General features: G+C 60.9%; 83 protein-coding genes and 1 pseudogene. 35 read left to right on the top strand and 49 right to left on the bottom strand.

The window, feature by feature from the left end; genetic code table 11:
- Positions 1–198: 198 nt before the first annotated feature.
- The 5 genes from AC3A5O_RS26640 to AC3A5O_RS26620 form a co-directional block, all read right to left on the bottom strand.
- Positions 199–372 carry a type II toxin-antitoxin system RelE/ParE family toxin gene (locus AC3A5O_RS26640; RefSeq protein ID WP_305491255.1) on the bottom strand — a complete coding sequence of 58 codons (174 nt, stop codon included), beginning with the start codon at positions 370–372 and terminating at the stop codon, positions 199–201.
- Positions 373–651, bottom strand: coding sequence for a ribbon-helix-helix domain-containing protein (locus tag AC3A5O_RS26635; RefSeq protein WP_305491254.1), 279 nt, complete (start codon positions 649–651; stop codon positions 373–375).
- Between the two features lie 749 nt (positions 652–1,400).
- On the bottom strand, positions 1,401–1,685 hold the full coding sequence (locus tag AC3A5O_RS26630; protein ID WP_122566580.1) for a fructose-bisphosphate aldolase: 285 nt from the start codon (positions 1,683–1,685) through the stop codon (positions 1,401–1,403).
- A 459-nt stretch (positions 1,686–2,144) separates the two neighbouring features.
- Positions 2,145–2,813, bottom strand: coding sequence for a polysaccharide lyase family 7 protein (locus AC3A5O_RS26625; RefSeq protein ID WP_122566581.1), 669 nt, complete (start codon positions 2,811–2,813; stop codon positions 2,145–2,147).
- A gap of 306 nt (positions 2,814–3,119) precedes the next feature.
- Positions 3,120–3,788, bottom strand: a complete 669-nt coding sequence (locus AC3A5O_RS26620) for a polysaccharide lyase family 7 protein (RefSeq protein ID WP_122566582.1) — start codon at positions 3,786–3,788, stop codon at positions 3,120–3,122.
- A 321-nt stretch (positions 3,789–4,109) separates the two neighbouring features.
- Here AC3A5O_RS26620 and AC3A5O_RS26615 point away from each other — a divergent pair, with 321 nt between their 5' ends.
- Genes AC3A5O_RS26615 through AC3A5O_RS26605 form a run of 3 tightly spaced genes read left to right on the top strand, consistent with a single transcriptional unit; the run spans position 4,110 to position 7,080 of the window.
- Complete coding sequence (locus tag AC3A5O_RS26615) at positions 4,110–6,233, top strand: putative bifunctional diguanylate cyclase/phosphodiesterase (protein ID WP_487753936.1); 2,124 nt, start codon at positions 4,110–4,112, stop codon at positions 6,231–6,233.
- A 42-nt stretch (positions 6,234–6,275) separates the two neighbouring features.
- Positions 6,276–6,779: a M48 metallopeptidase family protein gene (locus AC3A5O_RS26610; protein WP_122566584.1), complete on the top strand. Its 504-nt coding sequence runs from the start codon at positions 6,276–6,278 to the stop codon at positions 6,777–6,779.
- 4 nt (positions 6,780–6,783) lie between these two features.
- Positions 6,784–7,080 carry a winged helix-turn-helix domain-containing protein gene (locus AC3A5O_RS26605; protein WP_122566585.1) on the top strand — a complete coding sequence of 99 codons (297 nt, stop codon included), beginning with the start codon at positions 6,784–6,786 and terminating at the stop codon, positions 7,078–7,080.
- Positions 7,081–7,185: 105 nt separating this feature from the next.
- Here AC3A5O_RS26605 and AC3A5O_RS26600 read toward each other — a convergent pair whose 3' ends face one another.
- Positions 7,186–7,638: a GNAT family N-acetyltransferase gene (locus AC3A5O_RS26600; protein ID WP_122566586.1), complete on the bottom strand. Its 453-nt coding sequence runs from the start codon at positions 7,636–7,638 to the stop codon at positions 7,186–7,188.
- Between the two features lie 260 nt (positions 7,639–7,898).
- Here AC3A5O_RS26600 and AC3A5O_RS26595 point away from each other — a divergent pair, with 260 nt between their 5' ends.
- Positions 7,899–8,636, top strand: a complete 738-nt coding sequence (locus AC3A5O_RS26595; RefSeq protein WP_122566587.1) for a substrate-binding periplasmic protein — start codon at positions 7,899–7,901, stop codon at positions 8,634–8,636.
- 134 nt (positions 8,637–8,770) lie between these two features.
- Here AC3A5O_RS26595 and yccS read toward each other — a convergent pair whose 3' ends face one another.
- The 9 genes from yccS to betI form a co-directional block, all read right to left on the bottom strand.
- A complete protein-coding gene (gene yccS / locus AC3A5O_RS26590; protein WP_122566588.1) occupies positions 8,771–10,954 on the bottom strand; it encodes a YccS family putative transporter in 2,184 nt (727 codons plus the stop codon).
- A 254-nt stretch (positions 10,955–11,208) separates the two neighbouring features.
- Entirely contained in the window at positions 11,209–12,387 is a 1,179-nt protein-coding gene (locus tag AC3A5O_RS26585; protein ID WP_487753935.1) for a BaiN/RdsA family NAD(P)/FAD-dependent oxidoreductase, read from the bottom strand.
- Positions 12,388–12,537: 150 nt separating this feature from the next.
- A complete protein-coding gene (gene dbpA / locus AC3A5O_RS26580; RefSeq protein WP_232199893.1) occupies positions 12,538–13,875 on the bottom strand; it encodes an ATP-dependent RNA helicase DbpA in 1,338 nt (445 codons plus the stop codon).
- 299 nt (positions 13,876–14,174) lie between these two features.
- On the bottom strand, positions 14,175–15,602 hold the full coding sequence (gene mdtD / locus AC3A5O_RS26575) for a multidrug transporter subunit MdtD (protein WP_122566591.1): 1,428 nt from the start codon (positions 15,600–15,602) through the stop codon (positions 14,175–14,177).
- 201 nt (positions 15,603–15,803) lie between these two features.
- Positions 15,804–17,141: a TldD/PmbA family protein gene (locus AC3A5O_RS26570; protein WP_305468732.1), complete on the bottom strand. Its 1,338-nt coding sequence runs from the start codon at positions 17,139–17,141 to the stop codon at positions 15,804–15,806.
- A complete protein-coding gene (locus tag AC3A5O_RS26565) occupies positions 17,141–18,583 on the bottom strand; it encodes a TldD/PmbA family protein (protein ID WP_122566593.1) in 1,443 nt (480 codons plus the stop codon). The genes AC3A5O_RS26570 and AC3A5O_RS26565 overlap by 1 nt, the downstream gene beginning before the upstream one ends.
- A gap of 367 nt (positions 18,584–18,950) precedes the next feature.
- Entirely contained in the window at positions 18,951–20,654 is a 1,704-nt protein-coding gene (gene betA / locus AC3A5O_RS26560; protein ID WP_305468730.1) for a choline dehydrogenase, read from the bottom strand.
- 201 nt (positions 20,655–20,855) lie between these two features.
- The gene (betB, locus tag AC3A5O_RS26555) at positions 20,856–22,328 is read right to left on the bottom strand and encodes a betaine-aldehyde dehydrogenase (protein ID WP_305468729.1); all 1,473 of its coding nucleotides are present in this window, start codon (positions 22,326–22,328) and stop codon (positions 20,856–20,858) included.
- 79 nt (positions 22,329–22,407) lie between these two features.
- Positions 22,408–23,028 carry a transcriptional regulator BetI gene (gene betI / locus AC3A5O_RS26550; protein ID WP_122566596.1) on the bottom strand — a complete coding sequence of 207 codons (621 nt, stop codon included), beginning with the start codon at positions 23,026–23,028 and terminating at the stop codon, positions 22,408–22,410.
- Positions 23,029–23,393: 365 nt separating this feature from the next.
- On the opposite strand from betI, the gene AC3A5O_RS26545 reads away from it, so the two are divergent.
- Complete coding sequence (locus AC3A5O_RS26545) at positions 23,394–24,929, top strand: BCCT family transporter (RefSeq protein ID WP_305471286.1); 1,536 nt, start codon at positions 23,394–23,396, stop codon at positions 24,927–24,929.
- A gap of 249 nt (positions 24,930–25,178) precedes the next feature.
- Here AC3A5O_RS26545 and choV read toward each other — a convergent pair whose 3' ends face one another.
- The 3 genes from choV to AC3A5O_RS26530 all read right to left on the bottom strand — a co-directional run bounded on the left by choV (position 25,179) and on the right by AC3A5O_RS26530 (position 28,218).
- A complete protein-coding gene (gene choV / locus AC3A5O_RS26540; RefSeq protein WP_122566597.1) occupies positions 25,179–26,357 on the bottom strand; it encodes a choline ABC transporter ATP-binding protein in 1,179 nt (392 codons plus the stop codon).
- On the bottom strand, positions 26,354–27,199 hold the full coding sequence (gene choW, locus AC3A5O_RS26535; RefSeq protein WP_014340605.1) for a choline ABC transporter permease subunit: 846 nt from the start codon (positions 27,197–27,199) through the stop codon (positions 26,354–26,356). The genes choV and choW overlap by 4 nt, the downstream gene beginning before the upstream one ends.
- A 71-nt stretch (positions 27,200–27,270) precedes the next feature.
- The gene (locus AC3A5O_RS26530) at positions 27,271–28,218 is read right to left on the bottom strand and encodes a choline ABC transporter substrate-binding protein (RefSeq protein WP_122566598.1); all 948 of its coding nucleotides are present in this window, start codon (positions 28,216–28,218) and stop codon (positions 27,271–27,273) included.
- Between the two features lie 425 nt (positions 28,219–28,643).
- Here AC3A5O_RS26530 and AC3A5O_RS26525 point away from each other — a divergent pair, with 425 nt between their 5' ends.
- Both AC3A5O_RS26525 and gbdR read left to right on the top strand, forming a co-directional pair.
- A complete protein-coding gene (locus AC3A5O_RS26525; protein ID WP_122566599.1) occupies positions 28,644–30,020 on the top strand; it encodes an L-serine ammonia-lyase in 1,377 nt (458 codons plus the stop codon).
- Between the two features lie 574 nt (positions 30,021–30,594).
- Positions 30,595–31,698 (top strand): choline metabolism transcriptional regulator GbdR, encoded by a 1,104-nt coding sequence (gene gbdR, locus AC3A5O_RS26520; protein ID WP_060740272.1) that lies wholly within the window; start codon positions 30,595–30,597, stop codon positions 31,696–31,698.
- Positions 31,699–31,844: 146 nt separating this feature from the next.
- Here the strand turns inward: gbdR and AC3A5O_RS26515 are convergent, their stop codons facing one another.
- The 7 genes from AC3A5O_RS26515 to AC3A5O_RS26485 form a co-directional block, all read right to left on the bottom strand.
- Complete coding sequence (locus tag AC3A5O_RS26515) at positions 31,845–32,009, bottom strand: hypothetical protein (RefSeq protein ID WP_305483205.1); 165 nt, start codon at positions 32,007–32,009, stop codon at positions 31,845–31,847.
- 215 nt (positions 32,010–32,224) lie between these two features.
- Positions 32,225–32,488, bottom strand: a complete 264-nt coding sequence (locus AC3A5O_RS26510; RefSeq protein WP_122566600.1) for a hypothetical protein — start codon at positions 32,486–32,488, stop codon at positions 32,225–32,227.
- A gap of 383 nt (positions 32,489–32,871) precedes the next feature.
- Positions 32,872–34,035, bottom strand: coding sequence for a gamma-butyrobetaine dioxygenase (locus tag AC3A5O_RS26505; RefSeq protein WP_122566601.1), 1,164 nt, complete (start codon positions 34,033–34,035; stop codon positions 32,872–32,874).
- Positions 34,036–34,054: 19 nt separating this feature from the next.
- Positions 34,055–34,531 (bottom strand): thioesterase family protein, encoded by a 477-nt coding sequence (locus AC3A5O_RS26500; protein WP_122566602.1) that lies wholly within the window; start codon positions 34,529–34,531, stop codon positions 34,055–34,057.
- Positions 34,532–34,698: 167 nt separating this feature from the next.
- On the bottom strand, positions 34,699–35,664 hold the full coding sequence (locus tag AC3A5O_RS26495) for an L-carnitine dehydrogenase (protein WP_305482005.1): 966 nt from the start codon (positions 35,662–35,664) through the stop codon (positions 34,699–34,701).
- A gap of 159 nt (positions 35,665–35,823) precedes the next feature.
- A complete protein-coding gene (cdhC, locus tag AC3A5O_RS26490; protein WP_014340599.1) occupies positions 35,824–36,711 on the bottom strand; it encodes a 3-dehydrocarnitine:acetyl-CoA trimethylamine transferase CdhC in 888 nt (295 codons plus the stop codon).
- Between the two features lie 71 nt (positions 36,712–36,782).
- The gene (locus AC3A5O_RS26485; RefSeq protein ID WP_122566604.1) at positions 36,783–37,727 is read right to left on the bottom strand and encodes a choline ABC transporter substrate-binding protein; all 945 of its coding nucleotides are present in this window, start codon (positions 37,725–37,727) and stop codon (positions 36,783–36,785) included.
- 220 nt (positions 37,728–37,947) lie between these two features.
- Here AC3A5O_RS26485 and AC3A5O_RS26480 point away from each other — a divergent pair, with 220 nt between their 5' ends.
- The 3 genes from AC3A5O_RS26480 (at position 37,948) to AC3A5O_RS26470 (ending at position 41,551) form a co-directional block, all read left to right on the top strand.
- Positions 37,948–38,895: a GlxA family transcriptional regulator gene (locus tag AC3A5O_RS26480; protein WP_305468724.1), complete on the top strand. Its 948-nt coding sequence runs from the start codon at positions 37,948–37,950 to the stop codon at positions 38,893–38,895.
- A gap of 183 nt (positions 38,896–39,078) precedes the next feature.
- Complete coding sequence (locus AC3A5O_RS26475; protein ID WP_487753934.1) at positions 39,079–40,248, top strand: alginate lyase family protein; 1,170 nt, start codon at positions 39,079–39,081, stop codon at positions 40,246–40,248.
- Positions 40,249–40,366: 118 nt separating this feature from the next.
- Complete coding sequence (locus AC3A5O_RS26470; RefSeq protein WP_487753933.1) at positions 40,367–41,551, top strand: ATP-binding protein; 1,185 nt, start codon at positions 40,367–40,369, stop codon at positions 41,549–41,551.
- Between the two features lie 169 nt (positions 41,552–41,720).
- On the opposite strand, the gene AC3A5O_RS26465 is transcribed toward AC3A5O_RS26470, so the two are convergent.
- The 3 genes and pseudogenes from AC3A5O_RS26465 to AC3A5O_RS26455 form a co-directional block, all read right to left on the bottom strand.
- On the bottom strand, positions 41,721–42,137 hold the full coding sequence (locus tag AC3A5O_RS26465; protein ID WP_487753932.1) for a DUF3010 family protein: 417 nt from the start codon (positions 42,135–42,137) through the stop codon (positions 41,721–41,723).
- Between the two features lie 30 nt (positions 42,138–42,167).
- A pseudogene (locus tag AC3A5O_RS26460) lies at positions 42,168–42,395 on the bottom strand (helix-turn-helix domain-containing protein); the annotation flags it as partial.
- 12 nt (positions 42,396–42,407) lie between these two features.
- Entirely contained in the window at positions 42,408–42,809 is a 402-nt protein-coding gene (locus AC3A5O_RS26455) for a lysozyme inhibitor LprI family protein (protein ID WP_305471284.1), read from the bottom strand.
- Positions 42,810–43,044: 235 nt separating this feature from the next.
- Between AC3A5O_RS26455 and AC3A5O_RS26450 the strand changes: the two genes are divergently transcribed.
- The 10 genes from AC3A5O_RS26450 (at position 43,045) to AC3A5O_RS26405 (ending at position 59,579) form a co-directional block, all read left to right on the top strand.
- Entirely contained in the window at positions 43,045–44,022 is a 978-nt protein-coding gene (locus AC3A5O_RS26450) for a dipeptidase (protein WP_030139307.1), read from the top strand.
- Positions 44,023–44,101: 79 nt separating this feature from the next.
- Positions 44,102–44,632: a 4-vinyl reductase gene (locus AC3A5O_RS26445; protein WP_092146299.1), complete on the top strand. Its 531-nt coding sequence runs from the start codon at positions 44,102–44,104 to the stop codon at positions 44,630–44,632.
- A gap of 15 nt (positions 44,633–44,647) precedes the next feature.
- Positions 44,648–46,708 (top strand): dimethylglycine demethylation protein DgcA, encoded by a 2,061-nt coding sequence (dgcA, locus tag AC3A5O_RS26440; RefSeq protein WP_122566611.1) that lies wholly within the window; start codon positions 44,648–44,650, stop codon positions 46,706–46,708.
- Between the two features lie 163 nt (positions 46,709–46,871).
- Entirely contained in the window at positions 46,872–48,821 is a 1,950-nt protein-coding gene (gene dgcB / locus AC3A5O_RS26435; RefSeq protein ID WP_487753931.1) for a dimethylglycine demethylation protein DgcB, read from the top strand.
- Positions 48,821–50,041: an electron transfer flavoprotein subunit alpha gene (etfA, locus tag AC3A5O_RS26430; protein WP_122566613.1), complete on the top strand. Its 1,221-nt coding sequence runs from the start codon at positions 48,821–48,823 to the stop codon at positions 50,039–50,041. The genes dgcB and etfA overlap by 1 nt, the downstream gene beginning before the upstream one ends.
- 13 nt (positions 50,042–50,054) lie before the next feature.
- A complete protein-coding gene (gene etfB / locus AC3A5O_RS26425; protein WP_122566614.1) occupies positions 50,055–50,825 on the top strand; it encodes an electron transfer flavoprotein subunit beta in 771 nt (256 codons plus the stop codon).
- Between the two features lie 273 nt (positions 50,826–51,098).
- Positions 51,099–51,665, top strand: coding sequence for an N-acetyltransferase family protein (locus AC3A5O_RS26420; protein ID WP_487753930.1), 567 nt, complete (start codon positions 51,099–51,101; stop codon positions 51,663–51,665).
- Positions 51,666–52,820: 1,155 nt separating this feature from the next.
- Positions 52,821–56,273, top strand: a complete 3,453-nt coding sequence (locus AC3A5O_RS26415; RefSeq protein ID WP_487753929.1) for a GMC oxidoreductase — start codon at positions 52,821–52,823, stop codon at positions 56,271–56,273.
- A gap of 165 nt (positions 56,274–56,438) precedes the next feature.
- Entirely contained in the window at positions 56,439–58,307 is a 1,869-nt protein-coding gene (locus tag AC3A5O_RS26410) for a c-type cytochrome (protein WP_487753928.1), read from the top strand.
- Positions 58,308–58,334: 27 nt separating this feature from the next.
- The gene (locus tag AC3A5O_RS26405) at positions 58,335–59,579 is read left to right on the top strand and encodes a metallophosphoesterase (protein ID WP_122566618.1); all 1,245 of its coding nucleotides are present in this window, start codon (positions 58,335–58,337) and stop codon (positions 59,577–59,579) included.
- Positions 59,580–59,682: 103 nt separating this feature from the next.
- On the opposite strand, the gene gbcA is transcribed toward AC3A5O_RS26405, so the two are convergent.
- Positions 59,683–60,975, bottom strand: coding sequence for a glycine-betaine demethylase subunit GbcA (gbcA, locus tag AC3A5O_RS26400; RefSeq protein WP_122566619.1), 1,293 nt, complete (start codon positions 60,973–60,975; stop codon positions 59,683–59,685).
- A 284-nt stretch (positions 60,976–61,259) separates the two neighbouring features.
- Here gbcA and gbcB point away from each other — a divergent pair, with 284 nt between their 5' ends.
- Positions 61,260–62,360 carry a glycine-betaine demethylase subunit GbcB gene (gene gbcB, locus AC3A5O_RS26395; protein ID WP_122566620.1) on the top strand — a complete coding sequence of 367 codons (1,101 nt, stop codon included), beginning with the start codon at positions 61,260–61,262 and terminating at the stop codon, positions 62,358–62,360.
- A 222-nt stretch (positions 62,361–62,582) separates the two neighbouring features.
- Here the strand turns inward: gbcB and AC3A5O_RS26390 are convergent, their stop codons facing one another.
- The gene (locus AC3A5O_RS26390) at positions 62,583–63,623 is read right to left on the bottom strand and encodes a threonine aldolase family protein (protein WP_460081367.1); all 1,041 of its coding nucleotides are present in this window, start codon (positions 63,621–63,623) and stop codon (positions 62,583–62,585) included.
- Between the two features lie 315 nt (positions 63,624–63,938).
- Here AC3A5O_RS26390 and AC3A5O_RS26385 point away from each other — a divergent pair, with 315 nt between their 5' ends.
- The 8 genes from AC3A5O_RS26385 to fdhA all read left to right on the top strand — a co-directional run bounded on the left by AC3A5O_RS26385 (position 63,939) and on the right by fdhA (position 74,054).
- Positions 63,939–64,643 (top strand): TraX family protein, encoded by a 705-nt coding sequence (locus AC3A5O_RS26385; RefSeq protein WP_122566623.1) that lies wholly within the window; start codon positions 63,939–63,941, stop codon positions 64,641–64,643.
- Between the two features lie 316 nt (positions 64,644–64,959).
- On the top strand, positions 64,960–66,213 hold the full coding sequence (glyA, locus tag AC3A5O_RS26380; RefSeq protein ID WP_003206308.1) for a serine hydroxymethyltransferase: 1,254 nt from the start codon (positions 64,960–64,962) through the stop codon (positions 66,211–66,213).
- Between the two features lie 21 nt (positions 66,214–66,234).
- Entirely contained in the window at positions 66,235–67,485 is a 1,251-nt protein-coding gene (locus tag AC3A5O_RS26375; RefSeq protein WP_003177603.1) for a sarcosine oxidase subunit beta, read from the top strand.
- A gap of 14 nt (positions 67,486–67,499) precedes the next feature.
- Positions 67,500–67,829 (top strand): sarcosine oxidase subunit delta, encoded by a 330-nt coding sequence (locus tag AC3A5O_RS26370; protein WP_122566624.1) that lies wholly within the window; start codon positions 67,500–67,502, stop codon positions 67,827–67,829.
- Positions 67,826–70,843: a sarcosine oxidase subunit alpha gene (locus AC3A5O_RS26365; protein ID WP_305468716.1), complete on the top strand. Its 3,018-nt coding sequence runs from the start codon at positions 67,826–67,828 to the stop codon at positions 70,841–70,843. The genes AC3A5O_RS26370 and AC3A5O_RS26365 overlap by 4 nt, the downstream gene beginning before the upstream one ends.
- A gap of 160 nt (positions 70,844–71,003) precedes the next feature.
- Entirely contained in the window at positions 71,004–71,636 is a 633-nt protein-coding gene (locus AC3A5O_RS26360; protein WP_487753927.1) for a sarcosine oxidase subunit gamma, read from the top strand.
- A gap of 182 nt (positions 71,637–71,818) precedes the next feature.
- Positions 71,819–72,676, top strand: coding sequence for a formyltetrahydrofolate deformylase (purU, locus tag AC3A5O_RS26355; protein ID WP_060740301.1), 858 nt, complete (start codon positions 71,819–71,821; stop codon positions 72,674–72,676).
- A gap of 178 nt (positions 72,677–72,854) precedes the next feature.
- On the top strand, positions 72,855–74,054 hold the full coding sequence (gene fdhA / locus AC3A5O_RS26350; RefSeq protein WP_122566627.1) for a formaldehyde dehydrogenase, glutathione-independent: 1,200 nt from the start codon (positions 72,855–72,857) through the stop codon (positions 74,052–74,054).
- Between the two features lie 178 nt (positions 74,055–74,232).
- On the opposite strand, the gene AC3A5O_RS26345 is transcribed toward fdhA, so the two are convergent.
- The 6 genes from AC3A5O_RS26345 to AC3A5O_RS26320 all read right to left on the bottom strand — a co-directional run bounded on the left by AC3A5O_RS26345 (position 74,233) and on the right by AC3A5O_RS26320 (position 78,557).
- Positions 74,233–75,312 carry an RHS repeat-associated core domain-containing protein gene (locus AC3A5O_RS26345; RefSeq protein ID WP_487753926.1) on the bottom strand — a complete coding sequence of 360 codons (1,080 nt, stop codon included), beginning with the start codon at positions 75,310–75,312 and terminating at the stop codon, positions 74,233–74,235.
- Between the two features lie 121 nt (positions 75,313–75,433).
- On the bottom strand, positions 75,434–76,444 hold the full coding sequence (locus tag AC3A5O_RS26340; RefSeq protein ID WP_487753925.1) for an RHS repeat-associated core domain-containing protein: 1,011 nt from the start codon (positions 76,442–76,444) through the stop codon (positions 75,434–75,436).
- Between the two features lie 28 nt (positions 76,445–76,472).
- The gene (locus tag AC3A5O_RS26335; protein WP_122566629.1) at positions 76,473–76,685 is read right to left on the bottom strand and encodes a cold-shock protein; all 213 of its coding nucleotides are present in this window, start codon (positions 76,683–76,685) and stop codon (positions 76,473–76,475) included.
- 191 nt (positions 76,686–76,876) lie between these two features.
- Positions 76,877–77,149, bottom strand: coding sequence for a hypothetical protein (locus tag AC3A5O_RS26330; protein WP_053182600.1), 273 nt, complete (start codon positions 77,147–77,149; stop codon positions 76,877–76,879).
- 306 nt (positions 77,150–77,455) lie between these two features.
- Complete coding sequence (locus tag AC3A5O_RS26325; protein WP_305468713.1) at positions 77,456–78,031, bottom strand: hypothetical protein; 576 nt, start codon at positions 78,029–78,031, stop codon at positions 77,456–77,458.
- 106 nt (positions 78,032–78,137) lie between these two features.
- Positions 78,138–78,557, bottom strand: coding sequence for a DUF3757 domain-containing protein (locus AC3A5O_RS26320; protein WP_305468712.1), 420 nt, complete (start codon positions 78,555–78,557; stop codon positions 78,138–78,140).
- A gap of 300 nt (positions 78,558–78,857) precedes the next feature.
- Here AC3A5O_RS26320 and AC3A5O_RS26315 point away from each other — a divergent pair, with 300 nt between their 5' ends.
- Complete coding sequence (locus tag AC3A5O_RS26315) at positions 78,858–79,433, top strand: DUF2780 domain-containing protein (protein WP_305468711.1); 576 nt, start codon at positions 78,858–78,860, stop codon at positions 79,431–79,433.
- Positions 79,434–79,468: 35 nt separating this feature from the next.
- Here AC3A5O_RS26315 and AC3A5O_RS26310 read toward each other — a convergent pair whose 3' ends face one another.
- The 4 genes from AC3A5O_RS26310 to yihG all read right to left on the bottom strand — a co-directional run bounded on the left by AC3A5O_RS26310 (position 79,469) and on the right by yihG (position 83,235).
- Positions 79,469–79,864 (bottom strand): DUF3757 domain-containing protein, encoded by a 396-nt coding sequence (locus tag AC3A5O_RS26310; protein WP_305468710.1) that lies wholly within the window; start codon positions 79,862–79,864, stop codon positions 79,469–79,471.
- Positions 79,865–80,111: 247 nt separating this feature from the next.
- The gene (locus AC3A5O_RS26305) at positions 80,112–81,101 is read right to left on the bottom strand and encodes an RHS repeat-associated core domain-containing protein (RefSeq protein ID WP_305468709.1); all 990 of its coding nucleotides are present in this window, start codon (positions 81,099–81,101) and stop codon (positions 80,112–80,114) included.
- Positions 81,102–81,251: 150 nt separating this feature from the next.
- A complete protein-coding gene (locus AC3A5O_RS26300; RefSeq protein ID WP_305468708.1) occupies positions 81,252–82,262 on the bottom strand; it encodes an RHS repeat-associated core domain-containing protein in 1,011 nt (336 codons plus the stop codon).
- Between the two features lie 79 nt (positions 82,263–82,341).
- A complete protein-coding gene (yihG, locus tag AC3A5O_RS26295; RefSeq protein ID WP_305468707.1) occupies positions 82,342–83,235 on the bottom strand; it encodes a 1-acylglycerol-3-phosphate O-acyltransferase, YihG family in 894 nt (297 codons plus the stop codon).
- Positions 83,236–83,591: 356 nt separating this feature from the next.
- Between yihG and rloA2 the strand changes: the two genes are divergently transcribed.
- Complete coding sequence (gene rloA2, locus AC3A5O_RS26290; protein ID WP_122566636.1) at positions 83,592–84,098, top strand: retropepsin-like aspartic peptidase RloA2; 507 nt, start codon at positions 83,592–83,594, stop codon at positions 84,096–84,098.
- Between the two features lie 129 nt (positions 84,099–84,227).
- Here the strand turns inward: rloA2 and AC3A5O_RS26285 are convergent, their stop codons facing one another.
- Positions 84,228–85,301, bottom strand: coding sequence for an RHS repeat-associated core domain-containing protein (locus AC3A5O_RS26285; RefSeq protein WP_305468706.1), 1,074 nt, complete (start codon positions 85,299–85,301; stop codon positions 84,228–84,230).
- A 179-nt stretch (positions 85,302–85,480) separates the two neighbouring features.
- Here AC3A5O_RS26285 and creB point away from each other — a divergent pair, with 179 nt between their 5' ends.
- The 3 genes from creB to creD all read left to right on the top strand — a co-directional run bounded on the left by creB (position 85,481) and on the right by creD (position 89,179).
- Positions 85,481–86,161: a two-component system response regulator CreB gene (gene creB, locus AC3A5O_RS26280; RefSeq protein ID WP_487753924.1), complete on the top strand. Its 681-nt coding sequence runs from the start codon at positions 85,481–85,483 to the stop codon at positions 86,159–86,161.
- Positions 86,161–87,579, top strand: coding sequence for a two-component system sensor histidine kinase CreC (gene creC, locus AC3A5O_RS26275; RefSeq protein WP_122566639.1), 1,419 nt, complete (start codon positions 86,161–86,163; stop codon positions 87,577–87,579). Before creB ends, creC begins: the two co-directional genes overlap by 1 nt.
- 226 nt (positions 87,580–87,805) lie before the next feature.
- The gene (creD, locus tag AC3A5O_RS26270) at positions 87,806–89,179 is read left to right on the top strand and encodes a cell envelope integrity protein CreD (protein WP_487753923.1); all 1,374 of its coding nucleotides are present in this window, start codon (positions 87,806–87,808) and stop codon (positions 89,177–89,179) included.
- 261 nt (positions 89,180–89,440) lie between these two features.
- Here creD and AC3A5O_RS26265 read toward each other — a convergent pair whose 3' ends face one another.
- The 8 genes from AC3A5O_RS26265 to AC3A5O_RS26230 all read right to left on the bottom strand — a co-directional run bounded on the left by AC3A5O_RS26265 (position 89,441) and on the right by AC3A5O_RS26230 (position 98,855).
- A complete protein-coding gene (locus AC3A5O_RS26265) occupies positions 89,441–90,070 on the bottom strand; it encodes a glutathione S-transferase family protein (protein ID WP_305468704.1) in 630 nt (209 codons plus the stop codon).
- A 196-nt stretch (positions 90,071–90,266) separates the two neighbouring features.
- On the bottom strand, positions 90,267–90,446 hold the full coding sequence (locus tag AC3A5O_RS26260) for a hypothetical protein (RefSeq protein WP_305468703.1): 180 nt from the start codon (positions 90,444–90,446) through the stop codon (positions 90,267–90,269).
- A complete protein-coding gene (locus tag AC3A5O_RS26255) occupies positions 90,443–91,573 on the bottom strand; it encodes a PepSY-associated TM helix domain-containing protein (protein WP_305468702.1) in 1,131 nt (376 codons plus the stop codon). The genes AC3A5O_RS26260 and AC3A5O_RS26255 overlap by 4 nt, the downstream gene beginning before the upstream one ends.
- 217 nt (positions 91,574–91,790) lie before the next feature.
- Entirely contained in the window at positions 91,791–94,229 is a 2,439-nt protein-coding gene (locus AC3A5O_RS26250; protein WP_305491222.1) for a TonB-dependent siderophore receptor, read from the bottom strand.
- A 229-nt stretch (positions 94,230–94,458) separates the two neighbouring features.
- On the bottom strand, positions 94,459–95,433 hold the full coding sequence (locus AC3A5O_RS26245) for a FecR family protein (protein ID WP_487753922.1): 975 nt from the start codon (positions 95,431–95,433) through the stop codon (positions 94,459–94,461).
- Positions 95,430–95,948, bottom strand: coding sequence for an RNA polymerase sigma factor (locus tag AC3A5O_RS26240; protein ID WP_305468699.1), 519 nt, complete (start codon positions 95,946–95,948; stop codon positions 95,430–95,432). The genes AC3A5O_RS26245 and AC3A5O_RS26240 overlap by 4 nt, the downstream gene beginning before the upstream one ends.
- 262 nt (positions 95,949–96,210) lie before the next feature.
- Positions 96,211–96,918, bottom strand: coding sequence for a 3'-5' exonuclease (locus AC3A5O_RS26235; protein WP_122566648.1), 708 nt, complete (start codon positions 96,916–96,918; stop codon positions 96,211–96,213).
- The gene (locus AC3A5O_RS26230) at positions 96,915–98,855 is read right to left on the bottom strand and encodes a putative nucleotidyltransferase substrate binding domain-containing protein (RefSeq protein WP_487753921.1); all 1,941 of its coding nucleotides are present in this window, start codon (positions 98,853–98,855) and stop codon (positions 96,915–96,917) included. The genes AC3A5O_RS26235 and AC3A5O_RS26230 overlap by 4 nt, the downstream gene beginning before the upstream one ends.
- A gap of 251 nt (positions 98,856–99,106) precedes the next feature.
- Between AC3A5O_RS26230 and AC3A5O_RS26225 the strand changes: the two genes are divergently transcribed.
- On the top strand, positions 99,107–99,553 hold the full coding sequence (locus AC3A5O_RS26225) for a response regulator (protein WP_122566650.1): 447 nt from the start codon (positions 99,107–99,109) through the stop codon (positions 99,551–99,553).
- Positions 99,554–99,826 lie beyond the last annotated feature (273 nt).

Raw genomic sequence — 99,826 nt, 5'->3', positions numbered from 1 at the left:
CCAAAGCGCTCCTGCCCCACCACTCGGTGCCTCGCCTAGGCTCGGCATGCCCGAACGAAGGCATTGCTCCGTGGGCCCACTGCGCAATACCTGCGTTCGGCCATCGTGGTTAATGGGGCGCGAAAATCTACGTCCACCGCGAGGCGGCCTTATAGCCGACCTGGCTCTTGGTGGGGGTCTCGCTCCCACATTGGATTTTCAGCAGCCACAAAATGCATATACGCCACAGAACATCTGTAGCTCTTTACAGTAGGTCACGATGGCGTCGGTATACCGATGGGCAATTTCCGGCGAAGCCTCTGTGGCAATGTAACGATAGAGCGCAGCTAACTGCTCAAGGGCTTGCGGTGCAAACTCGACGGTATGGGTCATTTACGATTTTACGGTGGCGTTCTGGTGTTCTGCAGCCAATCGAGAGCGCACCTCATCAACGCTTAGCGTGCGCGAGGGGTCAGCTTTCAAGGCATCGTAAGCTGGGGCTACTTGACCTACGAGCCAGTTTTCCAAAGCACGATCACGAGCCAGCAGCGCCCGAGGGCCATCACGAATGACTTCACTTTCAGTGGCGTACTCGCCAGCAGCCACCTTGGCTTTCACTACGTCAGCCATCTGGTTAGGCAGCGTGATGCTGAACTGTTGAGTGCTACGCATGATGAGCCTCCTGAATAAGATAGGATTTAATCCTGCTCTGCTCAAAAGAATATGCACATGATCTCCTGTCATCCTCGATGACTTTACAGGCGGATTAGGGGTGAGCTTGCTCGCGATGCCGGTGGTTCAGTTGATGAAGATGTTGAATGTATTGGCCTCTTCGCGAGCAAGCCCGCTCCCACATTGGGCCCAGCGGTGTATATGAATTTTGTGGGTGCTGAAGATCCAGTGTGGGAGCTTGCTCGCGAAGGCAGTGTCATAGTCGATGAAGATGTCGAATGTGCTGTCGTCATCGCGAGCAAGCTTTGCTCCCACAGATCTGAAGGGTGTACGACCGGGAGAGTCAGGTCGGCTGTCAGGCCGCCTCGTGGTGGACGTTGATCTCGGGCGCCCCGTTAACCACGATGGCCGAACGCAGGCATTGTGGAGTGGGCATCCCGGCATGGATGCCGGGATAGCCGCGCTGGACCATGGATGGCCCTTCGCGGCGGGCCCACGGAGCAATGCCGGAGTGAGGGCACACCGAGCCTAGGCGAGGTGCAAAGTGGTGGGGCAGGAGCGTTTTGGTTACTTTTGCGCTCTTCAAAAGTGACCCGCCGTAAGGGCGGAACCCTAAGTAGCCGTTACCAAAGAAATGGATATACACACAGATCCTGATAGCGCTGTGTCAGTCGCCATCCATGCTGCTGACCCAGCGCTATCGCGAGCAAGCTCGCTCCCACAGGGGATCATCTCCCGCCGGGAGGGCTTTATTGGTCTTCGAGGCCGCGTTGTTCGATGACGCCGAACACGTCGGTGACATCCTGGACCAGGATCCGAGCAACATTGGTGAGGGTGTTGAAGTCGCTGGCGGCCGAATCGCGCAACGTGGCGCAGGCCATGAGGGTCAGGTAATCGAGGGTAGCGTGCAGGCGTTCGCTGGCGCAGGCATGGAGTTCGGTCAGTGGGGCGGTGCGGTCGATGAACAGGATGGGTTGGGTGGTGGCGATCGGGGTGAGTGGAGTGAAGCGGCTGAGCAATTGTTCGGCTTTCATGACAAACCTCTAACTCAAGAAAAGTATTTGCCACCGTTTGCTGCGAAACAAATTGGGTGGCAGCCATGTGCGGGTTCGCAGACCGAGGAGTTAGAGAAACCCGGCAGACCCGAAGATCTCCCACACACAGCCGCCATAAAAAGCCGAACGTAGGCAGGATTCGCCTATGTCGATTTTTGACGGTCGTGATTCTAACTCACCAGGGCTGCGAAACCCTTGCCCACTGACCAACGCCAGCAGACCCACCGAACTATAAAGGAGATTTTCGAAGCCAAAATCGACCTGTAGGACGCACCGGGCCCTTGTGGCGAGGGAGCTTGCTCCCGCTCGGGGGCGCAGCCGCCGTAAAACCGGGGCATGCGGTGGGTCTGGCGGAAAGGGGGCTGCTTCGCAGCCCAGCGGGGATAAATCCCCTCGCCACAAGAGGGGATTTCCTACGAGATTTTCGGAAGTGAAATTTCAGGTGTTGTGATCGATATCCAGCACACTGAACGTCACTTTTCCGCCCTCGCTGGTATAGCCGGTGTTGTCCTGCACGTAGACCCCGGCCTTGAAGTACAACGGCTTGACCCGCCAAGTAGAGCTGATGGTGGTGTACCAGCTACGACCCGCTGCAGTAATGCCCAGGTCGCCGGTACGATCAAGGTGGAGCCGGTAACTGAAGGCTTGATTAAGTTTTACACCGGTGGCGACGGTGATGACCCGGCCTTCGTCGTCATTGGGGCGCATGCGCACTTTGGCGACGATGTCCCCGGTGCTGGTGGCATCCTTGTATTGGTATTCCAGCTTCACCATGGGTTTGCTGCTGTCCTTGGCATGGATCTGACCAATCACGATCTTGCCACTGCTGGGCACCTGGTTGACGACCAGTTTCGCACGCAATTGGTTGTCGGCATCGGGGTACAGCCAGTTGCGCAGGGTGCCGTCTTTGTAGGTCTCACGCAATTCGCTGCGGGGGTAGATCGCATTTTCAGTCTTGCTGCCGGTAACCGGTGACCAGAAGTACACCGTGCTGCCTTCAGAATTGAAATATTTATCCCTGAACCCATCCACCAGCCGAGGTGTTTCGATGGTCTTCGGCGGGCTGCCCTCGGGAATGCTCAGGTTCCAGGTTGCAAGATCGACCATGTTCGGATCCTTTCTGAGAAGAAGAAATGATTTACGCCACAGCCGGAGGCTCTAAGACGCGGTTTTGCTGAGGCCAGGAGGGGGCGCGGGCGAGCAATTGGCACGGTCGTCCGGCGGAGGGTTGGCGTCAGCAGTCCGTCAGAGTAGGGATTGTCGATTTTGTGCCGCAGATAATTGACCGTTAGTCGGGAGTGTCAAAATTTCTTTGAACGATGGCTTTTTGACGTTGCCCTTCGATGTTGCTCGCAAAGGCGCGAGTCGGCTACGAGCAGGCAGCGATCCATGCTGCTGCGCGAGGGGGAAGGCTTAGAGGTTGTGATCGATGTCCAGCAGGCTGAACGTCACTTTTCCACCTTCGGTGGCGTAGCCGGTATTGTCCTGCACGTAGACTCCGGCCTTGAAATACAGCGGCTTGGTGCTCCAGGTGCTGCTGACGGTGCTGCTCCATTGGTATCCGGCACCGTTGATGGTCAGCAGACCTGCGCGGTTGAGGTGGATCAGGTAAGAAAACGGCTGGTTGAGTTTGATGCCCGTGGCGATGGTGATCACCTGACCCGTTGCGTCGTCGGGGCGCATGCGCACCTTGGCGACGATGTTGCCGGTGGAACTGTAGGTCTTGTACTGGTATTCCAGCTTCACCATGGGGCTGGTGCTGTCCTTGGCGTGGATCTGGCCAATCACCAGCTTGCCGGTGCTGGGCACTTGGCCGACGGTCAAGGTGGCGGCCAGCTTGTTATCCGCCGCGGGGTAAAGCCAATTACGCAACGTACCGTCGCCGTTGGTTTCGCGCAGTTCGCTGCGTGGGTAAATGGCGTTGGCCGTCGTGGCGCCTGTCACGGGAGCCCAGAAAAACACGGTGCCGGTTTCAGAGTTGAAATATTGGTTCTTGAAGCCTTGAACCAATTGTGAGGTTTGAATGGTTGCCGGTGGGGCGCCTTCGGGAATGCTCAAGTTCCAAGTTGCGAGATCGATCATGTCCAAGTCCTGCGTGTCGAGATGTAAAGGTGTACGCCGTAGCGGGAGGCTTTAAACCGCCCTTTTGAAGCGTTTCGGAACGCTGGACTGGGCTTTTTTTGTTGACCGTTCGGCGGATGTTTGACGTCAATTGTTCGTCGATGGTGTCATTGCAGTTTCTGTGCCTGAGCAGGGTGACCGTTAGTCGGCTATTTCGGGCTTTGTCTGGATGATGGCGTGATGACACCTACTGCTTTTCAAAATCCCGGTCTAGAGTGAGGGGACAGTATTTGTCCGCTTTGCTACGTAAAAACGGACGTGGCGCCCGATAAGAGAAGCAGCATGGAATGCGCGCAACCAACGCCCGGCGAAGGCAGCTCTGTCCTTTTGATTGTTGATGATTACCCTGAAAACCTGCTCAGCATGCGGGCCTTGTTGCAGCGCCAGGATTGGCAGGTCATGACGGCGTCCTCGGGGGTCGAGGCGCTTAATCTGCTGCTCGAACACGACATCGACCTGGTTCTGCTGGATGTGCAGATGCCCGACATGGACGGTTTCGAAGTGGCGCGCCTGATGCGCGGCAGCCAGCGCACGCGGCTCACGCCGATCATTTTCCTGACCGCCAACGAGCAATCCCAGGACGCGGTCATCAAGGGCTACGCCAGTGGCGCCGTGGATTACCTGTTCAAGCCCTTCGATCCGCAAATCCTCAAGCCCAAGGTCCAGGCGTTGCTCGAGCACCAGCGCAATCGCCGGGCCTTGCAGCGCCTGAGCCAGGATCTCGAAGCGGCCAGGGCCTTCAATGCCTCGGTGCTGGACAACGCCGCCGAAGGCATCCTGGTGGTGGATGAGAACGGCTGTATCCGCTTCGCCAACCCGTCCACCTGCCGCTTGCTCAATGCCACCGCCGAGCAGTTGCAGGACATGCCATTCCTGGATTTCCTGCAGAAACCGCACATCCCCGAGTGGGTCGATTCCGATATCCACAATGCCTATCGGCGGGGTGAAACCTGGCGATTGCATGACGCGGTGCTGCGCACGGCGCCCGGCCAGCAGGTGTCGGTGGCCTTGTCCTGTGCGCCGCTGCCCTCGGAACAGAAGGCGATGGTGGTGACACTCCAAGACATGTCCGTGGTTCGCCACTTGCACCAGCAGCTCGAATACCAGGCCGTCACGGACCCGCTGACCGGCTTGCTCAACCGCCGGGGCTTCTACCAGACTGCGGAAAACCTGTTGATGCGCAGCGAGCGGCTGGAAAGCAACTGGGTGCTGCTGTACCTGGACCTCGACGGCTTCAAGCGGGTCAATGACTCGCTGGGGCACGACGCCGGGGACCGGGTCTTGCGCTGGGTGTCGGAGCAGTTGAAGGCGTGTCTGCGCCCCTTTGACATCCTGGCGCGACTGGGCGGTGACGAGTTCACGGCTCTACTGGACTTGGAGTTTCCCGAGCAGGCGGCCAAGATCGCGGAGAAACTCATCGAGCGCGTCGCGATCTGCCAGCAGATCGAAGGCATGGACGTGGCGCTTGGCGCCAGCATCGGCATCGCGACGTACCCGGACTGTGGCGCCAACCTCGATGGCTTGCTACGGGCGTCCGATATCGCCATGTACGAAGCCAAGCGTGCCGGTCGCCAGCAATACCGTTTTTACGACCACGAAATGAACGGTCGAGCCCGTTCACGGCTGATGCTGGAAGAGAGCGTGCGCTCGGCCATCGAGAACCGCGATTTCAATATGGTCTACCAGCCCCAGGTAAGCATCGTCGACGGGCGGATCCGCGGGTTCGAGGCGCTGTTGCGCTGGCAGCACCCGAGCGTCGGCGACGTGCCACCGGGCCTGTTCCTGCCGTTGCTGGAAGAGGCGCGATTGATCAGCCGGCTGGGCAGCTGGATTTATCATCGCAGCGCGGCCCAGCGCAAAGTCTGGGAGCGGTTGTTCGCTGACGACCTGGTGTTGGGGGTAAGCCTGAGCAGCACTCAATTCGGCATGCCGAACCTGGTGACCGAGTTGCGCCAGGTCCTGGAGCGCCACGCCTTGAAGCCGCGACAGTTGGAGGTCGAGGTGACCGAGGATGCGCTGATGCGCAATCCCGATGAAACCCAAAAGCAATTGCGCCTGCTGCGCCAGCTCGGGGTGCGCGTGGCATTGGATGACTTCGGTTCGGGGCCTTGTTCGCTGACGCATCTGCGCGATCTTGAACTCGATACCCTCAAGCTCGATCGGCACTTGATCGCCCGCTTGCCGGGGTCGCCCCGAGATGCCGCGTTGGCCGCATCGGTCATCGACCTGTGTACGCAGTTGGGCTTGCGGGTGATCGCCGAAGGGGTGGAAACCCGCGAGCAGTATCAGTGGCTACAGACCCATGGCTGTGAGTTCGTGCAGGGGTTCCTGGTGGCGCGACCGTTGATGGCCGAAGACACCAATGCCTTCGCCAAGCCCTTCGACTGGAGCGCGGTGCTGGCCTGAATTCGCTACACTGGCGGCCTCTTGTGACTGTGCTGCCCTTTGATGACCGCGCTCAAATACCTCCAGGCCTACCCCGCCGCCCTGCAAGCCCAAGTTCAGCAATTGATCGCCCAGGACCGCCTGGGCGATTACCTGCAGCAGCGCTACCCGGGTCGGCATCCGATCCAGAGCGACAAGGCCCTGTACGGTTATGCGCTGGACCTCAAGCAGCAATACCTGCGTAACGCGCCGGCCATCGACAAGGTGTTGTTCGACAGTCGCCTGGACCTGACCCACCGCGCCCTCGGCCTGCACACCGCGGTGTCGCGGGTGCAGGGCGGCAAGCTCAAGGCCAAGAAGGAAATCCGCATCGCGGCGCTGTTCAAGGACGCGGCGCCCGAGTTCCTGAAGATGATCGTGGTGCACGAGTTGGCGCACTTCAAGGAGTCGGACCACAACAAGGCCTTCTACCAGCTCTGCGAACACATGCTGCCGGGCTATCACCAACTGGAATTCGACCTGCGGGTGTACCTGACCTGGCGGGACCTGCAACCTCACAAGGACTGACTGAATGGACGTGAGCAAGACCAAGACCAGTTTCTACCGTCGCCTGTACGTGGCTTACCTGATCGACAGCGGCCTGGCCAGCAACGTCCCTGCGCTCACCGAAGCCACCGGCATGCCCCGGCGCACGGCCCAGGACACCATCGCCGCGCTGGCTGACCTGGATATCACATGTGAGTTCGAGCAAGAGGACGGCGCGCGCAACCATGCCGGGCGCTATCGGATTCGCGATTGGGGGGCGATCGATCGGGGGTGGATCGAGGGGAATTTGCAGCGGATCAAGGCGGTGCTTGAGTATCCCTGACCTGTTGGTGTCTGGGCTGGCCCCATCGCGAGCAAGCTCGCTCCCACAGTCGATCGTTGTTCACCGCAGGCCCCTGTGGGAGCGAGCTTGCTCGCGATGGCGACCTCAGGGCCGATGCATGCCAATGTGCGGAATCCCATCCTCCATGTATTCCACCCCCACCACTTCAAACCCGTACCGCCCGTAGTACCCCTGCAGATGCGCCTGGGCCGACAATGAGATCGACGTGCCAGGCCAATGTTTCTCGGCCTGCTTGAGCGCTTGTTCCATCAGCGTGTGGCCCAACCCCTGGCCGCGTGCCTGAGGGGCGATGACCACGCGCCCGATCACCACGTCACTGTTTTGCGAGTGCGGGTCGAGCAAGCGCAGGTAGGCCACCAGGTGGTTGTCGTGCCAGGCCATCAGGTGACAGGTGTCGCCCTCCAGGTCCAGCCCGTCAACGTCCGGGTAGGCGCAGTTCTGCTCGACGACGAATACCTCTGCGCGCAATTTGAGGATGGCATACAGCTGTTCCTTGCTCAGGTCGCTGTGATGTTTGCAGACCCACTCGATATCCATTTTTTGAATTTCCTGAAGAACCTGATGCCGATAGTAAGCGTGCTTGGCCCGGAAGTCTCTTGCTCTCGCGACCGGAAAATCTGTGACAAAGGCCAAAATGCCATCATTCCTTTGTCGCGGTGCTGTCGTCTTTGTGTAATCTTCGTGACAGCCCTGCGCAGCGGTTCCAATGAGCTAATGTTAGGACCGGGTGTCTGAGGACGCCTGTTGAGTTTCGGCTAAAAACAAACCGGGCTTTGAACCCGTCAAGGACGTTTGGCATGCCGCGATTGCATCGAGCTCTTGCATTGATCGGGTTGCTGTTGCTGAGCTACGAGGCTTGCGCACAGAAGTTGCGCCTGGTCGCCGATGCCTGGCCGCCCTTTACCGATTCCACCTTGATCAATGGCGGCCTGGCGACCGATATCGTCAGCACCGCCCTGGCGCGGGCCGGCTATGCCACGGACTTCGAACAGGTGCCCTGGGCCCGGGCGATGCTGGGTATCGGCGAGGGCCGCTATGACGTGCTGGTCAACGCCTGGTACAGCGAGGAACGGACCCATATAGGCCGGTTCTCGGCCGAATACCTGCTCAACCGCGTGCGTTTCATCAAGCGCAAGGACGAGGCGATCCAATTTGATAGCCTGCAACAGCTGCGTGCTTATCCCATCGCCGTCGTGCGCGGTTATGCCTATGCCAAGGACTTCGATGAAGACCCGAAAATGCAGAAAGTCCCGGTGCATAACTTCGCCATGGCGGTGCGCATGCTGGCTGCCGACCGTGTGAAGCTGACCCTGGAAGACGAGTTCGTCGCTCGCTATTACCTGGCTCGGGAATCGCCCAAGGTGCGCAGCGCCGTGGAGTTCCTGCCCAAGCCCTTGAGTGAAAACAGCCTGCATATCCTGGTCAGCCTGAAGAACCCGGAGCATGAGCAGATTGTGGCCGGGTTTGATCGGGAGATTGCGGCGATGAAGGCGGATGGCAGTTATGCGCGGTTATTGAAGGCGCATGGGATGTAGGGGGCCTGGACTGGCCCTATCGCGAGCAAGCTCGCTCCCACAGGGGCCTGCTGTGACACAAAGTCTGCGTACACCAACAATCCACTGTGGGAGCGAGCTTGCTCGCGATGAGGCCCATCCAAACACCACAGTCCTCAAGCCTCGCTGGTGTCCTTGATCAGATGCGCCGCCAAGGTCCGCAATGGCCCTAGCTGCCGACAGATCAACCCCAGTTGCGTCTGTACCAAACGCTGCCCCTCGTCGATCTCATCCGGCATCTGCTCAAGCTCGCTGGCCAGGGCTTCCTCTTCGTCGCTCTGGATTGCAATCGGTTGTTTGCTCGCCAGGCCCCGGGCGATTTCGTCGATGCTCGCGGCCAGTTTCACCCCGGCACCGTCGATCAATTGTTCGCGTATTTCCGCCGGCAGTTCGGTGCCCCGGTGGGCGCCCAGGCCTGAGAGGTAACTGAGCAAGGTGTGGGACAGCACCAGGAAGCGGAACCCCACATCGGCTTCTTTGCGGAAATGTCCCGGCTCCATCAGCATGTTCGCCAGTGTGGTGGACAGCGCGGCATCGGCGTTGTGGGCGTTGCGTCGGGCCAGGCGGTAGGCCAGGTCGTCGCTTTTACCGGCTGCGTATTGCTGCATGATCTGGCGCAGGTAAATGCTGTTGCAGGTCAGCGTGTTGGCCAGCACTTTGTTCAGTCGCCGACCTTGCCAGTCGGGCAGGAACAGGAAGACCGCCAGCCCGGCGATCAGGCTGCCGAGCAAGGTATCGAACAGCCGCGGCAGCAGCAGCCCATAGCCGTCGCCCACCTGGTTGAAGCAGAACAGCACCATGATGGTGATCGCCGCCGTCGCCAGGGTGTAGCGAGTGGTGCGGTTGGTAAAGAACACTACCCCGGCGGCAATGGCAAAGCACGATTGCACCAGCGGATTGGGGAACAGGTCGAACAGCGCCCAGGCCACTGTCAGGCCAATGGCGGTGCCGATGATCCGCTGGCCGAGCTTGCGCCGGGTGGCACCGTAGTTGGGTTGGCAGACGAACAGCGTGGTGAGGATGATCCAATAGCCCTGGGACGGGTGAATCATGTGCACCACGGCGTAGCCCACGCTCAGGGCCAGGGGCAAGCGCAAGGCATGCCGGAACAGCAGCGAGGTGGGTGTGAGCTGGGTGCGCAAACGCAGCCAGACGTCCTTGAGGTTGCGCGGCGAGCGGTCCAGCAGGCTGCTGTCGGTGGCGTCGGCCAGGGCGTCGGGGTTGCTCGCGTCGCTGAGCAGGCGGTCCATGGTGCCCAGGTTCACCGACAGGGCGCGCAACGAACGCAGCAAGCCGCGCCAGGCGGGGTTGCTCTGGATGCGCAGGTGTTCGAGGGACGCGTGCAGGTCGTCGAGGGCCTCGGCGAAGGTGTGGTCGTAGACGAACGGCTGACGCAGCTGGATCGACTCGGCCAACGCCTGGCAGGCCTTGCCTTGCTGGCGCAACAGGCGCTGGCAGCGGAACAGCACGTCGCTGTGGAAAAATGCCTCGGCCAGGGCGTTGTAGGGGTAGTGAGACGAGCTGGCGCGTTCGTGGATGTCCTGGGCCAGGAAGTACAGCTTCAGGTAGCGGCTGACTTTCGACCCGGGTCGGCCATTGCCGACGCGGTGCAGGATGATTTCCTTCGCGCTGTTGAGCGCGGCGACCACCCGGCCGTTTTGCTGGGCCAGTTCCAGGCGACGGGCTTCGACGTCCAGTTGGCGGATCGGCTCCAGGAGCGACGATTTGAGCTTGAGGTAGCGCCCCAATTCGCGAAACAGCCGCGCCAGGCTTTGTTGCACAGGTTGGTTGGAAAACAATGCTTGCCACACCACCGACAGCAAGCCGTACCACGCGGCACCGGCGACCAGTAGCAGGGGTTCATGCCAGAAGTCGTTGACCGCGCCGCCGCGCTGGTCCACGCCGATCATGGTGTAGACCGAAAGAATCAGCGTGCCCGAGGCGATTGCGCCATAGCGCTCACCCAGGGCGCCAAGCATGGTCAGGCCAAAGGCGGCCAGGGCCAGGGCGATGATAAACAGGACGGGGTAGGGGAACAGCAATTCCACCGACAGCGCCGCGACGGTGAAACACACCAGGGTCACGGCCAGCGCGTTGAGACGGCCTTGCCAACTGTCATCGGTCTCGGCCAGGGCGCTGGCGATGATGCCCAGGAACAAGGGGATCAGCAGTGCCATTTCATCCAGGTACCAGCACAGCCCCATGCTGCCGGTCAGGGCGATGAAGACCCGCACGCTATAACTGAACTTATCCAACGCCCAAAGGCGACGCAAAGACTGGCTAAACGAGTTCGCTGACATGAAGTGCACGGGCCTGACGGGCAATGACGCTAAATTGAGGCAGTAATGACGCTGACGCAATGGCGGCGATCACATCTGACAGCAAAAAGTGTTCCTTCACGTGTGAATGCGATTCAGAAAACACCATAGCCCACTGTGGGAGCGAGCTTGCTCGCGATAGCGGTGCTTCAGTCAACATCAATGTGACAGAACCGCCGCTATCGCGAGCAAGCTCGCTCCCACAGGATTATTGTCCACACTCGAATTGTGTTGGCTCAGACGTATTGCGCCGCTGCATAGCCCGACGCCCAGGCCCATTGGAAGTTGAACCCGCCCAGGTGCCCGGTGACGTCCAGCACTTCGCCGATGAAATACAGGCCAGGGCTTTTCAACGATTCCATGGTCTTGGACGAGACTTCCCGGGTGTCGACGCCACCGAGGGTGACTTCGGCGGTGCGGTAGCCTTCGGTGCCGGCGGGGACGACGTTCCAGCTCGCCAGCTTCTCGGCGATGTCCGCCAGCTCCGCGTGGGTGTACTGCTTCATGGGTTTGGAGACGAACCAGGTGTCGGCCAGCAGGTTGGCCATCTTCTTGGTGAACAACTCGCCCAGCAGAGTCTTGAGTTCGCTGTTGGGGCGTTCGGCCTGTTGCTGCTGCAGCCATTGCGGCACGTCGTGGTCAGGCAACAGGTTGATCTGCACCGTGTCCCCCGATTCCCAGAACGAGGAAATCTGCAGGATCGCCGGACCGCTCAGGCCGCGATGGGTGAACAGGATGTTCTCGCGAAAACTCTGGTCGTTGCAGCTCACCAGGCAATCGACCGAGGTGCCCGACAGCTCGGTGCACAGGGCCTTGAGCTGATCGGTGATGGTGAACGGCACCAGCCCGGCGCGGGTCGGCAGCAGCGCATGGCCAAACTGTTTCGCCACCTGATAACCGAAGCCGGTCGCCCCCAGGGTCGGGATCGACAGCCCGCCGGTGGCGATCACCAGGGACTGGCAGACGGTGGCGCCGAGGGTGGTTTGCAGCAGGTAGCCGCCGTCGGTTTTTTCGATCTGCGTGATCGACGTGTCCAGGTGCAGGCTGACGCCGGCCTGGTCGCATTCATCCAACAGCAGGCCGAGGATGTCGCTGGACTTGTTATCGCAGAACAACTGGCCGAGCTTTTTCTCGTGATAGGGCACGCCGTGCTTGGCCACCAGCGCAATGAAATCCCACTGGGTATAGCGGGCCAGGGCCGATTTGCAGAAGTGCGGGTTCTGCGAGAGGAAATTGCTCGGTTCGGTGTACATGTTGGTGAAATTGCAACGCCCACCGCCGGACATGAGGATTTTCTTGCCGGCCTTGTTGGCGTGGTCCAGCAGCATCACCTGCCGCCCGCGCGCGGCCGCGGTCAGCGCACACATCAACCCTGCGGCGCCAGCGCCAATGATCACGACTTCGGTAGAGCGCAAAACGGTGTCCTCTCAGCTTTCTCACAGACTGAATGTGGGAGCGAGCTTGCTCGCGATGGCGTCAGTTCTGTCACGTCAATGTTGACTGAACCACCGCTATCGCGAGCAAGCTCGCTCCCACAGTTTGATCTTTGTCGGGTGGGTGATCGGTTACAGGATCCGCACCCGCAACGAGCGGCCCTTGATCTTGCCATCGTTCAGGCGTTGCAGGGCCTGTTTGGCGATGCCGCGTTCCACGGCCACGTAGGCCTGGAAATCGAAGATCGCGATCTTGCCGACCTGGGCGCCGGGGATGCCGGCTTCGCCGGTCAGGGCGCCGAGGATGTCGCCGGGGCGCACCTTGTCCTTGCGCCCGGCGCCGATGCACAGGGTGCTCATGGCCGGTAGCAGCGGGCCGCCGCCCTGGGACTTGAGGTTGTCCAGTTGGTCCCAGCTCAGTGGCGACTTCTGCAGTTGCTCGATGGCCTGGGCGCGGTGGGCTTCGGACGGCGCCACCAGGCTGATGGCGATGCCTTTCTCACCAGCGCGACCGGTGCGGCCGACGCGGTGGATGTGGATTTCCGAGTCCCGGGCCAGTTCGACGTTGATCACCATGTCCAGGGCGTCGATGTCCAGGCCACGGGCCGCCACGTCGGTGGCCACCAGCACCGAGGTGCTGCGGTTGGCGAACATCGCCAGTACCTGATCGCGGTCGCGCTGTTCCAGGTCGCCGTGCAGGCCGACGGCCGAGATGCCTTTGGACGTCAGGTGATCGACGGTTTCCTGGACCTGCTGCTTGGTGAAGCAGAACGCCACGCAGGAGGCCGGGCGGAAATGCGCCAGCACCTTGACCACCGCGTCCATGCGCTCCTCGGGGGAGATCTCGTAGAAGCGCTGCTCGATCTGTGCGTCGGAGTGAAACGCCTCGGCTTTCACTTGCTGGGGGTTGCGCATGAACTTGGACGACAGTTGCTTGATCCCCACCGGGTAGGTGGCGGAGAACAGCAGCGTCTGGCGGCGTTCCGGGGTCTGCTGGATGATGTCTTCGATGGCGTCGTAGAAGCCCATGTCGAGCATGCGGTCGGCTTCGTCGAGGATCAGCGTGTTGAGGCCGTCGAGCACCAGCGAACCCTTGCGCAGGTGCTGCTGGATGCGCCCCGGCGTGCCGACGATGATGTGGGCGCCGTGTTCGAGGGAAGCGATCTGCGGGCCGAAGGACACGCCGCCGCACAGGGTCAGGACCTTGATGTTGTCTTCGGCGCGGGCCAGGCGACGGATTTCCTTGGCGACCTGGTCGGCCAGCTCGCGGGTCGGGCACATCACCAGTGCCTGGCAGCCGAAGAAGCGCGGGTTGATCGGGTTCAGCAGACCAATGCCGAAGGCGGCGGTTTTGCCGCTGCCGGTCTTGGCCTGGGCGATCAGGTCCATGCCCTTGAGGATCACCGGCAAGCTTTGCGCCTGGATCGGCGTCATTTGGGCATAACCGAGTGATTCGAGGTTAGCCAGCATGGCGGCGGACAGCGGCAAAGTATTAAAAGCGGTGGCAATGGTGGTCACGGGACTGGCCTGCAAAACAAAATGTCGCGCAGTGTAGCAGCCTCGTGCCACTTTCTTCGAAAGTTCTGGACGAGCTGTGGGGGCAGGGCCTGCCCTGGGGGGGCGGGCAATTCCAGAAACGTTGGGAGCTCTGGAGCTGTGGGAGCAAAGCTTGCTCGCGATGCAGGCGGCGCATTTCCACCAGGAAAACCGAGTCGCCTGTATCGCGGGCAAGCCTTGCTCCCACAAAAATCTCCACACCACGAAGCGACCTAGTGCTCGATATGCTCATCCGGCCGCTTGACCCGCCGCCCATCCTGCTTCGACAACTGGGAAAAAATCGTCGCCGCCAGCATCGCCATGACTCCCACCGTCACGAACGTCAGTTGGAACGCCCCGAGCACCGTCTCCACCCCGTCGTTGCCCACCTGGGCCGTGAAGCCGCCGAGCAGGGCGCCGGCGCAGGCCACACCGAGGCTCAGGGACAGTTGCGCGACCACCGACAACAGGCTGTTGCCGCTGCTGGCGCTGGCGTCGTCCAGGTCGATCAGGGTCACGGTGTTCATCGCGGTGAATTGCAGCGAGTTGATCGCCCCCAGCACTGCCAGTTGCGCCAGCAGCAGCCAGTACGGCGTCTGTTCGCTGACCAGGCCCATGCTCGCCAGCATCAGGCCCAGGGCCAGGGTGTTGCCGGTCAACACGGTGCGGTAGCCAAAGCGCTCGATCAATGGCCGGGCCACGGACTTGGCGACCATGGCCGCCGCCGCCAGGGGCAGCATGCTCATGCCGGCCTGGGAGGGCGAGTAACCCAGGGCCACTTGCAGCAGCAACGGCACCAGAAACGGCAGGGCGCCGCTGCCCAGGCGGGCGAACAGGTTACCGAGGATGCCCACGGCGAAGGTCCGGGTCTTGAACAGCGACGGTGCGAACAGCGGGTTCTCGATATGCCCGGCTCGCAGCCAATAAGCCGCCAGGCAGGCCATGCCGCCGAACAGCAGCAACATCACCCGTAAGTGTGGCAGGTGCAGTTCACCGAGGCCTTCCATGGCAATGGTGATCAACACCATTGCCGCGCCGAACAGCAAAAAGCCCAGGCCATCGAACCGCGTGCGCTCGCTGCCGCGCAGGTCGGGGATGAACTTCCATACCGCATAACAGCCAATCACGCCCACCGGCAGATTGATCAGGAAGATCCAGTGCCAGGTCAGGTACTCCACCATCCAGCCGCCCATGGTCGGGCCGATCAGCGGGCCGAGCAGGCCGGGAATGGTGATGAAGCCCATGATCCGCACCAGTTCCGAACGCGGGTAGGCCCGCAGTACCACCAGCCTGCCGACCGGTATCATCAGCGCACCGCCCAGGCCCTGGATCACCCGCGCACCGATCAGCATGCCCAACGAATGGGACAAGGCGCACAGCAGCGAGCCGAAGCTGAACAGCAGGATCGCCCCAAAGAAAATCTTCTTGGTGCCGAAGCGGTCGGCGATCCAGCCCGAGGCCGGGATCAGCAGCGCCACGGTGAGCATGTAGGCAATGATCACGCCCTGCATGCGCAGCGGGTTTTCCGCCAGGTCACTGGCCATGGCGGGCAGGGCGGTGTTGAGGATGGTCCCGTCAAGGGACTGCATGAAGAAGGCAATCGCCACCACCCATGGAAGCCAGCGGGCGGTGACGGCGTCGAGCGGGGCGCGGTTGGGCATGGGACCTCTTGTATGACACGTTGATCAAGTGCGAACGCCGTTGTGGCGAGGGGATTTATCCCCGCTGGGCTGCGAAGCAGCCCCAGAGCGATTACCTCGCTGAGTCAGGCTGAACTCAGTCATCCTTTGGGGTTGCTTCGCAACCCAACGGGGATAAATCCCCTCGCCACAAGTAATCTCCTTCACAGGCTTGCGTTAGGGCTACAGGGTCAAGGTCAACCGCTTGACCAGCGCCCCCGGCAGCAACATCGAGGCCGTGGCCCGCCGGCTGTAGGTGCTGCCCGAGAGCAGAAGTTCCCGCTCCCGGGTCAGGCCTTCGAGTTGCGAGCCGAGCAGGCTGTAGACGCTGTCGTCGAAACGCATGGTACTGACCGGCGCGACGATCTGGCCATTTTCGACCCAGAACGTGGCGAAGCGGGTCATGCCGGTCAGGCGCGCCGCCGGTTGGTCCGAGTAGTTCAGGTACCAGAGGTTGCTGATGTACAGCCCGGTGCCCAGTGCTTCGAGGATGTATTTCTGCTCCAGCTGCCCGCCCTGCATGTCCAGCGCCGTGGGGTATTCGTAGCTGCTGGCGCCATTGGCCGCGAGGCCGTATTCGGCGGCGCTGCGGGAGTTGATCAATTGCGCATTGGCCGTGCCTTTGGCGATCAGCCCCAGGTCATCGCGGGGATAACCTTCGTCGGAAAAGGCCGGGCTCAAGGAACCGCTGACCTGCTCGCTCAGCCACACGTTGGGGCTGAAGTGGGCTTCGCCGGCGTAGAACTTCTGCAACGGGCTCTGTTTGCTGGCAATGGCCTGGGCTGAAAACCCGCCCCAACTGAGCATGTCGATGATCTCTTCCAGAGCGGCCGGCGCCAGATAGGCGCGGTATTCGCCGGGTGGCAACGTGCGCAGCGGGCGGCCGAGAAATTCCAGTTGCTCGCGGGCCTGTTCGAAGCGCTGGGCAAACCCGTCACTGCTCCATTCATGCCCGGCGTAGCGGGCTTTCACCGCTTGGCCATTCTCATGGAACAGGCTGAAATCGAAGTTGAAGCTGTTGGCCTGATGCCAGCCGAACGCGCCCGAAGAACTGGCGAAACCTCGGCTGATGGGCCCGGCAGCGTAGAAGCCCACCAGGTCGAGGCCTTCGGCGGCGCGGGTGATTTCCGCCACGGCCTGTTCGGTGTCCGGCAGCGGATGGTCCTGCACGTTGTGGCTCTGCCAGTGTTCGGGGTTGAGTAGCAGGTAAGGATCGGCGGGCAGCAGCGGCAAGGTTTCGCGCAACTGCTGCAGGCCTTCGGCCAGGCGTTGCAGGTCGGTCTCGGGGTCGCCGGACAAGGTGATCTGCAGATCGGCGTGGCGGCCGTCGTCGATCAGTTTGAAAGTGACGTTGGCCTGTTGCACCTGTCCGGCCTGGCGGACCTTGCCGTGGTTGAAACGCACGAAGGCCGAGGACTCGGCGGCGTAGCCGAGGGTGAACTGTTCAGACTCACGAAGGGCATCGCGCAGCCAGTCGACCAACACCTTGAACGCCCCGGCCTGATTATTGACAGTGCTCATCAGGCATCTCCCCCAAACACATCAACGTTGCTGAACACACAAGCCGGCGAGGCATGGCCGACGCGGATGACCTGGTTCGGTTCGCCCTTGCCGCAGTTCGGCGTGCCCAAAACCTGGAGGGTACTGGCATCGCCCACGGCGCGCAGACTCTTCCAGAACTGCGCGGAAATGCCCCGGTAGTTGGGGTTCTTCACCACGCCCTTGAGCTCGCCGTTCTCGATCAATTGGCCCCACTCGCAGCCGAACTGGAATTTGTTGCGGGCGTCATCGATGGACCAGGAGCGGTTGGTGCGCATCAGCACACCGTGCTCGATGCCCTGGATCAGTTGTTCCAGGGACTGGTCACCGGGTTCGATGTTCAGGTTCGCCATGCGGTCGATGGGCGGGCGGTTCCAGCCGCAGGCGCGGCTGTTGGCGACACCGTCAAGGCCTGCGCGGAACTGCGACAGCGCCCCGCCCAGTGGACGCAGCAACAGACCTTCGCGAATCAGGAACTGTTTGCTGGCGGCGCTGCCGTCGTCGTCATGGCTGTAGCTCGCCAGCTCTTCGGGAATGTCCGGGTCGAAGGTCACGTTCAACAGGCTGGAGCCATATTGCAGGTGGCCGAAATCGTTGGCCTTGACGAAGCTGGTGCCGGCGTAATTGCGCTCGTCCCCGAGGATGCGGTCCAGTTCCAGCGGATGGCCGATGGACTCATGGATCTGCAGCATCATCTGGTCGGGCATCAGTAGCAGGTCGCGGGGGCCTTGTGGGGTGTTCGGCGCCATCAGCAACTGCAAGGCCTGGTCGGCGATTTTTTTCCCGGCACCGATCAGGCCGCAACGGCTGATCACGTCGAAGCCGCCTTGCTGGCCGAAATTTTCCCGACCCAGGGTGCGGGTCTGGCTGTCGTTACCGTCGAAGGCGGTGACTTCCAGGGCCGGGTAGATGAAGCGTTGGGCCTGGCGCAGTTCAGCGCCGGCACTGTTGAGGTAGATCTGCTCGACCTGGGTCAGGCCAATGCTGGCCTGCCAGTTCACCAGGCGCTCGTCCTGGGGCACCGCGGCCGATTCGTCGCCGAGCAATTGGTAGCAATCGCTCAGGGGTGGGAAGGCCTGGTCGAAATGCGGCGAGAAGTAATCGGCGCGGTCGCTGGACACGGCTTGTTCGCGCAGGTCGAGCAGGGCATGGGGCTTGAGCAGGCGCGCGTGTTGCTCGGCGCGTTCCAGTGCCGCTTGCAGGCCGGCCTGGGACAGGTCGTTGGTGGCGGCATACGCTTCGACCCCGTTGACCCGCGCGGTGAGCATCGCACCTTCGTCACGGTTCAGGCTGGGCGGTTCGGCGACGTTTTTGCGCACCGACAAATGCTGGCCGGATTCGCGCACGTAACGCAGGGAAAAGAATTCAGCGCCCGTGCGCAAGGCAGCAAAACGCTCCTTGAGCCGGGGGTAAAAGTCGAACATGAAACCTCCTTGTCTGAGTGGCGATGCAGCGAGGTGCGGCGTGTCGACGCGGTGGCTCTAGAGTAGGCCTGGGGCGGGGGAGGGATCAAGGTGGGAAGGAATCAAGGCGTGTCAGGTTGGACGCCATCGCGAGCAAGCTCGCTCCCGCAGTGGAGCTTTGGTGGGCACAAAGTTTGTGTCCACCACCAATCCCTTGTGGGAGCGGGCTTGCTCGCGATGGCGGTGTGGCAGTCAGCGAAGAAGTTGGATGTGCAGGCCTCATCGCGAGCAAGCTCGCTCCCACATTGGATCTTTGGTGGGCACAAAGTTTGTGTCCACCACCAATCCCCTGTGGGAGCGAGCTTCCTCGCGATGGCGGTGTGGCGCCTTACTGGGCTGTAGGCCCCACTTCACGCAACGGCTTGCCGCGCACTGGCGCGTCGCCGGCCACGTAGTACGGTGCGGTGCTTCGTGGCAGGGGCTTGCGGCCGCGGATCTTGTCGGCGATTTTCTCGGCGATCATGATCGTCGGCGCGTTCAGGTTGCCGGTGGTGATGATCGGCATGATCGAGGCATCCACCACGCGCAGCCCTTGCATGCCATGCACGCGGCCTTCGCCGTCTACCACGGCCATGTCGTCGGTGCCCATCTTGCACGAGCAGGACGGGTGGAACGCGGTTTCGGCGTGCTCGCGGATGAACTGGTCCAACTGCTCGTCCGTTTGCACGTCGATGCCTGGGCTGATCTCACGACCACGGAACGGATCGAGCGCCGGCTGCTGCATGATCTCGCGGGTCAGGCGGATGCCGTCGCGAAATTCCTGCCAGTCCTGCTCGGTGGCCATGTAGTTGAACAGGATGCTCGGGTGCTGGCGCGGGTCCTTGGACTTGGCCTGGATCCGCCCACGGCTCGGCGAACGCATAGAGCCCATGTGCGCCTGGAAACCGTGTTCCTTCACGCCGTTGCTGCCGTTGTAGTTAATCGCCACCGGCAAAAAGTGGTACTGGATGTTCGGCCAATCGAAATCCGGACGGGTACGGATGAAACCGCCGGCCTCGAACTGGTTGCTGGCGCCGATGCCGGTGCCGTTGAACAGCCATTCGGCACCGATGGCCGGCTGGTTGTACCAGAGCAACGACGGGTACAGCGAGACCGGTTGGGTGCAGGCGTATTGCAGGTACAGCTCGAGGTGATCCTGCAGGTTTTCGCCGACGCCCGGCAGGTCGTGGACCACCGGGATGTCGAGGCTTTCCAGCAGCTTGGCCGGGCCGACGCCGGAGCGCTGCAGGATCTGTGGCGAGGCGATGGCGCCGGAACACAGCAGCACTTCCTTGCGCGCCCGGGCTTCGACACGCTCTTCAGCGGCGCCCACTAGATAACGCACGCCGACCGCGCGTTTGCCTTCGAAGATGATCTTGTCGGTCAGGGCGTGAGTGACGATGGTCAGGGTCGAGCGCTTCTTGGCGACGTCCAGGTAACCGCGCGCGGTGCTGGCGCGACGGCCGTTGGGCGTGACAGTCCGGTCCATCGGGCCGAAACCTTCCTGCTGGTAGCCGTTGAGGTCTTCGGTACGCGGGTAACCGGCCTGCACGCCGGCCTCGACCATGGCGTGGAACAACGGGTTGTTGCCCGCCTTGGGCGTGGTCACGCTGACCGGGCCGTCACCGCCGTGGTAGTCGTTCGGGCCGATGTCCCGGGTTTCGGCTTTACGGAAATACGGCAGGCAATCCAGGTAGGTCCAGTCTTCCAGACCTGGCAGCTTGGCCCAGTTGTCATAATCCAGGGCGTTGCCGCGGATGTAGCACATGCCATTGATCAGCGAAGAACCGCCCAGGCCCTTGCCGCGACCGCATTCCATGCGGCGGCCGTTCATGTGCGGCTCCGGATCGGTCTCGTAGGCCCAGTTGTAGCGCCGGCCTTGCAGCGGGAACGCCAGGGCGGCGGGCATTTGCGTGCGAAAGTCCAGGCGATAGTCCGGGCCGCCGGCTTCGAGCAGCAGGACGGTGACGCCTTCGTCTTCGGTCAGGCGAGTGGCCAGGGTGTTACCGGCCGAGCCGGCACCGATGATGATGTAATCGAATTCTTGGGACATGAAATGCACCCTCTTGTTGAATTGGGTTCAGGTCGCGGTCGCCTGTGGCGAGGGGATTTATCCCCGTCCGACTGCGCAGCAGTCGTAAATCAGCGACTGGGTTTGTCTGAAGAATGAGGGGCCTTGAGAGGGGCCGCTACGCAGCCCCACGGGGATAAATCCCCTCGCCACAACAGCGTTCACTCAAGGCCTCATGTCAGATCAGAACACCGACGTGTAATCGCCCAACTCGACCTGTACCGATTTGATGCGTGTGAAGTTGTTCAGCGAGCTGATGCCGTTCTCCCGACCCACGCCCGATTGCTTGTAGCCGCCAACCGGCATTTCAGCCGCCGATTCACCCCAGGCGTTGATCCAGCAGATGCCGGCTTCGAGCTGGTGGATTACGCGGTGGGCGCGGTTCAGGTCGCGGGTCACGACGCCGGCGGCCAGGCCGAAGTCGGTGTCGTTGGCGCGGCGGATCACTTCTTCTTCCGTTTCGTAGGTGAGGATGCTCATCACCGGGCCGAAGATTTCTTCACGCACGATGGTCATCTCATCGGTGCAATCGGTGAACACGGTCGGGGCGACGAACGCGCCCTTGGCGAATTCGCCGTCGGTCAGGCGACTACCACCGCACAACAGGCGCGCGCCTTCGGCTTTGCCTTTCTCGATGTAGCCCAGCACGCTTTCCATGTGGGCGAAGCTCACCAACGGACCGAAATTGGTGTTTTCGTCCTCTGGATTGCCGACGCGGATGCGCGCCACGCGCTCGGCGATCTTGGCTTCGAAGGCGGCCTTGAGGTGACTCGGCACGAACACGCGGGTGCCGTTGGTGCAAACCTGGCCGGAGCTGTAGAAGTTGGCCATCATCGCGGTGTCGGCGGCGCGATCCAGATCGGCGTCGTCGAAAATGATCAGCGGCGACTTGCCGCCCAGCTCCATGGTCACGTCCTTGAGCGAAGAGCTCGAGGCGCTGGCCATGACTTTCTTGCCGGTGTCGGTGCCGCCGGTGAAGGAGATTTTTTCGATGCGCGGGTGCTCGGTCAGCCAGGTGCCGACTTCACGGCCGCTGCCGGTCAATACGTTGAACACACCCGCTGGAACGCCGGCTTCGGTGTAGATCTCGGCCAGTTTCAGGGTGGTCAGCGAGGTGACTTCGCTCGGCTTGAAGATCATCGCGTTACCGGCGGCCAGGGCCGGTGCGGATTTCCACAGGGCGATCTGGATCGGGTAGTTCCACGCGCCGATACCGGCCACCACGCCCAGGGGCTCGCGACGGGTGTAGACGAATGACGTGGTGCGCAACGGAACCTGCTCGCCTTCGATGGCGGGCACCAGGCCGGCATAGTATTCCAGCACGTCGGCGCCGGTGACGATGTCGACGTATTTGGTTTCGGAATAGGCTTTGCCAGTGTCGAGGGTTTCCAGCGCGGCCAGTTCATCGTTGCGCTCGCGCAGGATGTCCACGGCGCGGCGCAGGATGCGCGAACGCTGCATGGCGGTCATGGCGGCCCAGACTTTCTGGCCCTTTTCGGCGCTGACCACGGCGCGCTCCACGTCCTCGAACGTGGCGCGCTGCACCAGGGCGAGTACTTCACCGTTGGCCGGGTTGATGGCTTCGAAAGTGGCGTCGCCGCTGGCATCGCTGTACGCGCCATCGATGTAGAGTTTTTGCAGTTCGAAACGGGCCATAAAGTCCTCGCAAGTGCATGAGTGGTTGGCTGCCCACCGAGCGTGTCGTTTACAGCTGACTACGCGCTGCGGTGGGGGTTCAGGAGTCGAGCGGTTCTGTGTGCTCTGGCGCCCCTGCTTTGGCCAGTTGGAAATCCATGTATTCATAAGCGATCTGGTGCGCCTGGGCGGTGTCGAACGCGTCTCCCGACAGCGCTCCGCGCAGCCACAAACCGTCAATCAACGCGGCCAGGCCCCGTGCCGCGCTGCGTGCCTGATCAACGGGCAACACGCGGCGGAACTGGCAGCACAAGTTGGAATACAGACGGTGATCGTTGATCCGCTGCAACCTGTGCAAAGACGGGTGGTGCATGCTGGTGGCCCAGAAGGCCAGCCAGGTTTTCATTGCCGGGCCATTGACCTGGCTGGCGTCGAAGTTGCCTTCGATGATCACCTTGAGGTGAGCCCGGGGGCTTGCATCCTCCAGCGCTTGGCGGCGCGCGGTGACGTTCTCGCTCAGGACGCTCATCAGGTACTGGGCCGTGGCCGCGATCAGGCCGTTCTTGTCCTGAAAGTAGTGACTGATGATGCCGTTGGAGACACCGGCCAAACGAGCGATCAGCGCAATGCTGGCATCCCCCATGCCAACCTGATCGACCGCTTGCAACGTGGCTTCGATCAATTGTTGGCGGCGGATGGGTTGCATACCGACCTTGGGCATCTAGCACATCTCCTTAGGCCCGCAGGCGGACGAGTGCAGTCCGTCATGGCGAGGGCCAGTCTATTTTGTTTTGATTGAACGTTCAATCAACAAAGAATAAGCTCTGCGACAATTCGTCGCGATTTGCCGAAATTTCCTACGCGTAAATGGCGCAGAAGCGAGACATCAAGGACCCAAGACCCACGCATTAAGGGGACAAGGGCTTTAAGGGTGTCTTTATAACACCCGCCGGTCGGCTGCCCACTGACCGATTGGTCGGGTACCGCGTTGCCTTGTCCTTCTCTCGCACTGCCTGGAGCATCCGTGCAATGAGTTCTGCCTTTCTAATAAAGACCCCACCGCAAAAGGTGACGGTCAACGGTTGGGTGTTCTACACCTCCACCGCGTTGATTCTGCTGCTGACAGCCATCCTGATTGTCGCCCCGCAGGAGGCCGGCCGATTGCTCGGCATCGCCCAGGCGTGGTTGTCCCGCAGCTTTGGCTGGTACTACATGGTCGTGATCGCGGCTTATCTGGTGTTTGTGGTCGGCCTGGCGTTTTCCTCCTATGGCAAGCTCAAACTGGGCAGCAAGGATGACACCCCGGACTTCAGCTACGGCGCCTGGGCCGGGATGCTGTTTTCCTCTGGCATTGGCATTTCCTTGCTGTACTTCGGCGCCTCCGAGCCGCTGGACCATTATTTCAACCCGCCCGAAGGCGTGGCCGGCAGCCAAATGGCCGCGCGCCAGGCCGTGCAGCTGACGTTCTTGCACTGGGGGCTGCACGGCTGGGCGATCTACGCCTTGGTGGGCCTGGCCGTGGCGTATTTCGCCTACCGGCACAACCAGCCGCTGGCGCTGCGTTCGGCGTTGTATCCGCTGGTGGGCGAGCGCTGGGTCAAGGGTGCGGCCGGTCACGCGGTGGACGGTTTCGGCATGTTCGTGACGTTGCTGGGGCTGGTGACCAACCTGGGGATCGGCTCGTTGCAAGTCGCCTCCGGACTGGAAAATCTGTTCGGCATGGAACACAGCAACACCAACCTGCTGATCGTGATCATCGTGATGAGCACCGTGGCGACCATCGCTGCGGTGTCCGGCGTGGAGAACGGCATCCGCCGCTTGTCGAACCTGAACATCGTGCTGTTCAGCGGCCTGCTGATTTTCGTCTTGCTGTTCGGTCCGACCCTGCACTTGCTCAATGGCTTCGTGCAGAACATCGGCGATTACCTCAACGGTGTGATTCTCAAGACGTTTGACCTGTACGTGTATGTCGACGACAGCGCCAAGTCCGATCGCTGGCTGGGCCTGTGGACCCTGTTCTACTGGGCCTGGTGGATTTCCTGGGCCCCTTTCGTCGGCATGTTCATCGCACGTATTTCCCGTGGCCGCACCGTGCGCGAGCTGGTGGCGGGTGTGCTGTTGATTCCCTTGGGCTTTACGTTGGCCTGGCTGTCGATTTTCGGTAACTCGGCCCTGGACCTGGTGATGAACCAGGGGGCGGTGGAACTGGGCAAGACGGCGCTGACGCAGCCGTCCATGTCGATCTACCAGTTGCTGGAGTATTACCCGGCGTCGAAGGTCGTGATCGGCGTGTCGATCTTCGTCGGTTTCGTGTTGTTCCTGACCCCGGCCGACTCCGGCGCGGTGATGATGGCCAACCTTTCGTGCAAGGGCGGTAGCGTCGATGAAGATGCACCACACTGGTTGCGGATCTTCTGGTCGGTGGCGATCACGCTAGTGACCATCGGCCTGCTGTTCGCCGGTAACTTCGAAGCCATGCAAACCATGGTCGTGCTGGCCGGATTACCGTTCTCGGTGGTGCTGGTGTTCTTCATGTTCGGGCTGCACAAGGCCATGCGCCAGGATGTGCAGGCCGAGCAGGAGCGGGCGGAGTTGGCGGCGGTGGGGCGGGTCTTTAGCTGACCCATTCCATGGTTGTAAACACTGTTGTGGCGAGGGGATTTAGCGAAACGTCGCACCGCCCCGCTGGGCTGCGAAGCAGCCCCAAAACCGGACACCGCGGTGCAACAGGTGAACCCAGTCAGCCGGCTTACGACTGCTGCGCAGCCGAGCGGGGATAAATCCCCTCGCCACAGGAGTCCGCGTTCAGCTTGAGTACCTGCACAAACAAAAACGCCGCGATCATCTCGCGGCGTTTTTGTGTGCGTGGGCTCAGCCCAGGTTCTTGCCGAGCAGTGCGTGGTACAGCTCGCTGTCGCCCAGGATCCCGACGACTTTCTGGTTATCGTGGAGCACCAGTTTGTTGCCGGTCTGGTAGCGGATCTGCAGGGCGTCGCGCATGCCGATGTTGGAGTCCACCAGGGTTGGACGCCGGCCCAGGTCTTCCACTGCCTGGCCCGGTGCCCAGTTTTGCAGGTCCAGGGCCGCGCCGTTCTGCCGGGCGCCCTTGATGGTGTTGCCTTCGGCCAGGTCGAGCCAGGAGTCGCCGCCCGGATCCAGGCAGACCGAACCGTTGATGCGCTTGCAGTTGTCCAGGGTGCGCATCAGGCTGCGGCCGCACAGGACGTTGAGCGGATTGGTATGGGCGACGAAGGTGCGCACATAGTCGTCCGCCGGGTTCAGCACGATTTCTTCCGGTTTGCTGTACTGGATGATCCGGCCATCCTTCATGATCGCGATACGGCTACCCAGCTTCAGGGCTTCGTCGAGGTCGTGGCTGACGAACACGATGGTCTTGCTCAGCTTGCGCTGCAGTTCCAGCAGTTCGTCTTGCAGGCCTTGGCGGATCAACGGGTCGAGGGCCGAGAACGGTTCGTCCATCAGCAGGATGTCGGCGTCCATTGCCAGGGCGCGGGCCAGGCCGACCCGTTGCTGCATGCCGCCGGACAATTCGTCGGGCTTCTTGTTGCGCCACTGGGTCAGGCCCACCAGCTCAAGCTTCTCATCCACCAGCTTGCGCCGTTCCTTTTCCGGGCGGCCCTGCATTTCCAGGCCGAAGCTGATGTTCTCGCGCACCGTCAGCCAAGGCATCAGGGCGAATTTCTGGAACACCATGGCGATACGCTTGGTGCGCATCATCTTCAGTTCTGCGGGGGTGCAGGACGCAATGTCGATCTGCCGGCCTTCGTGCTCGACGAACAGCTTGCCGCGGCTGACGGTGTTCAAGCCGTTGATGCAGCGCAGCAGGCTGGATTTGCCGGAGCCGGAAAGGCCCATCAAGACACAGATTTCGCCTTTCTCGATATCCAGGCTGGCTTTTTCCACGCCGACGATTTGCCCGGTTTTCTTCAGGATTTCGTTGCGGGTCATGCCCTGGTCGAGCAGTTTGAGGGCCTCGCGAGGGTCCCTGGCGAAGATCACGTCAACGTCTTCAAAGCGAATTATGCTCATGCGTCACCCCCTACTTTGGCGTCGGGTTGTTTGCAGATTCGGTCGAGCATGATCGCCAACAGGACGATCGCCAGGCCGGCTTCGAAGCCCAGGGCGATATCGGCGGTGTTCAGTGCGTTGACCACGGGTTTGCCCAGGCCGTCGGCACCCACCAGCGCGGCAATCACCACCATCGACAACGACAGCATGATGCACTGGGTGATACCGGCCGCGATGCTCGGCATCGCATGGGGCAGTTCAATGCGCGACAGGAGTTGGCGACGGGAGCAGCCAAAGGCTTTGCCGGCGTCCATCAGTTCGTCCGGTACGTCGCGGATGCCCAGGTAGGTCAGGCGGATCGGCGCGGCAATCGCGAACACCACCGTGGAGATCAGACCCGGGACCACACCCAGACCGAAAAGGGTCAGGGTAGGAATGAGGTAGACGAAGGTCGGTACGGTCTGCATCAGATCGAGCACCGGACGCATCATGGTGTAGAACATCGGCTTGTGCGCGGCAACAATGCCTAGCGGCACGCCGATCAGCACACAGACCAGGGTCGCGAACAGCACCTGGGCGAGGGTTTCCATGGTCTCTTGCCAGTAACCCAGGTTGAGAATCAGCAGGAAGGACGCGATGACGAATACGGTCAGGCCCCATTTGCGCTGGATAAAGTGCGCCAATAGCGCGATGAGGCCGATCAGGGCCAGGGGGTTGAACCAGGTCAGCGCAAACGTCACGCCGTGAATCATCGTTTCCAGGAACAGCGCGATTGCGTCGAAGGTGTTGGCGCCGTTTTGCGTCAACCATTCGACAAAGCCCGCGATGTACTGGCCCAAGGGTATTTTCTGATCAATAAGCATGGTAGTGAACGTCCGCATGCAAGGGAATAAACAGCCCGGACGAGCGAACTCGCCCGGCATAACATAGGCAGTTATTGCGCAAGTTTGGCTTTCACGGCTTCCAGGCCAGGTTTACCGTCAATGGTGGTCACGCCAGCGAGCCAGGTATCGAGTACCTGTGGGTTTTTCTTCAGCCAGGCCTTGGCGGCGGCCTCAGGTTTCATCTTGTCGTCGAGCACGTTGCCCATCAGCGTGCTTTCCATGTCGACGGTGAACTCCAGGTTTTTCAACAGTTGCCCAACGTTGCTGCATTCCTGGCTGTAGCCCTTGCGGGTGTTGGTCGCCACGGTAGCGGCACCGAAATCGGGGCCGAAGAAGTCATCGCCGCCGGTCAGGTACTGAATCTTGAAGCGGGTGTTCATCGGATGTGGCGCCCAGCCGAGGAACACCACGTCGGTGCCACGCTTGGCGGCGCGATCGACCTGCGAGAGCATGCCCGCTTCACTCGACTCGACGACTTTGAAGCCTGCGTCCTTCAGGCCGAAGGCGTTCTTTTCGATCATGCTCTGGATCAGGCGGTTGCCGTCGTTACCCGGTTCGATGCCGTAGATCTTGCCGTCCAGCTCTTTCTTGAATTTGGGGATGTCGGCGAAGTCATGCAGGCCCTTGTCATACAAGGCCTGGGGCACGGCGAGGGTGTATTTGGCGCCCGTGAGGTTGGTGCGCACGGTTTCCACGGTGCCCGCTTCACGGTAGGCCTTGATGTCGTTTTCCATGGTCGGCATCCAGTTGCCGAGGAATACATCCATGTTCTTGCCATCGGCCAGGGACTTGTAGGTCACCGGCACGGAAATCATGGTGGTCTTGGTCTTGTAGCCCAGCGCGTCCAGCACCACGCTGGTGGTCGCCGTGGTCACGGTAATGTCGGTCCAGCCGACATCGGAGAAGTTGACGGTACTGCACTTTTCGGGTTCTGCAGCGTTGGCCAGCATCGGAAGACTCAGCATGGCGGCCAACAACAACGGCTTGGAACCTTTCATGGGTGGACTCCTGGTTTTTTATTGGCGTTGTCCGGTCAGGACAACCGCGCTTAATTGGATGTTGCGGTTGGTGGCGCGTGGGCACTCTCTGACACGCGGCCTTGCAAACGAGCCGTAACTGATCATGTACCAGTGCAAATCTGACGCCTACAGGGTGGGTCGTATCCAGTACAGGGATGGTCGCATCCAGTGTCGGTGACGTCGTTTACAGATTTTTTCCGCCCCCGACGGGCCTCTGACACGTAGAAAAACGCCGTAAAACCGGGGTCGGGGACCCGCGGCGTTGATGGGCATGATTGCGTCGGTGTCAGACGTCGGGCGCCAAGGCAAAAACCGGATGATGCGGCCATCCCGGCGTTGAGCGTAGCAGCTCCGTCACCGGACGCTCCTGCGCCCGGATGTGCCTGTTCTGGAGGTTATCGGCAATGGCAATCAGCGTTTTCGACTTGTTCAAAATCGGTATCGGCCCGTCCAGTTCCCACACCGTGGGCCCCATGCGTGCCGCGGCGCTGTTCGTTGAAGCACTGAAGGCAAAGGCCCTGCTCCATGATGTGCGTCGGGTCGAGGTGCAGTTGTTCGGTTCATTGTCGGCCACCGGCATCGGCCATGGCAGCGACAACGCCGTGATCATGGGCCTGATGGGGGAGTGGCCGGACGCAATCGACCCGTCGCAGATCGGCCCGCGCATCGAGCTGCTGCGTGAAACCCAGACCCTGCTGCTCGACGGTCGCCTGCCCGTGCCGTTCATCTGGTCCCGGGACATGCGCCTGATCGACGAGAACCTGCCATTCCACCCCAATGCGATGACACTGGTAGCCGAGGGTGCCGACGGTGAGCTGCACCGTGACACTTATTACTCGGTTGGCGGTGGCTTTGTCGTTGATGAGGCCCAGGCCTCCAGCGGCGTGGTGGATCTGGACAGCACTGAGCTGCCTTACGATTTCTCCAGCGCCGAAGAATTGCTTGAGTTGTGCCGTACCCACAACTTGCGGGTGGCCGAATTGATGCTGGCCAACGAAAAGGTCTGGCGTTCCGAAGAAGAGATCCGCAGTGGCCTGATGAAGCTGTGGCGGGCCATGCAGGATTGCGTCGAGCAGGGCCTCAAGCACGAAGGCATCCTGCCGGGCGGCTTGAATGTGCGTCGGCGGGCGGCCAAGTTGCACCGCAGCCTGCAGGAGCTGAACAAGCCCAATGTCATCGGCTCGACCCTCAGCGCCATGGAGTGGGTCAACCTGTTTGCCCTGGCGGTCAACGAGGAGAACGCGGCCGGTGGGCGCATGGTCACGGCGCCGACCAACGGTGCGGCGGGGATCATCCCGGCGGTGCTGCACTACTTCATGAAATTCAGCGAAGCGGTCACCGACGCCAACGTCGTGGATTATTTCCTCGGTGCGGCGGCCGTCGGGATCCTGTGCAAAAAGAACGCATCGATCTCCGGCGCCGAAGTCGGTTGCCAAGGCGAGGTGGGATCGGCCTGCGCCATGGCGGCGGCAGGCCTGGCGGAAATCCTCGGGGCCACGCCAGAGCAACTGTGCAACGCCGCGGAAATCGGCCTGGAACACAACCTCGGCCTGACCTGCGACCCAGTGGGCGGCCTGGTGCAGGTGCCGTGCATCGAGCGCAATGCGATCGCCGCGGTCAAGGCCATCAACGCCGCCCAAATGGCCTTGCGCGGGGATGGCCAGCATTTCATCTCTCTGGACCGGGTGATCCGTACCATGCGTGATACCGGTGCCGACATGCATGACAAATATAAAGAGACATCCCGCGGTGGTTTGGCGGTAAGTGCGGTGGAGTGCTGAAATCGCGTTCGCACAACCCGTTGTGACAAGAGGGACTCTGTGGGAGCAAGGCTTGCCCGCGATGGCGGCAGTAGACTCAACATGGATGTCGACAGACATACTGTCATCGCGAGCAAGCTTTGCTCCTACACAGATTCCCTTTATTCACGAGATCGAAAATCGCTCGTAAAATGAACACCCATCCACAAATGCGCCACCTTTTGGCGCGTCGCAAACAGACAAGCCCCCCGTTGTCGAGCCAGCCGCTGAATCGCGCTCGACCGTCCGTCACCCGCACCTGTGGTGCTACTCCTTGCGCAAGCCGCGCAGCCCAGTTCCCACAAGTGCTACCGAACTGCTCACAGCCTTCTGTGATCCGTACCTGCCGCCACTGATGGCACCTAAAACCTGCACTCGATGCACGCCTTATATAGACAGGCCGCGATGTCGTTTTCAGGATTTATTGAACACACATTCAATTTTAGGCATGGCAATTGCTCTATCCCGATAAAGCCCTGTCTCGCGCAAGAGAACGTGGCAATAACAAGAGCCTCCGCCTGAGGCCATCACCCGCTTTGTGTGAGGAGATACCGCGATGACGACGTCCAACTCCGGGGCCCAACCCCAGAACCGTGCGCCTCAATCCATCGGCTTTTTGCTGCTGGACAATTTCACGCTGATTTCCCTGGCGTCCGCGGTAGAACCGCTACGCATGGCCAACCAACTATCCGGTCGCGAGCTGTATCGCTGGACCACCCTTACGGTCGATGGCGGCCAGGTCTGGGCCAGCGACGGTTTGCAGATCACCCCCGACGCCTCCATGCACAAGGCGCCGCCCCTGGACACCGTCATCGTTTGTGGCGGCATCGGCATCCAGCGCACCGTGACCCGTGAACACGTGTCGTGGCTGCAGAGCCAGGCCCGCCAGTCCCGTCGCCTCGGCGCGGTCTGCACCGGCAGTTGGGCCCTGGCCTGCGCCGGCCTGCTGGACGGTTTCGATTGCAGCGTGCACTGGGAATGCCTGGCGGCGATGCAGGAAGCTTTCCCGCGGGTATCGATGAGCACCCGCCTGTTCACCCTCGACCGCAACCGCTTCACCAGCTCCGGTGGCACCGCGCCGCTGGACATGATGCTGCACTTGATCAGTCGTGATCACGGTCGTGAGCTGTCGGCGGCGATCTCTGAAATGTTTGTCTACGAGCGTATCCGCAACGAGCAGGATCACCAGCGTGTGCCGCTCAAGCACATGCTTGGCACCAACCAGCCGAAGTTGCAGGAAATCGTCGCGCTGATGGAAGCCAACCTCGAAGAGCCGATCGACCTGGACGAACTGGCGGTGTACGTCGCCGTGTCCCGGCGCCAGTTGGAGCGGTTGTTCCAGAAATACCTGCACTGCTCACCGTCGCGCTATTACCTCAAGCTGCGGCTGATTCGTGCACGACAACTGCTCAAGCAGACGCCGATGTCGATCATCGAAGTGGCGTCGGTGTGCGGCTTTGTCTCTACCCCGCACTTCTCCAAGTGCTACCGCGAATACTTCGGCATACCGCCAAGGGACGAACGCGTCGGCTCCAACACCACACAACAGGTGGCAATGATGCCGCTGCCGCAGGCGCTGGTGCTGTCGCCATTGTCCGGGCCGCTGTCGGCGCTGAGTCAGGCGCGTAATGAGTCGACGTTTGCCAGTGTGAGGCTCTAAGACCTCAGCGCCTTCATCGCGAGCAAGCTCGCTCCCACAGTTGGATTGGGGGGTGGCCAGAGAGAGAGGTCGGCTGTAAGGCCGTCTTCGCGAGCAAGCCCGCTCCCACAGGGGAAACGCGGTCTCACCAAGAACCAGGTCGGCTATCAGGCCGCCTCGTGGTGGACGTTGATCTCGGGCGCCCCGTTAACCTCGCTGGCTGAATGAAGGTATTGCGCAGTGGGCACCTCGGCATGGATGCCGAGGTAGCCGCGCTGGGCCATGGATGGCCCTTCGCGGCGGCTCACGGAGCAATGCCTTCGTTCAGGCATGCCGAGCCTAAGCGAGGCACCGAGTGGTGGGGCAAAGCGCTTTTGCTTACTTTTGGCTGGTCCGGCTCCCGGCTTTTCCAAAAGTGAGCCGCCGTAAGGGCGGAACCCTAAGCGGCCGTTACGCAAAAAATGGATATGTACTCAGTCAACAAAACCCTGGCCGGCTGCGAGGCCGTCATCGCGAGCAAGCTCGCTCCCACAGGTTTTATCAGCCGCTAGCCGCTATGGGTCTGGTGGTATTGCGTCAACGCCGGCAACAACTGCTTGTCGAACGCCTCGCGCACGGCCGGCAGGACGGTGGCGCCGCTGGTGTACATGTCCTTGACCATCTTGCGCAATTCATTGGCGCGGGCCGTATCCAGCCCCCGCACGGCATATTCGCAGGCCTGCTCGGCAGTGGCACCGCTGGGTATCTGCAACCCCAGGGCCTTGAGGTGGCCCAGCAGGTCTTCCTGGTCGATCAAATCGGCGTGCATCATGACGCTTTTCCTTGTTCAGGGATTGGGGTCGTGTCTCGATTCTGGTAGCCACCCGAAGCGGCGGCAAGGGCAAATGGTCGCAATGTCATGAATGACTATGGAGGCGTCGTTTTCGGCTAACTTGCCCAGACCTGGACTGGGCACACTGGCCCCAAGCTGAATCACGATGGTTTGGTCACCCTCGCGCAACAGCTCCTCCAGTAACGCTCCTGCCCCGATCCTGTCACGGCTTGATCGGGGATTTTTTTGCCTGTGAAAATCAGGACGTGATGGGGTGTTTGACTGGGCGCTATCGCGAGCAAGCTCGCTCCCACAGGGGGGGCTGTGGCGTTCACAGAACTCAATGTGGGAGCGAGCTTGCTCGCGATGAACGATGACGCGGTCTACCTCTGCAACACCAGAATCCGCGACAGCAACTCATCCCTATCCACATAACACCCCTGGAAATGCCGGGCTCCGGAAGCCGGGTCGAAGGCGTTGCGGGCGTGGAGGGTGCGGCGATTGTCGAAGCACCAGAGCTGGCCGGGTTCGAGGCGCTGCACCAGGCGAAAGTGTGGCTCGCGGGTCAGGGCGATGAAGCGGCGGTAGGCACGGTAAAGCCTGGGCATCTGCTCGACCGAGGTGTCGAACGGCCCTCGCAGGAAGTTCGCCATGCGGATTTCCGAAACCTGCCCGAGGGCATCCAGGGCGATGATCGGCGCCAGGCAGCGGTAGTCGCTGCGGCGGTCCTTGTTGCGAAATTCCACCGGGATCTGGCAAAGGGCGTCGAAGGCCTCGGGGTCTTCTTGGCGCAACGCCTCGGCAATGGCAAAACCGTCGACAAAAATGCTCTCGCCACCGTCAGCGTCATTCACCAGGCAATGCAAGAACTGCAGCCCCGGCTGCAACTCCCGGGTCGGCAGGTCGGTGTGCAGTGGCAGGTTGAAAGCGGTGTAGGCGTTGCTGTCGGCATCGGCCTTGGACTGCACGTTGAACAGCACGCCGAAGTTGCTCTCGCGGATGAAGGAAATGCGCTGGGCAATGCGTTTCAGCGAACCGGGTTCGGTGGGCACGCCACGCACTTGGGTCAGGCCGATGTCGCGCACCGCCAGCAACCAGTGCAGCAACGCATCGGCATCGTCCATCAGCGCCGGGTAATCGAACACCGGCAGTGGCAGGTCGTGCCGCCACAGCTGGCACCGCGGCTTGTTCGCCAGGCGCTCGGCCCGGGATTGATCGTCGTAGGCGTGGGCGCGCAACCAGCCCGGGTCGAAACGGCTCTGGTGGCCGTCCTGCCAGTCCACGCAGAGACAGCCTTCGGTGTCGAGACGGACCGCCCTGGGTGACATCCCTTCCGGGACGTCGACGATTTCCAGCACCTGCTCGCGGGTGACGCTGTAGACGCATTGGGCGCACGGGCAGTTGTCCCGCAGCCATGGGTGATGAAAAGGGCTGGTCCGGCCATCGGCCCACGTCACTTGCACCTGGTCGGCCAAGGGGGTTGCGGCGGTCAACGCGAAGATCAGGGGATAACGGCGGAAGTCGGCAAAAGCGGCGGCGGTGTTCATGCGATCTCCTGTTCAAGGCTTATCGGGCGGGGGGCAGGGCGATGACCCGGCCGATGTACGCCGGGGGCGGCAGGTCGGATTGCTCGTCGAGCAGGGCGTCGAGCCGGGCCAGGGTCTGCTGCGTGAAGGGCGCCGAGCGCGGACCGGCGAGGTCGACGTGCAGCAGCATCTGCTCATTGCCGGCCAACTCTTTATCACCACCAACCAGGTGCAGGCTGTGATAGAGATGCAGGCGTTTGGCGTCGTGACCGATGATCTGCGTGTGCACTTGCACCTCGGCCCCAAGCTTCACTTCGTGCAGGTAATTGAGGTGAAGTTCGAGGGTGAACAGCGAGTGGCCGCTGGCTTCGCGGTTCTGGCTGTCCAGGCCGAGCCGGTCCATCAGCGCGTCGGTGGCGTAGCTGAAGATCAGCAGGTAGAAGGCATCGCGCAGATGGCCGTTGTAATCGACCCATTCGGGGAGGATGGGGGTTTGGTAGGTGGTGAGGGTGGGCATGGTCCTGGTTCCGACAGTTGTGGTGACTGGGCTGGCGCTATCGCGAGCAAGCTCGCTCCCACAGGGGATCTTCTGAGTGAAATAAAATAGTGTTCACACCGCGAAATTCCTGTGGGAGCGAGCTTGCTCGCGATGGGGCCAGATCTGCTGGCCCAAAAAGCCCAGGATTACTCGCTGAAGGCCATGCCATGTTTGGCTTTGGTGGCCTTCACCGCCTCCAGCACTGCCAGCAGGCAATCATCACGATAGCGCTCCAGGGCCGAAATGCTGTGGTTGCCCAATTGCTCGCTCGTGCCATCCACCACATCGTCGATCAGCTTCTCGGTCAGTTCCGGCGCTGGCAGGTAGGTCCACGGCAGTTGCAGTGCCGGGCCGAACTGGGCCATGAAGTGCCGCATGCCGGCATCGCCGCCGGCCAGGGTGTAGGTCAGGAACGTGCCCATGAACGACCAGCGCAGGCCGGCGCCAAAACGGATGGCATCGTCGATTTCCCCAGTGGTAGCGACACCGTCGTTGACCAGATGCAGGGCCTCGCGCCACAGCGCTTCGAGCAGGCGGTCGGCGATGAAGCCGGGCACTTCCTTGCGCACGTGCAACGGCCGCATGCCGAGGGATTCATACACCTGCATCGCCGCTTGCACGGCTTCGGGCGCGGTGTTTTTGCCACCGACCACTTCCACCAGCGGCAATAGATAGACGGGGTTGAACGGGTGCCCGACCACGCACCGTTCCGGGTGGGTGGAGTTTTCATAGAACTCGCTTGGCAGCAGCCCCGAGGTACTCGATCCGATCAGTGCATCTGGCTTGGCGGCGGCGCTGATCTGGGCGTGCAGTTCGAGCTTGAGTTCCAGCCGCTCGGGGGCGCTTTCCTGGATGAAGTCGGCGTCGCGCACGCATTCTTCGATGGTGGCGACAAAGCGCAGGCGATCCTGCGAGGCGCCAGGGGCCAGGCCTTGTTTCTCCAGGGCGCCCCAGGCGTTGGCGACGCGTTTGCGCAGCGCGGCTTCAGCGCCGGGGGCCGGGTCCCAAGCGACAACGTCGAGGCCATGGGCCAAGGCCCGGCTGACCCAGCCGCTGCCGATCACGCCGCTGCCCAGGGCGGCAAAGGTCTTGATGTCGGTGATGAAGCTCATGGTGATTTTCCTGAAGAAATAGTTCGGTGATTCCCTGTGGGAGCAAGGCTTGCCCGCGATGGCGGCAGTAGATTCAACAGGGATGTCGACTGACATACCGTCATCGCGGGCAAGCCTTGCTCCCACAGGTTGTGTCCCTAGGGGGAGATAAGTGTTTGGTCAGCCGCGCTGAGTCAGACCCATTTTCTTGCGCCCCTCAGCGGGCGTGAGCACTCGCGCCCCAAGGCGACTGAGGATTTCGCCAGCCCGCTCCACCAATTGGCCGTTGGTGGCGAGCACGCCTTTGTCCAGCCAGAGGTTGTCTTCCAGCCCGACCCGCACGTTGCCCCCCAGCAGCACTGCCTGGGCGGCCATCGGCATTTGCATGCGGCCGATGCCGAAGCCGGCCCACACTGCATCGGCCGGCAGGTTGTCGACCATGGCCTTCATGGTGGTGGTGTCGGCCGGTGCGCCCCACGGGATGCCCAGGCAGAGCTGGAACAGCGGGTTGTCCAGCAGGCCTTCCTTGATCAGTTGCTTGGCGAACCACAGGTGGCCGGTGTCGAAGATCTCCAACTCGGCCTTGACCCCCAGTTCAGTGATGCGCTTGGCGCCGGCCCGCAGTTGCGCCGGGGTGGAGACGTAAATGGTGTCGCCGTCGCCAAAGTTCAGGGTGCCGCAATCCAGCGTGCAGATTTCCGGCAACAGCTCTTCGACGTGGGCCAGGCGGGTCAGCGGCCCCACCAGGTCGGTGTTGGGGCCGAATTCCATCGGCCGTTCGCCGGCACCGATCTCCAGGTCGCCGCCCATGCCGGCGGTGAGGTTGACGATGATGTCCACGTCCGCCTCACGGATGCGCTCCATCACTTCGCGGTACAGCGCCACGTCGCGGCTGAACTTGCCGGTCTGCGGGTCGCGGACGTGGCAGTGGACCACCGTGGCCCCGGCCTTCGCAGCTTCGACGGCAGCGGCGGCGATCTGTTTCGGGGTGACCGGCACGTGCGGGCTCTTGGCGGTCGTGTCGCCAGCACCGGTGAGTGCGCAGGTGATGATGACGTCGTGGTTCATGGTGCGGATTCCTTCAGGCGTGGTAAGTCACTGCGCAGCCCTTTGGCGCTGCGCAGATGGATAACGGTGGGTCAGTTACTGGTGAGTTTCAGGTTGTCGGCGGCCGGCTTGCCGTCGAAGGTGGTCACGCCTTCGAGCCAGCGCTGCTTGTCTTGCGGGTGATCCTTGAGCCATTGCCGGGCCGATTCGAGGGGATCCTTGTGATCGAGCAACGGCTGCATCATCCGGCTCTCGTCTTCGGCGGTGAAGGTCAGGTTGCTCAGCAAGCGACCGACGTTCGGGCATTGCTCGGCGTAGTTTGGCGCAGTGACGGTCCACACGGTGGCCATGCCTTCGTTCGGACCGAGGGCGTCTTCGCTGCCGGTGAGGTAGGTCATTTGCACGTTGACGTTCATCGGATGCGGCGCCCAGCCGAAGAACACCACGGCTTCCTTGCGCCGTACGGCGCGGTCCACGGCGGCGAGCATGCCGGCTTCGCTGGATTCCACCAGTTGGAATTTGCCCAGGCCGAACTGGTTCTTGGCGATCATCGCCTTGATCTGGGTGTTGGCGCCGGAACCAGGTTCGATGCCGTAGATCTTGCCGCCCAACTCTTTTTCGAATTTGGCGATGTCGGCGAAGGTTTTCAGGCCCTTGTCGGCCAGGTAGGTCGGTACGGCCAGAGTGGCGCGGGCGTCCTTGAGGCTGGGTTGCTCCAGCACCTTGACCTGCTTGGCCTCGACGAATGGGGTGATGGTCTGGGTCATCAACGGGTTCCAGTAGCCCAGGAACAAGTCCAGGCGCTGGTCGCGGATGCCGGCGAAGATGATTTGCTGGGAGGCGCTGGTCTGCTTGGTCTTGTAGCCGAGACCGTCGAGCATCACTTGGGTCAGGGCGCTGGTGGCGATGACGTCGGTCCAGTTGACCACGCCCAGGCGTACGTTCTGGCATGCGGCGGGCTCGCCCGCCATGACCGCGCCATTCAGGAAAACGGTACCGCTGAGTGCAAGGACGCAGGAGCTGATCAGTCGTTTCATGTCGGGTTCCTCGGCAGCTTATTGTTATGGGTTCCGGCATCTGCGTGCCGGTGATGCCAAGTTACGCAGCCCCACGCCTGGCAAAACGCACAGCGGCGACGTGCTCTTGCACTGCGGCGACCTAGTGTCCTGTTTCACGAATAGGGGCCTGCAGCGCTTGAACAGCCCTTGCAACTGGCGTATCAAGATCCGCACGCTACCCGCCAATCGAGTGCGCTCCATGTCCCAGGATTTCTACTTCTTGTTGATGCCGGGCTTTTCAGCCATCGGCTTCATTTCGGCCATCGAGCCGTTGCGGGTGGCCAATCGTTTTCGCGGCGAGCTGTATCGCTGGCATGTGCTGAGTATCGATGGCGGGGCGGTGCTGGCGAGCAACGGCATGTCGGTCAACGCCGATGCCGCGCTGGAGCCCTTGAAGAAAGGCGCGACCCTTTGGGTGGTGGCGGGGTTCGAGCCGCTGAAATTCGCCACCCCGACACTGGAGCGCTGGCTGCATCGGTTGGACAGCGAAGGCGTGATCCTGGGCGGCATCGACACCGGCAGCGTGGTCCTGGCCGAGGCGGGACTGCTGGAAGGGCATCGCGTGACCTTGCATTGGGAAGCGATCGAGGCGTTCAAGGAGTCTTATCCACAGCTTGGCGTGACCCAGGAACTGTTCGAAATCGACCGGCGCCGCATCACGTGTGCGGGCGGCACCGCGTCCATCGACCTGATGCTCGATCTGATCGGCCAGGCCCACGGTTCGGAACTGGCGATCCAGGTCAGCGAACAGTTCGTGCTCGGCCGCATCCGCCCGCGCAAAGACCACCAGCGCATGGAAATCGCCAATCGCTATGGCGTTCGCAACAAGAAGCTGGTGCACGTCATCGGCGAGATGGAAACCCACAGCGAACCGCCCCTGAGCACCTTGGCGTTGGCCGAGTCGATCAACGTCACCCGCCGCCAGCTCGAACGCCTGTTCCGCCTGCACCTGAACGACACCCCGAGCAACTTCTACCTGCGCCTGCGCCTGGAAAAGGCCCGGCAGCTGCTGCGCCAGACCGACATGAGCGTGCTGGAGGTGAGCATCGCCTGCGGCTTTGAGTCACCGTCGTACTTTACCCGCAGCTATCGGACACGGTTCGCGCGCTGCCCGCGGGAGGATCGGCGACAGGTGGCGAGAAATTAAACGCTTCAATGGCGAGCGCATCGAAAACAATTAAAAACATCTTGATTTAGATTGTTTGTGGCGGCTGCTGTGATTTTTTTAAAGACTGTCCTTCGTTAGTTTCGGCGGGCAACGCGTTGTCCGCCAATCCAATAATGCTTGTTGTCGTCGGGTGCTGAATAAGCGTCAAGCGAGGTGCTGTGCGTGAGAAAAAGTGTCTGGCTTTTTTGGTTGTTGCTATTTATGAGTCGCGCGGCACAGGGGGAAATTGCCCACCCGGGTATCTTGGTGGACTTCAAACAATTACGGTACATCAAGGAAAATATTTACCGTGAACCTTGGAAAAGTGCTTATGAGAGAGCTTTGCAGGACCCGTTGGCCGATAAAGCCTACGAGCCCACTCCTTGGGCGACTGTGGAGTGCGGCTCGTATTCAAACCCCAATAATGGCTGTTCGGATGAAATTAGAGACGCACGAGCGGCCTACACACAGGCGTTATTGTGGCGGTTGAGCGGTGACCCTCGATATGCCGAAAACGTACGAAAAATCCTTAACGCATGGGCCGAGACGCTGACGGGGGGACACACTAACAGTAATGGTCCCTTGCAGGCTGCCTGGGGGGCAGAGTTGTTTACTCGGGCTGCTGAGATTGTCAAATATTCCTATGACGGATGGCCCCAACCGGAAAAAGACAAGGTTACTCGGCTGTTTGCGAGGCAATATTATCCTGATGTGCTACGTGCTTTTTCTGGCGGTTATGTTTGCTATAACAAAAATTGGCATGCAAGCGCCATTGAAGCGATGTTCAATATTGCTGTATTCAATAAAAATCAAATATGGCTTGATGACGCTGTTGCGAAGTGGCGTAGCCTCGTTCCGTCCTATATCTATCTTTCCTCAGATGGCGCGCGTCCGAAAGACGCTCCGTGGTGTCCGCGCAGCAACGCGCAAATCAATGCGCACTGGAGCAACCCTGAAACCTACGTAGAAGGTTTGACGCAAGAAAGTTGTCGGGATTTTGAACATGCGGCTTATGGTTTGGCGGCAATAATCAATGTTGCGCAGAGCGCTCGTTTACAGGGGCTTGATTTGTATCAGGATCAAATCAGTCAGGCCGCGTTACGTATCCCTAAGGCGATGGAATTGCACAGTGCCTATCAAAACGGTGGCCAGGCAAAATTATGCAAGGCCTATGATGGATACAAGAACGATACGGTCGGTACGTTCGAGATAGGCTTCAATCACTACGCGCTGCGCGAAGGCCTTTCCCTGCCGCAGACGTCGCTTTTCCTGCAAAAGCACCGCCCCGTCAAAGGCAAATTTCATTACCTTTGGGAGACCCTGACTCATGGGTCCACGGGAATCATCCCCTAAGAGACAGTCGTATTTGGTTGAGAGGATCCGGACGGGCGGAGCGGGTTTGACAGGCATTTATCCTCAATTATACTCACGACTATAAATTATACCTGTCGCCATAATTGAGTATAAAACCATGTCCAAGCACCCCGGTTTTGTTTTCCGGCGTCCCGATCTGGCCCGCAATATTGTCGATGGGCTGGCTGGCGCCGGGATCCAGGATTACACCTCAGGCCTGTTCCTGGCCGCGCCAAGGCGTACCGGAAAAAGTACCTTCCTGCGCGAAGACTTGATTCCCGAATGCGAAACCCGTGGTTGGCTCGCGGTCTATGTCGACCTTTGGGCCAACAAGGAGAAGGACCCTGCCGACCTGATCGCCTCGGCCATCGCCGGGGCACTGGTGCCTTATGAAAAGGGCATCCGCAAGCTTGCCAAGTCCATGGGCATCGACAAACTCAGTTTCTTGCGCACGTTGTCCTGGGATTTCAGCCTGCCGCAACTGCCCGAAGGCGCGACGCTGACCCAGGCGCTGGAGTTGCTGCACAGTGCTGCCGGTAAAACCGTGGTGTTGGTGATCGACGAAGCCCAGCATGCGTTGACCACCGAGGCCGGCGTCAATGCGATGTTCGGCCTCAAGGCCGCTCGCGATCAGCTCAACCAGGGGCGTGAGGGTGATACCAGCGGCCTGCGGCTGGTGTTCACCGGCTCCAATCGCGACAAGCTCGCGCACTTGGTACTCAGCCGTAACCAACCGTTCTACGGGTCCAGCATCACGCCGTTCCCTTTATTGGGCAAAGCCTTCATCCAGGCCTACACCGCCCATTTGAACGCACACCTGGCCCAGACCAACCAGTTCAACGCCGATGACCTTGACCAGGCCTTTGAACTGGTTGGGCGCCGTCCCGAGATGTTGCGCAGCGTCATTGGCGAAATTGCGCTGGAGCTGGGTGAAGCAAGCCATTTGGGCGAATTGCTGCGCAACAGCGCCGAAATGCTCCGCGCTGGCGTCTGGACCGAGTTCGAGAGCGCCTGGAACGCCCTGACGGTGCCGCAACGCGCCGTGCTGCAGGTCATGGCCGAGCGTTCGCAAAACAACGAGCCCTTCGCGCCTTTCACCGATTCCACGCTGGAGGCGGTGGGCAAGGTGCTGAAGAGCATGGGCAGCGAAGTCGTGCCCGGTACCCAGACCATCCAGTCGTGCATCGACGCGCTGCGTGACAAGGAGTTGGTGTGGAAGTCCAATCGCGGCGGTTATGCGCTGGAGGACAAGGCGTTTGCCGATTGGTTGAAGGGGTATCGCCAGCAGCAGAATCGGTCCTGACCTGATTAGCGGTCGAGCATAGTGACCTGTGTGGAGAGGGATTTTGTGGGAGCAAAGCTTGCTCGCGAAACAGTCGACTCGTTTTCTGAAGGACCGCATCGCCTCCATCGCGAGCAAGCTTTGCTCCCACAAAAAACTCTCCACATGTGCTTGTTCGGCTGAGAGAGGTCTATTTCTTCATCAGCGCCGAACACGCCGCCTTATAAGCCTCATGCTGATACTTGTTCAGCGTCGCCGGCAGGGCGAAGTCATGTTTCTTGCTCTGCGCATTGAGGGTTTGCGGTGACAGCAGCGTCACCTCACAACCGTCCAGCAACTGGAAAACCCCTTCGATCTTGAACGTGGTCGGACCACCGGCGAACTCGCCTTTCTTGCTGCGTTTCTTGATGGCGATGCGTTCGATGCCGTTGTCCGCCACGAACGCCCGCACCTGGGCGGCGAACGCCTTGACGTTGGCGGCGTCGTCATCGTCGTCCAGGGCGATTTTCTTGGTATTCAGTGCGACGTGGCTCAACACCTGTTGATCCAGCGAGGCAACGGCGATGATCGCTTCGCTGCCTTTGATTTCGATGCCGCAGGTCTTCATGGGAGTCTCTCTTTGCGAAAGGGGGGCAGCTTACAGCTCCAACTGGTCAGCCCGGATACCAAAGGCCGCGGCAATTTTTTCGCGGGTGGCTCGGCGAGGCCTGGTGACCGACTCTTGCTGGGCAAACGCCGGCTGAGAAATACCCAGGCGCCTGGCGACTTTATCTTGAGTCAGGTTCAAGTGTTCGCGCCAGGCACGAATGGGCGTGGCACCGTCGACGATACGGCTGACGACTTCATGGGGAATCAAGTTGTTATCCATAGGGTGGGGTTACTCCTGCCCAATCGACTCCAAAAACTCCGATCGATCATCGCTCACCTGGGCCATGCAGTCGTTTTCGGCGATTTTGTAGGCTTCGCTGCCGGGTTTGGCCGGGAAGGCGGCGATGGCGCAGTCGGCGTCGCGCTGTTTTTGCCACAGTTGTTGGGCGGCCTTGACCTTGGCAGTGATGTCGTTGAACTGGGCCTTGTCGCTGGCGTAGCGGGTTTGCAGGCGCTCGAAGAGGCTCTGCAGGTTTTCGCCCAGCAATTGTTCGGCGGCGGTTTTGCCATAGGCCGAGCAGGCAAGGGTCTGGACGTCGTTTTCGACTTCGTCGCAGGGGTTGGGCTCGGTGTCTTCGGTTGCGTGTGCCAGGGTGCTGATCAGTGCCAAAGCCAGGAAGATTGATTTCATCGCGTTGCCGCTCAAGTCCAGTGAAAACCAGTGATGCGGCGGATTCTGGCGCAAGCGTCGGGTAAAGAACAGACGGGCTGGGTGGGCCTGTCGTAGCCCATTGTCGTGGATTGACGCTTTCGGCAATTCCCCTGTCGTTTTTGCACCGGGTCGCAACGGCCCTCAGGCATATGCTGGCCCCAAAGCGCCGGCACACGATTCGGCGCATGAATCGCTGATAAAAGGGGACTGCCTGATGAGCCCAGCCGAATTGCACGCCGACAGCATCGTTATCGACGGGCTGATCATTGCCAAGTGGAACCGCGACCTGTTCGAAGACATGCGCAAGGGCGGCCTGACCGCAGCCAACTGCACCGTGTCGGTGTGGGAAGGTTTCCAGGCCACCATCAACAACATTGTTGCCAGCCAGAAGCTGATCCGCGAGAACAGCGACCTGGTGATCCCGGTGAAAACCACCGCCGACATCCGTCGCGCCAAGGAGCAGGGCAAGACCGGCATCATCTTCGGCTTCCAGAACGCCCACGCCTTCGAAGACCAGCTCGGCTACGTCGAGATCTTCAAGCAGCTGGGCGTGGGTGTGGTGCAGATGTGCTACAACACCCAGAACCTGGTCGGCACCGGTTGCTACGAGCGTGACGGCGGCCTGTCGGGCTTCGGTCGCGAGATCGTCGCCGAGATGAACCGTGTCGGCATCATGTGCGACCTGTCCCACGTCGGTTCCAAGACCTCCGAAGAAGTCATCCTCGAATCGAAGAAGCCGGTGTGCTATTCCCACTGCCTGCCGTCCGGCCTGAAAGAGCACCCGCGCAACAAATCCGATGAAGAGCTGAAGTTCATTGCCGACCACGGTGGTTTCGTCGGCGTGACCATGTTCGCGCCGTTCCTGGCCAAGGGCATCGATTCGACCATCGACGACTACGCCGAAGCCATCGAATACACCATGAACATCGTCGGTGAGGACGCCATCGGCATCGGTACCGACTTCACCCAGGGCCACGGCCAGGATTTCTTCGAGATGCTGACCCACGACAAGGGCTACGCCCGTCGTCTGACCAGCTTCGGCAAGATCATCAACCCCCTGGGCATCCGCACCGTGGGCGAGTTCCCGAACCTCACCGAGACGCTGCTCAAGCGCGGCCATCCTGAGCGGGTGGTGCGCAAGATCATGGGCGAGAACTGGGTCAACGTCTTGAAAGACGTCTGGGGCGAATAACCGCCGCCGCATCGCTAATCCTCTACCTGCGGCCCTCTGCGCCGCAGGCAATACCACGAATTTCCGGAGTCAAGTTTTCATGGCCAAAATCGCCCCGCAACTGCCTATCGAAGTCGACAGCGAAACCGGTATCTGGACGTCCGACGCCCTGCCAATGCTGTACGTACCGCGTCACTTCTTCGTCAACAACCACATGGGCATCGAAGAAGTGCTGGGCGCCGACGCCTACGCCGAGATTCTCTACAAGGCCGGCTACAAATCCGCCTGGCACTGGTGTGAAAAAGAAGCCGAATGCCATGGCCTGGAAGGCGTCGCGGTGTTCGAGCACTACATGAAGCGCCTGTCCCAGCGTGGCTGGGGCCTGTTCAAGATCCAGGACATCGACCTGGACAAAGGCACCGCCAGCGTCAAGCTCGAACACTCGGCATTTGTCTATGTGTACGGCAAGGTCGGACGTAAGGTCGACTACATGTTCACTGGCTGGTTCGCCGGTGCCATGGACCAGATCCTCGCCGCTCGCGGCAGCAAGATCCGCACCGTGGCCGAGCAGGTCTACGGCGGTTCCGAAGAAGGCCACGACGACGGCCTGTTCATCGTCAAGCCGTTGTAAGTCGAGGATCGCACCATGGCTTTTGAAGCAATGTTCCAGCCGATCCAGATCGGCAAGCTGACCATCCGCAACCGCGTGCTCAGCACCGCGCACGCCGAGGTCTACGCCACCGACGGCGGCATGACCACCGACCGGTACGTGAAGTATTACGAAGAGAAGGCCAAGGGCGGCATCGGCCTGGCGATCTGCGGTGGCTCGTCGGTGGTTGCCATCGACAGCCCGCAGGAATGGTGGAGCTCGGTGAACCTGTCCACCGACCGCATCATCCCGCACTTCCAGAACCTGGCCGACGCCATGCACAAGCATGGCGCCAAAATCATGATCCAGATTACCCACATGGGCCGTCGCTCGCGCTGGGACGGCTTCAACTGGCCGACCCTGATGTCGCCGTCCGGCGTGCGTGAGCCGGTGCACCGTGCGACCTGCAAGACCATCGAACCGGAAGAAATCTGGCGAGTGATCGGCAACTACGCCCAGGCGGCACGGCGTGCGAAGGCCGGTGGCCTGGACGGCGTCGAGCTGTCCGCCGTGCACCAACACATGATCGACCAGTTCTGGAGCCCGCGGGTCAACAAGCGTACCGACGAATGGGGCGGCAGCTTCGAAGGCCGTATGAAGTTTGGCCTGGAAGTGTTGAAAGCCGTGCGCGCCGAAGTGGGCGACGATTTCTGCGTGGGCATGCGCCTGTGCGGCGACGAGTTCCACCCGGACGGCTTGTCCCACGAGGACATGAAGCAGATCGCCAAGTATTACGACGACACCGGCATGCTGGATTTCATCGGCGTGGTGGGCTCGGGTTGCGACACCCACAACACCCTGGCCAACGTCATCCCGAACATGAGCTATCCACCGGAGCCGTTCCTGCACTTGGCCGCCGGTATCAAGGAAGTGGTCAAGGTCCCGGTGCTGCACGCGCAGAACATCAAGGACCCGAACCAGGCCACGCGGATCCTGGAGGGCGGCTACGTCGACATGGTCGGCATGACCCGCGCCCACATCGCCGACCCGCACCTGATCGCCAAGATCAAGATGGGCCAGATCGACCAGATCAAGCAATGCGTCGGCGCCAACTACTGCATCGACCGCCAGTACCAAGGCCTGGACGTGCTGTGCATCCAGAACGCCGCGACGTCCCGTGAATACATGGGCGTGCCGCACATCATCGAGAAGTCCACCGGGCCGAAACGCAAAGTGGTCGTCGTTGGTGCCGGCCCGGCCGGGATGGAAGCGGCACGTGTGGCCGCCGAACGTGGCCACGATGTGACCCTGTTCGAGAAGAAGGAATTCATTGGCGGGCAGATCACCACCGCCTCGAAAGCTCCGCAACGGGACCAGATCGCCGGTATCACCCGCTGGTTCCAGCTGGAGCTGGCGCGGCTGAAAGTCGATCTGCGCCTGGGCGTGGCGGCAGACGCGGCGACCATTATGGACCTGCGTCCGGACGTGGTTGTGCTGGCCGTCGGTGGGCATCCGAACGTGGAGCAGAACGAGCACTGGGGCGCCGCCGAAGGGCTGGTGGTCAGCAGCTGGGACGTGCTCGACGGCAAGGTTGCGCCGGGCAAGAACGTGTTGGTCTACGACACTATTTGCGAGTTCACCGGCATGTCGGTGGCCGACTTCCTCGCCGACAAGGGCAGCCAGGTCGAGATCGTCACCGACGATATCAAGCCGGGCGTGGCCATTGGCGGGACGTCGTTCCCCACCTACTACCGCAGCATGTATCCCAAGGAAGTGATCATGACCGGGGACATGATGCTGGAGAAGGTCTACCGCGAAGGCGACAAGCTGGTGGCGGTGTTGGAGAACGAATACACCGGTGCCAAGGAAGAACGCGTGGTGGACCAGGTGGTGGTGGAAAACGGCGTGCGGCCGGACGAAGAAATCTACTACGCGCTCAAGGAAGGTTCGCGCAACAAGGGTCAGATCGACGTTGAAGCCCTGTTCGCGATCAAGCCCCAGCCATGCCTGGAGCAGAGCGGCGAGGGCTACCTGCTGTTCCGCATCGGCGACTGCGTGGCCCAGCGTAATACCCACGCGGCCATCTACGACGCCCTGCGGTTGTGCAAGGATTTCTAACGGCTTGCACATGATCCTGTGGGAGCGAGCTTGCTCGCGAAAGCGGTGGGTCAGTCAATGTAAATGGGACTGACAGAATGCAATCGCGAGCAAGCTCGCTCCCACAGGTACCGAGTAAGGCATCTCGACCTGCAAGACCCTGAGGTCTTTGGGAGCAACACCTATGTTGAACACCCTTCTTCCAATCCTGCTGTTCGCTGCCCTGGGCCTTGCGGTCCTCGGCGCCTTGCGGCGGGTGAACATGTGGCGCCGGGGACGACCGGCCAAGGTCGACCTGATCGGCGGTCTCTTTGCCATGCCCAAGCGCTACATGGTGGATTTGCACCACGTGGTGGCGCGGGACAAATACATTGCCAACACCCACGTGGCCACGGCCGGTGGTGCGGTGGCGTCGGTGGTGCTGGCGATCCTGGTCCACGGGTTTGGCCTGCATAACCGCTTCCTCGGCTATGCGTTGCTGTTGATGTCGGCCGTGATGTTCGTCGGTGCGATCTTCGTCTACCTGCGTCGGCGCAATCCGCCCGCCCGGTTGTCCAAGGGCCCGTGGATGCGCCTGCCGAAAAGCCTGCTGGCCTTCTCGGCATCGTTCTTCCTGGTGACCTTGCCGGTGGCGGGCATCCTGCCGGAGAACTTCGGCGGTTGGCTGGTGGCGGCGGTCCTGGGTGTCGGTGTGTTGTGGGGCGTGTCGGAATTGTTCTTCGGCATGACCTGGGGCGGGCCGATGAAGCACGCCTTCGCCGGTGCCCTGCACTTGGCCTGGCACCGCCGTGCCGAGCGCTTTGGTGGCGGCCGTTCCACTGGCCTCAAGCCGCTGGACCTGAACGATCCCGCCGCGCCGCTGGGTGTGGAGAAACCCAAGGACTTCACCTGGAACCAACTGCTGGGCTTCGATGCCTGCGTGCAGTGCGGCAAGTGCGAAGCGGCCTGCCCGGCGTTCGCTGCCGGCCAGCCGTTGAACCCGAAAAAACTCATCCAGGACATGGTCGTCGGCCTGGCCGGCGGCACCGATGCGAAATTCGCCGGCAGCCCGTATCCGGGTAAACCGGTGGGCGAACACGGCGGCAACCCGCACCAGCCGATCGTCAACGGCCTGGTGGACGCCGAGACCTTGTGGTCCTGCACCACCTGCCGGGCGTGCGTCGAGGAATGCCCGATGATGATCGAGCACGTCGATGCCATCGTCGACATGCGCCGCCACCTGACCCTGGAAAAAGGCGCGACGCCGAACAAGGGCGCCGAGGTCTTGGAAAACCTCATCGCCACCGACAACCCTGGCGGCTTCGCCCCGGGTGGGCGGATGAACTGGGCGGCGGACCTGAACCTCAATCTGCTCAGCGAGAAGAAATCCACCGACGTGCTGTTCTGGGTCGGCGACGGTGCCTTCGACATGCGCAACCAGCGCACCTTGCGCGCCTTCGTCAAAGTGCTCAAGGCGGCGAAGATCGACTTTGCCGTGCTCGGCCTCGAAGAACGCGACAGCGGCGACGTGGCCCGGCGCCTGGGTGACGAAGCGACCTTCCAACTGCTGGCCAAACGCAACATCCAGACCCTGGCCAAATACAGCTTCAACCGCATCGTCACCTGTGACCCCCACAGCTTCCACGTGCTGAAAAACGAATACGGCGCCTTCGATGGCAACTACCTGGTGCAGCACCACAGCACCTACATGGCAGAGATCATCGACGCCGGTGCGCTGAACCTCGGCCAGCACAAGGGCGACAGCGTGACCTATCACGACCCGTGCTACCTGGGCCGCTACAACGGCGAATACGAGGCACCGCGCCAGGTGCTGCGTGCCCTGGGTATCGAGGTCAAGGAGATGCAGCGTTCCGGTTTCCGTTCGCGTTGCTGCGGCGGTGGCGGTGGTGCGCCGATCACTGACATTCCAGGCAAGCAGCGGATCCCCGACATGCGCATGGACGACATCCGAGAAACCGGCGCCGAGCTGGTGGCCGTGGGTTGCCCACAGTGCACCGCGATGCTCGAAGGCGTGGTCGAACCGCGGCCGATGATCAAGGACATTGCCGAACTGGTGGCCGATGCGCTGCTGGAAGACGCGGCCCCGAGCAAGCCCGTGGCCCCAGCCAAACGTGAACCCGCGGAGGTGCATTAATGAGCGACATCATCCGCCGCGACCCTCGCGCCGAGTGGATCGCCCGCAACCGCTTGCACCCGCTGCACGCGGCCATGCAACCGGTACAGCACAGCTGGATGGGGCCCAACGGCGTCATCCGCAAGAACGTCCATGGCATCGGCTTCATCGGCCCCAACGGCATCAAGCGGATTGATCGCAGCGGTGCCCAACAGGGTGGTGCGAGCAAACGCACCGCTGCCGTTGAAGTGCAATTGCCGCTGCATCAAGTGCCGCAACCGGCGTTCCATATTTGCGTCGTTCCGGACATGGTCGGTGGCCGCCTCAGCAGCCACGACCGCGACCTGCTGGGCCTGGCCCATCAGTTGGCCGGCAGCGACGGCGCGGTGCTGGCCGTGGTGTTCGGCGAGCACAAGGAAAGTGCCTTCGCCACGGCGGGCGTCGACCGCTTGCTGGTGCTTGAGGGCGAGGCATTCAGCGGTTATGCACCGGAACAACGGGTGCAGGGCCTGCGGGCTGTGGATAACCAGTTCAACCCACGCCATTGGCTGCTGCCCGACAGCCGCACCGGTGGCGGCGAACTGGGCCGGCGCTTTGCCGCAGCCCTGGGCGAACGCCCAGCCACGCGGGTCTGGCAGGTCAAGGGCGAGGAGTGCATCGGCCGCGCCGGTGCGGGCCTGCAAGACTTGGCCCGACCGCTGGCGCGCTTGATTCTGGCGGCGGCCGAATGTGCCGAACCGGTCAGCGAAACCCGCCACGAAGCCTTGCCGGTGGAGTTATCCACAAGCGTGGCCCGCAGCTTGTCGCGTATCGAAGATCTTGGCGCGGTGGCGGTGGACCCGGGTGCGATCCCGATGGCCGAGGCCGAATTCATTTTCTCCGGCGGCAACGGGGTCAAGGACTGGGCGCTGTTCCACCAGACTGCCGCGGCCCTGGGCGCCACCGAAGGCGCTTCGCGGGTGGCGGTGGACGACGGCTTCATGGCCCGCGATCGCCAGGTCGGTGCGTCCGGCACCTGGGTCACGGCGCGGGTCTACGTGGCCGTGGGGATTTCCGGGGCGATCCAGCACCTGCAAGGCATTGGCGCTTGCGACAAGGTGGTGGCGATCAACCTCGACCCGGGCTGCGACATGATCAAACGGGCGGACCTGTCGGTGATCGGTGACAGCGCGGCGATTCTCCAGGCCTTGATCGCGGCGGTAGAGGCTTACCGCAACGAAGCCAAGCGCGATGCGGCTTAAGAAGGATAAGTTGATGAGTACCCAAGTGATCAGCCTCGTGTCCATCGGCGCCCACCCCACTTCCGGTCGGCCCCGGCGCGCCGAACAGGACGCCCGGGCCGTGGAACTGGGCCTGCAACTGGCCGGCAACGACCTGCAAGTGCTGCACGCCGGCGACGTGGCCGAACCGGCGCTGCGCGCCTACCTGGGCATGGGCCTGGACGAACTCCACGTCCTGGAAAATCCCGACGGGGCCGATGCCCTGCCAGCCCTGACCGATTACCTGCGGGACGCTGGCGCCCAAGTGGTGCTCACCGGCAGCCAGGCGGAAACCGGTGAAGGCTCGGGCATGCTGCCCTTTTTGCTGGCGGAAAACCTCGGTTGGCCGTTGGTGGTGGGGTTGGCCCAGGTCGAGTCCATCGACAACGGCGTGGCCCTGGTGCTGCAAGCCTTGCCCCGCGGCCAACGGCGCCGTCTCAAAGTGCGCCTGCCGTTCCTGGCCACTGTGGATAACGCTGCGCCAAAACCTCGACAAAGCGCCTACGGCCCGGCTCGGCGCGGGGCGCTGCATGCCGAGGAAGTCGAAGTGATCGACGACACCTTGCTGGCGGTGGCGACCCTGCAACCGGCCAAACCACGCCCCAAGCGCCTGAAAGTGATCAAGGCCAAGAGCGGCGCCGACCGCATGAAAGCCGCCACGGCCAAGGCCAGCGGCGGAGGCGGGCAAGTGCTCAAGGGCGTGAGCCCGGAGGCGGGCGCCGAGGCGATCCTCAAGTTGTTGGTGGAGGAAGGGGTGGTTCGCTGAGCCCGGACTCACCGCATGACCCCTTGGGAGCGAGCCTGTGGGAGCAAAGCTAGCTCGCGATGAAAACGCCTCGGTCTCTTAGGTACCGAGGCGCCTGGATCGCGAGCAAGCTTTGCTCCCACAAGGCTAGCTCCTGAGGAGATGCGTGTTACCCACAATCCCTGTGGGCCTCTCTGTGGATAACCTGTTCGACACTCGTCGCACACGGCGCCAACCGGGTCGTCCAGGCCTGCGCTTAAAAAACGACCGCTGTCAGCCAAATGGAGCCCATCGATGGAAGTTGAATTTCGCCCGGCCTTGCCCACGGATGCACGGGAGATCGCCCGTCTGTTCCGGATTTCCTCAGAGGGCGCGTCGGATTACATCTGGAGCCAATTGGCAGAGCCAGGGCAGGACCTTCTGGACGTGGGGGCTGCTCGTTATGCTCGAGAGAACGTCGATTTTTCCTACCAGAACTGCCTTGTCGCCTATGCCAATGGCCAGGTCATCGGCATGATGCACTGTTATGTGACCCGCGAGGATCCGCTGGCGGCGCCGGTGACCGATCCGGTCCTGGCGCCCTACGCCGACATGGAAGTGCCCGACACCCTCTATATCTCAAGCCTGGCCCTGCATGAAGGCTGGCGTAACAAGGGGCTCGGCGTGCGCTTTCTCGAGCTGGCGCAACAGCGTGCCGATCAGCTGGCGCTCAATGGCTTGAGCCTGATCGATTACGCCGCGAATACCGGCGCCCGGCGTTTTTATGAACGCCATGGCTTTGGCATCGTCAAAACCTGCCAGGTTGTCCCGCATCCACTGATTCGGGTGACGGGGGAGGCGTACCTCATGCATCGGCCTTGATCGCCATGGCGGCTTCACCAGAAACCCTGTGGGAGCGAGCTTGCTCGCGATAGCGGTCTGTCAGTTAACGATGAAGGCGACTGCCAGTCCCTCATCGCGAGCAAGCTCGCTCCCACAGGGGATTGGTGGAGCCCCTGGGGCTCCTGCCAAGCCCAGTCATTGTGGGAGGTTCGGTTTACCCACAATCCCTGTGCGCGCCTCTGTGGATAACCTGTTCGCCCCTCGCTGCACCCCATGCAAACCAGGCGCTCCAGGCCTTCGATCAAAAAGTAGCCAGTCTAAGTTACGGTTTTTATTGGCTTTTGTTTGTGAGTAACGACCCCTTCCAGCTGAAACTTGCCCCCAATCTCTGTTGGCGCTTCTGTGGATAAGATGTTCGCTCAACGCTGTAAGCCAGACGGGCCGGGGCGTTTAGAGAATTGATCATTAAATGATCGAATGATCGGTTTTCCCCGAAAAATCCCACCAAAACCCCGATTTACCAGCCGTTGCGACAGTTTTCCACAGAATCGTCAAAATTACCCCCAAACACTGTTGGCGCTTCTGTGGATAAGGTGTTCGCTCACCGCCACAGCCGAGGAATTTCGGGGCATACAGAGCTCTGGTCAAAAAACAACCAATAAGCCAGGAAAACCGCGGTTGTCCATAAGTCACGGTTTTTATTCACTTTGCCGTAGAAAAAATGCCCAACCTACGCACACTTGTCCCCATTTGCTGTGGGTGGTCATGTGGATAACTTGTTCGCCAAACGCTGCAAGCCACGGCCGGCATAGCGCAAATCGCGATAGATCAAATTTCATACAGTTCTAAGGAACCACCTTGACGCAGGTCTGTCGGCTGTCTTCACTTCCATGGCACAAGGACATTGCCACTTTATCCACATCAGGTTCAGGGAGAACACATGATGGATAGCCAGCCCCCCCGCACGCACCCGCTTCCCCCACTGACCTGCGTCCCGGCACCGCCCACTTCGCTGCACAAACGCATCCATCGTCGCGCCGCCAATCAGCGTGCGCGTCTATAGCATCCGGTTTTTCCCCCTGTAGCACCGCTGACTGCCGCTGGCCCCTGCATGGGACAGTAGCCAGGCGTTCGTGCGCCTATCGATTTGCAGGCAACCGCAGAGTTGCCCCTTCTGCCTGAGAGGACTTGAACATGACACGGATCTCAACCCCCATCAGTGATATCCAGGAACACTACGACGTGATCGTCATCGGTTCCGGCTACGGTGGCGGCATTGCTGCCTCGCGCCTGTCCCGGGCCGGACGCAAGGTGTGCCTGCTGGAGCGTGGCCGGGAAATGCAGCCCGGCGAATACCCCAACACCCTGCTGGCGGCCACCGAAGAACTGCAAGTCCATGATCCCGACGGTCACATTGGTTCGCGCACCGGCCTGTTCGACCTGCACGTCAACGCCCAGCAGAACGTGGTGGTCGGTTGTGGCCTGGGCGGTACGTCGCTGATCAATGCCAACGTTGCGCTGGAGCCTGAGCCTGGCGTGTTCGAGGACCTGCGTTGGCCGCAGGCGGTACGGGACCACCAGGACACGTTGCTCAAGGACGGCTACGCCCGGGCCCGGGAGATGCTCAAGCCCAACCCCTATCCGGCGTCGGAGCCGAACCTGCCCAAGCTCGACGCCCATAAGAAGTCAGCCGATTACCTCAAGCAAGGCGCGCATTTCTACAAGCCGCCGATCAACGTGACCTTCGACAAGTTGCCCAACAACCTCAACCACGTCGGCGTCGAACAGTTGCCCTGCAACGGCTGCGGCGATTGCGTCTCGGGCTGTAACAACAAGGCCAAGAACACCACGCTGATGAACTACCTGCCGGATGCCTGGAACCACGGCGCGGAGATTTTCTGCCAGGCCGAGGTACGGCACCTGGAGCGCGACGGCGACGGCTGGATCGTGCACTTCCAATACCTGGACAGCGGCCGCGAGCTGTTCTCGGCGCCCACGTTGTTCGTGCGGGCCGATATCGTGGTGGTGTCCGCCGGCACCCTGGGCTCCACCGAAATCATGTTGCGCTCGCGGGCCAAGGGCTTGTCCATGTCCAACCAGTTGGGCGAGCACATGAGCGGCAATGGCGACATCCTCGGCTTCGGCCACAACTGTGACCAGGTCATCAACGGCATCGGCTTTGGTGCCCATTCGGCCAAGGAGCTGGAACCGGTGGGGCCGTGCATCACCTCGATCATCGACATGCGCACCGAAGGCGACTGGCGCAGCCGCATGGTCATCGAGGAAGGTTCGATTCCCGGCGCCCTCGGCCGTGCCATGGTGCCGAGCATGGCGGCGTTTGCCGAAATGATTGGCGTGCCCACCGACACCGGCTTCGGGGCCAGCCTCAAGTACAAGGGTCGCGAAGCCGAGAGCTTTCTGCGCGGGCCGTATTACGGCGCGCTGCACAACATGCAGACCTACTTGATCATGAGCCATGACAACGCCAAGGGCCGCATGCTGCTCGACAACAAGGACCAGTTGCGCATCGACTGGCCTGGCGTCGGCGAACAGGAGAACGTCACCCTCGGCAACGAACGGCTGCACCAGAGCACCAAGGCCCTGGGCGGAATCTGGGTCGAGAACCCGATCTGGACCAAGCTGCTCAAACACAGCATCGTCTCGGTCCATCCCCTGGGCGGTTGCGTGATGGGCGAAGACGCGACGCAAGGGGTGGTCAACCACAAGGGGCAGGTGTTCAGCGGCGCCAGCGGCACCGATGTCTACCCGGGCCTGTACGTGACCGACGGTGCGGTGATCCCCACGTCCCTGGCGGTCAATCCGCTGCTGACCATTTCGGCGGTGAGCGAGCGCAACATGGGGCTGCTGGCGGCCGACCGTGGCTGGATCATCGACTACACGCTGCCCTCGGCCCCGCGCAAAGCGGTGGCGCCGCCGACCCTCGGCGTGCAATTCACCGAAACCATGAAAGGCTACTTCTCCACGGCCTTCACCCAGGCCCAGGGCACCGATCTGAGCCTGTACGAAGCGGCGGCCAGGCGGGGCAAGGCCGACAACTCGCCCATCGAATTCACCCTGACCATCACCGCCGCCGACCTCAACCGCTTGATCAAGGAGCCGGAACACGCCGCGACCCTGGTGGGCACCCTCGATGCACCGCTGCTCTCGCCGCAGCCGCTGGTCGCCAGCAATGGGGTGTTCAACCTGTTCGAGCAATACCAGGAGCAGGTCGGCGTGCGGCACATGAACTACGACATGAAGCTGACCGCCGAAGATGGCAGTGACTATTACTTCAGTGCCTTCAAGACCGTGCCCGAGGACAACGGCGTGCTGAACGTCTGGCACGACACCAGCACCCTGTACGTCACGCTCTATCGCGGGCCGGACAAGACCGGCGCGGTGATCGGCTCCGGGGTGATGCACATCCTGCCGGCCGATTTCGCCAAGCAGATGACCACCATGAAAGTGCTCAACGCCCGCAACGAGCGTGAGCGCGTGGAGGCATTGGCGCGGTTCGGAAAATTCTTTGCCGGGATCCTGTGGGAGAGCTACGGCGGTGTCTTCGCCGGCGATGTCTATTTCAACCCGGACGCGCCGCCCCGACTGAAACGGCCGCTGGATGCACCGGCGCCGGTGGTGCATTTCTTCCCGACCGACGACAACGTCGAGCTGCGCCTGACCCGTTACCAGGCCGGTACCAAAGGCCCGGTGATGTTGGTCCATGGCCTGGGCGTGGGCTCGAACATTTTCTCCACCGACACCATCCACACCAACCTGCTGGAATACCTCTGCAAGCACGAATACGACGTCTGGCTGCTGGATTTGCGCGTGAGCATTCTGCTGCCGGCCAGCAAGAACGAATGGAACGGCGACCAGGTGGCCCAGTACGATTTCAAGGCCGCCATCGAGCAGATCCAACAGGCGACCCTGGCCCGTGACGTGCAATGCGTGGTGCATTGCTATGGCGCGACGACCTTCTTCATGTCGATGCTGGCGGGCTTGCAAGGGGTGCGCTCGGTGGTCTGCTCGCAGATCGCCGCCGACACGGTGGTTGCCACCGCCACCGGGCTGAAGGCCGGTTTGCACTTGCCGGGGATGCTCGATGCTATCGGCATCAAGTCCCTCACGGCCTACGCCGACACCAAGGAAAGCTGGTTCAACAAACTTTACGATAAGGCCCTCAACGGCTATGCCCGGATCGAGGCTCAGGGCTATTGCACCAACCCGGTCTGCCATCGCATCACGTTCATGTACGCCTCGCTGTATCGCCACGACACCCTCAACGAAACCCTGCACGACAACCTGCATGAGTTGTTCGGCGAGTCGAACATCCAGACCTTCGAGCACCTGGCGCTGATCGTGCGCAAGGGGCACCTGGTGGACTTCAAGGGCAACGACGTCTACATGCCGCATTTCGATCGATTGAAGTTGCCGATCTGCTTCATCAGCGGCGCCGACAACCAGTGCTACCTGCCGCAAAGCACCCTCAAGACCTACGAGCGACTGTGCGAGATGCACGGCCCGCAGTTGTTCAGCCGCCACGAAGTGCCGGGGTACGGCCACATCGACTGCATGTTCGGCAAGGACGCGGTGGTGGATGTGTATCCGATCATCCTTGAGCACTTGGAGAAGACCGCGCTCGGTTGACGCAAGACCGAGTCGCCTGCATCGCGAGCAAGCTCGCTCCCACAGGGGGCTATGTGCCGCTGAATTCGTGCACGCCACACATCCAGTGTGGGAGCGAGCTTGCTCGCGATGGCGATCACCAGAGCGCTGCATCTCGTGAGTCGGGAATAAGGAAAAAGGATGCCCATGAATACTTACATCCGCTGGTTCCAACGCATCATCTGGGTCGGGATTGTCATGAACATGTTCTTCGCGATCCCGGCGCTGTTCGCGCCGGCATTGCTGACGTCCATGATCGGCCTGCCCCCCGTATTGTCCGATCCCTGGCTGGAGAACGCCGGCATGTTGCTGGTGGGGATCAGCCTGTTCTACATGCCTTCGGGGTTCAACGCGCCGCGTTTCGTGGTGCATTCGTGGTTGTGCGTGCTGTCGCGGCTGGTGGCGGTGGTGTTCTGGATCTACTTGATCAACACCAACAACCAGGGCCAATTATTCAAACCGATGTTGATGGGCGACCTGAGCATGTTCCTGATCCTGGGCGTGCTGCTGTACCTGGGCAGCCCGGTGGCCAATCGTCCGCTGGCCTTGCTTTGCGCCGGTTGGCGGGAATGGCGCGCCGGCTGGGCGCTGCGCTGGCAGAGCCACGGGTTCAAGGTCGGCATGTTGGTGGTGGTATTGCTGCTGGGTTTCATCGGCTACCAGACCTGGTACCAGATGATCCGAGAGGTGCCGCAACCGGACTTCGCCTCCGACGAAGACCATTACAAATACGCCGCCATCGGCCTGGGCATCGAGGCGCGGATTCCCTACTACCTGTTCGCCGTGCTGCCGCAGATGTGCCCGGAAAAACTGCCCAAGCCGGGCGGCTACGAAGTGTTCGGGTTCCTCTATGAAAACGGCAACGACCTGCCTATCGGCATGGCCAAGCGGCAACTCGGCTACCCCACCGTGGAGCCCAACTGCGCCCTGTGCCACACCGGCTCCTACCGGGCCAATGCCACTGACGTCGCGGTGCCGGTCGCTTCCGCGCCGGCCAATACCCTGCAACTGCAGGCCTTCCAATGGTTCGCCTACGAATGTGCCAGCGACCCGAAATTCACCCCCGATGCGGTGATGGCGGCGATCAATGGCAAGTTCCAGCTGGGCTTTTTCGAGAAACTGTACAACCGTTACCTGATCATCCCGATGGCCAAGAGTGCGTTGCTCAAGCAGAAGCAGGCCTACGCTTGGCAGAAGTTGCGTCCGGCCCAGGGGCCAGGGCGGACCGACACCTTCAACCCGACCAAAATGGTGGTGTTCGGCTTCCCGGATGACTCCACCATCGGCACCGTGGATCTGCCACAGGTCTGGAACCAGAAACCCCGTGAGTCCATGTACCTGCATTGGGATGGCAATAACAACAAGATCCACGAGCGTAATTACGCAGCGGCCATGGCCGTGGGCGCGACGCCGGAATCGGTGCTGCCACCGAGTTTCAACCGGGTGACCAACTGGCTGTTGGGCCACAAGGCCCCGGCCTGGCCGTTCGCCCTGGACCAAGGGAAAGTCGCCCAAGGCAAACCGATCTGGGAGAAAAACTGCGCTGGCTGCCATGATTTCGGCCGCAGCGACACCGGACAGGTCACCACCAACATCGACCAGTTGGGCACCGATCCCCATCGCCTGAACTCCTTCACCACCGGCCTGGTGGCGGCGTTCCACGGCTTCAAGAAACCGCCGTTCGACTTTGGCGCCTACCGCAAGACCCAGAGCTACAGCAACACCCCCACCGACGGCATCTGGCTGCGGGCGCCGTACCTGCACAACGGTTCGGTGCCGACCCTGTGGGATTTGCTGCAAGCGCCGGAACAGCGGCCGCAGGTGTTCTACACCGGCTCCGACATCTACGACCAGGAGAAGGTCGGCTTTATCACCAGCGGCGCGCAAATGAAGGCGTCGGCGGATTTCAAATACGACACCCGCCTGGAAGGCAACCACAACGGCGGCCACCTGTATGGCACGCAGCTGTCGGACGTCGACAAACGGGCCCTGATCGAATTCATGAAGACCCTGTAGCCCAGGGCACAACGAAGGAGCGTTCACATGTCATTACTGCACCATTGGGAACATGAGTTCGACAAGGTCAAGGTCCGCCTGCACGGGTTGGTCACGCGTCTGGAAATGTCCTGGAAAAAACTCGTCAACGACCTGGAACCCGAGGAGTTCCAGGCCATCGTCAAGCTGCTGCAGCGAGGCCACGACCAGGCCCGGCACGTCATCGAACATGGCGACCTGCCGGACGACGAACCGGCCGTGCCCTGGGAGTTGTCCCACGGCTTGTCGATCCTCAAGATCGGCAATGCCACGCCCTTGCCGCAAAGCGAGGACGAACTGCCGACCCGGGTGCTCAAGGACGGCACCTTGCTCGGCTGTCGCAAGTGGGAACTGCTGGACCTGCTGTGGAGCGAGGCGTTGCTCAAGTGGATCGAGAACCTGCGCCATCACGCGCCGTTCGCCACCAACCCGGCGCTGGTGAAAATGGACAGCGACGTGGTGCTGGCCATCGCTGGCGACTGGGGCACCGGGCCGTTCGACAGCCACGCGCCGGCGGTGGCGGTGGCCAACCAGATGCAATTGGCCCTGGCCGATTTCACCATCCACCTGGGCGATGTGTATTACGCCGGCACCCATTCCCAGGAAGACGTCGACATGGTCGGCTGGCCCCAAGGCAAGCACGGCTCGTTCACCCTCAATTCCAACCACGAGATGTACAGCGGGGCCCACGGCTATTTCAAGGAACTGTCCAAGCGTTTCCCGGTGCAGCAAGGCACCAGCTACTTTGCCTTGTACAACGACGACTGGCTGGTGGTCGGCCTGGACAGCGCCTACGCCTCGGACGCGATGAACCTGTACATGGACGGTACCCTCAACACCCAGCAGATCGAGTGGATGAAAACCCTGCCCAAGCGCAAGAAACTGATGGTGCTCAGTCATCACCAGGGCTTCGATATTTCCGGGCACAACAAGACTGCGCTTTACCAACCGGTGTGCGATGCCCTGGGGCGCGAGCCGGATTACTGGTATTGGGGGCATTTGCACAACGGCATCTGCTACGCGCCCCAAGGCGGGTTGCACGCGCGCTGTGCCGGACATGGAGCGATCCCTTACGGCACCACCAGCGAGCTGAACGGGCATGCCCGGGTGCTGTGGTCGGAGACTCAGTTGGCGGGGGACGAGGCGTATCCGCAGCGGGTGTTGAACGGGTATGTGAAGGTGCGGCTGAAGGGGGAGGAGATTGTCGAGACGTTTTATGGGGAGGATGGTTCGGTGCGGTGGTCTTCACAGTAATCGGGTGAACGGGAGACCGCTATCGCGAGCAAGCTCGCTCCCACAGGTTTTGTGAACGACACAGAACCCCTGTGGGAGCGAGCTTGCTCGCGATGCTTTTGACTTAGCCCTGGACCGGAACGCCCTTGAGGTACGGCGCAGGTTCCGCCCCCAGGTTGTTGAGCATGCGCTCGCTGTACCAATCCACGAAGTTCACCACGCCGAACTCATAGGTCTTGGAGTATGGGCCAGGCTGGTAGGCGGTGGAGTTGATGCCGCGCTGGTTCTCTTCGGCCAGGCGACGGTCCTGGTCGTTGGTGGCGTCCCAGACTTCCCGCATGCGCGCCACGTCGTAGTCCACGCCTTCGACCGCGTCCTTGTGCACCAGCCACTTGGTGGTGACCATGGTTTCCTGGGCGCTGATTGGCCACACGGTGAACACGATGATGTGGTCGCCCATGCAGTGGTTCCACGAGTGCGGCAGGTGCAGGATGCGCATCGAGCCCAGGTCCGGGTTCTTGATGCGACCCATCAGCTTGGCGCAGCCTTGCTTGCCGTCCATGGTCATCGACACGGTGCCCTTGAGCAGCGGCATGCGCACGATACGGTTACGCAGGCCGAAGCTGGCGTGGGCGTAAGGGATCTTCTCGGCGTCCCAGGCGGCGGCAGAAGCGGCCACGTGGTCCTTGAAGGCCTGGTCGGCCCGCGGGTCGGTGACGTCGTCCCATTCCAGCAGGGTCTTGAGCAATTCAGGGTGCGAGGCGTTGCAGTGGTAGCACTCGCGGTTGTTTTCCAGTACCAGTTTCCAGTTGGCTTTTTCCATCAAGGTGGTTTGCACCGCCACCTTGGTGTTCTCCATGTCGTACGGTTCCATGTAATGGTTCAGCGTCGACAGGAAGTCATCAATGGCCGGCGGGTTTTCGGCCAGGCTGATGAAAATGTAGCCGCCAGCGGTCTTTACGTTCACAGGCTTGAGGCCGTACTGCTTCATGTCGAAGTCGGCGCCCATCTCGGTGCCGGCGAACAGCAGGCGACCGTCCAGTTCGTAGGTCCACTGGTGGTAATGGCAGACCAGTTTGGCGACTTTGCCCTTTTCACTGGTGCACAGCCGCGAGCCACGGTGACGGCAGACGTTGTGGAAAGCGTGGACCACGCCGTCGGCGCCGCGAATCACGATGATCGGGTTCTTGCCGACTTGCAGGGTCAGGTAGTTGCCCTTGGCCGGGATTTCGCAAGTCATGCCGGCGATCAACCATTCTTTCTGGAAGATTTCCTGCATGTCGATATCGAACAGGCGCTCATCGCTGTAGAACGGTTGTGGCAGCGAAAAGGTGCGCTCGCGCTCTTGCAGCATTTGCGCGGTGGCCTTGCGTGCGGGTTCCAGCGGATCGCCCAGGCTCAGGGTAGTGGTGTCCATCGTTTTATCCTCGTGGCCCTCTAAGCGGAGCCGGTGAAAATGACTAATCGGTTGTGCTACGCAAGGCAGAAAACTTTGTTTATCTGTTGGGGCGAGTGTGGGGCCGCGCAGGGGCCGAACCTTATCCATGGGCGACATGGCCCAATCTGTTCCCGACGCGCAAGCCCCGGTAGTTAAGGGCTGGTCGCGATAAGTATGTGAATGTCGCAGATAGGTAAATGGTCACCCAGGCGCCTGCGCACAATCGCCATCATGAAGGCCGACAGTCGGCCGTGGAGATCAGCATGTCCAATAACTTCCTGAACCCGGTCACCACCCAGACCTGGGCCAATGGCCGACATATCGTACGTTGCGTCAAAGTCATCCAGGAAACCTGGGATGTGCGCACCTTCTGCTTCATGGCCGACCAGCCGATCATGTTCTTTTTCAAGCCGGGGCAATTCGTCACCCTGGAGCTGGAAATCGAAGGCCAGCCGATCATGCGCTCCTACACCATCTCCAGCTCGCCGTCGGTGCCCTACAGTTTCTCGGTAACCATCAAGCGCGTGCCGGGGGGCAAAGTGTCCAACTGGTTGCATGACACCCTGCACGAAGGTCAGGAGCTGGCGGTGCACGGGCCGGTGGGGTTGTTCAACGCCATCGACTTCTCCAGCCCCAAGGTGCTCTACCTCAGCGGCGGCGTCGGCATTACCCCGGTGATGTCCATGGCGCGCTGGTACTACGACACCAACGCCAATGTCGACATGACCTTCATCCACAGCGCCCGCTCGCCCAAGGACATCATCTATCACCGCGAGCTGGAGCACATGGCGTCGCGGATCGACAACTTCAGTTTGCACCTGATCTGCGAAAAGCACGGTCTTGGCGAACCCTGGGCCGGTTATCGCGGCTACCTGAATCACAAGATGCTCGAGCTGATGGCGCCGGATTTCCTGGAGCGCGAGGTGTTCTGCTGCGGCCCGACGCCGTACATGAACGCGGTCAAGCGTCTGCTGGAAACCGCTGGCTTCGACATGAAGCGTTATCACGAGGAATCCTTCGGCGCCACGCCACCGGAAGCCCGCGCCGACGCCGTGGAACAGGCCGAACAGGCGGCCGACGCGCCGGAAGTCGATGCTGCGGACCTGCACTTGGTGGAATTCACCTCTTCGGGCAAGAGCATCCGCGTGGGGCCGGGCGAAACCGTACACGCCGCCGCTGCCAAACTCGGCATGATGATCCCCAAGGCCTGCGGCATGGGTATCTGCGGCACTTGCAAGGTGCTGAAGCTGGGCGGGGAAGTGGAGATGGAGCACAACGGCGGGATCACTGAAGACGACGAGGCCGAGGGTTACATCCTGTCGTGCTGCAGCGTGCCGAAGGGGGATGTGCGGATCGATTTCTGACCTGCCCATCCGCGTAGTGGTGAGCACCTCCTGTGAGATCAAGACCTGTAGGAGCAAGCTGTGGGAGCAAGCTGTGGGAGCAAAGCTTGCTCGCGATGCAGACGACTCGGTCCATGGGAGACCGCGTCGCTTTCATCGCGGGCAAGCCTTGCTCCCACAGGCTTTGCTCCCACAGTGAGCCCCTTTCACCACGGGGGCATGACAGGCCGGGGGACGGTTTTCCTAACCCGCCATCACTTCCCGAATATCCGCCGCCAATTCCCTTACCCGCGCCTCTTGCGTATCCCACGAGCACATGAAGCGTGCGCCGCCCTTGCCGATGAAGGTGTAGAAGCGCCAGCCCTTGGCGGTCAGCGCGGCGATGGCCGGTTCCGACAGTTGCAGGAACACGCCGTTGGCCTGGACCGGGAACATCAGTTCCACGCCAGGAATGTCGCTGACCAACTCTGCCAGCAATTGCGCGCAGTGGTTGGCGTGGCGGGCGTGCTTGAGCCAGGCGTCGTTCTGCAACAAGCCGACCCAGGGCGCGGACAGGAAACGCATTTTCGACGCCAGTTGCCCGGCCTGTTTGCAGCGGTAGTCGAAGTCTACGGCCAGGTCATGGTTGAAGAACAAAATCGCTTCGCCCACCGCCATGCCGTTTTTCGTACCGCCAAAGCACAACACGTCCACACCGGCCTTCCAGGTCAGGTCGGCCGGTGAGCAGCCGAGGAAGGCGCAGGCGTTGGAAAAGCGTGCGCCGTCCATGTGCAGGTTCAGCCCCAGTTCCTTGCAGGTGACGCTGATGGCGCGGATTTCATCCGGGGTGTAGACGCTGCCGACTTCCGTGGCCTGGGTCAGGGTCACGACCCGAGGCTTGGGGTAGTGGATGTCCTGACGCTTGAGGGCGATCTCACGGATCGACTCGGGGGTCAGCTTGCCGTTTTCGGTGCGTGCCACCAGCAGCTTGGAACCGTTGGAGAAGAACTCCGGTGCGCCGCATTCGTCGGTTTCGACGTGGGCGGTTTCCGAGCAGATCACGCTGTGGTAACTCTGGCACAGCGAGGACAGGGCCAGGGAGTTGGCCGCAGTACCGTTGAACGCGAAGAACACTTCGCAGTCGGTTTCGAACAAGGCCCGGAAATCGTCCGCCGCGCGGTGGGTCCACTCGTCGTCGCCGTAGGCGCGTTGGTGACCCTGGTTGGCTTCTTCCATGGCCGCCCAGGCTTCGGGGCAAATGCCGGAATAGTTGTCGCTGGCAAACTGTTGACTCTTGTCGGTCATGGCCTTGCTCCTTGAATAGAGAGTCCTGGGTAAAGAGATCCCTGGCGGAATGCCCGGGTGGGGCGTTCCCTGGTTCGGCGTGTTTGGGTCCACAGCGCCGTGGTCGATCATGGTTCGGCGTGCTTGAGTCCGTCGCGCCGTGGTCGATCATGGCTCGGCGTGCTTGAGTCCGTCGCGCCGTGGTCGATCATGGCTCGGCGTGCTTGAGTCCGTCGCACCGTGGTCGATACTGGTGCGCACTTTACCCAAGATTAGCGGGGGAACACACCGGATGTTTCTGTCAGAAAATCACAAAGTCATCGGGCCGCTGCACGCATGAGTCGGCGCGACGGTGCCCTGGACCTGCTCAAATGGCTGGCATTGTTGTCGATGGTGCTCGATCACCTGCGATATGTCGGTTTTTCCGTCGATTGGCTGTACGTGCCAGGACGCCTGGCATTCCCGTGGTTCTGCCTGGCGATGGCGGCGAACCTGGCGCGCGACGGTGCCAGCACCGCTCCATGGCGTTACCTGGGCTGGTTGTTGTTATTCAGCGCCGTCAGCGAAATCCCCTACCGCTTGTTCATTCCTGGCCCTTCCACGCTGAACGTCATGCCGACGCTGGTGCTCGGGCTGGTTGTGGCGCGCTGTTGGCAGACACCCACCCTGGAGGCGCGATGCCTGGCGGTGACGGCGTTGCTGCTGGCGGCGCTGTTTTCGTCGCAGCTGATGTTCGGTTTCTTTGGTGTGTTGCTGCCGTTGGCGATGTTGCTGGTATTCAAGCGTCCTTTGTATATGGCCTTGTTGCCGGGGCTGGTCTGCGTGGCGGCCAATCAATGGCGGGTGTTGTATGGCGCGGCGTGGCTGGGGGATGGGGTGGCGCTTTGGGGGTTGGTGGCCTGCCTGATCGCGCCATGGCTTGGGTGGGTGCTTTTGCGACACGCGGGTCGTTTTCATCCACCGGCGATGCGGCGTTGGGCCTATGGCCTCTATCCGGCGCATTTCCTGGTCTTGCTCGCGGTTCGCCAGATCGCTGCATAGCCCTGTGGGAGCAGCCTTTTGGGAGCAATGCCAGTGGGAACAATGCCTGTGGGAGCAAGGCTTGCCCGCGATGAAAGCGACGCGGTCTTCCATGGACCGAGGCGCCTGGATCGCGAGCAAGCTTTGCTCCCACAGTGCTATCGCGCAGCCCTTGCTCCCCGACTCTTTGAGCGCATGTCGTAAACGCACCTTTGCGTGGCGTCCATAGGCATTTGACATGCCTGCGCCAGCCATACCATCGCATCCAAAGGGCACGACCGAATGGTCCGTGCCTCACCGAGACGAAAGGCGCACTGCCGCCGCTGGGAGAGACGCGATGTTCAGCAAACAAGATCAAATTCAAGGCTACGATGATGCGCTGCTGGCGGCGATGAACGCCGAAGAGCAACGCCAGGAAGATCACATCGAGCTGATCGCGTCGGAGAACTACACCAGCAAGCGCGTGATGGAGGCCCAGGGCAGCGGCCTGACCAACAAGTACGCCGAAGGTTATCCAGGCAAGCGCTACTACGGTGGCTGCGAGCACGTCGACAAAGTCGAAGCCCTGGCCATCGAGCGCGCCAAGCAGTTGTTCGGTGCCGATTACGCCAACGTCCAGCCGCACTCCGGGTCTTCGGCCAACAGCGCCGTGTACCTGGCCCTGCTGCAGGCCGGCGACACCATTCTGGGCATGAGCCTGGCCCACGGCGGTCACCTGACCCACGGTGCCAAAGTGTCGTCCTCGGGCAAGCTCTACAACGCGGTGCAATACGGCATCGACACCACCACCGGCCTGATCGACTACGACGAAGTCGAGCGCCTGGCGGTCGAGCACAAGCCGAAAATGATCGTCGCCGGTTTCTCCGCTTACTCCAAGACCCTGGATTTCCCACGTTTCCGCCAGATCGCCGACAAGGTCGGTGCCCTGCTGTTCGTCGACATGGCCCACGTGGCTGGCCTGGTTGCCGCCGGTCTGTACCCGAACCCGCTGCCTTACGCCGACGTGGTCACCACCACCACCCACAAGACCCTGCGCGGTCCCCGTGGCGGCCTGATCCTGGCCAAGGCCAACGAAGAAATCGAGAAGAAGCTCAACGCCGCGGTATTCCCGGGTGCCCAGGGCGGCCCGCTGATGCATGTGATCGCCGGCAAGGCGGTGTGCTTCAAGGAAGCGGCGGAGCCTGGCTTCAAGGCTTATCAGCAGCAAGTGATCGATAACGCCCAGGCCATGGCTGGCGTGTTCATCAAGCGCGGCTACGATGTAGTGTCCGGTGGCACCGATAACCACCTGTTCCTGGTCAGCCTGATCCGTCAGGGCCTGACCGGCAAGGATGCCGATGCTGCCCTGGGCCGCGCCCACATCACCGTCAACAAGAACGCCGTGCCGAACGACCCGCAATCGCCATTCGTGACTTCGGGCCTGCGCATCGGTACTCCGGCGGTGACCACCCGTGGCTTCAAGGTTACCCAGTGCGTCACGCTGGCCGGCTGGATCTGCGACATTCTCGATAACCTCGGCGATGCCGATGTCGAGGCCAATGTCGCCCAGCAAGTGGCGGCCCTGTGCGCGGACTTCCCGGTTTATCGCTGAGTCGGTTTTGGAGTAATGACTATGCAACGCTATTCGGGCTTCGGCCTCTTCAAACACTCACTCAGCCATCACGAAAACTGGCAGCGGATGTGGCGCACGCCGACCCCGAAAAAGGTCTACGACGTGGTCATCGTCGGCGGTGGCGGGCATGGTCTGGCGACCGCCTACTACCTGGCCAAGGAACACGGCATCACCAACGTGGCGGTGGTCGAGAAGGGCTGGTTGGGCGGCGGTAACACCGCGCGCAACACCACCATCGTGCGCTCCAACTACTTGTGGGACGAATCGGCCCACCTGTACGAACACGCGATGAAACTCTGGGAAGGCCTGTCCCAGGACCTGAACTACAACGTGATGTTCTCCCAGCGTGGCGTCTACAACCTGTGCCACACCCTGCAGGACATCCGTGATTCCGAGCGTCGCGTCAGTGCCAACCGCCTCAACGGCGTGGACGGCGAGCTGCTCAACGCCAAGCAAGTGGCCGACGAGATCCCGTACCTGGATTGCTCGAAAAACACCCGCTACCCGGTGATGGGCGCCACCGTCCAGCGTCGCGGCGGCGTGGCCCGTCACGATGCCGTGGCTTGGGGCTTTGCCCGGGCGGCGGACGCCTTGGGCGTGGACCTGATCCAGCAGACCGAAGTGATCGGTTTTCGCAAGGAAAACGGCGTGTGCATCGGCGTGGAAACCAATAAAGGTTTCATCGGCGCCAAGCGCGTCGGCGTGGTGACTGCCGGTAACTCCGGGCACATGGCCAAGCTCGCGGGCTTCCGCCTGCCGATCGAATCCCACCCGCTGCAAGCGTTGGTGTCCGAGCCGATCAAGCCGATCATCGACAGCGTGATCATGTCCAACGCCGTACACGGCTACATCAGCCAGTCCGACAAGGGCGACCTGGTGATCGGTGCCGGTATCGACGGCTACAACGGCTACGGCCAGCGTGGCTCGTACCCGGTGATCGAACACACGGTCCAGGCCATCGTCGAGATGTTCCCGGTGTTGTCCCGCGTACGCATGAACCGCCAGTGGGGCGGCATCGTCGACACCACGCCGGACGCCTGCCCGATCATCTCCAAGACCCCGGTGCCGAACATGTTCTTCAACTGCGGTTGGGGCACCGGCGGCTTCAAGGCCACCCCGGGCTCGGGCAACGTCTTCGCTGCCAGCCTGGCCAAGGGTGAAATGCACCCACTGGCCGCGCCGTTTTCCATCGACCGTTTCCACAACGGCGCACTGATCGACGAACACGGCGCTGCTGCCGTCGCCCACTAACAGGAGAAATCCCTATGTTGCACATCTTCTGTCCTCACTGCGGCGAACTGCGCTCCGAAGAGGAATTCCATGCATCCGGTCAGGCGCACATCCCGCGCCCGCTGGATCCGAACGCCTGCACCGACGCAGAGTGGGGCGACTACATGTTCTTCCGTGACAACCCACGCGGGTTGCACCATGAACTGTGGGACCACGTCGCCGGTTGCCGTCAGTATTTCAACGTGACCCGTGACACCGTGACCTACGAGATTCTCGAAACCTACAAGATCGGCCAAAAGCCGCAGTTCACCGACAAGGCTGACAGTCCGAAAGCGGCTGCACAGGCTCTGGGAGAGAAGGTATGAGCCAGATCAATCGCCTGTCCAACGGCGGACGGATCGACCGCAACAAAGCGCTGAGCTTCACCTTCAACGGCCAGACCTACAAAGGCTTCGAGGGCGATTCCCTGGCCGCTGCGCTGTTGGCCAACGGTGTCGACATCATCGGCCGCAGCTTCAAGTATTCGCGGCCGCGCGGCATCTTCGCCGCCGGTGCCGAAGAGCCGAACGCGGTGCTGCAGATCGGTGCCACCGAAGCCACGCAAATCCCTAACGTGCGTGCCACCCAACAGGCGCTGTACCAAGGCCTGGTCGCCACCAGCACCAACGGCTGGCCGAACGTCAACAACGACATGATGGGGATTCTCGGCAAGGTCGGCGGCAAGCTGATGCCGCCGGGCTTCTACTACAAAACCTTCATGTACCCGCAATCGTTCTGGATGACCTACGAGAAGTACATCCGCAAGGCCGCAGGGCTGGGTCGCTCGCCGACCGAGAACGATCCGGACACCTACGACTACATGAACCGTCACTGCGACGTGCTGATCGTCGGTGCTGGCCCTGCAGGCCTGGCCGCCGCGTTGGCCGCCGCTCGCAGTGGTGCGCGCGTCATCCTGGCCGATGAGCAGGAAGAGTTCGGCGGCAGCCTGCTCGACTCCCGCGAAAGCCTGGACGGCAAGCCGGCGACCGAATGGGTGGCCGCTGTTGTCGCTGAACTCAAGTCGATGCCGGACGTGGTACTGCTTCCACGCGCCACGGTGAACGGTTACCACGACCATAACTTCCTGACCATCCACGAGCGCCTCACCGATCACCTCGGCGACCGCGCACCGATCGGCCAGGTTCGCCAGCGCATCAACCGCGTTCGCGCCAAGCGCGTGGTGCTGGCGACCGGTGCCTGCGAGCGTCCACTGGTCTATGGCAACAACGACGTGCCGGGCAACATGCTGGCCGGCGCGGTGTCCACCTACGTGCGTCGCTACGGCGTGGCACCGGGCAAGAAACTGGTGCTGAGCACCAACAACGACCACGCCTATCGCGTGGCCCTGGACTGGTTCGACGCCGGCCTGCAAGTGGTGGCCGTGGCCGACGCCCGCAGCAACCCGCGTGGTGCGCTGGTGGAAGAAGCCCGCGCCAAGGGCATCCGCATCCTCACCGGCAGCGCCGTGGTCGAAGCCCGTGGCAGCAAGCGCGTCACCGGGGCACGTGTTGCCGCGATCGACGTTCGCGCTCACAAAGTCACTAGCCCCGGCGAATGGCTGGACTGCGACCTGGTGGCCAGCTCCGGCGGCTACAGCCCGGTGGTCCACCTGGCATCGCACCTGGGCGGCAAGCCGATCTGGCGTGAAGACATCCTCGGTTTCGTACCGGGCGAAGCACCGCAAAAGCGTGTGTGCGTTGGCGGTGTGAACGGCGTCTACAGTCTCGGCGACAGCTTGGCCGACGGTTTTGAAGGCGGCGTGCGCGCGGCCAGCGAAGCCGGCTTCAAAACGGTGGAGGGCGTGTTGCCCAAAGCCCTGAGCCGTCACGAAGAACCAACCCTGGCGCTGTTCCAGGTGCCTCACGAAAAATCCACTGCACGGGCGCCGAAGCAATTCGTCGACCTGCAGAACGACGTCACTGCCGCCGCCATCGAACTCGCTACCCGCGAAGGCTTCGAGTCGGTGGAACACGTCAAGCGCTACACCGCACTGGGCTTCGGTACCGACCAGGGCAAACTGGGCAACGTCAACGGCCTGGCCATCGCGGCCCGTTCGCTGAACGTGAGCATCCCGCAGATGGGCACCACCATGTTCCGTCCTAACTACACGCCGGTGACTTTCGGCGCGGTGGCTGGCCGGCACTGCGGGCACATCTTCGAACCGGTGCGCTTCACCGCGCTGCATGCATGGCATGTGAAAAACGGTGCCGAGTTCGAAGACGTCGGCCAGTGGAAGCGTCCTTGGTACTTCCCGAAGAACGGCGAAGACATGCATGCCGCGGTCAAGCGCGAATGCAAGGCCGTGCGTGACAGCGTTGGCCTGCTCGACGCCTCGACCCTGGGCAAGATCGACATCCAGGGCCCGGATGCCCGCGAGTTCCTCAACCGCGTGTACACCAACGCCTGGACCAAGCTCGACGTGGGCAAGGCCCGCTACGGCCTGATGTGCAAGGAAGACGGCATGGTCTTCGACGACGGCGTAACGGCCTGTCTGGCGGACAACCACTTCCTGATGACCACCACCACGGGCGGCGCGGCACGCGTGCTGCAATGGCTGGAAATCTATCACCAGACCGAATGGCCGGACCTGAAGGTGTACTTCACCTCGGTCACCGACCACTGGGCAACCATGACCCTGTCGGGTCCCAACAGCCGCAAGCTGTTGAGCGATGTCACCGACATCGACCTGGACAAGGACGCGTTCCCGTTCATGACCTGGAAGGAAGGCCTGGTGGGCGGCGTGCCGGCGCGGGTGTTCCGGATCTCGTTTACCGGTGAACTGTCGTACGAAATCAACGTGCAGGCCGACTACGCCATGGGCGTGCTCGAGCAGATCGCCGAGGCCGGGAAGAAGTACAACCTGACCCCGTATGGCACCGAGACCATGCACGTATTGCGGGCCGAGAAGGGCTTCATCATTGTCGGTCAGGACACGGACAGCTCGATGACGCCGGATGACTTGAACATGGGCTGGTGCGTCGGCCGGACCAAACCGTTCTCGTGGATCGGCTGGCGTGGCATGAATCGCGAAGATTGCGTGCGTGAAGACCGCAAGCAACTGGTGGGCCTCAAGCCGATCGACCCGAATGTCTGGCTGCCGGAAGGTGCGCAACTGGTGTTCAACACCAAGCAGGCGATCCCGATGACCATGGTCGGTCACGTGACCTCCAGCTACGCCCACAACTCGTTGGGTTATTCATTTGCCATGGGTGTGGTCAAGGGCGGCCTCAAGCGGATGGGCGAGCGAGTGTTTGCGCCATTGGCCGACGGCAGCGTGATCGAGGCAGAGATTGTTTCTTCGGTGTTCTTCGATCCGAAGGGGGATCGGCAGAACATTTAAACCTTAAGCCCTGTGGTGGGGGCATGTGGGAGCAAAGCTTGCTCGCGATGCAGGCGACACGGTAACCATCAGACCGCGTCATCGTTCATCGCGGGCAAGCCATGCTCCCACAGCCCCACGCATCGGCAGGTCAAAGCAGAATTCAAGACAGGTGCTCCATATGACCGCAGTCAACGTGTACCAACAACGCCCAACCACCGGGGCCAAGGCCGAGTCGTCGCTGCACCATGCCGACCTCGCCAGCCTGGTGGGCAAGGGTCGCAAGAACGCCGGCGTGACCGTGCGCGAGAAAAAACTCCTGGGTCACCTGACTATTCGTGGCGACGGCCACGACCCGGCGTTCGCCGCCGGCGTGCACAAGGCCCTGGGCCTGGAATTGCCAGGCGCCCTGGCCGTCATCGTCAAGGGTGAAACCAGCCTGCAATGGCTCGGCCCGGATGAATGGCTGCTGGTGGTGCCCACTGGCGAAGAGTTCGCCGCCGAGCAGAAACTGCGTGACGCCCTCGGCGACCTGCACATCCAGATCGTCAACGTCAGCGGCGGCCAGCAGATCCTCGAGCTGTCCGGCCCGAACGTGCGCGACGTGCTGATGAAATCCACCAGCTACGATGTACACCCAAGCAACTTCCCGGTGGGCAAGGCCGTGGGTACGGTGTTCGCCAAGTCGCAACTGGTGATCCGCCACACCGGCGAAGACACCTGGGAACTGGTGATCCGCCGCAGCTTCTCCGATTACTGGTGGCTGTGGTTGCAGGATGCCGCGTCGGAGTATGGGTTGAGCGTGCAGGCCTGAAGCACTGCAATCTTTGTGGGAGCGAAACTGTGGGAGCAAAGCTTGCTCGCGATACAGGCGCTTGAGTTCCAGATAGACCGCGTTGTTTTTATCGCGAGCAAGCTTTGCTCCCACAGATAAATCCTCCGCCACAGGTTCTGTGTGTGGCGGAGGGTTATCCATAACGAACAGGAGTCACCGCAATGAGCCGCGCCCCAGACACATGGATCTTGACTGCCGACTGCCCCAGCGTGCTCGGCACGGTGGACGCGGTGACCCGCTTTCTGTTCGAGCAGGGCTGCTATGTCACCGAGCACCATTCCTTCGACGACCGGCTCTCGGCGCGTTTCTTCATTCGCGTGGAGTTTCGCCAGCCCGACGGTTTTGACGAGCAGGCCTTTCGCGCCGGCCTGGCCGAGCGTGCGCAAGCCTTCGGCATGGTCTTCGAACTGACGCCGCCCAACTACCGGCCCAAAGTGGTGATCATGGTCTCCAAGGCCGATCACTGCCTCAACGATTTGCTCTACCGCCAGCGCATCGGCCAGTTGTCCATGGACGTGGTAGCCGTGGTCTCCAACCATCCCGACCTCAAGCCGTTGGCCGACTGGCACCAGATTCCCTACTACCATTTCCCCCTGGACCCGAACGACAAGCCGGCCCAGGAGCGACAGGTGTGGCAGGTGATCGAAGACACCGGTGCCGAGCTGGTGATCCTTGCCCGCTACATGCAAGTGCTGTCGCCGGAGTTGTGCCGCAAGCTCGACGGCAAGGCGATCAACATCCATCACTCGCTGCTGCCGGGCTTCAAGGGCGCCAAGCCGTATCACCAGGCCTACAACAAAGGCGTGAAACTGGTGGGCGCCACGGCGCACTACATCAACAACGACCTGGACGAGGGCCCGATCATCGCCCAGGGCGTGGAAGTGGTGGACCACAGTCACTATCCCGAAGACCTGATCGCCAAGGGCCGGGACATCGAAGGGCTGACCCTGGCCAGGGCCGTGGGGTATCACATCGAAAGAAGGGTGTTCTTGAACGCCAATCGCACGGTCGTTCTTTAGAACGACATCGCGAGCAAGCTCGCTCCCACAGGGAGTACGCGATCAACTGTGGGAGCGAGCTTGCTCGCGATGAGGCCCTTCAGACAACAAAGAAACAAGACACAAGCACTACCCGAGCAATCAACGCGCTGCCTGCCTGGGCAACGCAGTTCCACAAAAACAACAGCGAGGTGAAAGCATGTCTGGTAATCGTGGTGTCGTGTATCTCGGCAACGGCAAGGTCGAAGTACAGAAAATCGACTATCCAAAAATGCAGGACCCGCGCGGCAGGAAGATTGAGCACGGTGTCATCCTGCGCGTGGTCTCCACCAACATCTGCGGCTCCGACCAGCACATGGTCCGCGGTCGTACCACTGCCCAGACCGGCCTGGTCCTGGGGCACGAGATCACCGGTGAAGTGATCGAAAAGGGCAGCGACGTCGAGAACCTGAAAATCGGTGACCTGGTGTCGGTGCCGTTCAACGTCGCTTGCGGGCGCTGCCGTTCCTGCAAGGAGCAACACACTGGCGTCTGCCTGACCGTCAACCCGGCCCGTGCCGGCGGTGCCTACGGTTATGTGGACATGGGCGACTGGACCGGCGGCCAAGCTGAATACGTGCTGGTGCCATACGCCGACTTCAACCTGCTGAAACTGCCGGACCGCGACAAGGCCATGGAGAAAATCCGCGACCTGACCTGCCTGTCCGACATTCTGCCGACCGGCTACCACGGCGCCGTCACCGCCGGTGTTGGCCCTGGCAGCACGGTCTACATCGCTGGTGCCGGCCCGGTTGGCCTGGCGGCCGCCGCTTCCGCGCGCCTGTTGGGCGCGGCGGTGGTGATCATCGGCGACGTCAACCCGGTTCGCCTGGCTCACGCCAAGGCCCAGGGTTTCGAAATTGCCGACCTCTCCACCGACACCCCGTTGCACGAACAGATCGCCGCGCTGCTGGGCGAGCCTGAAGTCGACTGTGCCGTCGATGCGGTAGGCTTCGAAGCCCGCGGCCATGGCCATGACGGCGTCAAGCACGAAGCCCCGGCCACCGTGCTCAACTCGTTGATGGGCGTGGTCCGCGTCGCCGGCAAGATCGGCATCCCCGGCCTCTACGTCACCGAAGACCCGGGCGCCGTCGATGCGGCGGCCAAAATGGGCAGCCTGAGCATCCGCTTCGGCCTGGGCTGGGCCAAATCCCACAGCTTCCACACCGGCCAGACCCCGGTGATGAAGTACAACCGCCAACTGATGCAGGCGATCATGTGGGACCGCATCAACATTGCTGAAATCGTTGGCGTGCAGGTGATCAGCCTGGATGACGCGCCGAAGGGTTATGGCGAGTTCGATGCGGGCGTGCCGAAGAAGTTTGTGATTGATCCGCATAAGTTGTTCAGTGCGGCGTAAGGTTGGAAGCAAGACGGGAGAAGGGCGACAGTGATGTCGCCCTTTTTTTCTGGATTTTTTTTCAGTAGTTGTAAGGGTAGGGCAGAGCACGGCTTGTGACTCGTCGGCGTGGATCGACTCTTGAACGAAGCAACTACAGATAAATATTATGATTCTGTTTTGCTCGGCAAAATAAAGCTTAAGTTTGATTGCGTATATGTCGTGAGTGCTGCATTGTCCACTCGTAAGTAGGGGGCTCACCTGGAGAGGTAAAAAAGAATGATGTTTTTTGGAAGGCCTCGTTAGTCATTTGCTTGATTCCCACTTGATACCTGTGCAGATTGGCCTTGTAAGCAGCTCTAGCTTCTAGCGTTGTTTGAATGAGTTGGCGGAGTTCTTCTATTTTGGATCTAAAGTTGGTAGGGTTGTTTAATTGTTTGGCTAGGAATTTTTCGTTTTGGATTATCTGGCTGTTGGCTTTCCATAGTTTTAATTCGATTGTGTCAACGCGTAAAATTTCATGCTCCGGGCCTATGGGTAGTATTAGAAACTCCTCTGTAGGGGATGCGAGTATGTCTTTTATATCGGGCGATGCCGGAAGTGTTATGCCGTAAACGCCTGTGGTTGAGACCGAACTTTGAGTGCCTATGGTTGTGGTTGAATTCCAGCGTTGAATGTCTATGGTCGTAGCTGGGGGCGGTCTTCTTATAATTCTTAGGCGTCTCAATACAGGCTTTAAAAAATTTGGTATATGTCCTGTCGGATCGCTTCGATTCACCGGGTCCCCAGCACAGTATCCATACCCATTCAATCCACCCTTTCCAAATGGACTCAAATTGTCCGGGCTGTTGAATCTCATCAACACTGGGTTAAACGCCCGATAACCATTCCCCAATAAATAGTGCCCGGTCACCGGGTCCGGCCGTTCGCCGTTGAAGCCGAGCAGGCTGAGCAAGCCGCTTTGCGCAGCGTGATGACCGTAGGGGGTGTAGGCGAGGGGATGAGGTTGCGTGGCATCGAGCGCATGCAATACCGAGCGTTGCTGATCGGTGCCCAGCAAGGTGGTTTCGACGACGCCATCCTGGCGCTGTTGTTGGGCCAGGAGCTGGTCGTCCTGCTGGAAAATCGATCGTTGTACCGAGCCCTGGATTTCGCTGGTCAGACGCTCCTTCAGGTAGAAGCGCTGGGTGCGGGCCTGGGCCGATGGCGTGGAATCGGCCAGGCGATCCAGTGGGTCGTAGCGGTAACGGCAGAGCAAGGTTTCATCTGTGGAGGACATGGGCTTTGCTCTGTGAGAAATACAGATAGCACTATCATGTTCAGGCAGAAGGCCGGTTGTCTAGCTAGCAGAAATGTTAGGTGCGGCTGCGTGGTCTATCTCCAACGATAGACCTAATTACTTATCGGCTTGGTTCTCTTATTGAGCTGGCTTCTTGCGCAATTTTTTGATGCACATTGGCATTGGCATTGGCATTGGCATTGTTTTGGATGGAGGCGGTGGACGAGTGCTTTTTATATGCTGCACTTGGTTGAACAGGTGGTTTTTTTTTCTGCGATATTCCCAGAATAGTTAAAAGGTTTCCTTTTATCTTCGGCCACAGCGGGCCGGCTTGTCGCGCGGTGCGTAGGGCGATGACACCGCGGGCAGCGGCTCCTCCCACTAACGCAGCCGTGCCTGCGGCCGAAACATAGGCTCCCATCGGCCTGTCTGCCAGCTGCATGATTGCTCCGACAGCACTAGCTATGGACCCAGACAGACTGATACGGGTAGCCCCCAGCGCAGCTCCCGCCACTTTAGGCCCTAGAATCATCCCCGCAGGAACAATGGTGTGCAGTGCAACAATTAAACCGCGTTGTACGGCAGTCAATATTGATATGGCGAACTCGCCCGTTGGGTCTGCGTGGTTAATAGGGTCTCCCAAAGCATAGGCGTAAGCGTTTACTCCACCTTTATTAAATGGGCTGCGCCTGTCCGGGCTATTGAACCGCATCAACACCGGATTGAACGCTCGATAACCATTGCCCAACAAATAATGCCTGGTCACTGGGTCCGGCCGTTCGCCGTTGAAGCCCAGCAGGCTGAGCAAGTCGTTTTCCGCAGAGCGGTGGCCGTAGGGGGTGTAAGCGAGAGGATGAGGCTGTGTGGCATCGAGCGCATGCAATACCGAGCGTTGCAGGTCGGTGGTGAGCAAGGTGGTTTCGACAGCGTCATTCTGGCGCTGCTGTTGCGCCAGGAGTTGCTCGTCCTGCTGGAAAATCGATCGTTGTACCGAACCCTGGATTTCGCTGATCAGGCGCTCCTTCAGATAGAAACGCTGGGTGCGGGCCTGGGCCGATGGTGTGCAATCGGCCAAGCGATCCAGTGGGTCGTAATGGTAGCGGCAGAGCAGCGTTTTGCGGTTCGCCGACATGGGGTCGTTCTCTGGAATGGAAGTCGCTTTATTCCGGCGTCACTCTCGTGGCCTGCATGCCTTTGTCGCTCTTCTCGATTTCAAAGAAGACCGTTTGCTTCTGTTTCAATGTTCTATAACCCTCGCCGGCTATCGCCGAGTAATGAACGAACAAGTCCTCGCCTCCTTTGCCGCAGGTAATGAAGCCATAGCCCTTTGCATCGTTAAACCATTTAACGGTTCCTTTGATTCGGTCGTTCATTTTTATTATTCCTGTTTGCCCGAATGATGAAAGGCACAGGGACTGTGGTTTGCCCATAGCCTTGTTTTTTCGTTGTCACGGCTGCAGCTTAGGGACCGTATGAACAGCTGCCTACTGTCAACGTTGACAGTAGGCAAGACCGAGAGGGAATAAGGGCTTGCGCGTTGATAGTCGGATGACTGCCGCCGCGGTCAGGCCATGGCGTGTGCCTGCAAGCGTCGGCCAATCACATCCAGCACATCGCAGCCGTCGCGCAACGGAATCGCCAGGAGCAGGGCGAAGTCGTGGAGGACGACGGCGTCGGAACTGAGCTCTTCGCGAAAGGCGATGTTTTCCAACAGTTGGGTCACGGCACGGATGCGGTAGGCGGCGGTTTCGTGGAGGACGTCGAGGGGGGCTTGGGTGTCGATGAGCAGGGCAGCGGGGGAGCAGTCGACTCCGGTGAGGGGCATGTATCGGTTCATGGCTAGAGCCTTTATTGATTAATAAAATTTGGACTTCAGGCCGTAGTGTTTCGAGTCGCCAAACCCGAGTCGCCATGTGGACGACGGGACGAACTATAGGCATCGCCGATTGGCTGGAGCAAGGCTCGCTGTTGCGAGGGATTTCCCAAGTAGTTGTAAGATTTTTAGTCGTGAGTATTCACGTATGTACACCGCCCCATTGTGGCGAGGGAGCTTGCTCCCGCTCGAGTGCGAAGCGCTCGCCGTTGGTATCCGAGAAGCGGGGGCCGCTTCGCAGCCCAGCGGGAGCAAGCTCCCTCGCCACGGTTACTGCCGGGCCGTTGCGGTCTCGACCCGTTCGCAGAATTCAGGGTAGAACCCTTTGGCGCTAGGGCCTTGGCAATAGGTTTGCGCCTGGGCCAGGGCGTCGGCGCTGAAACTCAGGCTGCGAGGCATGCCGGCAAAGGTTTCGTAGCCGCCTTGTTGGGTCTTGATGGCGTCAAACCCCCGCATGTCGTAGACCAGTTCCACGTCATCATCGGCAAGGATCCGCGCCTTGACCGTCACTTGCGTGTACTGCTTGCCCCCTGGCGCACCATTGAGCGCCGCCAGGCCGTGGCCGACAACCCGCAGCATATGCGGAACCCAGGGCTCGCAGTCATCCGCGCAAGTGCCAGGACGGTAGCGCACGGTCAGCGTGTGTTGGTCGCCGGTCACCTCGGTCAGGGTCGGGTCGGAGCGCTTGATGCGGTGCTCGATGGTCATCCAGGTCTTTTGTTCTTCGCTGGTGCCATCGGCCAGTTCTGGATTCAGCGGGCCGCGCTGGCATTCGTTGACGCCCAGGACGATGAGCATGCCGGTCAGGATGACCGCGAGGGTGGCGCCGCCGATTTTTACGTTCATGGACACACTCTGCTGGAGGAAACCGCACTGTACGGTAAATGGTGCAGGCGATGGCAGAGTGCTTAGAGTGGTTGTACTGGAACAGTGACGCGGTTGCCATTACCGATCAATAAATCAAGTTGAAATAGTCGCCGTCCATCAACCTGCACATTCGGGTATCCGCGCTTTCGCAGCGATTGCTCACCCACTTTGAAAAGGCCGGTTCCAGGATTTGTTGCTCTTCCAACTTCAGATTGATTGCCCCGTACCTGCACGTGATGGTCGCTCGGGTGGCCGCATGCTCGTCGTCATCTCTATGGATAACGTACTCGGCCCCTTCGAATTGCAACGATACCGGGTCGACCACGTCCACCAGGCTTTCGCTTTCCCATTCGTGCTCGTCCTGTACATCGACGAAGAAAATATCTTCCACCGATTCGATGTTTCTATGGATGTCAGTGACGGCGGGGCAGGTTATTTCACCGGCATGGACGGGGCCGATAATCAGCAAAAGCAAGATCGCGCCTCCAGCCAGTATTTTTTTCATGTGCCAGGCTCCAGGGCTCAGTTCGACGATTCACGGCTTGGTCGGGCGGGCTACTGTCTATGTTGGCAATCATTTATGTCAATTTAGAACTGTATAGGGATATTTGGTAACTTTTGGCTATATAAAAAGTGCAGGTTTCGTTAAATTCAGACGCTTCTGACGGCCTATGAAGAATTTTCTGTAATGGCTATCGGCCACCCATGTAATACGTTTAGGAACAATCATCGTCCGTACCAGTCCAACGCACGCTTTACGCCGCTCTTTATGGGCGGCTTTTTCATGCTCAAGAGGATGTCCCGGATGAAGGTTTCACGAGGTTTTGCACTGTCTTGGTTGTTGATACTGGCCGCCAGCCCGGCCTTCGCGCAGTTCAGCCTCAGCGATGCCGCCAATGTGGTGTCGGCCATGCAGGGCAGCTCGGGTGAGGAAGAGGGCGCCGTAGCCGCCGCGCCGAAAGCGGCCGGGTTGCTCAACACCCTGGGATCGGAACTCAAGATCACGCCGGAACAAGCCATCGGCGGCGCCGGTGCGATGCTGGGGCTGGCGAAGAATCGGCTCAGCGAGCCGCAGTTTTCCGAGTTGAGCAAGAGTGTGCCGGGCCTGGATCAGATCGCCGGAAACAGCGCCATCGGCGGGCTCAATGGCCTGGGCGGTTTGCTCGGTGGCGGGTCGGACAAAAATGCCTTGCTCGACGGCCTGCTGGGTAACGTCAAGGACACCGGTGACCTGAACAATGCCTTCAGCGCGCTGGGCATGGACAGCGGCATGATCGGCCAGTTTGCCCCGATTATTCTGCAGTACCTTGGTCAACAGGGGGTTGCCGGTTCGTTGTTGCAGAACCTGGGCGGTATTTGGGGGAGCGGCGCGGGGGTGTGATGAGGGTGGCGACATCTAAAATCCGCCACGGGGTATCAGAATTTCAAGCTGAAGTAGTCGGTGTTCATCCGTCTACATGTGTTGGTGTCCCGGCTGGCGCAACGGTTGGCCGCTGAGGGCAAAGACGTCGGCTGATAATCCAGCGTGAGATTGTTCTCGCCGTAATTGCAAGTGATGGTCACTCTCCTCTGTGTCAATTCATCTTCGTCGGGTTCATGGATCGCGAACTCGGCGTCGTTGAGTTGCTGTACCGCTGGGTTGGCCTCCTGTTCCAGGTCCTGACCCTGCCATTGGCGGTCATCCTGGATTTCTACTGTTTCAGTGGTGCCATGGATCTGTATCGCAGCCGGACAAGTGACTTCTCCGGCATGAACATGGCCGATGATCAGCAGGCACATTCCAGCGCCGCCGTCAGTTATAAAGTTTCGCATTGGGTTGTCTCCACAATGTGTCCCGGCGACATGTTTGCGGCTGTGGCTGGCGAGGGATACTGTCAGAGTTGACAGTTTTTTATGTTGATTTGGAATTAAAATTTGCTGTTTTTACTCGTGGCGGTTGCTAAATGAGTTCGGCAAGCTTGGGCAAAATAATCTGGGCTGATCAGGCCCCGTTTTGCACCAAAAGTTAGAAAATCAGATTAAATGGGCTTGCTGATCTCTTGGTCGAGACTCGTTAACGTTATTTCCTGACGCGTCCTGTTGGTGAGTCTTGCCCTGATTGTTCGCTAACAGCAGATCGGAAAAGTAAGCCGGTTTCACCATAGGCATAGTCAATATCTAATTGGTTTATTGCAAGTGGAGAGTGTGGGAATTCACGGTGATATACCCAGGCGGCAGTACTGAAATCTCTGTGTAATTCTTGGATTCTCCATTCAAGTTTGTTGACTTCGGCTTGGAAGTGTTGCTGGTTGTTTGCGAGTAGCTGGTGTTGTGACTCTATTGTCTTCTGCTGCTGTTCGATGATGTTTTTTTGTGAATCGATTATTTGCATTAATTCATCTTGCTGCGCAGCGGTGTGGGGTGCGGATTTCTGAAGTGGGATTGGATTTAGACTTTCCCTTAATGTGCTTACCTCTGGCTCCTTTCCTAGAATGAGTTTTATGTTTTGTCGTATCCATTGCCATCTCAACCCCGGCACATGCCCGGTCCGGTCCTCCCTGTTTGTAGGGTCTCCCCAGCAATACGCATACGCATTCAACCCACCCTTTCCAAACGGACTCCAACTGTCCGGGCTGTTAAACCGCATCAACACCGGATTGAACCCGCGATACCCATTCCCCAACAAATAATGCCCGGTCACCGGATCCGGCCGTTCGCCGTTAAACCCAAGCAAACTGAGCAAGCCGTTTCCCGCTGGGCAATGGCCATAGGGTGTATAGGCGAGGGGATGAAGCCGGTTCGCATCGAGTACATTCAACACCGAGCGCTGCTGATCGGTCGCCAACAGGGTCGTATCGACCTTCGCATTCTCGCGCCGAAGTTGCGCCAATAACTGGTCGTCATGCTGGAAAACGCTTCGCTGCACGGCACCCTGTATCTCCGTCGCCAATCGGCTCTTGCAGTAAAACCGCTGAATTCCAGCTTCAGCAGAAGGCGCACAATCGACCAGACGATCCAGCGGGTCGTAGCGGTAGCGGCACAACACGGTTTCACGAGGGGCAAAAGGCATGCTCCGAACTCCATGCAAGATTCAAAAAACCGGACCTCCAGCATCGGAGGTTTTTCAGCGGTTGCTCACTATCGAAACTGCTAATGTTTGGGGGGCAAGCATCAAAGACTATCGGCCGAGCTTCGATCTTTGTCATCCTCCGACTGGTTTTTATCCCTCGCGTATAAATTCCTGTACATCGGTGATATCAGAGAATTTTATTTTTGTCGCCCGAGGCGGACTAAAGTCCTTGATTTTGTTTTGATTGTGAAATTTGCGGGCGACATTGAAGTATTGTTTTTTTAAAGGTCGTCTCATTTCTGAGTTTTCTATTGTCTTTGCTATTATTTGTGATTCTGTTAGTTGAGGGTTGGTAGAGCTAGCGGGGATGTATGAGGGGTCAATACGAATTCTTTTTTGACGGAGGCTCTCTAGCTCGCCAGGCAGTGTGAGTAGCTCTTCGGGTCTCCCATCCTTTGGAGTCGTTATTTGTAGGTTTTTTATAGTGTTGTCTTGGGCTTGAATGAGTGACGAGTTTAACGAGTGTGAGCTTGGTTGGGTCGCGATAACTGTTGGTGTTTGAATCGTGGTTTTGTGGGCTTTTGGAACTCTATTGAATAGTCTCCTAAAGTATTTCCCGATCCTCCAAACATGCCCTGATGGATCCACGCGGTTTCTCGGGTCCCCTGCGCAATAGCCATACGCATTCACCCCCCCTTCCCCAAACGGACTCCAACTATCCGGGCTGTTAAACCGCATCAACACCGGATTAAACCCCCGATACCCAATTCCCAACAAATAATGCTCCGTCACCCGATCCGGCCGTTCGCCGTTAAACCCAAGCAAACTGAGCAAGCCGTTTCCCGGTGGACGATGGCCATAAGGTGTATAGGCGAGGGGATGGAGCCGGTTCGCATCGAGTACATTCAACACCGACCGCTGCTGATCGGTCGCCAACAGGGTCGTATCGACCTTCGCATTCTCGCGCCGAAGTTGCGCCAATAACTGGTCGTCATGCTGGAAAATACTACGCTGCACCGCGCCCTGTATCTCCGTGGCCAATCGGCTCTTGCAGTAAAAGCGCTGAATACCGGACTCAGCAGAAGGCGCACTATGGACCAGGCGATCCAGCGGGTCGTAGCGGTAATGGCACAATACGGTTTCGCCAGAAGTGGAAGGCATGCTCTGTGCTCCGTGCAAGGTCCAAAAACCGAGCCTCTAGCATCGGAGCTTTCTCAGCCGCTGCCTACTATCAGAACTGTTAGGTTCCAATCCCTTCGTTGCGCAACTCAGCGATGCGCCGGTCCTTTTCAGTCCAGAGCTTATTAACCCAGTCCTGCACGTGCTGGCGAAACACCGGGTCGTTTTCGTAGTCGCCCTGCCACAACGCCGGGTCCAGTTCGCGGGTCTGGATGTCGATGATGACCCGCGGCACCGCGCCGCTGATCAAGTCCCAGAACCCGGGAATGCGCGCTTGCGGATAGACCACGGTCACGTCCAGTACCGCGTCCAGTTGCTCGCCCATGGCCGCCAGCACGAACGCCACGCCACCGGCCTTGGGCTTGAGCAGGTGGGTGAAGGGCGATCGCTGTTGTTGGCTTTTGGTGGCGGTGAAGCGGGTGCCTTCGAGGTAGTTGACCACGGTGACCGGTTGGCGCTTGAACAGCTCGCAGGCGGCCTTGGTGATTTCCAGGTCTTTGCCGGCCAGTTCCGGATTTTTCGCCAGGAACGCCTTGGTGTAGCGTTTCATGAAGGGGTAATCCAGTGCCCACCAGGCCAGCCCCAGGAACGGCACCCAGATCAGTTCCTTCTTGAGGAAGAACTTGAAGAACGGCGTGCGCCGGTTGAGGGTCTGGACGAGGGCGGGGATGTCCACCCAGGATTGGTGATTGCTGATCACCAGGTAAGACGTATCGCTGCGCAGCTCTGCGCCGCCGCGGATGTCCCAGTGGGTGGGGATGCACAGGGCAAAGATCAGCTTGTCGATCTCGGCCCAGGTCTCGGCGATCCACATCACCGCCCACGAGGCATAGTCGCGAAAGCGCCCGGGCAGGACCAGTTTGAGCAGGGCGAACACCATCAGCGGCCCGAACAGCACCAGGGTGTTGAGCAACAGCAGCAGGGTGACGAAACAGCCGGTGAGCAGGCGGCGCATAGATGACTCTTGCAAACGGGTGGGCGGGCCATGATAAGCAAGCTTCAGGTGGTAGGCCAAATCCGTGTGGACGAAAGTTTCACTTGGGCTTGGCTAAACTGGGCTGGCTTTTTGTGGCGAGGGGATTTATCCCCGTTGGGTTGCGAAGCAACCCCCAAAACAGTCAACTCGAATAGCCAGGTGTACCGCGATGTCAGGCTCTCAGGGGGCGCTTCGCACCCCAGCGGGGATGAATCCCCTCGCCACAGAGGTAGCGCTTGGCTGGAGTTTCTCTTGACCATTGCTATCGAAATCAACCGAACGAATTCATCAGCCACGGTCTAAAACCCCACTCCCACAATGGAAGCCCTAACTCCATGAAGTCAGTCCTCGCCCTGCTTTCCCTGATAGCCCTTCCAGTGCTGGCCGCCGAGCCGACCCTGTACGGGCGCTATGAGTACATCGCGCTGCCGGAAATCGGCGGTCAAGTGCTCAAGGCCAAGATGGACACCGGCGCCCTGACCGCCTCGCTGTCAGCCAAGGACATCGAGACCTTTACCCGTGACGGCGATGATTGGGTGCGCTTCCGCCTGGCGACCAAGGATGCGGACAACAAGGTCTACGAACACAAGATCGCCCGCATCAGCAAGATCAAGACCCGTTCCGAAGAGGATGAGGACGACGACGAAAAAATCGCCCCCACCAAGCGCCCGGTGGTCGATCTGGAGCTGTGCCTGGGTAATGTCAAGCGCACCGTTGAGGTCAACCTGACCGACCGCAGCAGTTTCAATTACCCGCTGTTAATCGGTGCCAAGGCATTGCGTGAGTTCGGCGCGGCGGTGAACCCGGCGCGGCGGTTTACGGCGGATAAGCCGGACTGCTGATGGTCGGAGATAACCATGGAGTAGTCCAGAATGCCGATCAAGACCCCTAAAAAGTATGAGACGATTTCCGAGGTGTAAGCGGCTTGGGTATTGTTGTAGTGATGCTTAGTGAGTTGAAATGCGCGGGCGTTATTGGCGAATTTTTTGAAATAAGTCGATTCCGGTAAACCTTCTTATATATTCGGCTCGAGTCTGTCGTATGTGTCGAACTGTCTCGATGTGTTGGAATTCTAGTGGTGCAGTTGAATTTAGGTAGTTGTATTTCTTTACCGCGCTTACGCTGTTTAGGTTCGTAAAGTGAGATATGGTTATGTCAAAGTGGGATGTGTCGAGGAGTGGCTTTCCGTCGATTAGAACGCGATATTCTAGGTAGGGGTTTGGGTATTCTTCAAAGTGATACCCCCGCTTCGCCATTTCATAGCCTCTCAGACTTTCTGTTAGATCGGTAATGTCGTCGGTGACGGTGTAGGCGTTTTGGTTTTGTAGTGCTCTTTCGTTCTCTTTTATCAAGGTTGTTGTGTCCTTTATTTTTTTGCGCCTTTGGACATGTCGTGCTCTATTTTTTAATTGTTTGATGGTGAGTGCTTCAGGTCTTAAGATTCCTTTCGGGAGCGAATATTTTTGTCCTGTTGGATTTTTAAAGAAAATGCTCATGAATGGTTTAATTGAAATATGGCCCGAAGGATCCGTCCCGTTAACTGGATCTCCTGCGCAATAGCTATAAGCATTTAACCCGCCTTCCCCAAACGGACTCAGACTGTCCGGACTGTTAAACCGCATCAACACCGGACTGAACCCCCGATACCCATTCCCCAATAAATAATGCCCGGTCACCGGATCCGACCGCTCGCCATTAAATCCAAGCAAACTGAGCAAGCCATTTCCCGCCGGGCGATGGCCGTAGGGTGTATAGGCAAGGGGGTGAGGCCGGTTCGCATCGAGTACATTCAAGGCCGACCGCTGCTGATCGGTCGCCAGCAGGGAAGTATCAACCCCTACACCCTCGCGCCGAAGTTGCGCCAGCAACTGATCGTCGTGCTGGAAAACGCTACGCTGCACCGCGCCCTGTACCTCGGTAGCCAATCGGCTTTTGCAGTAAAAACGCTGAATCCTGGCCTGCTCAAAAGGCGCGCAATCGACCAGACGATCCAGCGGGTCATAGCGGTAGTGGCACAGCACGGTTTCGCGAGGGAAGTCCGGCATCGACTGAGCTCCGTCTGAAGTCCAAAAAACCGACCTCTAGCATCAGCCGTTTTCCAGCGCTTGCCTACTATCAGAACTGTTAGGCATGACCGCCAACCGCTGACAAACTCGACTGCCGATTGACTCCCCCCAAGCCTTGCGGCACCGTTCCGGCAACTTTACTGCCGGGCTCGCAAGCCATGCCTCATATCCTGATTATCGAAGACGAAGCCGCCATCGCCGATACGCTGGTGTTTGCCCTGCAAGGGGAGGGGTTTGACACCACTTGGTTGAGCCTTGGCGCGGCCGCCCTCGAGCACCAGAAACGCACCCCGGCGGACCTGATCATTCTCGATGTGGGCCTGCCGGATATCAGCGGATTCGAGACTTGTAAAAATCTCAGACGTTTCAGCGACGTTCCGGTCATCTTTCTGACAGCCCGGGATGGCGAGATCGACCGGATCGTGGGCCTGGAGATCGGTGCCGACGATTACGTGGTCAAACCCTTCAGCCCCCGCGAGGTGGCGGCCAGGGTCCGGGCGATCCTCAAGCGCGTGGCGCCGCGTCCGGCGGCGGAGTCGAGCACGGCGCTGTTTCAGGTCGATGCCGACCGTGTGCAGATCAACTATCGCGGCACACCGCTGAACCTCACCCGCCACGAATTCCGTCTGCTCAATTGTCTGCTGGAGCAACCCGAGCGGGTCTTCAGCCGCGAACAATTGCTCGATGCCCTGGGCGTTGCCAGCGATGCCGGCTACGAGCGCAGCATCGACAGCCACATCAAGAGCGTGCGCGCCAAGTTGCGCCTGGTCCGGGCCGAGGCGGAGCCGATCCAGACACATCGGGGCCTGGGCTACAGCTACAGCCCGGGGCACAGCTGATGTCGCTGGGGATCCGGATTTTCCTGGTGTATGTGTTGTTTATCGCCTTGACCGGTTATTTCGTGCTCAACACGGTCATGGAGGAAATCCGCCCCGGCGTGCGCCAGTCCACCGAAGAAACCCTGGTGGATACCGCCAACCTGATGGCCGAGATCCTGCGGGACGATTTCAAGGCCGGCACCCTCAACCAGAATCGCTGGCCACAGCTGCTCAGAGCCTACGGCGAGCGCCAGCCGGCGGCGACGATCTGGGGTCTGCCGAAGAACCAGGTCAGCCATCGCATCTACGTCACCGACGCCAAGGGCATGGTGGTGCTCGACTCCAGTGGCGTGGCGGTGGGGCAGGATTATTCGCGCTGGAACGACGTCTACCTGACCCTGCGCGGCCACTACGGCGCCCGTTCGAGCCGCAGCGATCCTGACGATCCTGCGTCTTCGGTGATGCACGTCGGCGCGCCGATCCGCGACAACGGCCGGATCATCGGCGTTGTTACCGTCGCCAAGCCCAACAGTTCCTTGCAGCCTTATGTCGATCGCACCGAGCGGCGGCTGCTGCTCTATGGCGCCGGCTTGGTCGCCCTGGGCTTGTTGCTGGGCGGCTTGCTGTCGTGGTGGCTCAGCGCGGCACTGCGGCGCTTGACGATCTATGCCCAAGCGGTCAGCCAGGGGCGTCGGGTGGAAGTGCCGCATTATCGTGGCGGCGAGTTCGAGCAACTGGCCGGCGCCGTGGAGCACATGCGCACCCAGCTCGAAGGCAAGGCGTACGTCGAGCGTTACGTGCACACGCTCACCCACGAACTCAAAAGCCCGTTGGCGGCGATTCGCGGCGCCGCCGAACTGCTGCAAAGCGACATGCCCGCCGCCCAGCACCAGCGTTTTGTCAGCAACATCGACAACGAAAGTGCGCGCATGCAGCAGTTGATCGAACGCTTGCTCAACCTGGCCCAGGTCGAGCAGCGCCAGGGGCTGGAGGAAGAAGTCGCGGTGCCGTTGGCAGCGTTGATGGCTGAGTTGCTGGAAGCACGCGGCGGCTGGATCGAAAGTCGCCAGTTGACGGTTGAACAGCACATCGCTGCCGACCTGACGCTGACGGGTGAGCCGTTCCTGTTGCGCCAGGCCTTGGGCAATTTGCTGGAGAACGCCCTGGACTTCACCCCCGTCAACGGCCTGCTACGGGTCAGCGCCGAGCGCCGTGGGAACCGCGTGGAGATCCGCCTGTTCAATCAGGCCGCGCCGATTCCCGACTACGCGCTGCCGCGCCTGAGCGAACGCTTCTACTCCCTGCCGCGCCCGGACAGCGGCCGCAAGAGCACCGGCCTGGGGCTCAACTTCGTGGAGGAGGTGGTGCAGTTGCATGGGGGGCAGTTCAGTATTGGCAATGTCGAGGGTGGGGTGGAGGTGGTTTTGCGGTTGCCCTGAAACCGCATTTACTATCTGATTCAGCACCATCCTTTGTGGGAGCGAGCTTGCTCGCGATAGCGGGGTGTCAGTCAGCATAACTGGCACTGACCCACCGCTATCGCGAGCAAGCTCGCTCCCACAGAGGTGCCTGGTTCTGCTTCTCCACACAATCTCCACATTCCCCCCATAAACGCCTCACACAGCCACCCCAGACTCTCCCTCATTCGAACAGGGAGAGCCCCACATGAACCGCAGTCTCGCCATTAAACTGGGCATGATCGCCCTCTTGATTCTCTTGCTGATGATCCCGCTGTTGATGATCAACGGCCTCATCGACGAGCGCCAGGAATTGCGCGACGGTGTGCTGCAGGACATCGCCCGCAGCTCCAGCTACAACCAGCAACTGATCGGACCGATGATCGTGGTGCCGTTTCGCAAGAGCGTGAAGGTCTGGAACACCAACGAGAAGACCGGCGTGCGTTTCCTGGAAACCGTCGAGCGCACGGGCGAGTTGTATTTCTTGCCGGAGCAATTCGAGCTCGACGGCCAGGTCCGCACCGAGACCCGTGCCCGGGGCATCTACGAAGCGCGGATGTTCCACGCCGATAACCGCATTGATGGCCGCTTCAAGGTGCCTGAGCGCTACGGTGTCGCCGCCAAGGACTTTGCCGACTACCGCTTCGACGAACCGTACCTGAGCGTCGGCGTCAGCGATATTCGTGGCATCGAGAATGCGCTGACCCTGACGCTGAACCAGCAGACCGTCGACTTCCTGCCCGGCTCGCGACTCGGCTGGCTCGGGCAGGGCGTGCATGTACCGCTGCCGATGATCACCGCCCAGGGTGGCCCTGAGCTGACCTTCGGTTTTGATCTGCGGCTGCAAGGCACGGGCGAGTTCCAGATTCTGCCGGTGGGCAAATCCACCAAGGTGCACCTGTCGGCGGACTGGCCGCACCCGAGCTTCATCGGCAACTACCTGCCCAGCAATCGTGAGATCAATGAGCAGGGTTTCAGTGCTGACTGGCAGACCTCGTTTTTCTCCACCAACCTGCTGGAGACGTTGCAAGCCTGCGAGCCGAGCGATGGTTGCGAAGCGTTCCGCAGCCGAGCCTTCGGGGTGAGCTTCATCGACCCGGTGGACCAGTACCTCAAGAGCGACCGGGCGATCAAATATGCGCTGCTGTTCATTGCCCTGACGTTCGCCGGCTTCTTCCTCTTCGAAGTGCTCAAGAGCCTGGCAGTGCACCCGGTCCAGTACGCCTTGGTTGGTGTGGCGCTGGCGTTCTTCTACCTGCTGCTGTTGTCGTTGTCGGAGCACATCGGCTTCACCCTGGCGTACCTGGTATCGGCCAGTGCCTGTGTCGTGCTGATCGGGTTTTATGTCTGCCATGTGCTGCGCAGCGTGAGCCACGGCCTGGGGTTCTCGGCGGGGCTGGCGGGTTTGTACGGTTTGCTCTACGGCCTGTTGAGCGCTGAGGACTATGCGCTGCTGATGGGCTCGCTGTTGCTGTTTGGTTTGCTGGGCGTGTTCATGGTGCTGACCCGCAAGCTGGATTGGTATGGGGTTGGGGCGAAGCCGGCGGCTGCGATGAACTTCGAGTTGGGAGAGGTGAAATGAGCCGGTCGTTGGGGTTGCGTGAAGATCAGCGCGAGGGGGAAAAGTTGGTGGCGCTGATTGCTGGGTTGTTTCCTCTGGATCCGGTGCGCTGCCATCGCGGGCAAGCCTTGCTCCCACAGGTTGAGTGGGTCCATGTGGGAGTTAACCTACTCCCACAGGTTGAGTGGGTCCATGTGGGAGTTAACCTACTCCCACGGATTGAGCGAGGTCTATGTGGGAGCAAGGCTTGCCCGCGATAAGGCCGGCTCGGCTAACGCAGAGCTAGATCCTGGGCACCGTCTCAAGCATCGAAGGCCGCAAGCTCACCTCGGCAAACCACGCCGCCAATTGCGGGTTGGCCTCGCGCCATTCCAGATCGGGATGGCGCAGGTCCAGGTAGCCGAGGGCGCAGGCCACGCTGATGGAGGCCACGTCGAAATGGCAGGCCAGTTCGGCAATCGCGTCGGCTTCGAGCAGGCCCAGGGCACGGCGAATCTTGTCCCGTTGCGCATCGAGCCACTCGTCCCAGTGTTTTTCCACAGGACGTAGCGCGGTTTCGTAGCGGATCATCACCGCCGCATCCATGATCCCGTCGGCCAGGGAGGCCAGGGTCAGGCGTCGCCAGCGGGACGCGCCGTCCCGGGGGATCAGCGGGTTGCCGACGTGCTGGTGGTCGAAGTAGTCGAGGATGACGCGGCTGTCATGGATCACCGTCCCGTTGGCCAGGCGCAGGGCCGGGATCTTGCTCAACGGGTTGTCGTGGATCAGCGCCCGGTCCGGCTTGACCGGGGTGAGCTGGCTGAGCTGCAACGCCACGCGGTCTTGCTGGCCGGTTTCGTGCAGCAGCACCAGGACCTTGCGCACGAAGGGTGAGGCGGGGTTGTGGAACAGCGTCATGGTGGGGGTGGGCATGCGGGTATCCTCGATGAACGGCCAGGGGCTTAGCCTAGACAGTTCCAAGGCGACTGGCGAGGGGCCGATTGGCCTGTGGCGTCCAATGTGGGAGCGAGCTTGCTCGCGATAGCGGTGAATCAGCTTGCATTGAAGTTGACTGACGCTCCGCTATCGCGAGCAAGCTCGCTCCCACAGGTTTCGTGCCACGTTGAAATCATCCCCGTTTGAATAAGCCCCAAGCCCCCAGTACCGTCGGTATCCCCAGCCCAACCCAGCTCACCGCATCCCAGCCTCCATCACCGAGCAATGCGCTGAACAACCCCGCCGCGCTAAGCGCACCGATCATCAGGGGAATACCAAACACTTTCCAGAAACTCGACTGCCGAGGCCTCACGAGGCGACCTCCGCGCCGACGGTTGCGCGCTTGGCCGCTTTACGCCGCACCAGCCACAGGTAGACGCCGCTGCCGAGGACAATGATGGTCAGCACATCGAGGGTCGCCCAGAAGATCTGCATCGGCCGGCCACCGTAGTCGCCGAAGTGCAATGGCAGGGACAGGCTCATCATGTCCATGTACCACGGTCGTTCGGCGACGGCGGTGACGTCCAGGGTGGTGGCATCGATCAGCACCGGCGTGAGCAGGTGCGAGGTCAGATGGGTGTCACCCTTCATGAAGACGCTGTAGTGGTGCTCGCTGGAAAACAGCGTGCCGGGGAAGGCGATGAAACTCGGCTCCATGCCCGGCGCGACGCCTTTGGCGATGTCCAGCAACCGGGTGGCCGGCGCCAGTTGGGTCAGTGGCGGGGCGTTGCGGTAGGGTTCGACCATGGCGCTGAGGCTGTCGTTGCGCCACGCGGCGATGAGCAGGTCGGCGCATGCCGCGATGACGCCGGTGACGCCCACGGTCAGCGCCCAGACCAGCGTGACCACGCCGATCAGGTTGTGCAGGTCGAGCCAGCGCAGGCGCGTGGATTTGTCCCGGCGCACCGTGGCGAACTTCAAGCGGCGCATGAACGGCAGGTACAGGACCACCCCGGAGACGATGGCAATCACGAACAGCAACCCCATGAACGCCAACAGCAACTTGCCCGGCAGCCCGGCGAACATGTCCACGTGCAGGCGCAGCATGACCATCATGAAACCTCCGTTGGCCGAGGGCATTTCCAGGGCCTCGCCGGTACGCCCGTCGAGCATGAAGGTGTGGGAGGCGTTGGGTTCGGTCCCTGGTGTTGGCGCCATGATGGTGATGACGCCGTTGGGCTCGTCATCGTCCCAGCCAAAATACTGGACCACTTCTCCCGGGCGATGGGCCTTGGCTTTTTCCACCAGTTGCGCAAGGTCCAGCGGTGGCGTGCCGGCCGGCATTTCCCGAAGCTCGGGGGCGTCGCCCAGCAGGTGTTCGATTTCATGGTGGAAGATCAATGGCAGCCCGGTGATCGCCAGCATCAGCAGGAACACCGTGCAGATCAGGCTGGTCCAGGTGTGGACGAAAGACCAGCGGCGAATGGTTTTGCTTTTCATGAGCGATCCGAATGCAAGAGGGCACGATCTCTGAGACCCGTCAGTCACGCTGCGAAACCTGTGGGAGCGAGCTTGCTCGCGAAAGCGGTGTGCCAGACAACATCAATGTCGACTGTTACGCCGTCTTCGCGAGCAAGCTCGCTCCCACAGGGATTTCATTTGTCTGACGGATCCCAGTTACAGGCGCCCTCAAAAGGTTTACGCAAATGCTAACCGTTTACCATTTGTAATTCACGCTGGCGACGACGTTGCGTTGGTCGCCGTAGTAGCAGTAGAAACCGTCGCAGGTGGACAGGTAGTCCTTGTTGAATAGGTTCTTCGCGTCCACCGCCACCGAGACACCTTTGAGCGAACGGTTCAAACGGCCCAGGTCGTAATGGGCCGAGGCGTCGTACACGGTGTAGGAGCCAACATGGCCCCAGTCGGTGTTGGTGGTGTTGCCATAGGTGTCGCCGACGTAACGCACACCGGCGCCGACCCCGAAGCCGTCCAGCGGGCCGTGGTGCCAGGTGTAGTCCGCCCAGGCGGTGGCCTGGTTGCGCGGTACCTGGGCCATGCGCTTGCCTTTTTCCGCCGAGCCGCCCTTGGTGATTTCGCTGTCGTTGTAGGTGTAGGAACCGATGAGCTTGAGGTTGTCGGTCACATCGCCCGAGGCTTCCAGTTCCAGGCCGCGCACCTGGACTTCACCCACCTGGCGGGTGACGTTGTTTTCGGTCACGGAGTTGTTTTTCTGGGTCAGGTCGAACACCGCGGCGGTCAGCAGGGTCTTGGTGCCAGGCGGTTGATACTTGATACCGGCTTCGTACTGTTCGCCTTCTGTCGGCTTGAACGCTTCGGTGCTGCTGACGGTTGAACCTGCTGCCGCCTGGAACGACTGGGCGAAGGAAATGTAGGGCGTCACACCGTTATCGAAGACGTAGCTCAACGCCGCGTTGCCGCTGAATTTCTTGTCGCGTTGGGTGTTGGTGACGTTGTTCAGGTTGTGGAACTCGGTGCCGGTGTGAATCCAGTCCTCACGACCGCCGAGGGTCAGGCGCCAGTTGTCCAGGGCGATCTGGTCCTGGACGTAAAGGCCGGTCTGGTGGGTCTTCTGGTTATAGTCGTACATGGTGAAGTACTGGACGTTGGAGAAATCCTGTCCGTAGATCGGGTTGTGGATGTTGCTGGTCGGCACGCCAGTTGAACCCCAATCCCAGCGCGAATTGCTGTTGGAGCGCTGGTGATCCAGGCCCAGCAGCAGGGTGTGGCTCAGGGCGCCGGTCTGGAAGTCGGCCTGGAAGTTGTTGTCCACGGCGAACTGGCTGATGTCTTCGTTGATGACGCTGGCGCTGCGCTTGACGTTACCGTCGGCGTCCACGGATTGGTCCGGGCCCGCAGGAAAAAACGCTCCGCCAGCGGAGATACCCTGGGTTTCCAGGTCGCTCTTGGTGTAGCGCAGGTTCTGGCGGAACTGCCAGGTGTCGTTCAGGCGGTGTTCGAACGCATAGCCGAGGGCGTAGTAGGTCCGGTCGTAGAATTCCCAATCCGGGTCGCCGAGGTTCTTGTGGTGGGAGATCTTGCCCGCCGGCGAGGACAGCTTGGTGCCTTGCAGCGGCAGGAATTGCCCGGTGATGCCGGTGTCGTCGCGGGTGTACTGGGACAGGAAGGTCAGGCGCGTGTCGTCGTTGATGTTCCAGGTCAGGCTCGGCGCGAGGTTGTAGCGCTTGTCCGGGATGTGATCGACCTGGGCATTGCTGTCGCGCACGGTGCCGCTGACCCGGTAGAGGAGCTGGCCTTCGTCATCGACTTTGCCGGTGCTGTCGAAGTTGATCTGCTTGTGTTCGTAGCTGCCGGCCTGCAGCTCGACTTCATGGCTGCTTTCGGCCTGCGGGCGGCGGCTGACCATGTCCAGCATGCCGCCGGGTGGCGTCTGGCCGTAGACCGACGAGGCCGGGCCGCGCAGCACGGCGATGCGTTCAAGGTTCCAGGGCTCGATTTTTGGCGTGATGTAGTTGCCCTTGGGCAGCGGCAGGCCATCGAGGAATTGGGTTGGTATGAAACCGCGAACCAGCAGCCAGTCGTTGCGCGAGTCCGAACCGTAGCCGCTGCTCTGTACGCCGGCGGTGTAGCGCAGGGCGTCATTGAGGTTGAGGACAGAACGGTCCTCCATCTGTTGGCGGGTAACCACGGAGACGGAGCGCGGCAGTTCGACGATCGGGGTGTCGGTCTTGGTGCCGGCGGCGGTGCGGGTGGCGACGTAGCCCTCGGTCGGGCCCCAGGCGGTTTCACTGAGACCGGCACCGATCACGCTGGTTTCCGGCAAGGCCATGACGCCTTCCGGCACGGCCACCAGGCTATAGGTACCGGCGCTGCTTTGTTCCAGTTGCAGGCCGGTGCCGCGCAAGGCCGCGCGCAATGCGCCGGTGGCGTCGAACTGGCCCTGGACCGGGGCCGAGGTCTTGCCCGCGGCCAGGGACGGATTCAGGCTCAGCGCGAGACCGGCCTGGCTGGCGATCTGGTTCAGGGTGCTGGCCAGGGGCGCGGCGGGCAGGTTGTAAGTGCGCACGCTCGTGGCTTGTTCGGCGGCCAGCAGCGGGGCGCTGGTCAACGGGACGGCGAAGGCAATGGCGACGGCCAACAGGCTGGGGCGCAACAGGGTGTCTAGCGGGCGGGACATACGGCGGCTCCTGAATGGAAATATTTCTCAATTGCCTGGGTGCCGGATGAAAGTCGAAAAGTGATAGGGCTGGATGAAAATAATTTAGATTCGTTTTGCAGCGGGGCTTTGTGGTGGGGCGAATGGCCTCATCGCGAGCAAGCTCGCTCCCACATTGACCGGGTCGCCCACGAGTCATCCTGTGGGAGCGAGCTTGCTCGCGATGAGGCCATCACTGACACAAAACCATTCAGGGCTTGGCTTCAACCCGTGGCCCCACCACCACCCACCACCGTGTGTGATGCTCGACCTGCACCGGCAAGGTCGGCAGCAGGGCGGCCAGGGCCAGGTCGGTGTCGTGCAGCGGGAAGCTGCCGGTGATGCGCAGATCGGCCACTTGTGGCTCGACGCCGAGGTAGCCGCGCCGGTAACGCCCCAGTTCATGGACCAGGTCTTCGAGGCGAGCGTTGTCCACCACCAGCATGCCGCGGGTCCAGGCATCGGCGCCGGGGCTCAGGGCAACAGTCGGCCCGAGGCCGTCGCGGCGCATCAGCACTTGTTGGCCTTCGCGCAGGATCTGTTCGATGTCCGTGGCCTGGGGATGCGCCGCCACGGCGGATTTCAACACGCTCAGGCGCGTGCCTTCGTCTTCACGCTTGACCAGGAAGCGTGTGCCCAACGCGCGCAGGCGGCCTTCGCGGGTCTCGACGATGAACGGACGTGGGTCGTCGTGGCCGGTTTCTACCAGGATCTCGCCTTCCTGCAGGACGATGCGGCGCTGCTTATCATCGAAACGCACGTCCAGCGCACTGTGGGTGTTGAGGTTGATCAGCGTGCCGTCGGCCAAGTGCAGGGTGCGTTGCTCGCCTGTCGCGGTGCGCTGATCGGCCAGCCAGTAATCCAGCGGCAGGTCACGATCCCCGGCAAACAACGCCAGACCGATGACCGCGACAACACTGGCCAGGCCACTACCCATCTTGCGTATACGCCGGCGAATGCTCACCCGCGATTGCAGCAACGCCGCCCGCGCCGGCCCGTTGGCCACGCTGAAGCGCTGGTCGAGCATGCCCAATTGCCGCCAGGCCCGGGCGTGTTCTTCATCGGCGGCATGCCAGCGGGCGAACGCTTCACGCTCCTGGGTGCTGCTCGCGTCCAAAGACAACTGCCAGGCAATGGCGGCATCCAGCACGCTGGTCGAGACCGGTTTGGCATGGGCCTGGCTCATGTCGGCTCACCGTACAGGGCGATGTAGCACTGCCGGATGCCTTGGGCCAGGTACTGCCGTACCCGCGGCACCGAAACCCCCAGGCGCTTGGCGATCTCGGCGTGGCCGAGGCCGTCGAGGCGGTTATAGAGAAAGGCTGCGCGGGCCTTGCTCGACAGTTTGCCGAGCAGGCGATCGATGGCCTTGAGGTCTTCCAGGATGATTTGCTGTTCTTCCACCGAGGGTTGCTCGGCTTCGGGGATCAGCATCAGTTCGGTGAGGTAAGCCTGCTCCAAGGCCGCGCGACGGAAATAATCGAACAGCAGGCCCTTGGCGATGGCCACCAGAAACGCCCGGGGTTCGCGGGGCGCCTTCAGTTCCTCGCGACCCAGCAAGCGCACGAAGGTGTCCTGGCTCAGGTCCTCGGCCCGGTGCGCGCACGCCACGTTGCGTCGCAGCCATGCCAATAGCCAAGCGCGATGGTCACGGTACAACGCACCAACCAAATCACTATGAGGACTGGGGACTGACGACACGGAGCATCACCGAAGTTTTAAGTAACGAGAATTGTTCGCGATTGTGGCAGAGGCGGGGGCGGGAAAGCAATTGGCGCTGGTCGGGACCTGATCTGTGGGTCCAGATAAGTCTGTGGGCCCAAATAGATCTGTGGGCTCAAAAAGATCTGTGGGAGCAAGGCTTGCCCGCGATTCGGGCGACTCGGTCAGTCTGTCAATCCCAGGCGATACCATCGCGGGCAAGCCTTGCTCCCACAGGTAAACCACCTTCGGAGCAGAGGATTTAGAGCGAAGGCGCCTGCTGCCGTCGTTTCCAGTGGCTCAGGCGTTGTTGCAGGTCCAGCGGGCTGTTGATCTGTTGCTGGCGGGCGCGGCTGAACAGGATCAGCGCCAGTTCCGCCGTAGCCAGGGCGTCGGCGCTGGCGTTGTGACGGTCGAAGACTTGCAGCTTGAACCAGTCGATCCACTCATCCAGGCCCGCCTTGCGCAGATGAGCCTGGGGGCAAAGCATCGGGGCCAGGTCCGCCACGTCGAGGAACGGATGCTGCAGGCGATGACCCAGGTAGTCTTTCAAGGCGCGACCGAGCATGTGGGAATCGAACGGCGCGTGAAAGGCCAGCAGCGGGCTGTCGCCCACGAACTCCATGAACGCCAGCAGCGCCTCGGCCGGGTCGCTGCCGGCGGCGATGGCACTGGGCGCCAGACCATGGATCAACACACTGGGCCCGAGCTTTTGCTGATCGCACTGCAAGGTCCGTTCGAATTGCTGGCTGAAGTCGATGGCGCCGTCTTCGATGACCACCGCGCCGATGGACAGCACCTGGTCCTTGTTCAGGTTCAACCCGGTGGTTTCCAGGTCCAGGACGACCCAGCGTTGTTCCCGCAGGTTGCCTTCACCCAAGGCTGAAGCCGCCGGCAAGCGTTCCAGGCGCTTTTGCATTTCTTCGGGCACCATTGGCTGGGCTGGGCGCAACCAGGAAAAAATGCTCACAACTGATACCTCAACGTCAGGCTGCTTTGCAGGCGTTGGGCCTGGCGCAGGGATTCGCGCAGGATGCGTCGGTCCAGATGGTTGAGGCTGTCGGGGTCGACGCGGTTGGAATAGGGCAGGTTCTCGCGGGTTTGCAATTGGTGTTGCTGCATGCGGGTCTGTTGGATGAAGTGATAGGCCTCTTCATAGGCTGCGCCATCGAGCGGTTCGATCGCTTCCTTGACGACCAGTTGCCGCAAGCGTTCCAAGGTGTTGTTGGCTTCGATGCCATTGGCCAATGCCAGTAGGCGGGCGCCGTCGACGAAGGGCGTCAGGCCCTGCACTTTCAGGTCCAGGGTCGCCTTTTCGCCATTCTTGCGGCTCAGCACGAAATCCCTGAAGCGTCCCACGGGCGGGCGATGACGCAGTGCGTTCTCGGCCAGCATGCGCTGGAACAGGCGATTGTCGGCCACTTGTCCGAGGATCTGCTGGCGCAACTGCTCGCACCCTTGCTCATCGCCCCAGACCACCCGCAGGTCAAAATAAATGCTCGAGGCCAGCAGGTTTTCCGGCGTCGCTTCGCGAATGAATGACGCGAAGCGCCGGGCCCATTCGGCGCGGGACAGGCACAGCTCGGGGTTGCCGGCCATGATGTTGCCCTTGCACAAGGTGAACCCGCACTGGGCCAGGCTCTGGTTGATCTGTTGGGCGATGGGCAGCAGCAGGCCGCGGATCTGCGCGGCATGGGCGGCGTCCCGGGCCTCGAACAAAATGCCATTGTCCTGGTCGGTGTGCAGGGTTTGTTCGCGCCGGCCTTCACTGCCGAAACACAGCCAACTGAACGGCACGCCCGGGTCGCCCTTGTCGGCCAGGGTCAGCTCGATGACGCGGCACACAGTGTGGTCGTTGAGCAGGGTGATGATGTGGGTGATCTGGGTTGACGACGCGCCGTGGGCCAGCATGCGCTCCACCAGTTGACCGATCTCGCCGCGCAGGGCTACGAGGTTTTCCACCCGGGGGGCGTTGCGGATGGTCCGGGCCAGGTGCACCAGGTCGACGCGCTGCAAGGAAAACAGATCGCGCTCCGAAACCACGCCACACAGACGCTGGTCCTTGACCAGGCAGACGTGGGCGATGTGGCGCTCGGTCATGGCGATGGCTGCGTCGAAGGCGCTGTGGTCCGGCGAGAGGAAAAACGGTGCCTGGGTCATGTGTCCTACGATGGCCTGGGAAAAATCCCCGGAACCATCGGCCACCACATGCCGCAGATCGCGCAAGGTGAAAATGCCCACCGGTGCTTTCTGCTCATTCACCACCACGATGCTGCCGACCTGTTGCTCGTGCATCAGCTTCACGGCTTCGCGCAGCGGTGTGTCCGGGCTGCAACTGACCGGGTGGCGCATCGCCAACTCGCCCAGCCGCGTGTTGAGGGAGTACTGGGTGCCCAGGGTTTGCGCGGATTTCTGCTGGACCTGCTGGTTGACCTGGTCGAGCAGGCTGCTGACCCCGCGCAGGGCGAAATCGCGAAACGGGGCGGACAGGGCGAACAGCTTGATGAAGGCCTGCTTGTTCAGTTGCAGGCAGAACGTATCTTCGCCGGCCCGGTGCTCGGTGCGCGTGGCCCGCTCGCCCAGTAGCGCGGCAAGGGGGAAACATTCGCCGGTGGTGATCTCGAAGGTGGTCTCGGTGCCACCCTTGGCCGAATGCGGACGTTCGCCCACCACCCGGCCCTGCTTGACGATGAAGAAGTGTTCCACCGGGCCGTCAGCCGGCTTGATGATGGTGTCGCCCGGGGCGTAGAAACGCAGCAGGCATTGCTCCACCAGATAGGCCAGGTGGGCGTTTTCCATTTGGTTGAACGGGGGAAAACGCTGGAGAAACTGCAGCGTCCCCTGGATGTTTTGCAACACCGCGGTTTTCCCTGCCTGGATGAAGGCGTCCGCTTTTTTCATAACCATTACGCAGTCTTATTCGAATTGTTGTGGTCGGATCTGTTCACCATGGTCGGCCCCTCAGCGCGGGGTGCCCATTGGACGTAAGTCTAGGTCGCTGCACAGGGGCGGACTTACGGAAAAGTCTTACGCCAAGCGTCAGAAAAATCTTCATTGAATGTTCTTGGAAAAAAATCCGACGAAGTGCACATTGAAGCGCCGCAGAACGATGTCTGACCACTGTGCCAGAGGATCGATTTAAAAAAGTAGAGAGCACCATGCCCGACCACGATATTTTGAGTGACGATGAGCGCGAGGCGCTGAGTGCCGTCATGTTGGAACCTGACCTGCCGCCGCAGCGCGTCTTGATCGTTGATGACGACAGGGACGCTCGTGAGCTGTTGTCGGAGATCCTGGCATTGGACGGGATTCACTGCATGACCGCCGCCAGTGGCGAAACGGCACTCAAGATGCTGGAAACCAAGCCATCGATCGGTCTGCTGATCACCGACTTGCGCATGGGCAATGTCGATGGCCTGGAACTGGTCCGCCTGGTGCGCGAGTCTCCGCGGGCGGCGCTGCCGATCATCATCGTGTCAGGCGATGCCGACGTGAAGGACGCCATCGAAGCCATGCACTTGAGCGTGGTGGACTTTTTGCTCAAGCCGATCGATACCGACAAGCTGTTGGGGTTGGTCAAGCATGAGTTGGGGATGGATCTCTAGCCAATCGTCTGTGGGAGCAAGGCTTGCCCGCGATGCAGGCGCCTCGGTTCACCAAGGACCGCGCCGCCTTCATCGCGGGCAAGCCTTGCTCCCACAGATAAATCCCCCCGCCACAATGACTCAAACATCAGCCAGGGTTTGATGATTTTGCAATGAAAAAAGCCCTGATCTTTCGATCAGGGCTTTTTTGTGCCGCGTGTCTCGTCCTGAATAAGGTTTACACCTTCTGACCTATCCTCAGGAGGAACCAATGGATTCAGGAAGAAGGCGTAG

It is taken from the genome of Pseudomonas sp. Soil_N_39 (assembly GCF_057655955.1).
This window is presented reverse-complemented; position numbering and strand designations above follow the sequence as displayed.

Bases quoted from the DNA above. Each gene is read 5' to 3' on its own strand.
- AC3A5O_RS26640 (WP_305491255.1), bottom strand. From the start codon at position 372: ATGACCCATACCGTCGAGTTTGCACCGCAAGCCCTTGAGCAGTTAGCT.
- AC3A5O_RS26635 (WP_305491254.1), bottom strand. From the start codon at position 651: ATGCGTAGCACTCAACAGTTCAGCATCACGCTGCCTAACCAGATGGCT.
- AC3A5O_RS26630 (WP_122566580.1), bottom strand. From the start codon at position 1,685: ATGAAAGCCGAACAATTGCTCAGCCGCTTCACTCCACTCACCCCGATC.
- AC3A5O_RS26625 (WP_122566581.1), bottom strand. From the start codon at position 2,813: ATGGTCGATCTTGCAACCTGGAACCTGAGCATTCCCGAGGGCAGCCCG.
- AC3A5O_RS26620 (WP_122566582.1), bottom strand. From the start codon at position 3,788: ATGATCGATCTCGCAACTTGGAACTTGAGCATTCCCGAAGGCGCCCCA.
- AC3A5O_RS26615 (WP_487753936.1), top strand. From the start codon at position 4,110: ATGGAATGCGCGCAACCAACGCCCGGCGAAGGCAGCTCTGTCCTTTTG.
- AC3A5O_RS26610 (WP_122566584.1), top strand. From the start codon at position 6,276: ATGACCGCGCTCAAATACCTCCAGGCCTACCCCGCCGCCCTGCAAGCC.
- AC3A5O_RS26605 (WP_122566585.1), top strand. From the start codon at position 6,784: ATGGACGTGAGCAAGACCAAGACCAGTTTCTACCGTCGCCTGTACGTG.
- AC3A5O_RS26600 (WP_122566586.1), bottom strand. From the start codon at position 7,638: ATGGATATCGAGTGGGTCTGCAAACATCACAGCGACCTGAGCAAGGAA.
- AC3A5O_RS26595 (WP_122566587.1), top strand. From the start codon at position 7,899: ATGCCGCGATTGCATCGAGCTCTTGCATTGATCGGGTTGCTGTTGCTG.
- yccS (WP_122566588.1), bottom strand. From the start codon at position 10,954: ATGTCAGCGAACTCGTTTAGCCAGTCTTTGCGTCGCCTTTGGGCGTTG.
- dbpA (WP_232199893.1), bottom strand. From the start codon at position 13,875: ATGCTGGCTAACCTCGAATCACTCGGTTATGCCCAAATGACGCCGATC.
- mdtD (WP_122566591.1), bottom strand. From the start codon at position 15,602: ATGCCCAACCGCGCCCCGCTCGACGCCGTCACCGCCCGCTGGCTTCCA.
- AC3A5O_RS26570 (WP_305468732.1), bottom strand. From the start codon at position 17,141: ATGAGCACTGTCAATAATCAGGCCGGGGCGTTCAAGGTGTTGGTCGAC.
- AC3A5O_RS26565 (WP_122566593.1), bottom strand. From the start codon at position 18,583: ATGTTCGACTTTTACCCCCGGCTCAAGGAGCGTTTTGCTGCCTTGCGC.
- betA (WP_305468730.1), bottom strand. From the start codon at position 20,654: ATGTCCCAAGAATTCGATTACATCATCATCGGTGCCGGCTCGGCCGGT.
- betB (WP_305468729.1), bottom strand. From the start codon at position 22,328: ATGGCCCGTTTCGAACTGCAAAAACTCTACATCGATGGCGCGTACAGC.
- betI (WP_122566596.1), bottom strand. From the start codon at position 23,028: ATGCCCAAGGTCGGTATGCAACCCATCCGCCGCCAACAATTGATCGAA.
- choV (WP_122566597.1), bottom strand. From the start codon at position 26,357: ATGAGCATAATTCGCTTTGAAGACGTTGACGTGATCTTCGCCAGGGAC.
- choW (WP_014340605.1), bottom strand. From the start codon at position 27,199: ATGCTTATTGATCAGAAAATACCCTTGGGCCAGTACATCGCGGGCTTT.
- AC3A5O_RS26530 (WP_122566598.1), bottom strand. From the start codon at position 28,218: ATGAAAGGTTCCAAGCCGTTGTTGTTGGCCGCCATGCTGAGTCTTCCG.
- AC3A5O_RS26525 (WP_122566599.1), top strand. From the start codon at position 28,644: ATGGCAATCAGCGTTTTCGACTTGTTCAAAATCGGTATCGGCCCGTCC.
- gbdR (WP_060740272.1), top strand. From the start codon at position 30,595: ATGACGACGTCCAACTCCGGGGCCCAACCCCAGAACCGTGCGCCTCAA.
- AC3A5O_RS26515 (WP_305483205.1), bottom strand. From the start codon at position 32,009: ATGCCTGAACGAAGGCATTGCTCCGTGAGCCGCCGCGAAGGGCCATCC.
- AC3A5O_RS26510 (WP_122566600.1), bottom strand. From the start codon at position 32,488: ATGATGCACGCCGATTTGATCGACCAGGAAGACCTGCTGGGCCACCTC.
- AC3A5O_RS26505 (WP_122566601.1), bottom strand. From the start codon at position 34,035: ATGAACACCGCCGCCGCTTTTGCCGACTTCCGCCGTTATCCCCTGATC.
- AC3A5O_RS26500 (WP_122566602.1), bottom strand. From the start codon at position 34,531: ATGCCCACCCTCACCACCTACCAAACCCCCATCCTCCCCGAATGGGTC.
- AC3A5O_RS26495 (WP_305482005.1), bottom strand. From the start codon at position 35,664: ATGAGCTTCATCACCGACATCAAGACCTTTGCCGCCCTGGGCAGCGGC.
- cdhC (WP_014340599.1), bottom strand. From the start codon at position 36,711: ATGAACCACGACGTCATCATCACCTGCGCACTCACCGGTGCTGGCGAC.
- AC3A5O_RS26485 (WP_122566604.1), bottom strand. From the start codon at position 37,727: ATGAAACGACTGATCAGCTCCTGCGTCCTTGCACTCAGCGGTACCGTT.
- AC3A5O_RS26480 (WP_305468724.1), top strand. From the start codon at position 37,948: ATGTCCCAGGATTTCTACTTCTTGTTGATGCCGGGCTTTTCAGCCATC.
- AC3A5O_RS26470 (WP_487753933.1), top strand. From the start codon at position 40,367: ATGTCCAAGCACCCCGGTTTTGTTTTCCGGCGTCCCGATCTGGCCCGC.
- AC3A5O_RS26465 (WP_487753932.1), bottom strand. From the start codon at position 42,137: ATGAAGACCTGCGGCATCGAAATCAAAGGCAGCGAAGCGATCATCGCC.
- AC3A5O_RS26455 (WP_305471284.1), bottom strand. From the start codon at position 42,809: ATGAAATCAATCTTCCTGGCTTTGGCACTGATCAGCACCCTGGCACAC.
- AC3A5O_RS26450 (WP_030139307.1), top strand. From the start codon at position 43,045: ATGAGCCCAGCCGAATTGCACGCCGACAGCATCGTTATCGACGGGCTG.
- AC3A5O_RS26445 (WP_092146299.1), top strand. From the start codon at position 44,102: ATGGCCAAAATCGCCCCGCAACTGCCTATCGAAGTCGACAGCGAAACC.
- dgcA (WP_122566611.1), top strand. From the start codon at position 44,648: ATGGCTTTTGAAGCAATGTTCCAGCCGATCCAGATCGGCAAGCTGACC.
- dgcB (WP_487753931.1), top strand. From the start codon at position 46,872: ATGTTGAACACCCTTCTTCCAATCCTGCTGTTCGCTGCCCTGGGCCTT.
- etfA (WP_122566613.1), top strand. From the start codon at position 48,821: ATGAGCGACATCATCCGCCGCGACCCTCGCGCCGAGTGGATCGCCCGC.
- etfB (WP_122566614.1), top strand. From the start codon at position 50,055: ATGAGTACCCAAGTGATCAGCCTCGTGTCCATCGGCGCCCACCCCACT.
- AC3A5O_RS26420 (WP_487753930.1), top strand. From the start codon at position 51,099: ATGGAAGTTGAATTTCGCCCGGCCTTGCCCACGGATGCACGGGAGATC.
- AC3A5O_RS26415 (WP_487753929.1), top strand. From the start codon at position 52,821: ATGACACGGATCTCAACCCCCATCAGTGATATCCAGGAACACTACGAC.
- AC3A5O_RS26410 (WP_487753928.1), top strand. From the start codon at position 56,439: ATGAATACTTACATCCGCTGGTTCCAACGCATCATCTGGGTCGGGATT.
- AC3A5O_RS26405 (WP_122566618.1), top strand. From the start codon at position 58,335: ATGTCATTACTGCACCATTGGGAACATGAGTTCGACAAGGTCAAGGTC.
- gbcA (WP_122566619.1), bottom strand. From the start codon at position 60,975: ATGGACACCACTACCCTGAGCCTGGGCGATCCGCTGGAACCCGCACGC.
- gbcB (WP_122566620.1), top strand. From the start codon at position 61,260: ATGTCCAATAACTTCCTGAACCCGGTCACCACCCAGACCTGGGCCAAT.
- AC3A5O_RS26390 (WP_460081367.1), bottom strand. From the start codon at position 63,623: ATGACCGACAAGAGTCAACAGTTTGCCAGCGACAACTATTCCGGCATT.
- AC3A5O_RS26385 (WP_122566623.1), top strand. From the start codon at position 63,939: ATGAGTCGGCGCGACGGTGCCCTGGACCTGCTCAAATGGCTGGCATTG.
- glyA (WP_003206308.1), top strand. From the start codon at position 64,960: ATGTTCAGCAAACAAGATCAAATTCAAGGCTACGATGATGCGCTGCTG.
- AC3A5O_RS26375 (WP_003177603.1), top strand. From the start codon at position 66,235: ATGCAACGCTATTCGGGCTTCGGCCTCTTCAAACACTCACTCAGCCAT.
- AC3A5O_RS26370 (WP_122566624.1), top strand. From the start codon at position 67,500: ATGTTGCACATCTTCTGTCCTCACTGCGGCGAACTGCGCTCCGAAGAG.
- AC3A5O_RS26365 (WP_305468716.1), top strand. From the start codon at position 67,826: ATGAGCCAGATCAATCGCCTGTCCAACGGCGGACGGATCGACCGCAAC.
- AC3A5O_RS26360 (WP_487753927.1), top strand. From the start codon at position 71,004: ATGACCGCAGTCAACGTGTACCAACAACGCCCAACCACCGGGGCCAAG.
- purU (WP_060740301.1), top strand. From the start codon at position 71,819: ATGAGCCGCGCCCCAGACACATGGATCTTGACTGCCGACTGCCCCAGC.
- fdhA (WP_122566627.1), top strand. From the start codon at position 72,855: ATGTCTGGTAATCGTGGTGTCGTGTATCTCGGCAACGGCAAGGTCGAA.
- AC3A5O_RS26345 (WP_487753926.1), bottom strand. From the start codon at position 75,312: ATGTCCTCCACAGATGAAACCTTGCTCTGCCGTTACCGCTACGACCCA.
- AC3A5O_RS26340 (WP_487753925.1), bottom strand. From the start codon at position 76,444: ATGTCGGCGAACCGCAAAACGCTGCTCTGCCGCTACCATTACGACCCA.
- AC3A5O_RS26335 (WP_122566629.1), bottom strand. From the start codon at position 76,685: ATGAACGACCGAATCAAAGGAACCGTTAAATGGTTTAACGATGCAAAG.
- AC3A5O_RS26330 (WP_053182600.1), bottom strand. From the start codon at position 77,149: ATGAACCGATACATGCCCCTCACCGGAGTCGACTGCTCCCCCGCTGCC.
- AC3A5O_RS26325 (WP_305468713.1), bottom strand. From the start codon at position 78,031: ATGAACGTAAAAATCGGCGGCGCCACCCTCGCGGTCATCCTGACCGGC.
- AC3A5O_RS26320 (WP_305468712.1), bottom strand. From the start codon at position 78,557: ATGAAAAAAATACTGGCTGGAGGCGCGATCTTGCTTTTGCTGATTATC.
- AC3A5O_RS26315 (WP_305468711.1), top strand. From the start codon at position 78,858: ATGAAGGTTTCACGAGGTTTTGCACTGTCTTGGTTGTTGATACTGGCC.
- AC3A5O_RS26310 (WP_305468710.1), bottom strand. From the start codon at position 79,864: ATGCGAAACTTTATAACTGACGGCGGCGCTGGAATGTGCCTGCTGATC.
- AC3A5O_RS26305 (WP_305468709.1), bottom strand. From the start codon at position 81,101: ATGCCTTTTGCCCCTCGTGAAACCGTGTTGTGCCGCTACCGCTACGAC.
- AC3A5O_RS26300 (WP_305468708.1), bottom strand. From the start codon at position 82,262: ATGCCTTCCACTTCTGGCGAAACCGTATTGTGCCATTACCGCTACGAC.
- yihG (WP_305468707.1), bottom strand. From the start codon at position 83,235: ATGCGCCGCCTGCTCACCGGCTGTTTCGTCACCCTGCTGCTGTTGCTC.
- rloA2 (WP_122566636.1), top strand. From the start codon at position 83,592: ATGAAGTCAGTCCTCGCCCTGCTTTCCCTGATAGCCCTTCCAGTGCTG.
- AC3A5O_RS26285 (WP_305468706.1), bottom strand. From the start codon at position 85,301: ATGCCGGACTTCCCTCGCGAAACCGTGCTGTGCCACTACCGCTATGAC.
- creB (WP_487753924.1), top strand. From the start codon at position 85,481: ATGCCTCATATCCTGATTATCGAAGACGAAGCCGCCATCGCCGATACG.
- creC (WP_122566639.1), top strand. From the start codon at position 86,161: ATGTCGCTGGGGATCCGGATTTTCCTGGTGTATGTGTTGTTTATCGCC.
- creD (WP_487753923.1), top strand. From the start codon at position 87,806: ATGAACCGCAGTCTCGCCATTAAACTGGGCATGATCGCCCTCTTGATT.
- AC3A5O_RS26265 (WP_305468704.1), bottom strand. From the start codon at position 90,070: ATGCCCACCCCCACCATGACGCTGTTCCACAACCCCGCCTCACCCTTC.
- AC3A5O_RS26255 (WP_305468702.1), bottom strand. From the start codon at position 91,573: ATGAAAAGCAAAACCATTCGCCGCTGGTCTTTCGTCCACACCTGGACC.
- AC3A5O_RS26250 (WP_305491222.1), bottom strand. From the start codon at position 94,229: ATGTCCCGCCCGCTAGACACCCTGTTGCGCCCCAGCCTGTTGGCCGTC.
- AC3A5O_RS26245 (WP_487753922.1), bottom strand. From the start codon at position 95,433: ATGAGCCAGGCCCATGCCAAACCGGTCTCGACCAGCGTGCTGGATGCC.
- AC3A5O_RS26230 (WP_487753921.1), bottom strand. From the start codon at position 98,855: ATGGTTATGAAAAAAGCGGACGCCTTCATCCAGGCAGGGAAAACCGCG.
- AC3A5O_RS26225 (WP_122566650.1), top strand. From the start codon at position 99,107: ATGCCCGACCACGATATTTTGAGTGACGATGAGCGCGAGGCGCTGAGT.